This window comes from Paenibacillus sp. MZ04-78.2 (assembly GCF_024213375.1).
Classification (GTDB): Bacteria; Bacillota; Bacilli; order Paenibacillales; family NBRC-103111; genus Paenibacillus_G.
The window spans coordinates 1-115,343 of sequence record NZ_JANAVJ010000003.1; the positions used below are offsets into that span (position 1 = coordinate 1).

The window sequence follows — 115,343 nt, forward strand, 5'->3', positions numbered from 1 at the left end:
CTCTTGAACGAGCTTTCCGAGAACAACCGATCATACAATAATTCATTTTCGATTCCTGCCGGGGTGCTTCGCACCCCCTATTTGTGTTGAATGTGTACCTGAATAGTTACGTTTAATAAACGTTTGAAATTCATCGACAATCTTAAGTTTATCGTTGATTTTAACGGCACCAATTTCAATAATTTCGTTTTGTTTCGTTCGGTCATTTTCCCAGCAAGTCGCCTCTAAATCCAACACGATATAATTCACTTTGGATATGATTCCTCCCCTTCGCTATTCGTTGCTCCTCACTCTTGCCCTCTTCCTTTACTATAGAACTGCCAAGAATGAAACGCCAAATCCCCCTGCCTCGGGGAGACTTGTTTGTTACAATGCCCCAAAAAAATCGTCTTTTTTTCGTAAAATGATGAATTTATTGCGTACTAATGTAATAATCATCAAAATGTCTGATGACCAATTCCAAAAATTGTGATATACTTTTTGTGCTTTCATTCTTATCGCAAAAAATAAATTGCTTATTGATTGGAGCGAGTGAGTAAACATGCATAAGATTATTGAGCAAAGCGTGAATTATTTACTGTATCATCCTGATCGAGGCTACTTATTTGTCGACCCGGTTCATGCCATATTCGAGCTAATGCGCAATCTTAAACACACCGACAATCCTGTAGAAGCATATAAGTTTACATTTGAAGAAGGCTCCGAAGTAAAATTTAACGATAGTATTGTTCAGTTTATGTTGAATGGTTACTCTATTCATAAGTTAACAAACACAACAGCGATAAGCAAAATAAATGAATAGGAAGAGCTGCTATTCATTTGTTTCTTTTGTGCGGGTGCCAATGGACTTGAGCCATTGGCCCTTTCGCCATACATGAGCAGATACATGGAAGTACTTCATTTCACAACAATCTTCACTCGCGTCCCATCCGGATACTTATCTAATTGATTGCTCACCCAAGCTCCCGCTCCTCGATTGTCGGAAGGACTTATATGCATGATATCGGCTCCTTTGCCGCCTTCTTCGCACATGGCCATGGGGAACTCGTCTCGATCCAAATTAGGCTTTACGGGTACGCCTCTTAGTGATTCCTTTCGATTGGCTTCTGCACCTTTTCTATCGATTGTACAGATGGAGGATTTCTCATGCTCAATCGCCGCTTTTATGTGGGCGGCAGTTTCCGGGTAACGATCGGATGGAAAATTAAGTGTAACTTCGCTTTCAGCTTGGTTGCTTGCTGGTGATGAAAGATTCGTTAGAATCCAGCCTTTGTTAAAATATATAATGAATAGTACGAATAGTATAATAGCTGTATAAATCGTTTTATTTTTCATTTTGCATACGTCCTTGAAGTAGATTTTTATGATTCTATTGCCGAATAAAACTCCGGGCCTTCTCTCTCCGCTTTGAATACAATACCATCAACCCATGAAATCTGGCAAGGAAAACCAAAAAAAAGAGAGCCGAATAAAATTCGACTCTCGAATGGGAACTAGCGACCGTTAGGAGAAAAATGGTTCTTATCGTTATTTACAGGAGTGAAATGGATCAAGCCATACGTTTTGGCTACGGAAATCAAGGTTGCGTTTGTACTATTTTTGGCACCGGAATTGATTGTTACTTTTTTGCCGTTCGCATCCGTGATCACAACGCTGGACTTCGACCAAGACGTAGCAAGATCTATCGCGTTTCTTGCGGTATGGTTGGAGTTCAGCGCAGGTGCGACTTTCAATTCGGAAATCCCGTAGCCGTTTACCATCGCTCTTGCTCCGGCGATTGATTTGCTGTAATTTGCATCATCCTTATCATGTACCCATTTGATATTAACGCCGGCTCTGGCAGGCGCATCCTTCGGGCTTGCCTTTTTATTCGCAATCTTCCACGACCAATGCATCAAATAGGCCCGTTCTAGCGGTCTGTAAGTAGAATTGACGCTCGTTGAAATGCCCGCCTCATGAAGTGCTGCCATGAATCTTTTGACATTGGTTTTGAACGGGTCGATGAGGTCATCGACACTTGTGGAGCCGGGAAATCTCGCAACCCAAGCAGAGCCGCTGTTTTCAGCTGCTGCAAAGGAAGCAACAGAATCGATGGGAGCTGCAAAAATGTTTGTAGGGGTCATCAAGGTGAGTGTAACCATAGCGGAAATCAAAAGCTTTTTCATAAAGTCACTCCTTTAATGATAGTTTAGTATAATGTGCACAATATACTAAACTCAAAATATCATAATATTACCATTTATACAATAATATTTTACAATTTTATATTTATTTTTCTTTAATTCTACTATTTTCATATCTTTAAAAAGCGAAAAAATCCCCTCCAAGCTCACTCTTTTTCAAGAATGCTGCTTAGAGGGGATTTACTTTGAAAACAAATTTCGACAAAACCCAATAGGTTAGTCCGTAATATTACTCGTATAGTACTCGATGATATTCTTGCGGCGGATAATACCGATGAAGATCCGGTTATCGTCTACGACGGGAACGAAGTTCTGATCGGCAGCCAGATGAAGCATATCCTCCAGGTACGCATTGATCGACACGCACTCATTATGAATACGGCGTTTAATTTCATGAACTTTGATGGTATCCAGGTTTTGAAAGCTCAACCCGGGGGTACTCTTCATCTTCCAGAATAGGTCCCCTTCCGAAAGGGTGCCAATATATTTACCCTCACCGTCAATAACGGGAATTGCCGTGTATTGACTTTGCTCTAGCTTGTCCAAGGCCTCCTGCATCGTCGCAGACGAGTTAATATAGACCACTTTGTCCTTGGGGAACAGAAAATCGGATATTTGCATCGGTGAAAGCTCCTTTCTTCTGAGTTGGACGCTATCCTTTCAGTTTAGCACACCTCGCGGAAAGAAAAAACAGCTGGTGGAATATCACTGTGAAGCGCTGTACCCTTTTATTTTTACGGCGATCAGCAGGAAAGCCAGCAAGGCAAACCCGACCCCGCTCCAAATCAGCTGGTGAATTCCCCATTGCCCGATAAACCAGCCGCCGACCGACGCTCCGATCGTTATACCGAGATTCGTAAAGGAGATAAACAGGCTGTTGCCGAACTCGGGAGCCGTCTTCGCCTCGGTCATGAGCCAGCTTTGGCTGACAACAAGCCCGCCGGAATGCACGATTCCCCACAGCAAGATCATCACGATCATGGGAAGGAAGTTTCCTCCCGCAAAATAAATCAGCAGGTAAGCAGCAGCATAAACTACAGGAAAGAGGACCGTCGTTCGAAGAACGCTCTTTTGCAACAAGCTCCCGAATAAGAAATTACCAAAAATCATAATCACTCCAAAGACCATCAGCATCATACTGATCCAAGAGCCGTTCATATGGGTAACTTGTCCGAGATATTCGGCGAAGTAACTGTACACCGAGAACATCGCGGCGAATATACTCGTTACTGCGGCGATATTTAGCCACTATGCGGGCTTGCGTAAAATACTTAGCTGTGCTCCGTAAGACAGCTTGGCTTGAACCGGCATCGAGGGAAGCCAAGCCCAAATACCGATAAAGGCCACGAGGCTGACGACAGCCCCGAACAGGAAAGCGGCTTCCAGCGAGACCTGCTCCGCCAGATAAGAAGTCAATGGCACGCCGAAGGCAAACCCGACCGTAATGCCGGCAAAAACCTTGGTGACCGCCTGGCCGCTTTTTTCCGGAGAAACGAGCGATGCTGCCGTGACAAGCGCAACTGAAAAGAAAGCGGGATGAGCCATAGCCGGAATAATGCGGAAAGCCAGCATGACATCAAATCTCGTCGTAAAAGCATACACGATATTGGAAATCGCAAACAACAGCACGGCGGTCAATAAAATAAATTTGCGGTTCATTCCGGAGGCGAGCAGCGTCAGGAACGGGCCTGAGATCGCAACGACTAAAGCAAATATGCTGACCAGCCATCCGGCCTGCGAGGCGGAGATGTTGAACTTCTGCGTAACCTGCGGCAAAACCCCGATAATTCCCATTTCCGTCGTTATAATTCCGAATACGCCTAATGCCAGAACAATGATAAGCAAAGGGTTGATCTTGTTCATCTCTCGACATATCTCCTATCTCTTTATAATCTTCAAATACATATATATAGATATGAATATACAAAAAAATAAAAAAAAGAGGGTCTCTCCTTTCTTACTAGAGTTCGGTCCGAATATACTCGGCAAAATGTTGGATCGTCTTTTCGTTCCGACGATAGAACGTCCACTTTCCAACCCGCTCCGCTTCCAACAAGCCGGCTTTTTGCATCGTTAACAAATAGTTGGAAACGACCGACTGGGCAAGCTCCGCTTTTGCTTGAATATCCGAAACACACACCCCGACGCGGAAATCGATCCCGTGCTCGATATAGGGGGTTTTATCGAAATGTTGCTCCGGATCTTTTAACCACACCATAATTTGACGGCGGGTCTCGTTAGACAATGCTTTATATATCAACGAAGGGTCCATACGCATCATTATATCTATTTTTGTAGATTTGTAAAGCTGACCTATAAGGGAACATATTAGACTTCGCTAAGCAATTCTTGTAGTATTATTAATTAAATGATCAAAATTACCGATATATGTATAGGCTATGCCTATGCGAGATGGCAATCCAAAACTATGAAGGCGGTGCATCATGTATCAAAACAAGCGAAGCGATGCTTTTAGATTTAGTTTAAATACTCCGCTAGTTTGCTATTTCGAAGTCACGAATATTAACGGCACTTCAACGTCAAGCACACCGGTCAAAGCAACCTTGATGGATATCAGCAACTCGGGGTGTAAAATCGTGACTCCTTTAAATTTAAACGCTGCCAGCAACAAGCTGCAGATCATTTTGCATGTGCAGCTGCAAGAAGAGCTTTTGAAGCTGAACGGTTCAATTCGCTGGCAGTTGCAATCCACGAACACGCTTAATCACTACGGCGTGAACTTTATAATGAACGAGTCCGAAAAAAGACATCTGCACGCAAGACTGCGAACCTTAACGGCGCTAAGAAAAATTACGGTAAATTGAACGGCTACGAGCTTCTGGAAAGTAAGTAGTCTACGGCTTTCTCGTACTTTTGCAGGCGCGCAAAATCTTTTTCCGAAAGGTTTTTTATTCTTCTGACATCACGGTTGTCTTCCAGATCCAAGAGTTTGACAAATCTAGCTAAAGCATTGGGCTTGATTCGCTGGAGGAATCTATTATAGGACTCGTTCTCTCTACGTGTGAGACAATCGAGAGCCTCCAGAAGATGCTCTGCAAAGCCTTCTTGCCTGAGGGCTTCCATCGTCATGTCCGAATCCTCGATGACGTCGTGCAGAACGGCAACGATTCTTGAGTCGTTATCCGGCGCTTGTAGCATCAAACGTAACGGATGAAGAATGTAAGGCTGGTTGCCTTTATCCAACTGAGCTTGATGAGCGGCTGTGGCGATAAGGATCGCTTTGGTTAAATCCGGCATGTCGCATTCTCCTTACTATAGAGTTACAGCTCTGATACGATAAATATGCCGTTCTGCGAGGTCACTTTATACAATTCGTCGAATCCTTCATCTGCATCGGGCAGGGTCAATTTCTTAAGTACGCTTTTTATGCCGATCTCGGAAATCTTTTCTGTCCCTGCCCTGAGTTCATTGCGCTTCATGGATTCCGCAAAATCCGGCTCAAAATAATAGCCGGTAACCTTGAACCTCCCCCGCTTCGCGGCCTCAATATACTTTTTGCGATCCTCGGCTGTCGGATTCGTATTATCGACGACGAACGGCTGCTTCGCTTCGATGGAAGCGGCCACGTAGATATCTTCTCGGTGTCTTGTTTTCAGCATGTCCAAGTTAATTCTGATGTGCGTATTGAAAAACTTTTCTTTGTAGAAGGTCGATTTGCCGGAAGCCTGAATTCCAATAAGCAGAACGCACTCCAAGCCTACTCCCCCTTGTCCACATAAACATACTGATTCAAGTATTCCCTATGCTGCGAGAAGATCGGCGTCTCGTGATCCACATCCCATTTGCTTCTCAAAGCTTCGCCTTTTTCGTACGTCTGCTTGGTGATGCATGCTCCGCGCTTCTGCCATACAGGCAGATCGTTCCAATTAATCCCTCTTTCCAGGAAGAGCTTGTCATGGATTTCCGCCCTTCCCGTTTTTCTATGCTCCGACGCTTTTTACTCCGACATAGACGGCCAACAAAATGATGGCTATGCCAATAAGCATTTTGATCCGCTTTTTCTTTTTTCGCTTTTGGCGCTCTTGCTTAATCGCCTTCTCCACAGCTTCGCCAAGCAGCTCGAATTTCTCTTCAGCCGTATGCTGCAGAATGATTCCGCAATGGGAACAGTGCCTCTGAAACGCCGTAGGCTTCGCGCAGTTCGGGCATTCCACCATAATCTATGACCACCTTTGGCAAGCTTTATTCAAAAATTTCGCAGCCCTTATCCAGCGTTTCTTCCGCCACAGCCCGCTACAGGGACTTAAATAAATAATAAGACAGCCGGTCGTCAATCAGGCTCATATTTTCTTGCCCGATATAATCCGGAAGTTCATTATAGTGAACGGAGATGTTCTCCAACTGCCTGACCACGGTCATTTCAAAGGTGTCATAATGATAAGTGGCCTTCGCAATCAAGAAATAGGTGTCCGGTTTAATAAAGACCTCGATTCCCGTATGATCGCCTTTATTCACGACGGTAAGATAAAAGCACTTCACTTGCAGCTTCGGATCATTTTCATTTTTTTGAATCGTGGTTCCTTCCGCCAGCGGATAGGAAAAAGGAACGTTCATTACAATTTTTTTTAGAAATCTCTCATCCATTCATGTTCTCCTTTGGACCAAAACCAATGATTGATCTATTCCTCAAAAGTCGCTTCCTCATGGTCTGTCTTCTCTTTGCATGGCTTCCCCACCTATCATAACCAATTCAAAATATCATTTCCACAAATATGATAGGATTCATCGTTAGAATCTAGCGATTTGACTCCATAGTGGTTCTATGATATGGTCAATTGGTAAGGCATTCCACTCTATCGGGCGGGATGCCTTACTTCATGAAAGCGGTTTTTACATTTATTGCATGGCGGGTTATCATCATAAGCCAAGAAAGGTGAAGAGCATGATTCAAGTGAAAGAGTTCATTGATTCCGACGTTAGGCTTGCCGAGAAAACCTGCAATGAATTTCTGTCCACATTGGCGGAAGATCAAATTGTAAGTATAAGCTACGGATCGATTATCAAAAGCAAACCGGACAAAGGGGAATATCAGAGAAGCACGATTCTGGTTGTCTATCGGACACGGGATAAGTAAGCCGCCATGCTTGGCGGTCTTTTTTATTTAGAATAATTTTGCCGCAGGCTGTAAATGATATCCATTGTGAAGGAGATGAAGCCATGCCGCAGGATAAGCTGGAAAAAGAAACGGACGGAAATCCCGAAACGGTCTATGAGGACCTTGCATCACACGAACGTGACGGATTTCGAACGGATGATACCCAGGAAATCGGGGATCGTGAAAAATTGGATGGATACTCAATTGAATAAATACGGGAGGTAACGATGGATAAAGAAACTCAAGCAGGTATTGAAAATCTTGAGACTACGGCGGAAGCGGCAGATTTATTGACTGTCCCCGAAGGCGCCAAGGATTATGTGGACATCATTGGGGACGAAAATCTCGATCCCTTTGGCAAGCCGTCTTCCAATGCGGATCAGCTCTAAAGCAAATGAAAAAACAAGCCTGGAGTGCAGCAATCGAAATTGCGCTCCGGCTTGTTTTTAAATGAAGCAAGTGCATGTCAGATTTTTCTCCGAATGATGTGCTAGCCTCGCTTTTTCTTCGACGATGCAGCCTGAACAAGCTCCGATAGCAAAGCCGCCTTCTCCCCTTTGGCTTTGGCAGCGGCAGCCTTAAGCTTCTCCAAGCCGCCCCAAATCGGATAGACGATACGCTCCACTTCATAAGACTGACGGCCGCTAACGTGATCGAGCAGCAATCTTGCATTGGCTTCCTCTTCCATCGCCGGCTTGATCTTCAGCTTGATCGAGTCGGTGCTGTGCAGCAAGCACGTCACTAACGTGGGGAGGGTCTCCGCATTCACGCCATACTGTTCGACGAAGGCGGCCGTGAAGTGATTTTGCACGGATTGGTGCTCGTCGTCCACCAGCTTTATATAATCCTCTACCAGCGCAAAATAGCTCCGGTCCGCCAATCCGAGGCCGAAGACCGCATAGCTGCCCGGCATGCAGTTCTTCTCGCCTTCCGTATCCGCATACCATTCGAACTCTTCCATCGCTTCGCGGGCATATTCCTCCAGCAGCGGGTGCAGCTTCGGGTATTCCAAAGCGTTGGCGAAGAAACGGTGCGTGCCCGACTTCGCTAAACCTTTGATGGGCAAAAATTGCTTGACGCTGGATTTCAGCTTAATCTGATAGCTTTTAGGGAAGCCTTGCTGCAGCAAGCGACAAATAAACCGGAGCGCACGCGCGTAGCTCTCCTCGGCTTCCTGCTTCATCGTAATCGTTACGGTCGCGAATACGTCATTGGCCGCGCATTCCACAAACTCATCGCGGAAATATACATCTTCCTTGGCAAACGTTCCGCTGCCTTCCTTCATGTAGCGGGATGCCCGGGCGCTTCCCAGCTCGACAGCCCGTTCCAGAAAGGCAAGCCCCGTGCTTTTGCTGTAAGAAGGCTCATATTTAATAATGGACACCGCCGTATACAACAGGAGCTCAATCGGCCCTTGCTCGGTATTTTCAAGCTGAATATCGCTTTTTCTCGTATACTCTGCTTCATTCCACTGCTCTTTCTGAATCTCGAAATAGCGGGGAAGAAACGTAGCCTCCACCCATTTCCGCAGCGCGTTCACGATATTCGAACGATGCTCGGCAATCCGCTCTTTCTTCCCTTTATTCAGCTCCAAAATGTTCTCGAACACGGAAATGATCCGCCCTGCATCCGGCTCGGGAAACAATTTCTCGTCGAGCAGGTGTCTGGAGAGAAAGAACGTCTCTAACTCCTTGGTAGGATACTTCCCGTCATCAAGCTTCTTCTGGATATAAGAAGCAATAGAATTCAGCAGCCGCTCCTTCTTCGCCTCATCGATATGCTGAAGGATAGGGAGCGTCACTTCGCCTTCCCGCACGCGAAACTTTCCCCAGAACGTAAATTTATAATCGATTAACGCCGGGACAGGAAGACTGTCCAATTTGTGCTGCATGAATACAGCCAAGGACGGGATGATCTGCTCCCGGACTTGTTCCTCCAACAATAGCTCGGCGGGTTCGCCCAGCCGGGTCTTGACTTTCGGCGACAAGAAATCGAGCTCCGAGTCCGTCACGCTGACTCTGCCCTTGGCATACTCCAGCAGGCCGAAGTCGTGAATCCCGACCTGCAGCGGGGTGCGCTTCACAATTTGTTCCGCATCTTTGTCGCCAATGAATTCGAACCATCGCTCAATGGCCTGCTTCATTTCATTGATGAGCTCTTCCAGCATGTTATCCATACGACAGACCAGCCTCCCGCATTATTGGTTTTCTTCGTGATGCTGTCTTCCGGCATAGTAAGGCTCGCCCGGGTCCAAGTCCAGCACGAATCTACGCGGCTGTGCCAACGCATATTGATGCTCGCAGCGCCAACGCTGCTGTTCCGTTACGCCGACCGTCTCGCCATCCTGAATGATATCCCCCCGGTTATATACGTAATAACCGAGATTGCCCAGAACGGATTCGACTTCCCCCGGCTCCATATCGTAAAAATGACACTGCAGATCCGGCAGTCCCAGTGCGGCAAGACCGATCGTATCCATCAAAAACTCCTGGCGCTCCGTTCCCCTGTCCTGGACGTTATAAAATCTGACGTTCATCGCCCCGTACAGCGTCTGCCCTTCTGCCAGAGCACCCAAATACTGCTCCGGATCTACGATATTGTCGCTTGCGCTCCAATAAAGGGCGTCGCACGGCGCGACCTCCAGCAGAGCCCGCAGCGCATTCTGGAACAGCTCCAGCCGTTCTTTATAAGGAAGGCCTGCGGCGCAGAAATCGGTAAGCAGCAAGGAATGCCGGCATGCTTCCACCGTCTCGCGGGCTTCAGGCCAATGCCATGCTTGCTGCAAGGCCGTTTCATACTTTTCCGGCTTCGTCTCCTCGTTGGCCGGGAACACGCACGTTGCCGCCGGCAATTCGCCTTCCTCATATGCGACTTTATAATTAAGATGGAAAAACATCAACGTATCGTCGCTTTGTTCTTGATCTTCCGCTTCCCAGACGGCAAGACCGGGAGCATCTGGCTTTTCGCCCGCAGCGGCGGCCTCGTCCTCGGCATCCTCCTCACCCGGAACGGCAACCTGCCCCGTGTAAGCTTCCATCTTCGCGTACAGCGCCTCGCGGGACAATTCCGGCTCCGTCTTGTACAGCAGCTCCACCATATAAACCCGGGCAAAACCGGAATCGTCCTGCTCCTCTTGCTCGTATTCGTCCTCTTCGAATCGGTCATCCCGCTCTGTCATTTCATTCGCTCCAATTGTTCGTTATCCATGCCAACTGGTCATACATGCAAAACCGTTCCGTTCTCCACCAGAAGAAGGTAATCGCCGATGACGCCTTGGCGGAATGCCGCTTTCCTCCGGTTTCCGTTGCCCATAGGCGGCAGCCTGCCGTCTTTCTTCGTATATTCCAGCGTCCGCGGCTGATTCCGGGACCGGATGCCGATTCCCAAACCGCATACACCAGCGTCCGTTCTTCCCCCTCAGGCGATACGAAGGTCAGCCCGAAAAATCCGGGGCCGCCCATCCCGTACGTTCCGTAATTCGCGCCGAAATCGACGATCTCCGCGCCAATCAGCCGCTCCGGGCCGTCGTCCGTCAACCGCCGGGGAATACCCAGCGGCATCGCCTCACGTTCTTCGGCTTCGTACAGAAAATCGGCATACCCCGGCGCTTCGATCCATCCCTTTCGCTCCGCCACGATTTCCCTCCGCGCATAAACTTTCCGTATTGTCGTACGTTCGGACGCTTATGTCTTAAGTCACGCCCTCCCCTTGAGACGAAGCCTCCGCGCCCAATACGGCCCTTTCATTATTCCATCCAAACGATTCCGATGGCAAGTTATGCCATCTTTTTTAAACCGATAGACTTATAAGTCGATTCACTTTCTGCCTATTGTCCTGTTTTTGCCATAGAGGAAATGAAACTAAAGACTCATATTTGAACGTCCAACCATGAGATCTTTGTCTAAAGAAGTTCTAGCGCTCTCCAGCTTCTCCACCTGTACCCGTCCCGAGAAAAAGACAGCCCCGCCGCCCATATCCGCCAGCCGGTCCGGGGTCAGAGCATTCACCAAGCGGCTGCTTCCTTCCGCGTCCGCCCATAAGCCTTGACTGACGACGGTGCCGGGAGCGACGTCGTCGCCCACCGACGCGGTCAGCTCGCACGAGCCGCGCGAGTTCCAGACCCGGACACGTTCACCGTTCCGGATACCCAAGCTCGCAGCGTCTTCCGCATGCATGTAGAGCTTCGGCTCGCCTTCCAGCCGGACATGCTTGGCATTGTGTGAGAACGTCGAGTTTAAGAAATTGTGATTGGGCGCCGGAATAAATTGAAACGGCAGATCTTCATCCGTTTGCAGCGGCGTGTACGTTGGCAGCGGCGGAAAGCCTTTAAGCTCCATCGCTCTGGAGTAGAGCTCGATCTTCCCGCTCGGCGTGTGCAGCTTGCCCGGAAACAGCGGCCGGACGTTCGCTCTGACATACTGCTCCTCCAGAAGCCGCTCATATGTAATGCCTTCCAGATTCGGATTGGCCGGATTGTTCAGCGCTTGCCGGATCATGTCCTCGTCCGAATCGCGCAAAGCTTCATCCTCGAAGCCCATGCCTTGGGCCAGCAGCCGGAAGACGTCCGAATTGGACTTGCTTTCGCCGTAAGGTTCAATGGCCGGCTGTTGAATCTGGACGTAATGATGCCAGTAGGAACAGTAAATATCATGGTTTTCGAAGGAAGACGTCGCCGGGAGCACCAGATCGGCGTACCGCGCGGTCTCCGTAAGAAACAAGTCGTGCACCACCGTGAACAAATTTTCGCGCATCAGCCCTTGCCGTACTTTGCCGGCATGCGGGGCGACGACCGCCGGATTCGAATTGTACACGTACAGCGAACGGATCGGCGGATCGAGCTCCAGCAGCGCATTCCCCAGCAGATTCATATTGATGGAGCGGGCCGGCTGCTTGCGCAATTGCGGACGTTGCAGGGCCGCTTTATTGAATTCCAAATAGCTGCCGTTGCCTTTGATCGCCCCGCCGCCACGGTGCATCCATTGGCCTGTCAGCGCCGGAAGACAAGCGATCGTTCGAACGCACATCCCTCCGTTGTCATGGTGCTGAATCCCGTTGCCGATCTGAATGAAAGACGGAGTCGTACGGCCGTACAGCCGGGCAAGCTCATAAATGTCTTCCACGGGCACGCCCGTAACAGAGGACACGAATTCCGGGTCATAGGACTTCACATGCTGACGGAGCTTTTCGTGTCCGACCGTGTACGTTTGTAAGAACGATTCGTCCGTCATGTCCTCTTGGAACAAAATATGCATCAGGCCAAGCGCAAGAGCGGCATCCGTTCCCGGGAGAATCGGAATGAACCAGTCCGCCCATTTGGCCGTCCGGTTGCGGTGAACGTCGATCGCCACGATACGCGCGCCGTTCTTGCGCGCCTTCTCCGCAAGCACGATCTGATGCAGGTTGGTGCTTACCGCATTAATACCCCACATCACAATTAGCTTGGCATGGACCGTATCCTCCGGAGATGTTCCGTAGCTGCCGCCCATCGTATAGCGGTACCCTTCCGTCCCGGCGGATTCGCATATCGTATGCTCAAGCCGACTGGCGCCCAAGCGGTGGAAGAAACGCCGATCCATGCCTTCCGTTCCGATTCTCCCCATATTCCCGTAAAAGCTGTACGGCAGGATGCTTTCCGCCCCTTCCGTCGCGATAAGCGTCTTCCACTTGGACACGATTGTCTCGATCGCTTCCTCCCATGAGATACGCTCGAACGTGCCGTCTCCCTTCTTCCCCGTTCGTTTCATCGGATAGCGAAGACGGGCTGGGTCATACAGGCGCTCGGCCATATGGCGCACTTTGTTGCAGATGGCGCCCTGCGTCATCGGATGCTCGGGATCTCCCTCAACCTTCACGATTCGCCCCGCTTCTTTGTGCAGCAGCAAGCCGCACTGATCGGGACAGTCCAATGAGCAGACGCCCCGCACGATTTCTCTCGTTTTATCCTCTTTCGAGTTCATTGTCTCCCTGCCTCCTTGCGAATCAGCTTCTTTCTTAACTCTTTCTCCATTCTGCGTTCATCTCCTGCCGCATCCGGTGCAACTGCTTTATTAGCTCAACAATAGAACTTTCCCATGGATGCCCGACTCCGCGGCATGGATCGCGCTCAATATGTTAGGAGAAGCCTATTCGTATGGGCATCTGGCTGGTACAAGATTTGGTCAATTCCAAATCTCTCGGATGACGTTGTTTAAAATGGCTCCGATTCGAGGTATACTGGTAGAGGCAAGGCTACATGACGAAAGCATGAAAATAGCCCGTGCTTGCAGACCATCCTATTCGAACGAAGGAGCGAAATTAATGGCTATCAATGTGTATCTGAACTTCAACGGAAATTGTCGTGAAGCGGTCGAATTTTACGCGGAGGCTTTCGGAGCGGAAAAACCACAAATCATGACCTTCGGCGATACGCCGCCTAACCCGGAGTTTTCGCTGCCGGAGGAAGCCAAGCATTTGGTCATGCATGCCCGCATTACCGTTAGCGGGAGCGACGTGATGTTTTCCGACGTTTTCCCGGGTATGCCTTTTACCGCCGGAAACAACATCACCCTTTCCGTAATCAGCAAAGACATCGATGAAATTAAAACGTATTTCAATAAGCTCAAAGAAGGCGGCAAGGTAGGCATGGAGTTGCAAGAGACGTTCTGGAGCAAATGCTACGGCCAATTAACCGATAAATTCGGTATCCAGTGGCAGTTCAACCACGAAGAATAGAAACGGTTCGCCCGTTTGGCCGTACGACGGCCTACAAACAAAAGACTCATATCCGGCATGCGCTGGTATGAGTCTTTGATCTTTTCCGCTAATGAAGCCCCAGCTGCCGCGCTTTCTCCGCCGCCTCGATCCGTCCGGATACGCCCCGGCCGGTAGGCGTCGAGCGTCTCCGCGAGCAGCTGCTGGAATTCGACCAGCTCGAACCGGTACGGTTCGGTCTGCAATCGGGACAGCTCCAGCAGCCGGTCGACCATAGCGGCCATTTCCTCGCTCTGCTTCCGGATCACATCGGCGTAGGTTCCGTCATCCAAGCCGTCCTTCATCCCGGACGCATAGACCTGAATTAACGATAACGGCGTTTTCAGCTCATGGGAAATATCGGAAATGAATCTCCGCAGGTTCGCATTTTTCGCCTCCAGCGCCCGGTGCGCATCCTCCAATTTATCGCTCATCCGGTTGATGCTGTGCGCGAGCGACTCGATTTCGTCGCCCGTCTTGATGTCCGCCTTCGTAAACGATAGATTCAAAATCGCCTCGGCCGTTTCATTCAGCCGGGCCAGCGGCTTCACGATCCGGGCCGCAAATACTGCGCACAACAAAAACATCAGAACTAACGCCCCGATCCACAGATACGCATTGAACCGGTTGATAATCCCGATCGTATCCGACGAATGTGAGATGGACTCGCCAACGGCAAACACATCGCCGCCAACCGGAAAGAAATTAACCAAATAGCTCGATTTCAGCTTGCTCTGGTTATAAATTTTGTTCACCCTTTCGCCTTCGCGCAGCTTCGCCATGCTCTCCTCGGTCAGCCAAAACTTGCTGAGCGTGATGCCCTTGCGGTTCAACTGTTCATTCCTTCGGTCGTATCCGACAAGGAAGCATATACGATGGTGACTTGATGTTCCGCTTCCAGATGCTCGATCTGCGGCTCCAGCTCGCGATATTCCATCACGGCAAGTTGCGAGGTCAGCTCGCCTAGTTTAAGCTTTTTCTGATACAGAAAATAATCCGGCAGGAGGAACGTATTCGCAGCCATGGAAAGCGCACATACGGCGCGTCCGCTCCCGATTTCAAAGCGACGAACTCGTCCTCCTGCTCGCCCTTGGCCGTGAGCAGCAGCACCTTCGTTTGACTGTATTGCTTGATTTCTTTGCACACCTCGACGCCGCTTCGCTTCGGCATCATCCAATCGAGAACGGCCAAATCCACTTTATGGTTATAAAACAGCTCTAGCGCTTCCTCCCCGTCCTGCGCGAGAACCGTGCCGAACCCTTCCTTCGAGAAATAAGTTCTTAAAATCTGAAGCATCAGCGGCTCATCGTCCGCCAGCAATACGTTCATGTCTTGCAGCCTCCTTGTACGCTTAAGGAACGACTTGCCGCCATTCTCTAGCTCGCTTTCATTATAGCAGACAGATCGACGGTCCTGCTTTGTCCCCCTTCGTAGAGTACGACGGTTCGCGGCCTGATAACGGTTCCTTGCTCATCTCGGTAATCGGCGGCGGAATAGTTCGCGATTACCGTCAAGTCGCTGCCGAACTCCGTGCTTTGCACAAGCCGGTCCGGCGTAAGAATGCGGAAGCCGGTCATCGGACGGGTGACGGCCTGCTGATGAAACGGCGACCATTCCTTCAAAGTAAGCGGCAATCGCTTTTTTATCCTTCGCCCATTGCTGCTGATCGAGATGGTACAGCGGCGGAACGTTATACAGAAACTCTGTCATCATTCGCTCCACGACCGCATCCTTGATTTTGAAGGTACCCCATTCCCAGTGATGCGTCGTAATGACCGAATCGTTATAGACCAGCTTGTAAAGCGGCAGCGAATAAGCCGGATTGAGATAAATGCGCTTATACAGCTCCTTCACCGGAACCTGTTTGCGGTACCTTTCCGGAATGCCCCCCTGCTTCGAATAGTAGCCGCCCACGTAGTATTCGCTGGACTTGTTGACCCGCATATCCGGATCGCCCCACTTGATCACCGGCGTCTCTAGACCGTGGGCAAAGGCGATCACCCCGCTGGCAAAATCGTTCCCCGTTTCCGAGCCGACGACCATTTTTTTCTCGTTCGCGATATAGGCCATTCGCTCCAGTCTGGCTTTCATGTCCTGCTCTTGCGTCGTCGGATGCTCGGGCGAGTAATCGTCGTAGATCTCGCCTGTCGCATCAGCGTCCACGAACCAGGAGCGGTACGGAATTCCGTCCTGCATAATGCTTTGGACGCGCTGTTTGACAAGCGGAAGCGCCAACGTCGGATTCAGTTTGCGCCCTCTTCCCAGAAAGCCCTTGACCTTCTCCCCCTCTTTGTTCGTAATCGTCGCTTGCTCGTACAGCGGATCTTGACCGGATATCTGCTTGAATACGGTATCGAACTCCTTCGATCCATCCTCCGTATACTGCGCCAGCAGCTGCGAAATCCAAGGATACAGCGGACTTTTCAAGCTGGCTCTCCATTGGGGCCAGTGGATCTCCTCCGGCGTAAGCAGATCGTTATTCCACAAATAAATGTGAGGCGCGCCATACAGCTTTTCGATGTCCGGATTCGCCTTCGCTTTCTGCGCAAGCGTGACGATTTCGGGCTTCTCTTCCAGCACGCTTTTGTACAGTCCGGCGATGTGTACAGGGTCGTTGTCCGCAACATACAGGCGGAAGCCGTACGTTCGATCCGGATTAACGGAAGGAAATTCGTGGTCGAGCTGAAATTGAATATCATCCTTTGTATCAAAGTGCACCTCTTGATTAAAAGGATGCTTCAGAATATACACCAACGAATATTGCTTCTTGTTCAGCGCAAAAAAATTCATCGAGAACGACTCGCTCCAAGTCATCGTTTCCCCATCAAGGAACGTCTTCCAGTTCGCATCGCGACCGGGAACGAATTTGCCTTCCCATAATGGAAGAATATAGCTGTCCGCGCTCACCTTCGGCCACTGGAACCGCCCGCCCCCGTCGATTGAAGCGTGATGTCCAGATAGCCCGGTTTCTTTTCGAGAGCGACCTTCACCTTCCGTTCGGGATATGTCCATTCCACCTTGTCCGCGTGATCCCGGCATCACCCTTACACTTCTTTCCTATTATGGAATCAACCCTCCCAACAATGGCGATACTATGGGGCAGTTGAGGATCATTACCTTGAGGATAAGGAGATATGGCATGGCACATATAGTCGATACGTTCATCAGGTCTGCCGCGGCTTTCATCGTCATGATGATCATTACCCGCATTCTTGGAAAATCGACGATTTCCCGGATGACGTATCATGATTTTGTCGCAACGATTACCTTGGGCGCGATGACCGCAAATTTATCTCTTAATACATCCATGAACGTATGGCAGGTGCTGATCGGCATCGTCACGTTCAGCGGCATTGCCTATTTGGTGATGGTTCTGGCGCTTAAGAGCCGGGCGATTCGCAAATGGGTTTCCGGTCGGCCGACCATCCTGATGGAAGACGGCAAAATTTTGGAAAGCAATATGCGCAAGCTGAAAATGACGATGGACACCTTAAATCAGGAGCTCAGGGAAAAAAATATTTTTAATATCGAAGAAGTCCAGTATGCCGTTCTCGAACTAAACGGGAAGCTTACCGTGCTGCGCAAGCCGGAGTACCTGCCCGTGACACGTAAAGATATGAATCTGCAGATGAACAAACAGTCGTTTCCGGTTGAGCTCATGATGGACGGACAGATCATTTCCGACAATCTGCATCAAAACCATATAACTGAAGAATGGCTTATTTCGCAAGCCAAATCGAGAGGCCTCGCCATCGGGGACATCTGTTACGCCGTAAAAAGCACGAACGGACAGTTGTATTTCGACCGGTACGATGACCGGATACACCAGCCCGTCGACAAAGAATAAGCGTCTGCCGACAGGGCGCTTATCCCGTGCGTTACCGGTTCTTTCGGTGCATGACGAATGGGATTTCGGAGCAATATAGGAAAAGACTGTTACCGCAATCCGAGGAGGATGTCCTGCCGTGGTCTTTTCCAGCTTCGTCTTTCTTTTTGCCTTTCTCCCCCTGGTGCTTCTGCTCTATTTCTGTTCCCCGGACAAGGCCAAAAATGCCGTGCTGCTCGCATTTTCTTTGCTGTTTTACGCTTGGGGAGAGCCGCTCTGGATTGGGGTTCTGCTTCTGAATGTGGCTGTCGGTTGGGCGGGAGGACTTCTCATCGAACGGGGCCGCGGCCGACGTATGGCGAAGATTGCATTGATCGCAGCGCTTGTTTTTCAAGTCGGCGTGCTCGTTTATTTCAAATATACCGGCTTTCTTGTGCAGACGCTTCAGCCTATCATTCCATTTCCTGTGCCGTTTCGCGATCCCGGCCTTCCGATCGGCATCTCCTTCTTCACCTTTCACCTCGTCTCCTACCTGGTCGATGTGTACCGGGGAGATGCCCCGGCGCTGCGCTCCTATTCGAAGCTGCTGCTGTATATTTCACTGTTTCCCCAGTTGGTCGCCGGTCCGATTATTCGCTATGCGGACGTTCAGGAGCAGCTAAGCCGCCGTCGGATTACGCTTGAGGGATTCAGCTCCGGGATCGCGCGCTTCGTCGTCGGCTTGGGCAAAAAAGTCGTGCTGGCCAATACACTTGCCGACATTTCCACCGTTTTCCTCGACGGGGATCTCAGCAAGCTTTCGCTGCTGGGCGCATGGCTTGGCATCGTCCTGTTCACGCTGCAAATTTATTTCGATTTCTCCGGGTATTCGGATATGGCGATCGGCCTCGGCCGGATGTTCGGGTTCCATTTCAAGGAAAACTTCAATTACCCCTACATCTCCCGCAGCGCGAGCGAGTTCTGGAGACGCTGGAACATCTCCGTCGGCCGCTTTTTCCGGGATTACGTCTACATCCCGCTCGGGGGAAACCGCCGCAATCCGGCGTTCAACCTGTTTGCCGTGTGGTTTCTAACCGGGCTCTGGCACGGCGCCAGCTGGAACTATGTGCTGTGGGGCGTCTATTTTGGCGTTCTCATCGCGATCGAGCGAAGCTTTCTATTCCGCATCCTGTCGCTGCTTCCCGCCTTTGCCGCCCATATTTATTTTCTGGCTGTCGTCCTGATCGGGTGGGTGTTTTTTTACTTCGAATCCATCGGCCGCGGGTTGGTTTACTTGCGGGTCATGCTCGGATTCGCACCGGCTCCGTTGGCGAACGCGGAATTGGCGATTCATTTGCAAAACCATTTGTTCCTGCTGCCGGTCGCCGTCATCGCCGCTACGCCGCTTCCCGCCGTCCTTCACCGGCGGCTTGCGGCACACATGCGCCCCGGCTTCGCGCGCGGTCTGTACGCGAACACCTTGGTCCCTCTCGCCTGCTTGGCGATCTTAACGGCGTCCGCTTTGCTGCTGGTCGGGAAAACGTATTCCCCCTTCTTCTACTTTAGGTTCTGATCGGAGGCTTGCCATGCGTTTCGGACATTGGCTGCAAATCGGATTATTTCTCTCGTTCTTATGCGCCGGGACGGTTTCCTCGCTCTATGCCTTCGGCTTGAACCATGCCGTCTCGGAGACGGAAAACCGGGCCCTGGCTTCGCTCCCTCGCTGGTCAATTGGCGAAGTGAAGTCCGGCACGTATTTCCGCCAGTTGGAAAATTATTGGGCAGACCACGTCGCTTATCGCGACTCCTTGGTCAGCGCCGGCCAAAAGCTTGCCTCTTGGCGGGGCTTGTCAGGCGGGGAGCATGCCGTCCTGATCGCATCCCAAGCGAACAATACGGGCGGGGCGAACGCTGTCCCTGCCCAGGAGCCGACCGCCTCCGCTTCTTCGATTGAAGCCGCCCCCCGGACAACGGTCCCCGAGGCCCCGCGTGCCGTCGAAGGCGCGTCTCAAGAGGCCTCCGCATCCAAGGAGAAGGGACGCGTCATCGGAAAAGTGCTGGTCGTAGGCAACAAAGCGGTGAATCTGTTTACCTACGATGCTGCCGCCGGACAAGCCTATGCCGATACCGTAAACCGGTTCCGCGACGAATTCTCGCTCGCGTTGGGCGGCGAAGCAACCACCTTCGTGCTTCTTGCGCCAACGGCAGCGGAATGGGTGTCCGGAGCCTCGCTGCAATCGTTGTCGGACTCCCAGCGCCAAACGATCGAGGATGTCTACAAGCGGCTTCATCCGCAAGTGAAGACGATTGACGCATGGTCCTCCCTGAACGCCCACAAGCAGGAGCCTCTGTACTTCCGTACGGATCATCACTGGACCGCGACCGGGGCCTACTACGCTTACGAGGCTTTGATGAGTGCGCAAGGCGTCCCGCCCGTCCCGCTAGCCCGCTATGAAACGGAGAACGTAACGGGCTTTCTCGGCTCTTTATATTCCGCGACCTTGAGCTCCCGGCTTCAGAAGGTTCCAGATACCCTTGTGCTGTACAAGCCGTTCGTCAAGCACGAATATGCGGTGCATTACGCCGCTCCGCTGCGGATGGAGCTGTTGGACAAGAGCCATGCGGCCAAAAAGAACAAATACCGGATCTTTCTGAGCGGCGACCGGCCTTGGGGCCTCATTAAGACCGAAGCCGGGAGCGACCGCCGGGTCGCCGTCGTCAAAGATTCGTACGGCAATGCGCTGATTCCTTTTTTGCTCCCGCACTATAATGAAATTTACATCATCGATCCGCGCCAGTTCGACCAGCCGCTCGTTCCTTTTTTGAAAAAGCGCCAAATCCGCGAGCTGTTGTTCCTCAACAATACGGAAGTCGCGATGTACGACGGCTTTTCGCAGCAAATCGGCAAGCTGCTGACGCCTCCTCGGGCGGCGGCAAAATAATGCCCCAGAGCATGCCTTTGAGTCCCCCGGTAGCCGTTCAACGAGTTGATGCCCGGCTTCGCTGTACTATATAATAAGCTGACATCAAATCAAGCAGCGAACGATTGGGGGAAATCGGCAATGTGGAGCAACGTGTTTGAGGAGCAATATCGTAAGCTGGAAGGAGCGACGCAAGACGAGCTTGACCGCTTGGTAAAAACGTGGAACGAGAAGCTTTCGCCGCAAGAAATCGCCGGGATTGTGGAACGTCAGAAAAATCCTTTTCCTGCGAATCATCCGCTTCATGCGGAATACAAGCCCTTCGATCCGTCGTTGTGGGACCTGCCGCAGAAAAAGCTGCCTGACAGCTATTTGGACTTTTTGCGCTATTCGAATGGCGGGGAGTTTATGACCGGCGACCGCTATTTTCAATTTTTCGGCACGAAGGAATTGAGAGAATACAACTTGGCGTACCTATTCCCCGAATTCATGACCGGCTCCGTCTCTATCGGGATGGACGGCTGCGGGAATCATTATATTTTGGATATGAGAGAGGACATGATCGAGGGCGAGTACCCGATCTTGGCGGCGCATTCCGGCACTCTGGGCTATGAGGATGAGGAAGGTTTTATTACATGCAAGCAAGTAGCCCGTTCGTTTCCGGAGCTGTGCAAGGGAACCACGTCGATAGATGAGGAACTGCATGAAGACTACGTTGTTCATGAATGACTTTGATACGTTCTATCGCTATGATCCGATTGCCATTACGGAACAGATCGACCTCTTCGTGAACATGCTGCTTACAAGAACCGCAGAGAACAAGGCGAAAAAGAACTGAGACAGCCTGTTCGTCACAAAAATCGACCGTTTCCTTTGCCGGAACGGTCGATTTGCTTATTTTTTGAGCCCTTCCACCAATAAGGCAATGACCGTCATTGTCTCCTCCAGCGCTTGCCGCTGATCCGGCATCTGCGCAATCCACAGCGCCGATTCGTTCAGTGCGCCAGACAACTTTTGCCCACTAACAACTTGAAAACGACAGTCATGTCGTTTATAATAGCCTTGCAGACAAAAACGACATTCATGTCTTTTTTATTATCAGGAGGAGCTGATCCCCTTGTCTCCCAGAGTAAGCGAGCAGTACAAAAAGGATAAAAAGCATGAGCTGCTGCAAGCGGCAAGGCACGTGTTTATCCGGGAGGGCTACACGCAGGCGACGATGCAATCGATTTTGAACGAAGCCGGAGTATCCAGAGGCGCGCTGTATTCCTACTTCGACAATATCGAGCACGCGTTTATCGAAGTGCTGCAATTTGACGATCGGCAGGACATCCTCTTCTTTGAGTTGGCCGAATCCTCGCCGCTCTGGCCTCAGCTAACCGTCTGGGTCAACCGTCAGCGGCACAGCCTGAAGACAGTCGGGCAAACGCTGCTGCTGGCCAAGGCGGAGTTTTTTCTGTCCCCCGGATACAGGCAGAATAAAGAAAGCTTCCCGTACATCGCGCAGCGTTACTTGCAAATTAAGGAGGCTATCGAGTCGGTCGTCGTCAAAGGGACGGAGCGGGGAGAATTCCGGCCCCGACTTTCTCCGGAAGCGGTCGCTTTATATTTTGTTTCGTTTATGGACGGCTTGATGCTGAATACGTTCCAACTCGGAGCGGAAATAACCCTTGTCGACGATCAGTTAACCGTCTTCCTCTTCTCGCTGAAAGAAATGCTTTGCCCGATTGACCGGATTTAGATTTCACTATCCATCCTACCTTAAAAGGAGTGCTTGCTATGTTGTTCGAATCTGAAAGAATCGTCTTTAGAAAAGCTACGGCGGACGATGCGGAGCTGTATCATGCGTGGAGAAACGATCCGGAGGTGATGCGTTCGACCAGTCCTTCGCTCGATATTTACGATCTCGAAGAGACGCGGCAATTCGTGCATCAAGTCATCCTGGGCTCCGTCTCCTCCAAAAGCTACATTCTGGTCGACAAAACCTCGGCAACGCCGTTCGGGATTACATCATTAATCCATATCGATCCCAAAAACCGGAATGCCGAATGCATCATCGATATCGGCAACAAAGCTTATTGGGGGAAAGGCTACGGAACCGAGGCCTTAAAGCTGCTGCTTGACTATGCGTTCCTGGAGCTGAACCTGCATCGGGTCTCGTTAAGAGTATTTTCCTTCAATGAGAGAGCGATCAAGCTTTATGAAAAATTAGGCTTCCGGCGGGAAGGAATCTCCCGGCAAAGCTTGTTCAGGGAAGGCGCTTGGCACGACATTATTCATATGGGGCTGCTTCAGCATGAGTATGGCAACGACTGCCCCGATGATTTCGGAGCAGCCGTCAAGAATGCTTGACCGGACCGGTCACTTTTCGCGCTGAATTTAATTTATCTTTAATTCCACCCTGCGGCTGCCATCCTTGAAGTGATAGAACCCCGGGCTCAGCTCCAGTTTACCCGGCTTGGACAGCAGTCCGGGGTACCGGTCCACTTTCTTGCTTGTGCCGTTACCGCCGGGAGGCGTCGGATTCATCTCAGGATAAACGATGTCTACATCCCGCTTCACAGAAGTTTGGTAGATCACGATAAAATCCGGATCGGTCGAATACGATTCGACGACCAGATCGTCGCCCTCCTTGTAATACGTAAACGTGACCGGAAACTGGTCCAGCTTCGTGTCGATCGTCCGCTTCGTATCGGACGGAGTCTCTAGCGGCTGCCACGCCTTGGAACATCTCGTGATGCGGGCATCGGACAGCAGCAGCTTCATCGGCGCCTGGGACAAATCCTTGGACCATTCCGGCAGCTGGAAACGGAAATACCCGCCGCTTTTTTCCGTGGACCAGCTTCCGCCATTAATTGTTTTACCGTTAAGCATAAGCTGCTTGGTATCGTAATATACCGATTCCAGATCAGGGGATTTGGTTTTCAGCTTATCGTCGTACAACAGACGGACTTCCAGCGGCGTCACGACAAGCTCTTTCAAACCCATATCCGAATCGTTAGCAAAAGCCGCCGGATCAAGCGGTTTGCGAAACATCGCCTGGCTCGCTTTCCTGCCATCGGCTTCAAACGACGCATCCCACGTCCCCGAGAGCGTTTGGATAACGTCCAGATGAGTAAAGTACAGCTTGGCGCTATTCAGCTCCGGATTTGGCAGACGGAAGATGTCCTGCCGGAGTTGAATCCCCGATTTCTCCGTCGGCAATGTCGCGGAATAACTCGATTTTACCCGTTTCTCCCCTACTTTAAGGAACATCCCCGGATGCGAATTACTATCCTCCGGCCCGCTGATCGGAATTTCGTAGCGCAGCGTCAGCACGCCGTTTTCCGTTGCCGTTGAAACGACCTGCAGCGTTCCGAAACGGGTCCGGCTGTCCACACGGTCGCCATCCTTTAACAACATCGGGCTGGCGTCAAGCTCCGTATCTTTGTATTTATAAAAAACAAGATTTTTAAGCGACAGCTTAAGCTGTTCCCGCTTATTTCCCAGTCCGTTGTCCGTTTCCAGCAGCCCGATCATTCGGTTCGGCAAGGTGTCCTTGCGGATCAAGGCTTTCAAAGGCATGGCTTCGCCTCGGAGATTCGTTAACGTCTGGTGCTCGAAGTCGACGTGGTCATAGTCCGGTAAAGACGGAACGTCGAAGGTAAACATGACATCCAGCCGCTGGTCGTCCGTAACCACGCCATGAAGAGCTAAAGATGCGCCGGCCGATGTTACGGTGATGTCCAGCGGGTTGCCGAAGCCTGACTCCATCGCGGTCGTAACGCCTAATCGGTCAAACAGCACCGGCCAGCCCATCGATACACCTGCAACCACGGGTGCAGCCACAATGACCGAGGATGCCGCGATAGCCAAAGGGATAAGACGCTTCCGGCTGCGGGTCAAATTTCTGCCACTTGGCGCTGCCGAACTATTTTGCTGATTCGTATTGGCTTGTTTCGCTTGAATTCTTTCCCACATCGCTTCAAAATCCGGAAGCTTAGGACGTTCCTTGCGCACCAGCTCCAGCAATTGCTCTTCCGTCAGCTTATTCAAGACATTCCGCTCCTTTCAAGTTCGGATTGTTCTTTCCCAGCTCTTTTCTCATCTGCCGCAGCCCTCGGTTCAATCTCGATTTTACCGTGCCCGGCGGGATATTCAGCGTCTCTGCAATCTCCTGCAAGCTCAGCTCGTGAATATACCGCAATGTCATTACCGTCCGATTCTTGATCGGCAATGCCCGGAGCCATCGTTCCGTCTCCAGCTCGGTTTCTTTCCGCTCCAGCGCTTCGTCCGCCGCTTCCGTATCGCGTCTACGCTCCAGCAAGAAATGCTTCAGCTCCTTCAGCACGCCCCGCTTCCTGCGATCCAGATGGCTTTTGCACCTATTCACGGCGATCCGCAGCAGCCATGGCTTGATCCGCTCGACACCTTGCCGATCCGTCTGAAACGCCTTCAGGAATACCTCTTGGCAGATGTCTTCCGCGTCGGCGGCGTTGTGCAGCATATAGTGGCACAAATAGTACACGTCCCTGCGGTAAGTATCGAATAAGTCCCGGTCGGTCAACTCTTGCTCATCCCCCTTTCGCGTTACGCTAATAAGACAAATAACCGGGGCTTTCGGTTCGCTATGTAGTTTAATGAAAAAAAGACCGATCCTCTCGAATCGGTCGTACATGAGCAATGAGCCTATTCCTGCTGTTCCAGATCGTTCTTCCATTGCTCCAACTGCTCCCTAAGCTGAACGTCAATGAACGTAAGCCCCAGCCAGCTGCAAACCAGCGCATAAGTAAAGAAGCAGTGGCCTTCTTTCGGAATCCGTTCCGAGAGCTGGAAAAACAGTTCCGATACCACTTTTTCCAGCTGGGGATCGCCCTGCGCTTCATAAGCCAATACGTTCACGGCTGCATTGACCGGCCAATCGGATTGACCGTAGCATAAAGACAGCAAGGCTTCGGAAGGCTTGGACGGGCTAAGCCGCGCCATTAGGAATACCGCCGCATATTGAATATGCTGGAGCCAGCGCCAGCTCGATACCGATTCGGGCGGCTCCGGCGGATGAGTCAGGATGGCGAATAAGTCCGGCAGATGCGCGGGGGTGAGACTTCCGGCCAGTTCACCGGCTGTGCGGTACCAATCCTCGATTTGGTACGGAGTCATCGCCAATCGGCGTACGACATTGGCCGCATGACCCGACGGTTTGGGCATGGCCGGCTGTGCGATGGCCCCCTCATAGCTCCATAATATGGCGCCATTCTCGGCGATCGGCTGCCTTGGGTCCGGCTCCTGGACGTTGTCGATGGTCAAATCCAGCTTGGGCGGATTAGCGCTTCTACCGAAGTTGTTCAAGTAAAGCTCCAGCGCACGGATCGCGCTCGGCGCCTCCAGATAATTAATGGTCAGGCTGATCGTCCCGCCGCTTTCCAGGTCCAGGTTTTCTTCCGCGACTTGGCGCAGCACATTGATGGAGGCTTCCTGCGGCCCCGGGATATAGTCGACAAAAGGAAGTTCGGAGCCCGGCAATAATGGTTTCAGCAGTTCTCTCGCTCTGCCGTTCGAAGCGTTCGATTTATAATAAGCTTCGAGTTTCCCCAAGCGCTCGGCGTCTTGTTTGATCATATACTCGCAATAGAGGATGGACGGGATCGCCCATTCGTGATCGGGCTGGATATCCTTGGCCTGAATGTAAGCTTTCAGCGCTTTTTTGTATAAGCCGTTGTCCAGATACAGATCGCCCAGATCCAGATAGCCCGCTTCATTGCCGGGATCGAGCCTGCCTGCTTTCTTGTAAAAGTCAGCCGCCTTGCGATTGTTGCCCTGGAGTTTGAAGCAAAGTGCCATCCCTATGGCCGTATCCCAGCATTTACTCAGCTTGTAGGCCGTTTTGGCTGCCGCAAAAGCGGCCAGAACATCCTCCTGTCTCCGGTACATTGAGGAAAGCAGCCAGAACATCATATACACTTTAGGATACACCTGGCACATCTTTCGGAGCACAGACACTAAAGCGGCAAGCACCTTATGCCGTTCGTTTCCTCGCATCAGATCGAGGGATCGCAACACTCCGCGGATGAATCCAATGATCGTATCTGCTTCGATATGATCTGCGCCCGCGATTCGCGGCTCCCATTCGCATACCCACACCAGATAAGGAACCTCGGGCTTTACTCTGATGACCTGCCCCAAGATTCCGAAAGCTTCGTTAAAGTTGTTCATCCGGGCGTAAATGTAAGCTCGTACCGCCATAACGGCAAAATAATTGTTTTCCTCGACCGGCACAAAAGGCAGCAGCTCCTCGCCCGTATCAATCCAATCGTTCAAGGATCGGAGCCATTCGGCGTTACCCGGATCGGTCGACAAGGCGCAGGCCAGATGGTATAAAGCATGCTGAAAATCCCCGTCGCTTCGGGCCGCCTTATAAATGTCGAAATCCTGCTCAGGCGAAGGAAATCGCTTTTCTCCTTCGGTATGCTCATGTTCCAATGCTTTCACTCCTATGTAAAATAATGTTTCGGCAGCAGCGCTTCCAATTCCTTCAGCAGCCGTTTGCTTTCCTCCGTACGGAATTGCTTCAGTGCGAAGATCGCCGCCATCCTTCCGTTATGCATCCCGTTTTGGGCAACCTCGAACAAAGCACGGGCCGCCGCCGTGTAGTTTCTTTTTCTTAGGAGGATAACAGCTTTTTCCTGAATAAACATATCATCCGAAGTCACATAGCGGCAAATCTGTTCCGAATCCGCATAAGGCATGATCGTCAGTTTGGAAAAAATAAGCTGCTGCGTGTAATCCTCGTCAATATCTTCCTGCATGAGGAGTCGATCAATCTCTTGAATGACCTTCAGATCAAATTGGACTGGTCGTCCGTAAGCAGCGGACAGATGCTCCCTCTATGCGGCGATATCGTTGAGTTGCTCGAAAAACGAACTGTACCTTTTATCGGCCGCTCCCCAGTAAAATGTTAGTTTTTAGGAACCGATCGTAAGTTTCATCGCAAAAAAACAAGCACCTGGCAGCAACTACCGCAGTGCTTGTTTCCAATGGTTATTGCAGCCGTACCCGGTTCCCCGCCTGCAAAGGCTCGCTGCTTTCGACGATGACTTGATCAAACGGAAAGATGCCTTCCCGGACGGCGGTCTGGTTCGCGTTCGCATCGGCGGCCCGAATATAGCTCTTGCGCACATAAAAGCCGTTGCCGAGCGGGCCTTTCCGCTCTTCGATCACATAAACGTAATTCCCCTCGCGATCCTTGTGAATAGCCTCATTCGAAATCAAGAGCTGCTCGTCCGCCGACACCGATTTTTGCAGCCGGACGGTCGCCCGCTCCCCTCCTTTCAAGCCTTCGCCCGGAACGGTAATGCGTACCGTTTTCGATGCCGGAGGGGCGTCCTGCTTCCCTCCTGCACCGCCTGCCAGCTCCATTGGCGCATCGGCGATTTCATTAATCTGGCCTTCCATCACTTGGACCGTCTGGTCTTTCACCTCCGCCTCGATCTTTTCCCCAACGGACAAAAGCGATGCGAGGTCAGCCGCCACCGGAATGGACATTCCATAGCCCCGGCTCGCATTGGACACGCGGACCACCGGCTGTCCCGGCAAGGAAGCAAGCCCTTCGGTCGCGCGGATGCTCGTGACGATTCCGTCAAACGGAGCCACAATCTGACGCTGTCCTGCCAAGTCTTCTTGTAGTGCTTGAATCTTGCGTTCGCGGACGTCGATGTCGAGCTGTCGCGATTCGATGTCCCGTTTGGCCTTATTGATCGCCGTAGAGTCTCCGTTCCGGTTCGCTTCGACGAAGCTTTCGAACAGCCCTTCCAACTGCAGCTTTTGCTGCTTCAAGGCGGTTTGCTCATCCTCAATTTGCCGATCCGCCGGTTTGCTGTCATACGTAATCAGCGGCTGGTCCTTGACGACGGCATCCCCCGCTTTCACATGAACAGCCTTCACCTTCCAGCCAGTCTCGTTCTTTAGTTCAGCTTCCTCTACCGGCTTAAGCGTACCGTTCGCTTCGATGCTGTGAACCAGCTTTCCCTTAACCGGCGTTTCCGTCCGAACCTTGGGCAGCGTGATCGCCTGCAGCGTATTGCTGAATAACGTGAGCACGAGCAGCAGACCGAAGAAAACCCCCGAAACCGCCACCACTTTTCGTTTTTTTCGAGCCTCCGCCAGCTCCATCCCTTGCGGCTCCACCGTATGCATCTCTCCTATCCTTTAATGCCGGATGACTGGATTCCTCTGATAAAATAAGACTCCGCATACAGAAACAGCAGAACAACCGGGCTCATATAGAGCAAAGAAGTGGCAAAGCCTACGCCCCGCGCCCCCTCCTGAATGCTAGCCAAATAGACGGATAGCGGATGCCGGAGCGGGTCCTCCAAAAAAATAAGCGGCTGCTCGACCATGTTCCAGTAATCTACGAACAACAAGACCGTCAGCGCCGCCAATCCCGGCTTCACCAGCGGCAGAACGATCGTGAGAAAAATCGTTCCGGCTCCCGCTCCGTCCAACCGGGCGGCTTCGAGCAGCGGAGCGGGAATGTGCAGCATGAACTGCCGCAGCAGAAATACACCGTAGGTCGCGAACACACCCGGTAAAATAATGGCGGCGACGCTGTTCAGGATGCCGAGCTTATCGGCCATAATATAGTTAGGTACCAGCGTCACCTGAAACGGCATCAGCATCGCCATAATATAAATAAGAAACAACGAGTCCCTGCCGGGAAACCGAAGCATGGCGAAAGCATAGGCCGCCAAGGCGGCAACGGCCGTTTGACCGAATACGATCGGCACGACCATGAGCACGGAGTTCCAGAACAGGAACAGAAACTTCGGAGACTGGATCAGCACTTTGTTAAATTGCTCCAGCGATACCCAATCGGGGATGAGCTTTAAATTAACAAATTCATGTTGTCTCCCGGAATCCGCACTCAGCATCTTTCCGACCAAGTCGTAGTTTATGCCGATCTCGCGCTCTGTCATGAGCGAATTCGTGAAGGTAATCACGATAGGGAACAGCATCACCAGAGCAAGGACGAGCAGCACGAAGGTCATCAGCCATTTTTGCAGCAGCGCCGCTTTCTTCTCCCCCAGTTTCATTCCATAAACCTCCGGAAACCGCGTTCCATCCTGAATAATCCAAGCGCGATGATCATAATGCAGCCGACCATGAGGCTTGCGGCGGCCGTCAGCTTCTGAATATCGAGCGAAAGAAACATATTGTTCATGTAATGCTGGAGCATATAGATGCTGTCGTACGGGTAGCCGCCGGCCAGCAAATACGCTTCCCTGAACACTTTGAACGAGTTCATAATCGACATCAGGACGACGAAAAACATCATCGGGATTAAATAGACAAGGGTAATCCGCAGCTTCGTCAACGGCCCTGCCCCTTCGAGACGGGCGATTTCGTAATAGCTCTCGGGAATCGCTTGAACCCCCCCCAAAAACAAAATCATGTTGTACCCGATGTTCTTCCATATATAAATCGCCGTGATGACGACAATAGCCCATTCCGATTTCATCCAGTCGATCCGCTCCATCCCTAAACGATGAAGCCACTCGTTGACCGTCCCGTTCCAGTCGAAGCCGATTTGCCAGATCAGCACGATCGAGGCGACCGGCACGACAAGCGGTAAAATATAGGCGGTTCGCAGCCATTGGCGAAAAAACACATTTCCGTTCAAAAGCAGCGCCAGCCCTAAAGATATAGCGACCATCAGCGGTACGCTAACGAAGGTAAAGAGAGCGGTGTTCCACGCGGCCTTCCGAAACGAACCGCTGGCCAGCAGCCCCTGATAATTGGCGAGGCCTACGAAATTTCCGTCCATCGTGCCGTCCATAAAGGAATAAACGAGCCCCATCGCAAACGGGATTGCGTAAAAAAGCGCAAACCCGCCCACGCTCGGCGCAAGGAACAGCATAGCCTGTACCGTGTCTTTCTTAAGGAATGCGGGAATTTTCATGCGGCCTCCATGCAAAACGCGGGAAAGCCAACGGCGCCCCCGCGTCCATGCCTTTTATTCGTTCAAGCTTCCCCTGTTTACGACGACGTCGCAGGCTGTGAAGAAGAATTAGCTTCTCTCGAAGGCGCGGGGCCCGGCAATCTGTCCTTTCCGGATGGCGTTACTTCCTCCGGAGCTTTGCTCCCCCTCGCCGGCCCGGATTCAGACGATGGCTTGCGTTCGGATTCCGCCTTTCTGCCTGACGAAGGCGCCGCTCCCGGAGAAGCCGCAGTACCTTGTGACACCGCTGCTCTCGGAGAAGACTTGCTGTCTGCGGAAGCCCTGCTCTCCGCCGTTCCTTTGCTTTCCGTCGGCGCTTTTGCATCCGAAGACGCTCTGCCCCCGGACGACGCTCCGATTCCGGACGATGCGCCATCCGCACCTGTCGTGCCTCCCGCCGACGATTTCTCATCTTTCGTCCCTTTATCTCCGGCCGCCGTTTTATCGTCGGTGGAGGTTTTATCCTCCGACAGCGTCTTGCCCTCGGTCGATGTCTTGCCCTCCGTCGATGAACCGTCCTGGTGCCCGGTCTTCGTCTGATTTGCAGAGCTGCCTCCCTTGTTATCTTGCTTGACGGCACCGCTGCTGCAAGCGGCCAACATCGTGATTAATGCGAAGCTGAGCAGTAGAACACCTGTTTTTTTCATTTTATCCTCTCACTCCTTTGTTGTTGTCCGTGCCTATGCTTAGTTATAAATGGAGGATGTAACGAAAACTTCTCCGGGATGTAAACAAAATGTTTCCGATCATCTTCATTCGTTCAAGAACGTCGTCGCCCGATTTTGAATCAGTTTCGCCACGTCCTCCGCGGACTTTTGGCCCTTGAAGAAGGCTTCCGATTCTTTGACAATAATGTCTTCCAGCTTGGAAGGCTTGAACGCCACCTGATAGACGGCCCCCATCAGATGCCGCTCCAATCCCTGAAAATCCGCTTCCGTGACTTGGAACGTCTTGCCCTTCAGCGGTCCGAGCTCGTGAGCCTTGACAGTTCCGGTTTGGAGCAATTGCTTCACCTGCTTGTGAAATACGGCTTTATTCAGAGGAAAGCCGGCTCGTTCCGGCGAAGGCTGCATCTCCTCGGACATCAGAAATTTGATAAAATCCCAGGCTTCCTTCTTGACGGCGGATTTCTCATTTATGCCCATCGTCCGGTAGGTCCGGAAAAAATCTCCAGCTTTTTGGCCTTCTCCCTTCGGTTTGGAATACAGCTTGGGTTGAGCGAAATTTTCCTTCGGCGTCAAAATATAATCCGTGGGCGAGACGATATGCGTCATTCTGAAATACGCTTGGCGCGCCTCTTCCGTCGCGACCTTCTCGTCAAACATCGACTTCACTTGCTTCATTAAGTTGATAAAGGACTCGGATTGAAAGTTGGCTTTCCGGTTGACCTGATCGATATACAAGGAAAAATTATTTTTCACCATTTCATTTAACAGTCCGGGGGGATAGGTCATAAAGGCATAACGCTGATCCCCTTTTTTCGCCAGCGCTTTGGCGGTCTCGCTGAACTCATTCCAGGTCCAACGGGCGTCGTCGAAGATCACCCCTGTTTTGCGGATCGCCTCTTCGTCCCCGACAAGACCGTACAAGAAGAAATTGACCGGCATCCCGTAGACGCTGCCGTTCAGCTTGATCCCATCCAAGATGTTCTGGAAATATTGATCCTTCTTGAACTCGGGGTCCTTCTCCATCATGTCGCTCAAATTGGCAAGCACTTTCTTATTCACGTAGTTATCCATAGGCAGCAGGTCCATCTCCACCAGATCCGGCCCTTTCCCGGATAACATTTGCGTATTCGTCTTTTTGATAAAGTTTTCCACATTCTCCTCGCTTCGACTGTCGTCCGTCGGGACATAGTGAAGCTGGATCTCGATATTCGGGTGCTTTTCCTCATATTTGCGCTTCGCGTCTTTGAAAAAGTCGTCCTCAAAAAACGTCGAGAGAACAACTGTCTTCTTGCCACCCTGCGTCTGAGAGGTTTCCGCGGTCTTGCTTGCCGTTTCTGCTTTCGCCTCGTTCTTGTTCGGGCCGTCTTCCTGCTGCGCCGCTCCTCCGGGGCCCCCACCGGCGCTGCAAGCCGTCGCCGCAATCATCAATAGGCAGCCGCTCAGGCTTAGCCATGCTTTTCTCATTTCTCCATGCCTCCTGTTAAGAGCTCTTTGATTTCAATTCATCTACTGTCACAAACGAATAGCCTTCTTCCTGCAATTCCTCGATTATCTTAGGCAGGCATTCGATCGTGTTGCTCAGATCGCCTTTTTTACCGCCGAAGCTGTGCATCAGAATGATGCCTCCGGGCTTTAGATTCGCTTTGACGTTTTTCAGCATGTCCTCCGGCGTCGCTCCGGCCCAATCGCGTGTATCGACATTCCATAGCACATTGTGCTGACCGTTTTGTTCGATGGCTTCGGTCACTTTTTTGGAAACCGCCCCGTAAGGCGTCCGGACATACTTAGGGGCCTCGCCCGTTGCGTTCCGGATCACCTTGTTCAGCTTGACGATTTCATTGTTGATCTTCTGTCCGCTCAGCTTGGTCAGATCCTTGTGGCTCCACGTATGATTCCCCAGCATATGCCCTTCCTTGACGATGCGGGATAGAACGTCCGGGTGCTTCTCCGCCTGATAGCCGACGACAAAAAAAGTCGCTTTCGCGTTATACTTCTTCAAAATGTCCAAAATTTTGACGGTATATTTCGCATCCGGCCCGTCGTCAAAGGTAAGCGCGACCAGCTTGTCCTTCTTCGGCGACTTCAGGTTCGCCTGACTCTGGACTTGCTCACTCTTCGCCTCTCTTACTTTCGCCTCCGTCTGGGGCAGCATCGCATCGACGATGAAATAGCCGGATAGCAACGCAAGCACAATGATGCCAATCCGCAAACGCAGCAGTTGTTTTGTCCTCTTCATCTCGTTCTACCTTTCTATGAAATTTGTTTCCCTGAACCTAGTTATAAGCCAACATTGTTACCAAAACTTCTCCAACTTGTAAACAAAATGTAACCGAGCAGTTCGACCATAGTTTGACACCATTTTTGTGGGCAACTTGTGGGAAGCGATTCTCTGGAATTAGAGTTGAATAACGCAAAAAAAATCCCCGCATCTTGCGCAGCAAGACACAGGGACGCTTCACTTAAATTCGATAATAAATAGGGAGTTGTTCTGGGAAAAAGGGGCGGCACTCGGGGCGCTGACGGCAGGACGGGGCTCGTACCATTTCCTGCCGTTCAGCAGCATCCTTCGGTTGTCCGGACTCCACTCGATTTGCTCGGGAACGATTCCCTTGTAGATTTCTTTTTCGTTCATGATATTGTTTCCTTGCAGCTTGGCCACGTACAGATTTTCGCGGCCTTTGGAGTAGGCGATATATTTGCGGTCGCGCGAGAGCTGAAACACGCCGCTCCGTTCAAGCAAAATCGTTGTCTTCGCATTCCGGCGGTCGAATAACGTTAACGAACCTTCCACCCCGACAAAAACGATTTGATCGTCATTCACAAAATCGCCGTTTCCCTCGCTGCTTACAGGATGCTCATACTGGCTTACGAAGGTATCGCCTTGGAGTGAACCGAAAACGATGTATGCCTGACGAGCCGCTATTTTGAAAATTAACGCGCTTGCCCCGTCATCCGAAACCTGAACGGAGTAAACATGATGGTTCTCCGTTTTCCCAGGGAACTTGAATTCCTTTGCTTCCTGACGCGTCACGTCATAAACGACAATGACTGCCTCCTGGTTCCCGTTCTCTTGCGCGAAGGAGACGTAGCGCCCGTTATTCGACCACGACATCTGCCCCATCACGACAACACCCTCTTTGCTTGCCCATTCCCGCAGTACGGTTTGCTTTTGATCCGCCAAATGAAGCAGCATTAATTTCTCTTTGCCGCCGGTCTGAACGGAAAACGAAGCATACGCGCCGTCAGCAGATACTTTGACACCGTGCACAAATCCATTGATATCCGGCCATGACTGCCGGGTCTTGAGTTCGTAGTCCAGCTGCTCGAAGCCTCGCTCCCGGCCCTTTTTACCAAAATATCCAAGCACGTGCTCCTTGTCGGTCCAGCCGAACAGCTCGCCATCCTCATTCTCCTGCAGCTTATAAATTTTGCTTACTTCAAATGTCTCGCTTAAGCTCTGCGGCTCGCGGCCATCTTCCGCGTCGGGAATAATAACGGTCTTCGATTTCAGCGCCCCCGTACAGCCGGTGAAGATAACGGCCAGCAGAACATACGCCACCGCCCACAGGAATATCCGTTTCATTCTGTAGTTCCTCTCTTCGGCTTCGTATAAGGAAGTTCAATCGCTACACTCGTTACCTGACCGGCGCTCCGAATCTCGATGCTCCCCTGGTGGTCGTCGACAATCGCTTTGCAGATGCTGAGTCCTAAGCCGCAGCTGCCCAATTCTTTGGACTTCCGCATATTGGCCCGGTAGAACGGCTCGAAAATTTTCGCCAAATCCTCCGGACGGATGTCTTCCCCTTGATTCGCAACCGTTATGTGCACGCAGCCGGAGACAAGCTTTGCCTTCACCGAAATAGCCGTATGTGCGAAGCCATACTTAATCGCATTATCGATAATATTGATGAACAATTGCCTTAGTTTGGGTTCGCTTCCATCAACCCACAGCCCGTCCTCCACCTCGCAGCGAATGGTTTTCCAGTATCGCTCGGCTTTAAATTTCATGCCCTCGCAGACGTCTTGAAGCAGCCGCCCGGCCAACACAGGCTCGAACGCTTCCCGGTCTGACGTTTCCTTGGAAAGCTCCAATAATTTAACCACCATATCGTGGAGCCTCTTGCTTTCGTCGACGATATGATTCATGCCTTTGTCGAAGAAGGCTTCATCGGTTTGCCCGTTTTCCTTGATCATTTGGGCGTAGCCCAGGATAGACGTGAGCGGCGTTTTCAATTCGTGCGTCACATTGTCGAAAAACTGCTTGCGATGGCGGTTCAATTCCTCCAAGCGGTCCCGGTCCTTTTGGATGCGTCCGATCTGAGCCTTGATCTTCTCGATCATCGTACCGAAGTTATCCGCCAGCTGGCCGATCTCGTCTTTCCTTCGGAACGAGAGGCGGATATCCAGATTGCCATTCGTCACTTCCGTCGAAGCCTTGGTCAACTTGACGATCGGGATCGTGATGTTTCGCGATAAAATATACGAAAAGATAAACGCAGCAGCGAAGATGGCGATCGTAACGTACGAAATAAAATCCAAAATATGCCTGCTTTGCTCATACAGCAAGGAAAAGTCTTTGGCAAAGCGCAAAATCCCTACTTTTTTCCCGTCGATGACGACCGGATACGAGTAGTAAGCTTCCGCCGTGCTGTCCGTGTAGTTGATCGTGTAAGAAGTTTTGCCGTTCAAGGCATGGTCCAGATCGTCGCCCGTCTTATTGGAATTGTTCCAATTCCCGGATGCATAAATCAGCTCGCCATTTACGCCGTAAGCGCTAATCTCGCTGGAAGTGACCTGCCGAAGCTCTTCCACCACGTCCTTCGCCATTTGGCGGAAATAGATCTCGTCGTTACCGAAATGATTGATCATAAAAGCCTGCCTGACATAGACGCTGCTGTTCTTCTTGAGGCCGATCAAGTCTTGGGTAATGATCTTCTCGTTGCTAGTCTCGATAATCTGCACGATAAAGTGATTGAGCAGCAAAAACGAGGCGGCGAAAATAACAAAGAGACCCAACAAAAATTTCACTTTAATGGTCGGTGCCGGGATCATGCCTTTAATCCGCCTGTTTGTCAAATTTGTACCCCACCCCGAACACGGTCACGATCACATCGCCCGCTTCCAGCTTTTTGCGCAGCCTTTGGATATGAATATCGACTGTTCGCGTATCGCCGACATATTCGTAGCCCCATACGAAGTCCAGCAGCTCCGTTCGGGTAAAAATTTTGCCCCGGTGCCGGTACAGCGTCATCAGGAGCTCGAATTCCTTGGGCGTCAGTTCGACGATCTCGTTATTTTTCCGGACCAGCCGCTCGCTTTCGGTGATCTCGATATTTTTGAATCGGACCGGCTCGTCGGCCTGCTCTTCCGCAGGCTTATGGGGATGGGTCGTTCTCCGGAGTATCGTGCGGATGCGCGCGATCACTTCCCGGAGGTCGAACGGCTTGGTAATATAGTCGTCAGCGCCAAACTCCAGGCCGACAATTTTGTCCGTAATGTCCGATTTGGCCGTCAGCATGATGATCGGAATATTCCGAGTCTCTGTTACCTTTTTGCATATATCGAGCCCGCTGACGTCCGGAAGCATCCAGTCAAGCAGCAGCAGGTCCGGCTGGAATTGCTCGATGGCCCTAAGCCCGTCCGCTCCAGTATGGGCGATCGTTGTAAGAAAGCCTTCTTTATTCAAGCCGTAGGCCAGCAAATCCGCGATAGCTTCTTCGTCTTCGATAATTAAAACTTTCACTTTGTCCATCTTGTCCACTCCATTCCTACCGAACATGGTAGCATACCTCATGGCTTTCGATCTACTTCAGTGTTAAAAGCACCAGCATTTGGCTGACGGATTGCGAGGAGTGCCGCCACTACTATGAGACGACGAAGCAGGATTACGAGAGCCACGAGCAGAGCCAGACAAGAAGCGGCAGATCGAGGAGCTGATAGTTCAGCTCGGCAAATATCAGCGCAGGATCAAGCTGGTTAGCGTACTGGTGGCGATGCTGACGACCTGCATTATCAGCGGTGCGGAGGTTCATTTTCTATCGACGATTCCCTTCCTGATCCTCACTACGTTCGTGAGCCGCTTATACTACTCGCGTACGCTGCCGATTGTTGAGTCAACGATTCCGTTCGGCCCGCTTGGCGGGCTGTTCAGCGAGCACAATTCGAGCTACATTCCGTTCTTTACCGTCATCGTACTTGTCAACGGGGAGGTCGGCGTCGGGGCGGCGCTGTTGGTAAAGCGGGGACTTGGACAACCAATTTAGCGAGGAACGCAGCGACGATTTGAAAACAGAGATCGCCGCAGCGGTCGATCCGGTGCCTTCGCTCACTGTTGAAGCATCGCCGCAAAGCTACCGGGCGTTCGATCCGGAGCGGCCAAAAGATCAGCCTTAACCGCAACGGACAGCCGCAGGTTCCGCTGGCCTTCGCCCTATCTTGTAAAAATGCACACCTTGGCATCGACGTTCAAGACTTGCGTTCCGCCGGGCAGGCAAGCCAGCGGATCGTTCCAATGGGAATGGCCGCAAAATACGAGCGCTTCCGGCCAGCTCTCCAATAAAGCGCGAATCTCGGGACTGCCTGCGCATCCCCGCTCCGGCACATCCGGGCTTTGGTGAAGCAGCAGCGCATGGGGCTGCTTGTGAAGCAGCTTGCGCAACGCTTGCAGGTAGTCCGCTTCCGCCATCCGGTTCGGCTTGTCTGGTCTGCCGATCACGCCTCCGAGACCGCCCCAGGCCGCGCCGCCGAATTCGACGATTCCCGGCCGATCGATCTGACAGATGTTGCTTCGGCCGGAAAGCTGCCGCTTCTTCACATCGTCCATCAGATCGTGATTGCCGGCCACTCCGACGACCCAGCGAAACGTTTCGCCGAATGCAAGCCATACGCCGGACGGGTCGCCGCTGCCCCCTCGCTGGAGGTCGCCATACAGATCGCCGCATAGCAGGACGCCGACCCGATCAGGAGCAATATCGGGCCGCTCGATGCCGATCAGCAGCGACAAATAGTCGGGAAGTCCTTCGCCGAGCATGACGTCCTTCCCGTCCGTGGTCCGCATCATCCCCTGCAAATCGGAGGTCACGATCAGCGCGTTGATCGATGACGGCAAAGCGCTCATCCGCCCCACATACACAGGCAGCTGCGCTTCCACGATACCGCCCGAGACGGTTGCGTTCCGGTAGGCGAAATATTCTACAGGCTCCGCGCCAAGCGACTCGATCCTCATGATCATGATAACCCGCTCCGGTCCGTCACCGTAATCCCTAAAGCTTCAAGCTCCGGAACAACTTCCTCTACGGTTCGTTCCGGATTCAGGAAACGGATCGCCTCGACGCTGATCGCAGGGGCCGCATACAAGGCTTTGACAGGCTCGACCGGAATCGGCATGTCGAAGTAGCCTTCCGCCCAGTCCGCATAGTCCTCCGGCGTTTCGCAGATCGTTCCGAGCAAAAAATCCGAGCCGTCGTCTGCGCCTTTCGGTATCCGCACTTTCCCCGTTCTCCACTGCGAGTCGCCGGTTTCACGCCATATACAGAAGGTTACGTCTTCTTTCTCCAACGCTTCATCCTCAAGGAAAGCCAGCAAAGCTTCCGGCGCCCCGTCGTAAATTCCCGGCCATACCGCATACTCGTCTTGAGCGTGCGGGCTTAGCTGGGATTCGTGGTCGAACCCTTTCAAAATAACGCCCTGCGGCGCAAACAAAACGAACAAGCGGTCTCCGGCGCCGTTGTCGATTGTCGCAAGCGAGACGTTTGGCGTCCATTTCGGAACAAACGTATGATACCGGAGCCAGTCTTCCGGGCATAAGATTATGTCCAAGGCCGCAAGAGTTAACAAGCGCCGCTTCAAATCGTCCGGTTCTGGCAAAGCAATCCGTGATACCATCCTCGATCCCCTTTCTCCCTGCCGAAGTTCGGTACGTGTGGAACATGTATCATTTTAACAAAAATGTTGCCCCAAACCTACATGCCGAATAATTTGGTTTATGCTGCTTTAACAATTCTTCATAATTCCTTTGGAAATTTCTGCGCTCGTTCTAATAGATTTATTCGATGACAATACCCGCGTTCTTTTGTTCGAGAAAGACGCGGAGCTGCGCGGTCGGCTGCAAGAAAGATTTGCCGACTGCGCCTGTTACGACGATGCCCGATGTTTGCAATCCGTTGTACGGGCAGAAGGAATCGATTCGCTCGACTGCGTGATCAGCGGACTTCCGTATTTCAATTTCCCGCAAAGCTTGCGCGATCGGCTTCTCAGCGAAATTACGGACTCCCTCAGACCGGGCGGACAGTTTGTCGCTTTTCAATATTCGAAGCAAATGCGCAAGCAGTTCGGCAGACATTTTACCATAGAAGAGATTCATTTCGTTCCGTTCAATGTTCCTCCGGCATTCGTGTATGTTTGCCGCAAATAGGATTTCATGACAAGGCAAGCAGCGATGCAAGATAACGGAACAGCATCGTCGCCGCAATGCCCGTCACAACGGTGCCCAACAAGCTCCGCGTGAAATAAGCTACGGCAAAGGCAGGAACGGCGGACAGCAATGCGACGGGCTGCAGCGAGAAAGCGCCTTTCGAAACGAGCAGCTCTTGCGCCAGCAAAGCGGACATCACGGCTATCGGGATATGACCGAGCCAGCGAAGCCCCCAATCCGGCAATCGGAGGCGGCTCAGCACAATAAGCGGCAAAATTCTCGGGAGCAGCGTCACAATCGACGCTCCCAGAAGCATCCATAGAAAGCTCGGCCTTATTTCCATTTTTCAATCCACACTCCTATACTTGCGGCGAACAAGATCGCGATCAGCACGCCTGCGCTTCCGGATATAAAGACACTTCCGGCAATGGCCGTCACGACGGCGCAACATGCAACGAGGAGGTCTACGCCGACCTTCGACCGCCCCATCAGTTGAAGCATGAACAGCCCGATGAACATGGCGGGCAACGCATAGTCCAGCCCGAATTTTTCCGGGTCGGGAATCCATTGACCGAAAATGCCCCCGGCCATGTTGGCGACGAGCCAGTTGAGGTAAGCGGTCAGATTTAAGCCAAACATCCACTTCTCGCTGCCCTTGGACTTGCCCGTTAATCGGGAAGCGGCTACGCCGAACGTCTCGTCGGTTAACAATGAGCCGATTCCTGCGTTCCTCCATGCTGGCAGATGCCGGAAATAAGGCGCCAACGCTGCGCTCATGAGAAGATGGCGCAGGTTGACGAAAAATACGGTGAAAATAATAGCTGTAGCAGGACTGCCCGCCGCCAACATTCCGGCAGCAATGAACTGCGCCGAGCCGGCATACAGCAGCAAGGACATCAGCGCAATTTCGGCAAGGGACACCCCTGCCGTTTTCTCGACGACGCCGGCCGCGAAGCCGATGCTCAGATAGCCAAGCACCGTGGGCAAGCAGTCCTTCACGCCTTGAAGAAAGCTTTCTTCGTTTCCGGTGCTCCCCGGGGAAACCGCATGAATGGTTTTCTCGCTCATGGTTCCTCCCGTCCGTCGATCCGTTTTCCGGTCACGACATAAGTCAGGGCCGGGTTATTCCGCCACAGCGCATCCAGCTTTTCCGTGCCAAATTGGGCCATGATTTCTTCCATCAAGATGTCGTGCCGGACATATTCCGTCGCAACCAGCACGAGAGCCGGGTCGTGCGTCTTCACCGCCCAAGTCGTCGATTCGCCCGAAAAGTTGGCGATCAGCACCTCTTCACCGTCCCGGGCGGCAATCGTCAAGCAGCCGCCGGTCCGCTCTTTCACCACCTCGGGCGTCATGTAATCATGGTGAAACGTCGTCCCGATCTGCGTTTCCGGCGCTCCGAACAGAACGGAAAAAACAGGAACACCCTCCCGGAGATGACGCTCTATCGACGCCTTAACCTCGGGAACCTGAGGCTCCCACACGGAAAGCCACAGCTCCTTCTCCGCTCTGCCGATCAGATCCGCGATTTCGTTCATGACCGATTGGTCGCTGCGGATGTGCCAGATGACATCCATTTCCCGCTCCTGCTGAAGCATCGTCAACGATTTCTCCAAATACGCAAAGGACTGGTCGAATTGCTTCCTCAACCGGCCAATCCATTCGTCCGCCGGTACCGGGGCATATTTTACCGGCTCGGATGGGACAAGATGAACCGTGCCTTTGTCCATCAGCTTTCCGAGCACCTCGTAAATCATCGATCGGGGCACCCCCGAGCGCTTGCTTATTTCGTAGCCGGTGACAGGGTGCGACTTCAGCAGGCCGACGTAAGCCTTGCATTCGTATGGCGAAAAGCCGAGCTTTTGCAGTTCCTTGAATACGTCTTCCATAGATCCCCCTCGTAGTAGTTAGCATACTACCTACTTTAAATGAAAGGGATGCCGATTGTCAAAGCAGTACGGAAGAAAAACATCTCTCCATTGACAAATTCATGCAGCCGAATTTACAATAAAGCTTGTAACCGAACAACATAAGGGCCATGCATTTTTCAGACCGTTACCGGTTTGAAAAACAACCCCGGTATCTCTTAGGAGACGCCGGGGTTGTTCGCTTTTAAAGGGGGGATTCATCGGACCCGGATCAAACGATTAAAATGTAAGCGTTTCATTTTTACACACCATTAGGAAGCAGGAGGACATAATATTGAAAACATTCCCGAAATTTCTTGCAGCCGTTCTTGCAATAGCGCTGACCGCGGCCTCGCCCCCGCTTTCGCCGGCGGCGTCGGCCTCCCCGGATACGTCCGTGGCCAACAAACAAAACTTTTCGACGGACGTCATTTACCAGATCGTAACCGACCGGTTTTCCGACGGCAATCCGGGCAACAATCCGACGGGGAATGCGTTCGACAGTACCTGCAAACGCAATCTGAAGCTGTATTGCGGCGGCGACTGGCAAGGCATCATCAATAAAATCAATGACGGCTACTTGACCGGTATGGGCATTACCGCGATCTGGATTTCCCAGCCCGTCGAAAATATTTATTCCGTCATCCGTTATCCCGACGCGGACACTACCGCCTACCATGGCTACTGGGCGCGCGATTTCAAAAAGACCAATCCCGCCTTTGGCAGCATGACCGACTTTCAAAACCTGATTAACGCCGCTCACGCCAAAAATATCAAGGTCATTATCGATTTTGCGCCAAACCATACGTCCCCGTCCATGGAGACGGACCCCTCTTTCGCGGAAAACGGCAAGCTATACAATAACGGTACTTTGGTCGGAGGCTATACGGGAGACACGAATCGGTATTTCCACCATAACGGCGGAACGGATTTTTCGACACTGGAAAACGGGATCTACAAAAATTTGTACGATCTTGCGGATCTGGAGCACAATAACGGCTTCATCGATACGTATTTTAAAGAAGCGATCCGAACCTGGCTGGATCTCGGGATTGACGGCATCCGCGTGGACGCCGTCAAGCATATGCCATTCGGCTGGCAAAAAAATTGGATGGCTTCTATCAATAACACGAGGCCCGTCTTCACGTTCGGCGAATGGTTTCTGGGCACGAACGAGGTCGATCCGGTCAATCATCATTTCGCCAACGAAAGCGGCATGAGCCTGCTCGACTTCCGGTTCGGGCAAAAAGTGCGGCAAGTGTTCCGCGACAATACGGATTCCATGCAGGGCCTGGACAGCATGATTTCCGGGACGGCTGCAGACTATGCCCAAGTGAACGATCAGGTGACCTTCATCGATAACCATGACATGGACCGTTTTCAGCTATCGGGCGCAAGCAATCGGAAGCTGGAGCAGGCGCTTGCCTTTACGCTGACTTCCCGTGGCGTGCCGGCCATTTATTACGGAACCGAGCAGTATATGACCGGGAACGGCGACCCGAACAACCGGGCAAAGATGACCTCCTTCTCGACGGCGACCACCGCCTATAACATCGTCAAGAAGCTGGCCCCGCTCCGCAAGTCAAACCCGGCGATCGCTTACGGAACAACGCAGCAGCGGTGGATCAACAACGACGTGTACATCTACGAGCGCAAATTCGGCGACAGCACAGCGGTCGTGGCCGTCAACCGCAGCCTGACCTCCCCCGCCTCGATCAGCGGGCTCGTTACTTCGCTGCCGGCGGGCAATTACACCGATGCGCTGGAAGGACTGCTTAACGGTGGCGGACTGACGGTAGGCAGCGGCGGCGCCGCATCCTCGTTCACGCTGGCCGCCGGCGGCGTATCGGTCTGGCAGTACACGACTGCGCAAACGGCTCCGTCGATCGGACATGTCGGCCCGATGATGGCGAAAGCCGGCAATACCGTCACCATTGACGGCCGAGGCTTCGGCACGACGAAAGGCACGGTCTATTTTGGCTCGACGGCCGTAACCGGCGCCAATATCGTCTCTTGGGAGGATACCGAGATCAAAGTCGTCGTACCGGCGGCCGCAGCGGACAAATACGGCATCAAAGTCAGAACGGCCGGCGCGGCAGACAGCAACGTGTACGGCAACTTCAACCTCCTGACCAATGAGCAGGTCAACGTTCGCTTCGTGGTGAACAATGCCTCGACGACACTCGGGGAAAACGTTTATCTGACAGGCAGCGTGAGCGAGCTCGGCCAGTGGGAACCGGCCAAAGCGATCGGTCCGCTGTTTAATAAAGTGATGTATGCTTATCCGACTTGGTATTACGATGTCAGCGTTCCTGCGGGAACGGCCATCGAATTCAAATTCATCAAGAAAAACGGCAGCTCCGTCACCTGGGAAGGCGGCTCCAACCATACGTTCACCACGCCTTCCAGCGGTACGGCAACTGTAACGGTGAACTGGCAGCCGTAATACCGCCGCATTGCACCGGCAAAGAAACTGGTCCGAGAGGGTCAAAGACGTCTTGAGTTTTTGCCGAAGTGGTGCTATAGTAAAGCTAAATTCAAAGGCAATGCTACCAAGCAAAGGTACAACCTCGTATTCGCATCGGGGCTGTACCTTTTTTTATTGCCAAGGAGGATGACATCATGTTACTGGAAGCCATTTACCATCGTCCGAAATCCAACTGGGCCTATGCCTACGATGAGCGCACGATCCATCTGCGCCTGCGCACCAAGCGGGATGACGTGGAGCGGGTCACCTTGATTGTCGGCGACAAATACGCATGGGACCGGACCGTCGAAGAGCTCCCCATGACCAAGTGGGTCAGCGACACGCTGTTCGATTATTGGCATATAGCGGTCCAGCCGCTCATGCGCCGTATGAGGTACGCCTTCCGACTGGAATCGGACGAAGACACCGTCTGGTTTGTCGAGACCGGCATTGTCAGCGAAGCGCCCGAGGACAGCATCAAAATGTTCGATTTCCCTTTCCTGAATCCGGTGGACGTGTTCGCGCCTCCGGCTTGGGTCAAAGATGCTATTTTCTACCAAATATTCCCGGAACGTTTCGCCAACGGGGACCCGGATACCAATCCGGAGGGTGTGGAACCGTGGGGCGGCGAGCCGACGCCCAAAAACTATTTCGGGGGCGACCTGCAGGGCGTGATCGACCATTTGGATCACCTGAGCACGCTTGGCGTCAACGCCATTTATTTCAATCCGGTCTTCAAAGCGACCACCAATCATAAATACGATACCGCCGATTATATGACGGTAGACCCTCACTTCGGCACGAACGAGACGCTGAAGAAGCTGGTTAAGGCTTGCCACGAGCGCGGCATCCGCGTGCTGCTGGACGCCGTCTTCAACCATTGCGGGCACACGTTCCCTCCCTTCCTCGACGTCAAGGAAAAGGGGGCGGATTCCCGGTATGCCGGCTGGTTCCACGTGCGGGAATGGCCTCTCGACGTCAAGGACGGCATGCCGACCTTCGACACGTTCGCCTACGAGCCGATCATGCCGAAGCTGAATACCGAGCATCCCGAAGTCAAGGAATATCTGCTAAATGTAGCCAAGTACTGGATCGAAGAAGTGGACATCGACGGCTGGCGTCTCGACGTAGCCAATGAGGTCGATCACCGCTTCTGGCGCGAATTCCGTGACGTCGTGAAGAAGGCTAAGCCCGACGCCTACATCCTTGGCGAAATATTTCACGACTCCATGCCCTGGCTCATGGGAGATCAGTTCGATGCGGTGATGAATTATCCGCTGACGAATATTATTATCGAGTTTGCCGGCAAAAAGGAACGGGACGGCGCAAGCTTTGCCAACGCCTTGGGTGCCCTTCTGGCAAGCTATCCGCAGCAAGCGAACGAAGTCGCCTTCAACCTGCTCGGAAGCCACGATACGATGCGTCTGCTGACCCTTTGCGATGAAGACAAGCAGCGGATGAAGCTGGCCACGCTGCTTCAATTCACGCTAGCCGGTACGCCTTGCGTTTATTACGGCGACGAAATCGGCCTGACCGGAGACCACGATCCCGGCTGCCGCAAATGCATGGAATGGGACGAGGCGAAGCAGGACCGCGAGCTGTTCGCGTTCTTCCGGCAAGTCATCGCGCTGCGCAAACAATACGAAGCGCTGCGCACGGGCGATTTGACCTTCCGGTTTGCACAGGAAAACGATATGCGCCTTGCCTACGAACGCTCGCTGGGCAGCGACTGTTTGATCGTCGCTGTGAATGCGGGTTCCGAGGCCGATACGCTGGTTTTGCCGGTCGATCGCGATCGTTGGAAAGATCTCTTGACCGAGGGAGGGCTGATCGCGGACAGCGGAGAATTGCATTTGCACTTGCCCGCGAACGGCTTCCGTCTTCTGCTCGCACAATAAAGGGTGGCCGCCCAAAGCCAATGCCCGTATAACAAAAGGGAAAAGGGACAAGCTCCGCATCATCTGCGGGACTTGTCCCTTTTCCCTTTTGTTATATTCATTTGTCTTCAAGCATGCGACTCAACCTTTGCTTGCTCCTGCCGTCAACCCCTCCACGAGGAAACGCTGCAAATAAACAAACAGGATCGAAATCGGAACCGCAATCAGCACGGCGGCTGCCGCAAACAGCGTAAAGTTGCTGTTCTGGTTGCTGCTGATCTGGTCGTACAGACCGACGGCAAGCGTCCAATTGTCTCTTGTGCGCAGCACCATCCGCGCGAAAATAAAATCGACCCAAGGGCCGACGAACTGCGTCAGCGCGGTGTATGCGAGCATCGGCTTGGAGAGCGGAAGCATGATTTTAACGAAGATCGTAATGTTGTTCGCGCCATCGATTCTTGCCGCCTCATCCAGACTGCGCGGGACCGTATCGAAAAAGCCTTTGGCAATAAAGCTTCCGAGCAGCGGAGCACCGAAGGAGTAGACGATAATCAACGCCAGATGCGTATCCAGCAGGTTCAATTCCTTCAGCAAAATATAAATGGCGATCAAGCTCATGAAGCCGGGGAACATCCCGAGAATCAACACGGTGGACAACGCGGTTTGGCGCCCTTTGAACCGGAACCGGGACAGCGCGTAGCCGCACAGCAGCACCATCAAGGTGCCGAAAATCATCGATAAAGTGGCGATTTTGAGCGTATTCCAGTACCAAGTGCCGAACAGGAAGCTTTTGGACGTGAACAGCTCCGAATAATGCTCGAAAACGAATTTCTCCGGAAACAAGGTTTTGCTGTATAAGGAACGACCCGGTCTGAAGGAAGCCAGAATGACCCACAGCGCCGGATATAAGCAGCATATGGCTGCCACGATCAGAAACAGATAGCTGAACGTCAGCCGAATCGCATTGCCTAATTTTCTCCCTATCATTGGATCATATCCTCCTCCCGGAACGAACGGGTCCTGCGGTAATTGTAGATCGAGAACGAAGCGATGATCAGGAAAATGATAATGCCAATAGCCGAGGCCATGTTGAACTGGCTTTGATTCAGCGTCAGCTTATACAACCAGGTGACAAGAAGGTCCGTTGCGCCCGCAAACTGATACTCCCCTTCGACCGGATTTCCGTCCGTCATCAGGAAAATCGCATTGAAGTTGTTGATATTCCCCGCAAATTGCGTAATGAGAATCGGGGCCGTCGTGAACATAACCATCGGCAGCGTAATGATTCTGAACTTTTGAAACGCCGTCGCCCCATCCACTTCCGCCGCCTCGTACATATCGCGCGAAATCGTCGTCAGCACGCCCATAATCAGCAGCATGGAAACGGGAATGCCAACCCACATGTTCACGATGATTACCGTCGCTTTGGCCCACATCGGGTCTGTCAGCCACGGCAATTTCTCCAGCCCGAAAAACGATAAATATTGGTTGATGGGTCCGAACTGTCCGTTGAACAGATTTCGCATCACCAGCAGAGAGATCAGCGCCGGAATGGCGTAAGGGATGATCATGATCGTCCGCCAAAGCGGTTTGAACCGGATATCCTTTTGCTGAATGATCAGGGCCACCAGAAACCCTCCGAAATAGGTCGTTACGGTCGACAATACCGCCCAAATGATCGTCCAGCGCAACACGCCGAAAAACGTATGGCTCCATGTCTTCAGCCCGATAAGGTCCTTAAACGTTTGAAACCCTACCCAGTCGACCAGTTTAGCCGGAGGCATATGATTTGGGGAAGAATAGTTCGTGAAGGACAGCAAAATCATAAAGATAATCGGCATAACCGTAAAAAACAAAATGCCCGCCGCCGGCAGCATCAGAAAAGCTTCCGCAAATTTTCTGTCCCGGATATAGGCAAGCGACTGAATGAAATTATTCGGTCTTCCCCCCGCCTCCCGCAGCTTTCCGACGAGATACGCATCCTTGACGACAAGCACGTACATCAGGATGAATAAGGCAAAAACCAGCAGGGTAATGACGCCCTTAATCAACAAAAAGATGGAATGGTCGCCGGGGACCATTTTGGCGATGCCATTCACTTTCTCCAAATGCATCGCCTGTTCGCCAAGCGTTACAATGCCCCACAGCGCCTGGCCTAAATTTTGGACGAAATACGTCACCGCCGCCACCTCGATGAGCAGCAGCAGCAGCCCTTTGAGCCATTGCCGGTTATACCATTGTCCTAATCCTAATCCGATGAATGACAGCACCGCTGCGGTAATCCGATGTTGAGACATGTATGACGATGCTCCTCTCCCGTAAAAATGTGGAATCACCCGCCGTATTCCGCGACGGGTGAACCCTGGCCCAGCCTCCCGGTCCGTTATTACTTCTTACCGCTGTTGATGAGCTCTTTCAGACGGGTAACCGCCGTATTGAGCGCCTCTTTCGGATCTTTGCCGTTGTTCCATATTTCCGTCAGCGCAGAGTCAAGCGGATTCCAGACGCTGTCCATTTCCGGGATCGATGGCATCGGTTGCGAGTTTTTGAACTGCGTGACAAAGCCGGAGATGATCAGATCGTTCTTGATTTGCGGGTCCTCCTGCGCCTCTTTGTTCGTCGGGATGGCTCCGACCTTCTTATGCAGCAGAAGCTGAGCTTCTTTGCCAGAAGCGAATTTGGCGAACAGCTTGGCCGCGTTCGGATATTTCGAGAAGGAGTTGACATACCATGCTTTTACCCCGGAGAACGATACCGCCGGCTTGCCTGCGATCGTCGGGAGCGGAGCAACGGCGAGCTTGTCGCCCAGCGCCTTCTTGTAGCCGGCCAGCTCCCACGGACCGGTAATGTCCATCGCCACATCACCCGACGCGAACAGTCCCCTCTTGATGTCCGGGTTAATATCGCCGGATTTCACGGGCAAAATTTCTCTTAAGCTTGTATACACTTTCATTCCAGCTAATACGCTTTCGTTGTTCAAGCCGATATCGGTTTTGTCCGTGCCGTTTTTGCCGAACAGGTACCCGCCCGTCGAAGCGATGAACGGATAGTTGATATAGGTATTGGCGGGTTCCCACATGATGCCGTATTTATTTTTGTCTTTGTTCGTGAACGTTTTGCTGAACGCAATGACGTCCTCGAACGATTTCGGAGCTTCCTTTACCAGCTCTTTATTGTAATACAGCGCGTAGGTTTCGGCAGCCCGCGGAAAACCGTACAGCGTATTGTTGAAGGTAACGGCTTGAATCGCGTTGTCCGTATTGTTCTTCTTCGTTTCCTCGGCATACGAGTCGTTCGGCAAAATCAATTGCGCCGTTGCGGCCCGGCCCAAGTGGTCATGCGGAAACACCACCACGTCGGCGCCTACGCCGGCCGGGCCGTCGTTGGTCAGTCGGGTGACCTGGTCCGTCGTAGCGATTTCGTCAACCTGAACCGGAATATTGTATTTTTCCGTAAACAGCTTCGCAATTTCATCTGTGAACACGCGTTCTTCTTTGCTATCCCAAATCACCAGCTTTGCGCCCGCCTCCGGTGCCAAGGCGCCCGCTTCTCCTGCTGCCGCTGACGACTGAGCATTGTTGTTCGCGGCCGGAGTCTCTGCTTCCGGTTTGTTCGTGGCGGAGCAAGCTGCCATCGAAACGGATAAGGAGGATACGGCAACCAGCGCCAAGAGCTTCTTCTTAAATTCCATGTTAGTAAGTACCCCTTTCAGTTTCTAAAATAAAGTTGTCCTGACTTTGCGTTTGCGAATATGAATTTTATGCAAACCTTTGCACAAAAACCGTAATACTAGTCAGACACAACTCAAATCTAGTGAATTCCCCACTTGGAAACGCTTCATGCACGAAATATCATACCTCATTTATGGAAAATTGTAAAAACGTTTGCACATGCCATTTAAGCCGATTTTAGCGGAAAATCATAATTTAATCCTCCTTATCCTTCAATATTCTCAACTTCCCTAATTCTCAAGCCATAATTCAGGAAAATTTGGTCATTTTGTGATCATTTTGAAAACGCATATTTACATTATCCCGGCTTTTGCGCTAACATAAAACAAAGTAACAGGCATTTTGTGCACGATTTCTTGTCCAAACGTTTGCACATGTCGTGTTTTACATTTGCCGCCTCTGATATGTTACCATGGGAGAATCACACATTTTCACTCCTGCAAGACAGCTTACTGTAATACGTCCCGCGAGAAAGCGGCTCTCATATCAACAGACCATCCGGAGGTTATGCATCCATGGCAATCACAATCGTCGATGTCGCCAAAAAAGCCGGCGTTTCCCCTTCCACCGTATCGCGCGTTCTTTCCAATCATCCCCGGATCAGTCCGGCGACCGCAGCCAAGGTGAGGGAAGTGCTGAAGGAGCTCGGCTACCATCCCAATATCATGGCGAAAAGCCTCGTCTCCAAAACGACGAATACCATCGGTTTAATCTTGCCCAGACCGGCCGAGGAGCTGTTCCAGAACCTGTTCTTCTCCGAGGTGATCCGCGGCATCGTAACCCAAGCGGCACGTACGGGGTACGATCTCATGATGACGACGGGGACAACGGAGCGCGAAGAGCTCGAAGCCGTTACCCGGCTTGTCAAGGGCCGGCGGGTCGACGGCGTGATTTTGCTGTATTCGCGTCAAAGCGACCCGCTCATTTCGTTCATGCTTGAGCACGGCTTTCCATTTGTCCTGATCGGGCGAAGCGACGAGTTTCCCGATATTTTGTCGGTGGACAACGACAACGTGCAGGCGGCTTACGACGCCACCCGTCATTTGATCGCTCAAGGGCATAAGCGCATCGGTTTAGTGAGCGGCCCGCCGAATCTGATCGTTTCGGGCGACCGGATGAAGGGATATTTGCAAGCGCTTAAGGACGCCGGGATCGAAGCACGCCCCGAATGGATCGTCGAAGGAGATTTTTTACAGGAAAGCGGCTACCGGGCGATGTCGTTTTTCATGTGTCTCCCCGAACGGCCCACAGCGCTTGTGACGATTGACGACGTCGTCGCTTTCGGCGTGCTGCGCGGACTGACGGAGCTCGGCTACAAGGTTCCGGACGATCTCAGTCTGGTCGGCTTCAACAACATCTCGTTGTCCGAGCTGTCGACGCCGCCGGTCAGCTCCATGGATATCGGGATTTACCAGATCGGCTACACCGCTTCGCAAACGCTTATTCGGGCCGTCAAGGGCGAAGCTATGCCCCAAAAGCGCGTGATCATTCCCCACCGCCTGATCGTGCGGGAATCGTCCCTCATTCAAGTTAAAAACTAGGAGAGTGCAGCACATGTACACAACGAAAAAGCCTTACTTGATCGACGCAATCGTCGGAAATTCCCGTTTTCTCGCCTCTGTGGGCCGCACCGGCCGGATGTACCGCATGTGGTGGCCGCATATCGACTACCCGCAGCACGTGGACGAAATCCGCAGCGGCCTGTACATCGAAGAGAGCTCGGCAGGGACAAACTGGTTTGACAGCGAGGAAGATGGCTGGCAGCACGAAGCCTCCTACGTGCCCCGGACGAACATCTTTAAAACGACGGCCGTTTCCGAGCGCTGCCCGCTGTCCGCGGAGACGGTCGATTACGCCGTACCGGGCGAAGATTTCCTCGTCCGCCAATTCACGTTCACGAACCGCGGCGAAGCGCCGGTATCGTTCCGCTTTATGTATTACTCGTCGTTCCGCTCGATGGAAACGCCTTTTTACCACACGACCCAGTTCGACGAGACACACGATTCGCTCATGCACCTGCGGCACGAGTATATTTTTTCCGTCTCCAGTTCAAACGTTTGCACGGGATACCAAGCCGGAGCCGCCGTATGGGAAAACGCGCATACCGGCCAGTTAAACGGGAACGGGATCGACATGAAGCCGGACGGCGCGTTGTGCTGGCATATTGAAAAGCTGGCGCCGGGTGCGGCTGTCGAAGTGCCCGTATACATTGCCGCAGGTCAGACGCGCGCAGACTCCCAGCAATCGCTGGCAAAAGCCAAGAGCCGCCCGCATACCTACTGGTACGACCTCACGGAGAGCTACTGGCACCGATTCCTGAACGATGCCAAGCCAGCCCCCGGATCGCGAAGCGACATCCGCGAGCTGTACGAGCGTTCGCTGCTGGCGATGAAGCTGATGAGCGACGAGAAGTCCGGCTGTGTCGTGGCCGCTCCCGAATTCGACGAGCAATTTTCCCGCTGCGGAGGCTATTCTTATTGCTGGGGCCGGGACGCCGCATTTATTACGACGGCGCTGGACCGCGTCGGCTTGACGGAGTTGTCCGCGAAGTTTTACGAGTGGACCCTTACGGCTCAGGACCCGGACGGCTCCTGGCAGCAGCGGCATTACCACGACGGCCGGCTGGCTCCGTCCTGGGGCTTGCAGATCGACGAGGGCGCCTCGATTATTTGGGGCATGTGGCAGCATTATCTGCAAGTTCAAGATGAAGCTTTCCTGCAAAACGTATGGCCGGCCGTCGAACGGGGCGCCTGCTTCCTTACCGGCTATATCGATGCGGAAACCGGATTGCCCGCTTGCAGCATGGATCTTTGGGAAGAGCGACTCGCCGAGCACACGTATTCGGCGGGTGCGGTTTTTGGCGGCTTGACGGCGGCAGCCTCTTTTGCCGAACGGCTGGGCAAGCCGGAGCTGGCAAGCGAATGGAGCCTCGCGGCGGAGCGTATCCGCCAGTCGATCGGCGAGCTGTGCTGGAACGAGGAAAAAGGCGCCTTCTACCGCGCTTTAAAGCTGGCGGTGCCGGAGGCGGTATACCACGAGGCCCGGTCGCAAGGGCTCGGCACCTCCGTAAGCGTCAATGCGAAAGGATATACGACCTACTTCCTGGAGCACGACCCGATCGTCGACATCAGCCTGATCGGCATTTCCGTTCCGTTCGGCGTCTTCCCTGCCGATGATCCGCGCGTCGTCCGCACGGCCGATACGATCGAGCAGCACTTGACGTCTCCCGTCGTCGGCGGCATCAGGCGGTATGAGAACGACCACTACATTGGCGGCAATCCGTGGATTTTAACGACGCTGTGGCTGTGCCATTACCGCCTTCATCGCGGACAATACGCCGAAGCCAAGTCGCTCCTGCAGTGGGCGATAGATCACCGGACGGCGGCAGGGCTGCTGCCCGAACAGGTGGACAAGCAAACGGGGGAAACCGCTTGGGTCGTTCCGTTGACTTGGTCGCACGCGATGTTTATTTTAGCCGTTTCCCTGCTTTCGGAGCAGGGTCAGTTGGATTAAAACATTCAAGCCCTTGGTTCTCCCGACGGGAGCAGCCAAGGGCTTGATTTGTGTTTATGCACAACCGATGTTTTTCTCTCATGAATTGCTTTCCGGCTTACAAGGCTTACAACATAAAATAAAAACTGACGCCCTTTTCGGTATTCGTTACCCCGTAACGGCTTTCATGCAGCTCCAAAATATGCTTGACGATCGCCAGTCCTAGCCCCATTCCTCCGGTTTTCCGGTTGCGAGAGCGTTCCGCACGGTAAAATCTTTCCCAGATGTCATCCAATTGATCCTCGGGAATGTTCTCCCCCTCGTTATCGATGGCGACTCGGAGCCGTTCCCCATCACTGTCGATGCGTATGGTAATTTCGCTGCCGGGCACAGCATGACGGATGGCATTTACCAATATGTTGAACAGCACCTGCTCGATTTTGGATTGATCGGCATAGATGGGGTGCTCGCCCGCGGCCATATGAACGACCTTCAATCCCTTTTCGTTCAAATGATGCGACAGCTTGTCGACAATATCCTCGATCAGCTCGCTCACCATAAACCGGCTCTTCTTCAGCTTGATGGTCTTCGATTCCAGCTTCGTCAGCTCCAACATGTCTTTAACGAGTTCTTCCATTTTTTCCGTTTCGTCCAGTATCACTTCCAGATATCTTTCACGCTTACTTTCGCTGATGCCGTCCCGCAGCCCTTCGGCGAAACCCTTGACAATGCTGAGCGGCGTTTTCAATTCATGGGAGGCGTTGGAGACGAATTCCTTCTGCCGCTGCTCCATCCGCTGCTTCTCCTCCATATCCGCCCGAAGCTGCTCGTTGGCCTGATGCAGCTCCTTGAGCGTATGATCCAACGATTCGGACAAGCTGTTCAAGCTGTGGGACAAGCTGCCGAACTCGTCGTTGCTCCGGATGGGCGATTTGGCGGAGAAGTCCAATTTGGCCATGCGCAGCGCGAATTTGTTAAGCGTAAGGAGCGGTTTGGTAACGAATTTGGAAAAAATCAGCGAGAGCAGCAGGATCAGCACAATGCCTCCGACCCCGATATAAACGTAGAACAGCCGCAGCGCGCCGTAAGCCTCGCTAATCTGCTGCAGCGATGTGATCGAGAAGAGCAGTTCGCTCACTTTGCCATCCCGCATCACGGGCTGAACCGCGATAAAGTTGCGTACACCGGTAATCGACTCCATCCATTCCTGTTCGATCATCTTGCCGCTCTGCAAATCGGCCCTCTGCTCGTTGGTAAGCAGCGGGAACGATTCGCGAATGGCAAAAAACAATAAGCCCTGGCGCAAGTTCCATAGATTCGGGCTGGGCAGCAGCGTGTCGGTGATGACGCCGGAAATTTGCCTCAACGGTTCCTCACTCGTTGCCGTGCTGCCGATGTCCTTCATTCCGGCTTTTTTTATGACGTGCGCGTAGATCAAGTCTTTATCCTGATCGTCCTTCTCGAATTCGGCCTCTACCTGAACCCGGTCGCCGCGCTGCAAATGGGCCGCCAGCAATTCCTTCTGCTGATCGGAAGCGGAGAGCGGCATCAAGGAAATCTTGATCGAAGCACCTTTGTCGTCGCGGATGACGATGCGAAAAAAATTGTCGTACTTCACTTTTCCTTCCGGATTCAAGATCGCGAGCTGCGCTTTATTTTGGCTAATAAATTGTCCTATCTCACGTGTAATGCGCGGCTCGTCCCAATGGTTCGACGCATACTGCTCGCTGAAGGACTGCAGCTTTTTTTCCAATCCGGCCAATCGCTGATTCTGGTAAAATCTCTCAAAAAACAGCAGCTGCCCGAGCAGAACGATCGCATAGAACAACATGAAAAAAGACGCTGTGATCGCGAACAGCTTGAAGGTAACGCCGCCTCTTTTCATCGGTCCTCCTCAAATTTATAGCCGGCGCGGATGACGGTGCGGATATGCCTCGCCTCGTCACCCAGCTTCCCGCGCAATTTTTTAATATGGGTGTCAACGACTCTCGGATCGCCGAAATAATCGAACCCCCATACCTGATTCAGGATCGCTTCGCGGGACAGCACGATCCCTTCATTTTTGACCAAATAAAGCAGCAGTTCATATTCTTTGGGCGTCAGCTCGACTTCCAGTCCTTCGATTTCGACGCGGTGCGATCGTTTGTTGACGGTGACCCGGCCAAAGCTGAGTATATGATCTTCTTTACCGACTGTCCCCTCGACGCGTTTCATCAGCGTTTTGGCGCGGGCAACGAGCACCTTCGGGCTGAACGGCTTGGTGACGTAATCGTCGGCGCCCAGTTCGAATCCGAGCATTTTGTCGTCGTCCTCCGACTTCGCGGTGAGGAAGATGATCGGAATCGCCGATTTGGCGCGTATTCGCTTGCATACGGCCCATCCGTCCAGCTCCGGCATCATAATATCCAGAATGACGAGGTCCGCATTCAGACCATCCAGCATGTCCAGCGCTTGCCTGCCGTTCTCCGCCTCGTAGACGGTCCACTGCTCCCTTTCGAAATAATCCGCCACAATCTCGCGAATGAGGCTCTCATCTTCGATGAGAAGAACTTTTCGTTCCATAGCAATGACAACTCCTGTTTCTCCGGTAACGTGCCTACCTGTTCTATTATACATGAGTCTTGTGTTTTTCGTGTGTCCCGGGGACATTTAAAACAAGAGCCTTCTTTGAAGACAGGACACATGAAGTACACAACGGCACGTTATAATGTTGGCAGACAAACTTGGCTCGTTCCCATCGAAAGGATGTTCGTATGAATATGATGGCCTTTCTTCAAAGAAAAGATGTGCAGCGCTTCGGCATTCTGGCGCTCTTTTGCCTGCTGTTGTTCTGGCTGAGAGGCATGCTGAACCTCATCTTATTGACATTCTTGATGACGTTCCTCATGGATCGTCTTCATCACTTGGTCCATCGCTGGATTAAACCGATCATTCCTGTCGATTCCAGGCTGCTGCTCTCCATTCTGTACGTTTTGCTTGTCGCTCTGCTGGTGGCCTGGGGCTTCAAGGTTTTTCCAACCATAGCTCACGAAGTAGGCCAGTTGGCTGTAATGGTAAAGGAGGTCTACGCGCATCCGCAGAACGAAATCGTGAGCTATCTCGTATCCGTCGTTCATCAGCTCGACCTTAGCAGCATCATCAAGCCGGGTTTGGATATGATCAAGAAAGTCGGCCTTTGGGGCTTCGATGGATTTCTGGCCGTCATTATGAGCTTGATTTTACTGCTCAGCAAGTCGAGCGTTGTACAGTTTACGCACAAGCTTCAGGCGAGCAAAATCGGATGGCTGGTGCAAGAAATCGAATACTTCGGCCAAAAATTCGTCCTCACCTTCGGCAAAGTAATCGAAACCCAACTGATGATTGCACTGATCAATTGTGTGCTCACAATGATCGCCCTATGGATGATGGGCTTTCCCAACCTGTTCGGCCTGGCGCTCTTAGTCTTCGTTCTTGGCTTGATTCCGGTCGCCGGCGTATTCATCTCGCTGATTCCGTTGTGCGCTATTGCGTTCAGCCTTGGCGGCTTCATCTATGTCATCTATTTGCTCGTGACAATTACCTTGATTCACGCATTGGAAGCCTATGTGCTCAACCCGCGGCTGATGGCTTCCAAGACGCACCTGCCGATCTTTTACACTTTTATCGTGCTCCTGTTCTCCGAGCATTTCTTCGGCATCTGGGGCCTGATCGTCGGAATTCCGACATTTGTATTTTTACTTGATTTGTTAGAGGTTCAAAGGGCGGGGCAGCCGATTCGCCTTGCGCTTCCCTTATCTCCTAAGGAGGAATAATCACAATGTTGAAAAAATCGATCCCGTTTGTGTTCGTTGCAGCGGGGCTGGGTATCGGCATGATTTCGCTCTTGCTGGCATTTCACCGGGAGGTAGCTTTAGCGGTGCTGTTTGTCGCGATTGCGGCCTTGCTGGACTTGTTCGGCGGCTATTCTGCAGAAAAGCTGAAGCTGTCGGGCGAATTCGCCAAGGTGCTTCGTTCCTTATCGGAGCTGATTTCCTTCGGCGCCGCACCGGCCATCATTATTTATGTCGTCGCCCTGCGCGAGCTGCCAGTATACGGTACGCTGCTGACCGCGTTGTTCATGGTATGCGGCGCGCTGCGGCTGGCCCGTTTCAACGTAATAACCTGTCACAATCGCTGGCATATCGGTCTGCCCATTACCGGAGCAGGCTGTCTGTTATCCGCATTTGCCTTGTGGAACCCTCCCGCGCATCTTTTGCCAGTGACGGTGCTGGTCATTGTCGGGCTTTCTTTCCTGATGATCAGCAAGATCAAGTTTCCGGCATTTCGTCCAAGCAAAGCCGTGTACGATACCAAGAACGTCTAGCACCTACGGCTGGAGAGGAGCTGTGTCCGCATGCAATTTATACAGGAGATGATCTTACAGTACGGATATATCGCTTTATTCTTCAGCTTGGCGCTTGGCATTGTGGGCTTGCCTATCCCTGATGAGCTGCTTATGACCTTTATTGGCTATCTGGCGTCGGTCGGTATGCTGAATTATTCACTCTCGGTCGCCGTCAGTCTGGCGGGAGCGATGACCGGCATGCTCTGCAGCTACGCGCTTGGCCGCAAGTTCGGCAAGCCGCTGCTGTGGAAGCACGGCAAGTGGATTAAGCTGACCCCGGAACGGCTGGAAAAAGTGGAAGCATGGTTCCAGCGGTACGGGCCTTGGACGATCAGCTTCGGCTACTTCATTCCTGGTATCCGTCACTTAACCTGCTACTTGTCCGGCGTCATCGGAATGGGCAAGCGCAAATATTTGATGTTCTCGGCTATTGGAGCGTTCAGCTGGTGCGTTTTTTTTATCTCCATTGGCTATTTTATCGGGGCGCAGATCGACTTCTCGCATTTTCATGCGTCACTGATGCACCGCTTTTTCTCGAAATAACAGCTCGGACAAACTACAGAGGAAACAACGAAAAAGGCACGCTTTTGAAGACGTGCCTTTTTGCCGTTCTTTATCGTTTGCGCAGCGTCCGGCCGAACACGGCCAGAATCGGCAGCAGAAGCACCGCGGCTGTCACAAGGGACGCCCGAAGCGACAGACGGCTGCCAATCCATCCGACGAACGGGCCGCCTCCCGTCTGCCCGAGCGCGTCCGACTGATTGATCATCGAGAGCACGGTCGCCCGGACTTTGCCTTCGATGTTCAGATTAAGCCACGTATCGTAGATCGGCCCGCTGAGCGCTCCGACGATGCCAAGCGCAAGTACGGAGCCTAGCGCCCAAGTAAAGCCGGGAGCGAAGGCAAATGACAAGATAGCAGCAACCCGCAAGCCGGTCAAAACAAACATCGCCACGACGACCATCCGTTCGCTGCCCATATCCAGCCGCTTCTCGGCCAGCCGTACGGCGATCAGACTGAGGAACGTCGCAAGGATGGAGATCAGGCCGAACCACACCGCCATCGAGAACGGCAGTCCCGCCGGAAAGCCGATCTCCTTGATCAGATGCGCTTCCCAGAGCCGATCGTAGCCTTCCGACGCCGCGCCGCTGAACAGCGTGACGACGAGAATCATCAGCAGCACCGGCTGGCGGCGTATTACTCTTGCTCCGGACAGCCACGTCGTCTTCATCTCCTGCCAATAGGAGAACTTGTCCACCCGCTCCGGGCGGACGAATCGGGTTTCCTTCATGAAAATAAGCAAAAACACCCCAAGGCTGAGAAACATCAGACCGCTTATGATAAACGGCAGATTGGGCGCAAGCGTGGACAACCCGACGCTGAGCGCAATACCGATCAGTGTAGCGACCAGTGACAAGCGCTTCCCTTCCAGGAAGAGGCGCCCCACATGCTGCTCCCCGACTTCGTCAACGATCCAAGCCGTGTCGGCTCCGCTGATCAGCGTCTCGCCGACGCCGCGGATACATTCCGCAATCAGAATCCACGCGAACAGCGAAAGCAAAGGACTAACGCCCCCAAGCCACGGCGCGCTGCCTTCCAGCACACATGCGACCCCGATCACCAGCATCCCGGCAATAACCGACAGCCGCCGGCCATACGTATCGGCGACCACCCCCGTAATTCCTTCGAAAATCAATACCGTTGCTTCCAAAACCGTACCAACGAGCAGCAGCTCGAACGGGTTGAACCCGAGTTGACTTATGTAATATACCGCATAGGTCGTAAACGCCGTCGCGTTGGCGAGGGACGTCATAAAAACTTTAATCTTATATACTTGTGACGCGCGAAATTTCATGCAGACAGATCCGCCTTTCCGGCAGACGGCACGTCACACAGGGCAGTTCGGTTTCTTGCACTTCCGCCTCTTGCACACCTATGGACGGGTCATGCCGTTCGTTGTTTTAACGTTCCTGTAATCCTTTGGTTGAGTGAATAGGCCAAGCTTTTTTGCATGGTGAAGCACCTCCGTTGGGAATTAGCGCATCTCGGGACGGAAAGGTCGCTTTAAAATCGTATTATACATCAAAATCGAGCCGGCTGCCGCCTATTCATTACGCAAGCCTGCTTCCAGTAGCTTGACATGAAGAAGCTATTCAATTATATGAATAAATGATCATATATTTTAATTTACGAATCAGGGAAGCTATCGAGCAGGCAAAGTCATCGTGTCAACCGGTCCGTTCCACACGCCTTTCATTCCCGGCTTTGCCTCCGGGCTCCCAGACGAAATCTATCAAACGCACAGCAGCACATACCGGAATCCCGGCGAGCTGCGGGACGGACCTGTGCTTGTCGTCGGTGCTGGCAATTCGGGCGCGCAGATCGCCGTAGAGCTGTCCCGGGAGCGTCTGGTTTATTTGTCAGCGGGAAGCGAGTTGCACTTTAAACCGCTGTATGCGCTGAGCAAAAGTATTTTTTGGTATTTGGACCTGTTCGGGATTATCTATGCAGGTACCGATTCCCTAGCCGGCTCGTGGCTGAAGAAGCAGCCCGAGATCATTTACGGACTCGAACTGAAATCGCTTCTAGCGGTTCAAAAAGTGCTGCTCAAGCCAAGAGCCGTCGAAGCCCGCAAAAACCGCATTGTATTCGAAAACGGAACCGATGCGGAAGTCAGCAATATCGTGTGGGCGACCGGCTACCGCAGCGACTACCGGTGGATACAGATCGACGGCGCCACCGATTCACAGGGAAAACCTATTCACCGCGGCGGCGTCAGCCCGGTGTCCGGGCTTTATTATCTCGGCTTGCCGTGGCAGTCGTCACGAGGGTCGGCGTTGCTCGGCTGGGTAGGCCGCGATGCGTCCAAGCTGGCGGAAAAAATCCGGATTTACTAGATTCGCAGACCGGTTTTGGTATACAATTAAAGCCTATACATGTGAAGGAGGTGCGTCTATGAGCGATATGTCATTCGCCTTGAAATCGGTTACCCCGATTCTTCGAATATTCGACGAAGCCAAAGCGAGAGCGTTTTATTTGGACTATCTCGGCTTTCAGGTCGATTGGGAGCACCGGTTCGAGGAAAACTTCCCCTTATACATGCAAATCTCGCTTGGAGCGTGTACGCTCCATTTAAGCGAGCATCATGGGGATTGTTGCCCAGGGGCCGCGCTCCGCATCGAAGTCGAGAACCTCGAAGCGTTCCATGCGAAGCTTGAAGCTAAAGACTATAAGTACGCCAAGCCCGGTCTGGAAACTACCCCTTGGGACACCCGGGAGCTTACCGTGAAGGACCCGTTCGGGAACCGCCTCATTTTTTTCGAAGCTGCATAACGAACCTCAACAGCACATCAGGAGGGAACACAAGACGATGCCAGATATGTTAGTGAAGCTGTACGAGCTTCCGGATGACGCCCCGCTCCGAGCCAAACTGGAGAACGCGGGCTTTACGATCCGCAGGGCGCTCGTGCCGGAGAAGCATGTGATTCGAAGCTGGGTTAAGGAAAAGTTCAATCCCCATTGGGAGAGCGAATGCGACGTCGCGATTAGCGGACATCCGACCTCGTGCTTTATCGCTACCTTGGAGGACAAAGTGGTCGGCTTCGCGTGTTACGACGCGACCAGCAAAGGCTTTTTCGGCCCGACCGGCGTAGACGAAGTGTGCCGCGGCAAAGGCGTTGGCGCCGCTCTTCTGCTGGCCTGCTTGCACGACATGCGAACCCAGGGATACGGCTATGCCGTGATCGGCGGCGCGGGGCCGGTCGCTTTTTACGAAAAGACGGTCGGCGCGATAGAAATTCCGGATTCCGTGCCGGGGATCTACAAAGGAATGCTCCGGTAACGGGCCTCATATATTGACCTGAGACCGAATACAAGCTACACTAGAAAGTACAAGCAGGGGAATTTCCAGCGGCACCGCCGCATGGAAAGGCTTCTGCTTTTCTATTTTCCCACCTACTCTAACAAACCGGGAGGAACCCGTGAATCATCGTTCGTTACGCACTCATCTGACGCTGGCTTTTGCGGTTATGGCGATCGTGCCGGTGCTGATCCTTGGCACCATCCAGGTGCAGCAAATCAACAAGCTGACGCAGGAGTACAACAAGACGCAGGATCATGCGACGAAGCGGCTTGCCGACGCCGTCGAGACGTACGTTTATTATTACCGCAACGCCGTGGATACGCTCGCTACAACGATCAGCGCATCGGGTCCCGGGTTTCGCGACCGGGCCGGCTTGACGCGCAAAATCCAGTCGGTGAAAAATAACTTGCCCGGCTTCTCCCAGCTCTATGTGACGGATGAGAACGGCGCGATCAAAGCTCTCTCGCCGGATGCGGAAAGCGGCAATGCGCAGCAGGCGCTGCCGGTCGGCACCGATCTAAGCTCGCGGGAGTATTGGAAAAAAGTGAAGCTGACGCTGCAGCCCGCGATCTCCATACCGATGCATGGCGTCGAGGGCGGATCTGCGCCGTTCGTCGCGATCGCCACCCCGCTTTACAGCGAAAGCCGGGCTTTTGAAGGCGTGGTGATCGGAATACTTGACATGGGCCAAATCGCAAGGCTCGTCACCCAATACGATTACGGATCGGGCGCTTATCCCGCCGTGCTCGGCCCGGCAGGCAGGGTCATTTATCACCCTCGGAGCGAGCTGGTTCAGACCATCGCGGATTTGTCCGGCGAACCCGTGGTTCAAGCCGCGGCCTCCCTCAAGGAAGGGATGGACAAGTTCGTCTCCGGCGTCAACGGACAGAAGGAGCTCGTTTCCTTCAAAACAATCGACAGTCTGGGCTGGACGGTGTGGGTCGGCCGCTCTTACGCTGCCGTACAGGAAGCTTTCTTCGCCTCGCTCAAATCGACGTTTCTGCTGCTCTTGCTTACGCTCGGCTTGACCGTGCTTCTGGGCTCCTACTTGGCCAAACGGCTGAACCGGACGATCCATGCGCTGGTACGCTACACGCAGTCGCTCGCGGCCGACCGCTACACCGTGCCGAGCGAGCCGCTGCCTTCGCCGGGCGCGCCGTACGAGATGCACTATTTGGCAAGCCAATTTGCGCAGATGGCCGAGCAGATTCATGACAACCGGCAAGCCTTGCTGGAGCTGAACAGCGAGCTGGAGCAGCGGGTCGAGGAGCGGACGCTCAGCCTGCAGCAGCAGCATGCGACGCTCGCCGCCATTCTGGAAAGCTACTCCGACGGCATCGTCCTGATCGATGTGAATCAGCAGGTCGTGCTCGCCAATCGCCGGATGGCCGAGCTGTTCGGGTTTGACGGCAAGGAGCTCCTAAGCTTAACGGAGGAGGAACTGCTGAGCCGGATCGCCCGCAAAATGCCGCAACCGGACGAGGACTTCGTCCGAATCGGCCGCAAGCCGAATCCGGGCGGCAAATTTACGCTGGTCCGCTCCCCCGGCGACGAACGGGTCGTCCAGTTGGCCTCGTTCCAAGTGACGGACGGCGGCAAGGAGTTCGGTCGCGGCTACGTCTTCCGGGACATGACGAAGGAGCATGAGATCGACTCGCTGAAGAACGATTTGATCTCGCTCGCCTCGCATGAGTTCAAGACTCCGATTACGAGCATCAAAGGAAGCGTCGAGACGCTGCTGCGCAAGCATGCGGGATGGGACGAGGAGTTCAAGCAGGAGCTGCTGGAAGGCATTCACGAGGATATCGGGCGGATTCAGGAGCTGATCGACGAATGGCTCGACATTTCCAAGATCGAAGCCGGGGCGCTGAGCATTCATCCCGCGCCTGTCCGGGTCCGCTCCGTCGTCGAAGGAGCTTGGCAGAGACTTCCCCACACCCTCTCAGCCGATGCGCAGCTTCATATTGACTTGGACGAGGAACTGCCGTTCCTCTATGCGGACAAACGGAGGATGGAGCAAATTTTTATCAATCTGTTCACCAACTCCATCCGCTACAACGAATCGAAGCCTCATATTCGGGTCACGGCGGAGCCGGACGGGCTGAACGTACGAATTTTCGTCAAGGACAACGGCATTGGCATTCCCGAAACGCATCTGCCCCACATTTTCGACCGGTTCTACCGGGTTGACGTTTCGTCCAGCCGCCGTACCGGAGGAACGGGACTGGGACTTGCGATCTGCAAAGGCATCATCGACGCGCACGACGGCTCGATCGAAGTGAGCAGCACGGAAGGCGCAGGCACGACGATGATCGTCTCGGTGCCTATCTATTACGGCCAAACGGAGGACGACAATGAAGAAGCATAAAATTATGATCGTAGACGACGAGCCGAAAATTTTACGGTTTATCGCCGCCAATTTGAAATCGGCCGGCTATGAAACCGCCACGTGCGCAAGCGGGGCGGAAGCGCTGGAGGCGCTTGACCTGTTCGATCCCGATCTAATTCTGCTCGACGTCATGATGCCGGGAATGGATGGCTTCGAGGTATTGACCCGGCTCCAGACCTATACGGACGTGGCGGTCATCATCCTGACGGCGCGAAGCAACTCCAGCGACAAAGTGCAGGGACTGAATCTGGGAGCCGACGATTATTTGACCAAGCCGTTCTCGCTGGATGAGCTGTTCGCCCGCGTCAGCGCCGTGCTGCGGCGCTTTGACCGCGGCAACGGACAAATGCCCGCCGCCAAGGAGCTGCGCCTTGGCCCCGTGATCGTCAATCTGGCCCAGCGCCGGGCGTGGCACGGCGACAGCGAAATCAAATTTACGGACACGGAATACAAGCTGCTTGTCCAATTGCTCCAGCACGAAGGCAAGGTGCTGACCCACGAGCAGCTGCTGACCGAAATCTGGGGCAGCGAATACCGCGACGATGTGGAATATTTGCGCGTCACCATCGCGCGCATCCGGCAGAAGCTCAAAGCCGTCCTCCCGGAAGGTCAATGGATCGTAACCTACCCCGGCGTAGGCTATATGATCCAAAACGGCGGTTAAACGTCAAAATCCATCGGCCTTTACCAAGGGCCGATGGATTTTTATATGAGATGTTTATGTTACTACGTCCCCTGCCACTCTTATTTCGCGGTGAGCGTGACGTTCGCTGCCGTAGCCCAGTTGCCTACCGGGGCAACCGTATACGTCGTGCCCGGCGTCAGCTTGCCGCCGTTCTGCAGATCGAACGTCCCGACAGCGCCTTTGCGCGAGGTCAGCTTGTAAGTCGCGTTCAGCTTGGTGCCGTCGGCGGCTGTCAGCGCGATGCTGCGGAGAGCGAACAGCTCGTCTTTCGGGTCCGCCGACAAGGTCACGTTCAGCGAAGCGGCGTCAACTTGTTCGACGCTTTGAATTTGAAGCGGCGCGATTTCTTTCGCCGTAAACGTCGGATTGGCAATGGTTGACCAATCGGAGGTAACCGTATACTTAACACCCGGCTTCAGCGTCTGACCTTCCGGCAGGCGGAATTTCGGAGCTTGTCGCCCGTCCGTTGCTTGCGTGAATGGCACGTACGAAGCGACAATTGGCTCTCCGCTCTCCGGCGTGATCGTGACCTGCTTGCCTCTCATGGACGAAATCAGCTGATACGTTTTGCCGTTGTACATGTTGTTGTCGTCCAGACTAAACTCAAGGCCGCCGCGTTTTCCTTGGTAAGCCACGACCACGTTGCCATAGTCGGTAACGCCATCTTCCAGCTTCGATTCGATTTCGAACGTATCGGAAGCTACTTGCTGCACGGAGCTCATCGAAATTTTGTTCGTCATCGCTTCGAAGGTACCTATTTTTTTGCCTTTGTAGGAGAACGTGTAGGTCGTGCCCGCTTTTTGCGGGGAAACCGGTAAAATATAGGTCGATTTCGAGCCCGATTTCAGCTGCGGAATGTTAAGCGGCGTCAAGCCGTTGTCGAACGTAAAGTTCGCTTTGGCTTTCTCCACCTCAATTTCTTCCTTCGGCAGCGGCGCGGAGAACGTAATTTGCAGCGTGATCAGGTTCGCGGCTTTCCACTCCGTCACTTGAATGGAAGCGACCTGCAGCGCGGCATGGACCACAATAGCCGCTTCGGCGCGGGTAATGACGCTGCTTCCCGAGTAAGCCATACCCAGCGCATTTTTCAACGTGGCCGTATCGGCTTTGGATGCCTTGGCAACAATCGCGATCAATTGATCCTGCGACAGCGAAACGTTCGGCTTAAAGCTGCCGTTCTCCCCGGTCATGGCGCCTTGGCCAACTACCGCGTTCACGTATTCGTGGAACCAGTCGGATGTCTTCACATCGCTCCATGCAGCAGCCTGTCCTGCGGCTTGAAGCTGGAACGCTTTGGTCGCCATCGTCGCAAGCTCGGCTCTGGTGATCGCTTGGTTCGGACGGAAGTCATGCTGGCCGTAGCCTTGAACGACCTGGCTTTTTTCGAGCGCTTCAAGCGCCGTCTGGTAAGGCGCCGATGCGCTGACATCGGTGAACGAGGCCGCTGCCTGCACATTCCATACATGAATCGGAGCAAGGGAACCGAGCGTGACGGCGGTCGTCAGCGCAACGGTCGTGATCATCTTTTTCGTTTTCATCAAAGTCATCTCGCTTTCAGAGAACGTATTTTTCAAGCAGGGGTTTATGAAGTTGTTTCGTACATGAGCTATCTTACCTCCCGAGCCGTTACAATCGAATAAAAATAACGGCGGCCGCATTACAAAAACGTAAAAAAACCTGAGCGTGTCATCTCGCCCAGGTCCCTTGTCCTTAAAGTTAATCGGCAATTGCCTGCTCCCCTCTTATTGTGTAAGAACGACGTGCCCTCGCAGATACCGCATGGTTTACCGCGGGTTACGGGAATCCGAGCGCTTTCCGCTCCTCGTCGGTAAACACGCGCGAACGGGTCAAAAATCGCTTCCCCTCCGGCCCTTCGAGCGAAAACATGCCGCCTCTCCCGGGCACTACGTCGATGATCAGCTGTGTATATTTCCAATAATCATACTGCGCTTGACTCATATAGAATGGAGCGCCGCCGATCTCCCCGAGCCGGACGTCCTGTTCCCCGAGGAGGAATTCTCCCTGCGGATAGCACATGGGAGAGCTGCCGTCGCAGCAGCCTCCCGATTGATGGAACATGACAGGGCCGTATTTGTCCTGGAGCTGGCGGATCAAAGACAGCGCTTCGTCCGTTGCGAGCACCTTCGGGACCGTATCCATCGCGCCTCCGGATCAGAAAAGGCCCATGGCGTCCGTGCTGTAGCTGACCAGCAGGTTTTTCGTTTGCTGGTAATGCGACAGCATCATCTTGTGCGTCTCGCGGCCGATCCCGGACCCCTTGTACCCGCCGAACGCCGCATGCGCCGGGTAGGCATGATAGCAGTTAGTCCAGACGCGGCCCGCCTGAATGTTTCTTCCGAACCGGTATGCCGTATTGATATCCCGCGTCCATAGTCCGGCGCCGAGTCCGTATAGCGTATCATTGGCGATAGCCAGCGCTTCCTCCTGATCTTTAAAAGTCGTCACGGAAACGACCGGACCGAAAATTTCCTCTTGGAAAATACGCATCTTGTTATGTCCTTTAAAAACCGTCGGCTGAACGTAATAACCGCCGCTCAGGTCGCCTTCGAGCGCCGCCCGGTCTCCACCGATCAGACATTCGGCGCCTTCCTGCTTCCCGATGCTCAGGTAAGACATAATCTTCTCGATCTGCTCGGAGGACGCCTGCGCGCCCATCATCGTTTCCGTGTCGAGCGGGTTGCCCTGCTTGATCGCCGCTACCCGCTGTAAGGCCCGCTCCATGAACTGGTCGTAGATCGACTCCTGAATGAGCGCGCGGGACGGGCAGGTGCACACTTCACCTTGGTTTAGCGCGAACAGTACGAAGCCTTCGATCGCCTTGTTCAGTAAGGCATCATCCTTGGCGTACACATCCTCAAAGAACAGATTGGGCGACTTTCCGCCGAGTTCCAGCGTGACCGGGATAATGTTCTGCGAAGCGTACTGCATGATCAAACGTCCCGTCGTCGTTTCGCCGGTGAATGCGATCTTGGCGATTCGGCTGCTCGAAGCGAGCGGCTTGCCGGCCTCCAGCCCGAAGCCGTTTACGATGTTCAGTGCGCCGGCCGGCAGCAAGTCGGCAATCAGCTCCGCGAGCACGAGGATCGACGCTGGCGTCTGCTCCGCGGGCTTGAGCACGACGCAATTGCCGGCCGCCAGCGCGGGCGCGATTTTCCATGTTGCCATCAGCAGCGGGAAGTTCCACGGAATGATCTGCCCGACGACGCCAAGCGGCTCGTGGAAATGGTAGGCGACTGTATCGTTGTCCACTTCCCCGAGCGTGCCCTCCTCTGTACGGATGCACCCGGCGAAATAGCGGAAATGGTCGATGGCGAGCGGCAGGTCGGCCGCGAGCGTTTCCCGGATCGGCTTGCCGTTATCCCACGTCTCCGCTACGGCGAGCAGCTCCAAATTCGCTTCCATGCGGTCCGCGATTTTGTTCAAAATTTGCGCCCGGGCGGCTACCGACGTGCGGCCCCAAGCATCTTTGGCGGCATGGGCCGCATCCAGAGCCAGCTCGATGTCTTCCGCCGTAGAGCGAGGAATCTCGCAAAAGACTTGACCCGTTACAGGCGTAATATTGTCAAAATACTGCCCTTTCACCGGCGCGACCCATTGACCGCCGATAAAATTTTCGTAGCGCTTCTTGAATGTCACCTTGGCTCCGGTTTGTCCTGGTTGTGCATAGATCATCGTTTCGTCCTCCCACGTTTGGATTGGATAGATTATGACATGAGTTGTGATGATACAGATGTATGCGGCGGATTCGAATGTATGCCTTGTACCGCTAATCAAGTGTCAGGACAACACGTCCGTTGACCTGACCTTTTTGCAGCCGGTCGAACACTTCATTGATCCGGTCCAGCGGCTGCGTCTCGATATTCGTCTTCACCTTCCCCCGTGCCGCAAAATCCAGCGCTTCCTGCAAATCTTTTCGCGAGCCGACAATCGAGCCCTTGACCGTTATGCCGTTCAACACGGTGTCGAAAATCGGGATCGGCAAATCCGCATTCGGCAGTCCGACGACGACCAGCGTGCCGCCACGCCGAACCGAGCGGTAAGCCTGCTCAAACGCTTTCGGCGTCACGGCGACGCTGATTGCGGCATGCGCTCCTCCGATTTCTCGCTCAATCGCTTCCACAGGGTCTTCCTTCTGACCATTGACGGTTAAGTCGGCTCCCAAACCCATAGCAAGCTCCAGCTTATCGTCATGAATATCGACGGCGACCACATGGTAGCCCATCGCTTTGGCGTACTGGAGCGCAACATGGCCGAGCCCGCCGATGCCGAAAATGGCAACCCACTCGCCGGGCTTCGCCCCCGTCACCTTAAGCGCCTTGTACGTCGTCACGCCTGCACAGAAGATCGGGGCCGCGTCCACGTAGCTTAAGCTATCCGGAATTTTCGCCACATAAGCGGCCGGCGCTTTGCAGTACTCGGCATACCCGCCGTCGACCGAATAACCTGCGTTGAGCTGGTTTTTGCAGAGCGTCTCCCACCCCGTCAAGCAATAATCGCATTCGCCGCACGCGGAATAGAGCCAAGGAACCCCGACGCGATCCCCGACCTTAAGCGAGGTCACGCCTTCGCCCAGCGCCACGATTTCGCCGACGCCTTCATGTCCGGGAATAAGCGGCAGCTTCGGTTTGACCGGCCAATCTCCGTGAGCGGCATGCAGATCGGTATGGCAAACCCCGCACGCTTTCATCTTGACAAGCACTTCGCCGTAGCCGATCTCCGGCACGGGTACGTCTTTAATCTCCAGTTGCTGGCGAAACTCATTCACAACGGCCGCTTTCATCTGATGAATTCCTCCCCTTAAGAGATGTTTTTGACTTCGCTATATATAAAGCAAAAAGCGTGCCAATACGCGTGAGCTGCGTCACACAAGGAATGTTTGAAAGCGGTTTATTAAAAGTTGTTTCATTCTGGAACACTCCCTCCGTTCTGTCTGGTTCAAAATAGAACAAATGCCGTGAACAAATGGTGAACCTTCGCAGGTTGTGATATTGTATACCTATATTGATGTTTCCGGAGGTGTCTTTCTTGTCATCCTTGGACATACAGACTTATTCGGAGGTTGTAGCCAGCTCATGGAAGCGCTGCCGGCGGTACGGACTGAAGCCGACCGACCCGTTTGACGACCGTCTGCTGACCGGAAAGCTCTTTCAGGAGCGATTGAAAGAAAACGCACCACTTGTTCGTCATGCCTCGCAAATTTTCGACACCATCGAACCTTTTATTCAGCAGTCCGGCCAAACGGCCCTGCTCATCGACGCCCATGGCTGCATTCTGCATGCTGCCGGGGACCCCGGCTTTTCGAAACGGGCCGAAGCCGTTCAGCTTCAGGTCGGGGCCGTATGGGACGAGCAACGCAAAGGCACCAATGCGATCGGCATCGCCATCGTCGACAAAATTCCCGTCCGCGTCCATGCGGCAGAGCATTTTTATCGGGCCAACACCTTTCTCACCTGCGCTTCTTCCCCGATCTTCAGTCCGACAGGCGAATTGATCGGCATAATCAATTTCAGCGGCAAGCGGGAGAGCTACCACCACTACAGTCTGACCCTTGCCGTCATGATCGCGGAATCGCTGCAAAACCGGCTGCTGCTGGAGGAAGCGAAGCAGGATCATCTCGTGACGCTTCAAGAGCTTGAATTTACCGCCAACCATAACCCTCTCCCCCTGCTCTCGCTCGACAGGGATAACCGGATCATTCGGGCGAATCAGGCGGCGCTGCGGGCCGTAGGCAAAGATGCGCTCGGCAAGCCGTTCACCGGCATCGAAGGCTTTTCCGTCCAAACCATTCAAGACAGCAGCCGTACCGTCTGGCGCTCCGTAGCCGTCCGCAAGCCGCAAGGAAGCCGGCATGGCCTCTACAGCTTCCCCGACATTGCCGGGACATGCCTCAATTTCGTGGAAAAGAAGGAACTGGCCTCCAAAGCCGCACTTACCGATATTCCCGTCCTTTTGCTCGGTGAAAGCGGTACGGGCAAAGAGCTGTTCGCCCAATCGATCCACTCGGCAAGTCTGCGGGCGGACCGCCCTTTCATTGCCGTCAACTGCGGCGCGATCCCGGATAGTCTGGTGGAAAGCGAATGGTTCGGCTACGAGCGGGGAGCGTTCACGGGAGCAAATCGGGAGGGCAGTACGGGAAAATTCGAGGCGGCGCATACGGGGACGATTTTTTTGGACGAGATCGGGGATATGTCGCTGCGCGCACAGGCGGCACTGCTGCGTGTGCTGCAGGAGCGTACCGTCACGCCTGTGGGCAGCACCAAATCGAGACGCATCGATGTGCGGATCGTCGCAGCCACGCACAAGCATTTGCCGCTTGAAATCAAGGAAGGGCGCTTCCGTGCGGACTTGTACTACCGGCTGAAGGGCATCCAGATCACGCTGCCTTCCTTGCGGGAACGATCCGATCTGCTGACGCTCGTCGAGCATTGGCTGCATAAGAACGGCTGCCCCCACCGCCAGTTGCCGGAAGAAACGAAGCTCAAGCTGCTGCGCTACGGCTGGCCCGGCAATATCCGCGAGCTGCATGGCGTGCTGACGCAAGCTTCGTTCCTCGCAGGAGAAGGACCGATCCGCCCCGAGCATCTGCACTTTGACGAGTTGGAGCAAACGGACACCGTCGAGTACCGGCATGACGGCCCGACCGTGCCGACATTAAGAGATGCGGAAATCGGAGCGATCCAACGGGCGCTGCGGTCAACCGGTTGGAACCTGAGCAAATCCGCCGCCCTCCTCGACATCGGCCGGACGACGCTGTACCGGAAGATCGAGCAGTACGGCATCGAGCCGTGACCATCCGGTAAACCATTATTTTCAGTTATTTGCGGCAAGTATTGCAATAAAATATTTCGTTTTGCAGTGATCAAATCGTTTGACCAGACGCGACGTTTTGCGTAACATGAACCGTATCATTTGCGGCAAAATTCCCTCATTATCCGATAAGAAGCGGGGTTATGTGATGCCTACACTGAAAGATATCGCAGACCGCGTCGGCGTGTCCGTCTCCACGGTGTCCCGCGTCTTGGCCAACGACGCCAACCGGACCGTGAATACCGCAACCAAGCAAAAAATATGGGACGTCGCCCGGAAGCTCGGCTATCAGATCAAATCGTCCGGCAACGGAGGCAGAGTGACGCGAGGCATCGGCTGTGTCGTTTCAACGCTTCAGAACCGCCACTATCACCCTTACTTCTCGGTCATTTGCGACGGCATTGACAAAGAGCTGGCCAAGCACGGCTATAAAGTCGCCTTCACGTATACGCAGGAAGAGCTGAAAAAGCCGGAAATGTTGAAGCATGCCGTTCAGGACAGCCAGGTCGAGGGCTTGATCGTCATCGAGGGCATCGAGGCCAAATTATACAACCATCTGAAAAAGCATGTGCGCAATATCGTCGGCATCGACGTTTCGGACCCCGACATTCCAACGATATCGTACGACCGGGTGGAAGCGGCGCGGCAGGCCGTCTATCATCTGATCGAACAAGGCCACCGCGACATTTTGTTTATCGGAGGCACCGGACACTCTGGGAAATTCGAGAGGGAGAAGCGCTACCGGGGGTACCGGACGGCTTTGGAGCAGGCGGGGCTGCAACTTCGGGCGCAGCGGGTCATCGACGCCGGATGGGAGCCGAACAACGCGTATCAGCTCATGCTGCGGTATTTGGACGAGCACGTCGAAGAGTTACCGACGGCGGTTTTTGCCGCAAGCGACATGATGGCGATGGCGGCGATGCGGGCGATTGCCGAGAAAGGTTACCGCATGCCGAGCGAGTTCGCCATCGTCGGCTTCAACGATAATGAACCGTCGCGCTACACGAATCCGCCGCTGTCCACAATCCATATTCCGACGTACGAGATCGGCGTTGTTGCCGCAAGAACGATGCTGCAATGCATCCGCGATCCGTACCCGCTTCCGATCAAAATTTTGGTGCCGTTCGAGCCGATGTTCCGTCAATCGAGCGAATGGATACTGCCGGGTGAAGCTGCCCACAACAACAAAAGGACAGCCGAGTGAACTTCCGCCCGGTCTGTCCTTTATCTTTTATATCGCTTTAATGCGATAACACCGGCTCCCGCTTTTCCATGGGGCCAGTCCATCCGGGAGAAGCCGAGCATCTGCCGGCTAGAACAAGCAAACCATTCCCTTCAAGCTTCGGATCATTCCCAAGCGCCGACATCGGCTAAGATCATTATGACAAAGCTGCTTGGTTACATCTCCGGCTTACAAGATCGGCGACAGCAGCCGGGTGACCGACTCTCGCGCGCGGTGAAAGCGGGGACGGCTGTAATACCGCTCCAGCGTCAATTCCGTACAGTGCTTCAAATCGTGCTCAAATATTTTTTTCAGCTTCGATACGGTCTTTCCTCCGTATATTAAGGCATTGACTTCAAAATTGAGCTTGAAGCTGCGGATATCGATATTGGCCGTTCCGACGGAACCAACCTTGCCGTCAGCCACGATCGTCTTGGCATGTATGAAGCCCCGGTGATACAGGTAACACTTGACACCGACATCGAGCAGATCGCCCAAATACGAGAACGACGCCCAGTACACGATTTTATGGTCGGGTACGGCAGGAAGCATAATTTTGATGTCGACCCCGGATAACGCGGCCATCTTCAACGCGTTCAGCAGACTTTCGTCGGGAATAAAATATGGCGTCTGCAAATAAACGGACTCCTTGGCGGAGTTGATCACTTTAATATAGGCGTTCTTGATCTGCTCCCGGTCGTTGTTGGGCCCGCTAGACAAAATTTGCACCCCTGCTTCCCCCTCGTGAGGCGGCAAGGGGAAATACTCCTCGATTCGGTTCAGCTTGATTCGCGAAGCCAGATTCCAATCCATAATAAACTGCGCCTGCATCTGCAGGACGGAGCTGCCTTCGATTCGCAGATGCGTATCCCGCCACGGGCCGAATCTTGAATCCAACCCCAGATATTCGTCTCCAACATTAAAGCCGCCGATGTATCCGCACGTTCCGTCGATAATCGCCAGCTTCCGGTGATTCCGGAAGTTCAAACGCATGTTCACATACGGAATGCGCGATGGGAAGAAGGCGCATGCCTGTCCGCCCGTCGCCAGAAGCGGCTTGAAGAAATGCTTGGATAATCCGGCGCACCCGATATCGTCGTATAAAAAACGCACCTGCACGCCTTCCTTTGCCTTTTCGCTGAGCGCGGCGATCAGCTTCCGGCCCAATCCGTCGTCCCGAACGATGTAGTACATCAGATGAATGTGATGCTTCGCCCCGGCAATCGTCTCGAAGAGCGAGTCGAATTTGCGGTTGCCTTCCGTAAAAATATTAATCCGGTTATCCTGTGTAAAAAAGGCGTAGCCGTTCTGCAAATTCATATAAATCATATCGTGGTAATCGGCCATGAACGGATCGTGGAATTCAATCCGGCGCAGGGCGACCGTTTCAATCTGCTTCTCTACCAATCGCGCTATGGTATGCAGCTGCTCTTCCTGCGCTTTATAAATTTTGCGCTTGCTGAGGTTTTGCCCGAACAGCAAATAGGCGATGAATCCGATCCCCGGTAAAAACAGCAGGACCATCAACCACGCCCACGTAACTCCGATATTTCGTCGCTCCAGGAAGATGACGGCAAACGCAAACATGATATTGATAAACGAAAGCATGAAGTATAATTTTCCGAAGATGCTCAAGTTGCCAGCCACCTTTTTCACTGCCCAGCGGACCTTAATGGTTCTCTCATTGTAGCATTGGGCCTTGTCCGAGGCAACCGGCAGGAGCTGTAGCTGCGGATTTGAAAACATGCCGGAAAAAGCATACAATAATCGTTGATCATCATTCATTACTATCATCATTTATCGGACCGTTTTGGAGGAGTGGAACTCATGAACCATACGATTGCGGAAGCACTGCGCCGCCGTAGAGCCGTGCGCAATTTTCAAACCCGTGAAGTCGAAACGGAAAAGATCGAACAGCTGCTGGAGGCCGCGACTTCAGCGCCGAACGACCGGCTTAGGGAGCCGTGGCACTTCTATGTGGTACGGGGCGAGGCCAAGGAGCGCTACACCGAGCTGGCGCTTGCCTTCCTGCAGGAGCGGTTTCCTACGAAGCCGGAGCTGGTCGAAGCTTCCATGACCGCGGTCCGGAACACGCCGCTTCTTATTATTGTTGCGTCGGATGTCGTGCCGGGCGATGCGGAAGCTTCCGAGGACAACGAATACGCCGTCGCCTGCGCCATCCATTCCATGTGGCTCGCGGCCGGCGAGCTTGGCCTTGGGATGGTTTGGAGAACCCGGGGCGTCGGCTTGGTCCGGGACGAACGGCTTCGCCGTTTTGTAGGCGCGACGGAAGGGCAAAAAATCATAGCCACGCTTTGCATAGGCTATCCCGAAGGCGAAACTGCGCCGACGAAGCGAACGCCGTTCGCCGATAAAACCACATGGCTTTAATCTGAATCGCAAAAAGGACGTGCCCCATGCTTTTATAGCATGTGGACACGTCCTTTTTTCATGAAGCCGAAGCCGCCAGATCCGGCTCCTTAGGCTTGACCGGTCAACCGTTCCTTCGTATCGGTTTCGATGCCGCCCAGCCGTTTATCGAACGTTTTACGCCAGCTGTCGGACAACCGATCAACGGCCAGCATAGCGCGCATTCCTTCTAAGTTTTGCTTCTCATGATGCATCATACGGTTGGCGAACGTAACCGTTCTGCCGTTCAGATGACGTTCCAGCAAGATGAGCTCGTCTCCTGCGGCGACGTTCCCTTCCTGCAGCACCCGGAAGTAATAGCCGGTATAGCCGGTGTTCTGCACCCAGAGCGGCAGCTCGGGCACACCATATTTAACCGACAGCTTGAAGCACGGCTGCCGCGGCTGGCTGACCTGCAAGACGGCCCCGCCCGCCTGGAACGTATCCCCGATACAGACGTCGTCTTCCAGCAAGCCCTGCGTCGTCAGATTTTCTCCGAATGCGCCGTATTGCAGCTCTCTTCCGAGGCGCTCGGTCCAATAAGCATAATGCTCGTAAGGATAGACGCACACCGCTTTGTCCTTACCGCCATGATGCACAAGATCCGCCTGTCCGTCCCCGTCGAAATTCAGAGAAGACAGGAACACCTCGCCCGCGACCGGATGCTTGTAAATGCCCGTAGACACTTCTTTTTTCTCAAACGGAACGGATTGCGGTCTGCCTACATTGAGAGAAACAATCTTGATCATCCTCTGTTCCAGCTCCTGCCATCGGAAATTGCATTATTCAATTCACTATACAGGAAAATACGCCGGTATAAAAGAACCAATCAAGGCGTAATGTAGAGCATTCCTGTTCCCAAGCGGTCAGCCAGCGAACGTTTTGTAAAGCAGGTATATGTTCAAGACGGCGATAAAGATCGCGACAATCCACGATAAGACCGTAAGCCACGGAGCGTTGACGAACTCGCCCATTTTTTTCTTGTCGCTCGTAAACTTAACGAGAGGGATGACGGCGAACGCCAGTTGGAACGATAAGATAACTTGGCTAAGAATAAGCAGCTTCGCCGTCCCGCTCTCTCCCGCAATAGCCGTGACGATGACGGCAGGGATGACCGCGATGAGCCGCGTGATCAAGCGGCGCAGCCAGGAAGGCATCCGGAAGTTGAGAAAGCCTTCCATGACGATCTGCCCGGCCAGCGTTCCGGTTAACGTCGAGTTTTGTCCGGAGGCCAGAAGCGCTACACCGAATAAAATACTTCCGAGGGCGGTTCCCAGCAGCGGTGTCAACAATTGATAAGCGTCGTTGATTTCCGCCACTTTGGTTAAGCCTGCCCGGTGAAATGTCGCAGCCGACAAGATCAGAATCGCCGCATTAATGAATAACGCGAAAAACAAAGCGATAGTCGAGTCCCAAGTGGCGTATTTGATCGCCTGCCGCTTCCCGGCCGTCGTCTGCTCGAATTGGCGCGTTTGCACGATCGACGAATGAAGGTACAGGTTATGCGGCATAACGGTCGCGCCCAGTATTCCAATGGCAATGTACAGCATCGCCGGATTGGTGACGATCTGCGTCGTCGGAACGAACCCGCGGGCGATGCCGCCGATGTCCGGCTTGGACAAAAAGATTTCGACCGCGAAGCAGGCGCCGATCGTCGCGATCAGCACGATCACCAACGTTTCGATGTATCGGAAGCCTTTGTTTTGCAGCAGCAGCACAAGCAGCACGTCCAACACGGTGATTATGACCCCGTACAGCAGCGGGATGCCGAACAGCAGCTGCAGCGCTATGGCGGTGCCGATCACCTCGGCCAGATCGCACGCCGCAATAGCCAGCTCGCACAGCACCCACAGCATCATCGAGACCGGCTTGCTGTAATGGTCGCGGCATGCTTGGGCAAGATCCCGCCCGGTGACGATTCCGAGCTTTCCGGCAAGCGCCTGCAGCAGGATCGCCATCAGATTCGAGATCAAAATGACCGATAGCAGCGAATAACCGAACAAGGAGCCTCCAGCAATATCCGTAGCCCAGTTCCCCGGGTCCATATACCCTACGGCAACCAAGTAACCAGGTCCGGCAAAAGCCAGAAACTTTTTGATCCAGCTTCCGTTCTTCGGGATTTTCAAGGAACGATATACTTCAGGCAGCGAATGCTGCGTTCTTTCCAATCTCCAGCCGCTGCCGTTCTCCGTACGCTCTTTTTTTTCTGCTCTCGGGCTTTGTTCGACTCTCGTTTGTACTCCCAGTTCTTCGCTCATCGTTCACACCTCAATCTATATAAATTCCAGCAATAAGATGCCTCAGTCAAAAAATGATGTCATAAACTAACATTCATGTCCCAGGCTAAATTTGTTGTCCTAATGCAACTTTTGGATTAAAAAAATAGTCTTGGAAAATACTATTCAGAACAAAATAATTCTATACTAAAAATTTTACTCGTCTATTCATTTTCGTCAAGAATTATTTTTTAGGAGGCGCGGCGGGGATAAAGCCTGAACGGAGAATCTAGCGGGAATACATTCGCAGGACGGCGCATATCGTAGGAAACAGCGTTCCATTGGCGGGGCGACCATTGAAAGCGAAAGGGTTGGATGAGACGATGTGGGAAAGCGTGCTAAAAAAAGACCAGTTCGAGATTCAGATGAATCCGACATACAAGTCGATCCTGTTTCAGGTTTCGGATACTGCAGGGGCGGACGGCAAACCGGAGTTGATGTTGAACCAGGCCGAGCTATTCGAACTGCTGCACGCCTTTCTGGCGATTAACCGCTCCTTTAACAAGGAGACTATGTACTATGAAGAAGGGCCTGACGGCGCCTGATCAAAAAAAGAAGGCCGGGTACGCGCACATGCAAGGCGCTGCCCGGCCTTCCTCCATTTGGACGAAGATGCTGGTTCGCTCACTACTCCACTTCGGATGCCATCACCAGTTGACGATACAAGTCAGCATACTGCTGAGCCGATTTGTGCCAGCTGAAATCTTTTTTCCTGATGTTGTTCATCAGGTTCGTCCATACGCCCGGCTCCCGATATAACCGGACGGCGCGTTCGATCGTGAACAGCATGTCATGGGCGTTATAATTCGCAAAGCTGAAGCCGGTCCCTTCCCCGGTCGTTTCGTTATAAGGCTCCACGGTATCCCGCAGCCCGCCGGTCTCGCGGACGATCGGGACGGAATGGTACCGCATCGCAATAAGCTGGCCGATCCCGCACGGCTCGAACAGCGAGGGCATCAAGAACAGATCCGACCCGGCATAAATTTGGCGGGCCAGCGCTTCGTCGAACAAAATTTGCGCCGACAGCTTGTCCGGAAACGTACCGGCAGCCCAGCGGAACAGGTTCTCGAACCGCTCCTCTCCGGTACCCAGCACGACCCACTGCGCGTCAAGCGCCATCAGCTCGGCGATCACCCGGTCGATGAGCGCAAGCCCCTTCTGGTCGACCAGGCGCGTTACCAGCGCGATCAACGGCACATCCTTGTCAACCGGCAAGCCCAGCCGCTCCTGCAACTTCAGCTTGTTCGCCTGCTTCTTCGCATAAGAATCCCGATAGTTGACCTCCAGATGCGGGTCCGTCAGCGGATCGAATTCCTCGTAATCGATCCCGTTCAGTATGCCTTGCAGCCGGCCGCTTTGGCTGCGCAGCAGCTCGTCGAGATGCTCCCCGTAATACGGCGTCTGGATTTCTTCCGCATACGTCGGGCTCACGGTCGTAATATAATCCGAGTACAGCAAGCCGCCCTTCAGGAAGCTCGCCCCGCCGTGCATCTCCAGCGCATACCCGTGCAGGTGCTCCTCGCCCAAAGCAAAAAAGTCCTGGAACTGTTCCTTGCCGAAGACGCCCTGGTATTTCAGGTTGTGAATCGTAACGATCGTTTTGAGATGGGAGAACATCGGCTGATCGCTGAAATGCGCCTTGTACAGCACCGGAATCATACCGGCCTGCCAGTCGTGGCAGTGAAGCAGGTCCGGCATATAATCGATATGCGGCAGAGCGTCAAGCACCGCGCGGCAGTAGAAGGCGAATCGTTCCGAATCGTCACCGTAGCCGTAGCAGCCCTTGCGCCGGAAATAATATTCGTTGTCGACAAAATAGAACGTGATCCCGTCATGCTCCAGCTTCTGGATGCCGCAGTATAAGTTTCTCCAACCCATCCGGAGAGTAAAGGAAGCGACGGTTTCCATCTGCTCCGTGAAACGTGCCGGAATGTCCTCGTACTTGGGCAGGATGACCCGGACGTCGATCCCCTGCTTCGCCAGCTCCTTAGGCAGCGAGCCGATGACATCGGCAAGTCCTCCCGTTTTGACAAAAGGCACGGCTTCCGACGCGGCAAGTAACACTTTCATGGCTTCCTCCCCCTCCTCGTACAATCCACGGTGAATCAACAAAACCGCTTCGCGAGCGGATCGATCTTCCGTTCGCTGCTTCATCCCGGCCTGCGTTTCTCCGGAATAACTCCGCCCGCGCCGCTTGTTTTCACCGATATCTATTAAATCACCTTCGTCTTCGAAGCGATAAACGGTGCTTGCTTATCGCCGGTCAGCACGCGGCCGCGGCTGATAAACACGTCTTTGTCCAAGATCGCATTCTCGATAATGACATTTTCTTCGATCTCGCAGTTTTGCAGAATGATGCTGTTTTTGACGTACGCGCCTTTGCGGATTTTGACCCCGCGGAACAAGATGCTGTTCTCCACCTTGCCTTCGATGATGCAGCCGTTGGCGATCAGCGCGTTGCGGGCATGCGCGTTCTCGGTGTAACGGGCCGGCGGCTCGTCTTTGACCTTGGTGTAGATCAGGTTCTTCTGGAAGAACAGCTCGCGCCAAAGTTTCGGATTGAGCAACTGCATGCTGTGCTTGTAGTAGCTTTGGATCGTATTCACTATGCCAGTATGGCCTTCGTGCAGGTAGCCGTAAACGCCCAGCTTATCGACGTTCTTCATAATCCCGTCGCGGACGAGATGATCATAGCCTTGGGCGAGGCACGATTCGACCATATCGAGCAGCAGCTCCTTGCTCATCACGTACATTTCCATCGACACGTTATCGGTGCGCAGCCGCCCCGAATGGTCTTCGATCACCGTCACTTTGCCGTCTTCCTTGACGGCCATCCGGCGGAAGGAGGCGCATTCGTCGTTGTCCGACTTTTTATAGACGACCGTGATGTCGGCGCCCTTCTCCAAATGGTAATCCAGCACGGCATTGTAGTCGATATTGCAGACGATATGGCTGCGCGAGATGATCACATAATCCTGCCGCCCGCGGTAAAAGTAATCGCGGTGACTGTAGAACTGGAACAGGTCGCCCCGCGCCAGTCCGGTGTCCCCGTGAAGGACGGCCGGCAGGATGAACAATCCGCCGCGCTTGCGGTCCAGGTCCCATTCTTTTCCGGACCCGAGATGATCCATCAGGGACCGGTATTTATGCTGCGTGAAGACGGCGACATTCTCAATGCCCGAGTTCACCATATTGGACAACGTAAAATCGATCAGCCGGTACCTGGCGCCGAACGGCACCGACGCGACGCACCGGGAATAGGTCAGCTCCTCCAAATCGTCCCGCTCGTTGACAAGATTGATTACGCCCATCATTCGCTTCATGCGGCTTCACCCTTTCCCAGAGGCACTAGTCGTCCTGCCGATATGCTCATTGCTGCCGATCAAAACGATATCTCCCCCACCATGCTCATCTTGATGTCCGATGACGCACCCGTCTTCCACGACCGTTCCCTCGCCGATAATCGCCTTATGGATACTCACGTTGCTGCCGATCGTCACGTTCGGCATAATGACGGAATCCCGGATGACGGTGCCCTCGCCGACCTGCACGCCGTAGAACAGCACGGAATGATCGACCTCGCCGAACACGCAGCAGCCTTCGTTAATCAGCGAACGCCGCACCTGCGCCGTCGGGGCCACGTACTGCCCGGGCTGGCACGGATTGACCGAATATATGCGCCATTCCCGGTCGTTCAGATTGAATTCGGGCTCATCCTCCAGCAGGTCCATATTGGCTTCCCATAAGCTCTGAATCGTCCCAACGTCCTTCCAGTAGCCTTCAAACGGATACGCAAAGAGCGGCCGCCCGTCGCGCAGCATCAGCGGAATGACGTCTTTCCCGAAGTCCTTGCTGGATTCAGGGTCGGCCTCGTCCTTGATCAAGTATTCCTTGAGCGCCTGCCAATTGAAAATGTAGATGCCCATCGAAGCCAGATTGCTCTTCGGCTCCTTCGGCTTTTCCGCGAACTCGGTAATCCGGTTCTCGTCATCCGTACTCATCAGGCCGAAGCGGCTCGCTTCCTCCCACTTCACTTCGATGACGGCGATCGTGCAGTCAGCCGCTTTGCTTTTATGGAAATCGAGCATCCGGTCGTAATCCATCTTGTAAATATGGTCGCCGGAGATGACCAGCACATACTCCGGGTCGTACTGCTCGATGAATGAAATGTTGCGGTAGATCGCGTTGGCCGTTCCCTTGTACCAATCGCCGCCGCTTTGCTCCATATAAGGAGGCAGCACCGTCACGCCGCCGCTCTTGCGGTCCAAATCCCACGGCGTTCCGATTCCGATATACGTATTCAGCACGAGCGGCTGGTATTGCGTCAGAACGCCGACCGTATCGATGCCCGAGTTCGTGCAGTTGCTGAGGGTAAAATCGATGATCCGGTATTTTCCGCCAAAATGAACCGCAGGCTTCGCCAGCTTGCTGGTCAGGACACCCAGACGTCTTCCTTCCCCACCGGCCAGCAGCATGGCCACACACTCTTTTTTACGCATCGGCTTTCCCCCTCCTCGTCGTCGTATTGGTACGCTTGCGCTTGATTTTAACCGGCTTGAAGATCACGGCAGCCAGTGGAGGCAGCGTAATATGCAGGCTGTCCTGCCGGTCGTGCCATGGGACTTCTTCCGTCCGCAGCCTGCCCCCGTTCAGCTTGCCGGAGCCGCCGTATTCGCCTGCGTCGCTGTTGAACAGCTCCACGTACTCTCCGGCGAACGGAACGCCGATCCGGTACTTCGCATGGTACACGGGCGTAAAGTTGCAGACGATCACCAGCACGTCTTCCGGATTGCCGGAGCAGCGCATAAACGTCGTCACGCTCTGGCGCTGGTCGTGAGGATCGATCCAGGCGAACCCCTCCGGCTGATGATCCAGCTCCCACAGCGCGGGCTCGCGCAGATACAACTGGTTCAGGTCCCGTACGTACCGGTGCATGCTGCGGTGGCTGTCATAGCCGAGCATCTCCCAATCTAAATCCTCCAGGTCTTTCCATTCGTCGAATTGACCGAATTCGCCGCCCATAAATAGCAGCTTTTTGCCCGGATGGCTCATCATATAGCCGAAAAGCACTCGCAAATTCGCAAACTTGCGCCAATAATCCCCAGGCATTTTGTTGAGCAGCGATTTTTTGCCGTGTACCACTTCGTCGTGCGACAGCGGCAGCACATAATTTTCGGAGAAGGCGTACATGAAGCTGAACGTCAGCAGGCCGTGGCTTCCGGGGCGGAAATACGGGTCTGTCACCATGTATTTCAGCATGTCGTTCATCCAGCCCATGTTCCACTTGTAGTTGAACCCAAGGCCCCCGGCGTCGACCGGAGCCGTCACAAGCGGCCAAGCGGTCGAATCCTCAGCCATCATCAGCGCATCCGGATAACTAGCGAATACCGTGCGGTTCATTTTTTTCAGGAAAGCGATCGCCTCGAGATTCTCGTCACCCCCATCGACGTTCTTGGTCCATAGCCCGCGCGGCTGGCCGAAATTCAGATAAAGAAGGCTCGCGACCGCATCGACGCGCAGTCCGTCAATATGGTACATATCCATCCAGAACAGCGCGTTCGAGATCAGGAAGCTGACGACTTCCGGCTTGGAAAAATCGAAAGCGAGCGTGCCCCATTCGGGCTTCTCGGCTAAGGCGGGATCGCTGTGCTCATATAGCGGCTGGCCGTCGAACTGCCGCAGACCGTGCTCGTCTTTGACGAAATGGCCCGGCACCCAGTCCATAATGACGCCAATCCCCGCCCGGTGGCAGCAGTCGACGAAATACATGAAATCTTTTGGCGTACCGAAGCGGCTGGTAACCGAATAATAGCCGGTGGCCTGGTAGCCCCAGGACCGGTCGTAAGGATGTTCAGCAAGCGGAAGCAGCTCGATATGGGTGTAACCCATCTCTTTCACGTAGTCGACCAGTTCGCTTGCGAGTTCGCGGTAGGAGTAGTAGGCACCGTCCGGCTTCTTTTTCCAGGTGCCGAGATGTACTTCATAGATGTTTAACGGGGAGCGGTAGACGGATTGGGACGCTTTGCGCGCTTGCCATTCCCGGTCGGTCCATTCGTAGCCGTCCAGCGAGCAGATGCGCGAAGCCGTTCCCGGCTTGAGCTCGGACCAGAACGCGTACGGATCGGCTTTATACAGCAGCGTTCCGGCAGAGGTAACGATTTCGTATTTGTAGTACTCTCCTTCCCGGACGCCGGGCACGAACAACAACCAAACGCCCCAGGTGCTTACCTTTTGCATCGCATGACCCGAGCCGTCCCAGCAATTGAAGTCGCCGACCACCCGAACCTCGCGGGCGTGTGGGGCCCAGACGGCGAAGCGGACGCCGCGTTCCCCCTCCGACTCGGCCAAATGGGAGCCAAGCATCCGGTAGCTTCGGAATAAATTTCCTTCGTGGAACAGATACAAGTCCTCCGGACCGGGGATCAAGCTCATCACGTTCCGTTCATCCCCCTTTTCGATCATTGTTTCTGTCTCTACTTACACAAATACTACGCGCTTGAATAAATTCCTGTCTGAATAGTGCAAATTCTTCGTGAATTCAGAATTTGGCAAAATTAATGGTCATTCAAGAAAGATAAAAAAAGGATTTTGCTTCTCTTTTGTGGAAGTAGTAAGTCACACTCAAAGGGAGAGGATGGATTAACGTATGAATGACAAGCTGAAAGGTTTGGCGCTGGGCCTATCGCTGGGCGTCATGCTGACAGGGTCGGTCGCCTATGCGAGCGGCACTCAAATTGAGGTATATTTTAAGCAGCTCAAATATATGTTCGACGGTGTAGAGAAAAAACCGACCGCCGAGCAGGGGCAAGGTTTCATTTATAACGGCACCACCTACGTGCCGCTCAGATTCGTCAGCGAATCGCTCGGCAAGGAAGTAAGCTGGGACGAGAGCAGCGGGACGATCTGGGTTGGCAAGAAAGGCGATCCGAACGGCGTCGTCGCGACTTACAAGGGCGGGCAAATTACATGGGGCGAGGCCAACAAGTTCGTTTCGGTCTTGCACTTACTGAACAGGACCGGAGAGGTCGACGAACAGTTCCTGAAGCATATCATCGGCTACAAAGTATTAGCCGGGCGGATCACAGCGGAACAGAAGGCTGCCCTCCCCGCCGAAATCGACAAGCACTACCCTGAGGTGAAAAAAATAATAGCCGAATTGAAGCAAACCGAGGATTTTGCCTCCTTGCTGGCTAAAGAAGGATTAAGTGAGCAGGATGTCCGCGACTATCTCGGCCTCGACATCGCCGCCGGCCAGGCAATTTCCGCCCTAGCAACCGATGCGAAGCTGAAAGAAGCCTACGATGCGGGCATTGCTGCAAAAAACGGCGAGTTCGTGAAAGCGTCCGTACGGCATATTTTGATCGGCTTCGAGGACTCCGCCGGCAAAGAGCGTTCGAAGGATGACGCCAAGAAGCTGGCGCTCGATATCGCCGCGAAGCTGAAAAACGGCGAGGATTTCGCCGCGCTGGCCAAGCAGTATTCCGACGACCCCGGCTCCAAAGATTTGGGTGGCCTGTTCGAGAACCAGCCGGTAACGGATTTTGTTGAAGCGTTTAAGAAAACGGCCGCCGAGCTGGAGCTGAACAAAATCAGCGAACCGGTTGAAACGGAGGTCGGCTACCATATCATGCGCGTCGAAGCCCGTTCCACGCAAACGTTCGACGAAGTGAAGGACGAGCTGAAGCAGGACGTGATGACCGAAGCCTACGAGAAGTTTACGGGGCAGGAGCTGCCGGGATTGATCGAAAAACTGGACCTGCCTAAAGCAAAGTAATACATAGCCGGAGCGCTCTTTCGGAGCGTCTCCGGTTTTTTGCGTCCGGCCGATGGATTCGTCTGCCGGAATCGTGTAAAATGTTGAAGATGCCGAATGGCAATACTGAGACTGGAAATCAAATTAAAGGATGGTCGCTACTTATGTTTGCAGCACAAGACTGGAAAGATTACGAATTGATCGACACCGGAGGCGGCGAGAAGCTGGAACGCTGGGGCAGTATCGTCCTGCGGCGTCCCGATCCGCAGATTATTTGGCCGCTGCCTCAGGAGACTGGCGTATGGCGCGGAGCCGACGCCCATTACCACCGCAGCTCCAGCGGCGGCGGCAGCTGGGAATACCGCAAGGACATTCCCGAGCGCTGGACAATCTCGTACCGCGGGCTGTCGTTTCATATTAAACCGACCAGCTTCAAGCACACCGGCCTGTTCCCGGAGCAAGCCGTCAACTGGAGCTGGATGATGGATAAAATCCGCAGCGCCGGCCGGCCGATCCGCGTGCTGAATCTGTTCGCTTATACCGGCGGCGCTTCCGTCGCGTGCGCTTCGGCGGGTGCCGAGGTATGCCATGTCGACGCATCCAAGGGCGTTGTGCAGTGGGCGAAAGAAAACCTGCAGTTGTCCGGTCTCGGGGATCGCCCGGTACGCTTCATTACGGACGACGTGTTCAAATTCGTCCAGCGCGAGCAGCGCCGCGGCAGCAAATACGACGCCATTATTATGGACCCGCCGTCGTACGGACGCGGACCGAACGGCGAAACGTGGAAGCTGGAAACGAACCTGTATCCGTTTGTGGAAACGTGCATGAGCATTTTGACGGACAAGCCTTTGTTTTTCCTCATCAATTCCTACACGACTGGCATTTCCGCCACGGTGCTTCACAACACGCTTGCCTTGTCTCTTGGCCGGAGCCATGGCGGAACGATCACTTGCGGCGAGATCGGCCTGCCGATTACAGCCTCGAAGCTGATGCTGCCTTGCGGCATCCTCGGCCGCTGGGAGGCTTAGCGTATGGGCGGCTCTCACCCGCGCGTTCCGGTGCTGTACGAGGACAATCACGTCATCGTCGTCGTTAAGCCGCCGAACGTTCCGACACAGGAGGACGCCTCCCGTGACCCCGACCTGCTGACGCTGATCAAAGCCGATCTCAAGGAGCGGCACCGGAAGCCGGGCAACGTGTATCTCGGTTTGGTCCAGCGGCTTGACCGGCCGGTAGGGGGAGTCATGGTATTCGCCAAAACCTCCAAAGCCGCCTCCCGGCTCTCCGATGCAGTCCGTACGCGCGCAATCCGCAAGGTATATACAGCGGTCGTTAACGGCCGGCCCAAAGAGCCTCAAGGAACGCTGCGGCATCACTTGCTGAAAGATACCAAAACGAATACGGTATCCGTCGTTCCCGCTTCGAAGACCGGCGCCAAGGAGGCGGTGCTCGATTACCGCGTCCTGTCCGGCCGAGACGGCTTGTCGCTTGTACAGGTCGAGCTCCACACCGGACGCCCGCACCAAATCCGCGTCCAGTTCGCGGCTATCGGCTGCCCGCTCGTAGGCGATCAGCGGTACGGCGGCGCTCTGGCGAAGCCCGGTCAGCAGATCGCGCTGTGGTCCACCCTGCTCGAATTCACGCACCCGGTCACGCAGGAAGCGCTCCACTTCACGTCGGAGCCTCCGGGAGCCTTTCCTTGGCTGCTCTGGGACCTGAAGGCCGCAGGGGCTTTATAGCCCCCATGAACGCGGCGACCGCACATATATATGACGAAATTGAAAAAGACCAGGCGCCGTCATCCGACAAGGTTGTACATAATCGCCGAACGTCTTTTCAAAGCAAACGTGAATATGGTATGATGGATTTACAAAAAAAGTTATTGTCGGCAAACCAGAAAGGCCGCGAATGTTCCAGCATCCGCGACCTTGCTACAATAGATTGCCCTCAAGGCGATCGGCGCAAGGAATAACCAAGCGGTAGACCTCTCGGGTTCCAAGGCTCAAGGGAGGTCTACTTCTTTTTTAAGTAGGAAAGTAAAGCGAGAATAAACATGCCGAACATGAACATCAACGTTACGGCATCCTTTACTTCCATGGCATCACCTCCTTCCGGATTCGCTTATGCGAACCCACAAATGGCAGGGGTGTGCCAACCGTCCTTGAGTGCCTTCCCTATTGCATCCACATTATACCATACGCCACGATAAATGAGAACATATTTTCGTATTCTAATTCACCAAAACGCTAAGCATTGGCAACCTTACCCAGCAAGTATACAAGCAATTGCTGATTGTGTGAGGAAATTCGGCTCAAATATTGCTGCAAGAACTGTTCGCGGATTTGCACGCCGCGTTCGCATTCGAAGCTTCCCTTCTCCGTTACCAATACCCACACGATGCGGCGGTCCTTCTCGTCCCGCTCTCTTGCGATTAACCCGCTCTTTTCCATCCGGTCAAGCAGCGTCGTAATCGCCGCAGGCGTCGTCGCCAAATACTCGATGAAATCCGAAGGCTTCATTCGGTCCCGCTCGGAAGCCAACAGCCTTTCGAGCAGCGTAAGCTGCCCTTCCGTCAGCGTCGGAGCAAGCTCCGCTTCCATATGCGTGCGCAAATCTTTGGACAATTTCCACCACAGCTTGGCAAATTCCTGAGTTATCACGATCATCACTCCCGAAAAACCAATTTTTTCCCTAATTATAGCATTGACCTCCGTCTTTTTAAAGGTTAACTCCATAAATATTTTAGGACATAAAACGATAAAATCGGGTACCTTTTGACGGAGTTCAACATATACTGCACATGGGACATTCGCCTATACGCGGAGCTTGTCAATCCATGGAAGACAAGGAGTGGAAGGAATGGAAGGAATGGAAGACTGGAAGCGCAAAATCGGAGAAAGCGCATTGACCAAAGGAATTATAAACGACCCAGACTGGCTCGAAAAGTTGGACGATTCGATGCCGGTATGGGCCGTTCTGCAATTGATGCTGGAGCTGCTCGAAAAGCTCGAGCCGCAGTACACCAGCTATGACTAAGTAATCTTCAAAATATTCGTTACCGTTTCGTTTTTATTGACCGGAACGATGCATTTCCCTATGGATTTGCGGTCATCAATCGGCGTCCGCTCGGTTGAGAAAGTTACTCTTCCGCCCGTACTCAGGATGGCGGTCAGGTCGAACGGCTCTTTAACCACAAAAGCGCCTTTCAGCTCCGATCCGTTCGGCTTTACCCGCTTGCCCTCCTTGAATTCGAACGTAATAATCCCCTTGCCTCCGCGTCCTTGAACGGGATAATCCGCTACGAGCGAACGCTTCGCATACCCAAGCTCCGTCATGACGACGACTTCTCCTTCGTCCCCGTCGATCCAATCGGCGGCAACGACCTCATCGTCATCCTTAAGCTGAATGCCGCGAACCCCTGCAGCGGCGCGTCCCATCGGATTCACTTTGTCCTCCTTGAAGCGGATGGCCATCCCCTGCTTCGTTACCAGCAGCAGCTCTTTTGAGCCTGTGCTGAGCAATACGTCAAGCACCGCGTCCTGATCGCCCACTTTGCAAGCGACGATCCCGGTCGAACGATTCGTAAAATAATCCTTCAGCTCGGTCCGTTTAACCTGCCCTTTGCGCGTAACAAATACGAGCGACTTGCCCGGCTCTTCGAAATCCTTGACCGGCAACACGTGAATAATGCGGTCGTCCTTGGAAATCGGAATGACGTTGACGATGGCGGTGCCGTTCTCCTTCCATTTGTACTCCGGAATTTGATGCACCGGCAGCAGGAAGTATTGCCCTTTCTGCGTGAAAATAAGCAGGCTCTCCAGCGTATTGACATCGAGCAGATAGCGAAGAGAATCGCCTTCCTTCAGTCCCGTCTTGTCAATCTCGCCGCCGGAACGGATAAACGACAGCTTGCCCGTACGCTTGATATAGCCTTCGCTGGAAAGCGTAACGAAGACGTCTTCGGCCGTCACCATGACTTCCAGATTGACTTTAAGCTCTTCCACTTCGTCCTGGATGCCCGATCGGCGGTCGATACCGTACTTATCGCGGATTTGCGACATTTCATTCTTAATGACAGTCAAAAGCTTCTTCTCGCTGCCAAGAATTCCTTTCAGGTACGCGATTGTTTTCTGAACGTCCTTCCATTCCTTTTCCAAAGAATGAATCTCCAGATTCGTCAAACGATACAGCTGCAAGGTCAAAATCGCATCGGCTTGCCGTTCGGTAAAGCCGAATTTGGCGACGAGGTTGTTTTGGGCGTCCTGACGGTTTTTCGACGCTTTGATCGCGGCGATGACCTCGTCCAGAATGTTGAGCGCCTTGACCAATCCTTCGAGCACGTGGGCGCGGTCTTCCGCCTTCTCCAGCTCGAATCGCGAACGGTGGGTGACCACTTCTTTTTGATGGTCGATATAGGCCTCCAGCATATCGCGCAGCCCAAGCTGCTTCGGCGTCTTGTTGACGATGGCGACCATGTTGAAATTATAGGCCACCTGGAGGTCGGTCTTCTTGAACAAATACGCCAAAATCCCCTGCGCATCCGCTTCCTTTTTCAGCTCGACGACAATACGAAGACCCTCGCGGCCGCTCTCGTCGCGAACCTCCGCAATGCCTTCGAGTTTTTTCTCCAGACGAATATTTTCCATCGCCGTTACCAGGCGGGATTTCACGACTTGATAAGGAATTTCGGTAATGACGATCTGCTGGCGACCGCCGCGCAGGTCCTCGATCGCCGTGCGCGCCCGCACATAGATGCGGCCCCGGCCGGTCCGGTACGCCTCGCGTATCCCTTCCGAGCCCATAATAATGCCGCCGGTCGGAAAATCCGGGCCTTTGATGTCGCCCATCAATTCTTCCAGCGTACTGTCCGGCTTATCGATCAACGCAATACAGGCATTAACCACCTCGCGCAGGCAGTGCGGCGGAATTTCCGTCGCAAATCCGGACGAGATGCCGCTAACGCCGTTAACCAGCAAATTCGGAAACCGCGAAGGCAGCACGACCGGCTCCTTCGTCGTGTTGTCAAAGTTATCCTTGAACTGAACCGTCCGCTTCTCGATGTCCCGCAGCAGCTCCATCGCGATTTCGGACAACCGCGCTTCGGTGTACCGCATCGCAGCCGGCGGGTCGTCGTCCATCGAGCCCCAGTTGCCGTGGCCGTCTACCAAGACGTGGCTCATTTTCCAAGGCTGCGCCATCCGCACCATGCCTTCGTAAATCGAGGCGTCGCCGTGCGGATGGTAATTGCCCATCACGTCCCCGACCGTCTTTGCCGATTTGCGATACGGCTTATCCGGCGTGTTCCCGGAATCGTACATGGCGTACAGAATACGCCGCTGCACCGGCTTCAGCCCGTCGCGCACGTCCGGAATTGCGCGGTCTTGAATGATATATTTGGAATACCGGCCGAACCGGTCACCTACAACCTCTTCTAGAAAGGCCGGCAAAAATTTTTCCTGGATACTCACAAAAGGCCCCCCGTTTATTCTTCAAATTCCGTGAAGTCCACGTTCTCGATGATCCAGCGCTTCCGCGGATCGACTTTATCCCCCATCAGCGTAGATACGCGCCGCTCGGCTTTGGCCGCATCCTCAATCTGCACCTGCAGCAGCGTGCGCGTCGCCGGGTCCATCGTCGTTTCCCAGAGCTGGTCGGGGTTCATTTCACCGAGTCCCTTGTACCGCTGCAGCTCGATGTTTTTCCCGAGCTCCTTGATCAGCGCCTGCAGTTGCTCGTCGGTCCAAGCATAACGGACCGTACTGTTTTTGCCAGCTTTTTTCGTCACCTTAAACAGCGGTGGCTGGGCGATATACACCTTGCCCACGTCGATGAGCGGCTTCATGTACCGATAGAAGAACGTCAGAAGCAGCACCTGAATATGCGCGCCGTCGGTGTCGGCGTCGGTCATAATGATAATTTTCGCGTAATTGCTTTCCGACTCGTCGAATTCCGGGCCGATTCCTGCGCCGATGGCGGCAATGATCGCCTTGTATTCGTCGTTTTTCATAATATCGAGCAGCTTGGCCTTTTCCGGGTTCATCGGCTTGCCCTTGAGCGGCAAAATCGCCTGATGCTTCGAATCGCGCCCTTGCTTCGCCGACCCGCCGGCGGAATCGCCTTCGACGATGAACAGCTCGTTGCGGGTGTAGTCCTTCGATTGGGCCGGGGTCAGCTTGCCGCCGAGGTTCGAGCTTTCGCTCTTGCCCTTCTTGCCGCTGCGCACCTCTTCCCGCACCTTTCTCGCCGCCTCGCGCGCTTTGGCCGACTGGATCGCCTTTTTCATGATCAGCTGCGCGACCTGCGGATTTTCTTCGAGGAATACCGCCATTTTATCGGAGACGACCGAATCGACCGCGCTTCGCGCCGAAGCGCTTCCGAGCTGGTCCTTCGTCTGGCCGACGAATTCGACCTCGCCCATCTTGATGTTGATGACCGCCATCAGGCCTTCGCGCAGGTCCTGCCCGTCCAGGTTTTTCTCCTTTTCCTTGAGCATCCCGTTCTTGCGCGCATAGTCGTTCATCACACGGGTATACGCGGTTTTGAAGCCCGTTTCGTGCGTTCCCCCGCCGCGTGTCGGAATCGAGTTGACGAAAGACACGAGCGTCTCCGTGTAGCCGTCGTTATACTGCATCGCTACTTCGACTTCGATTTCGTCTTTCTCCGCCACAAAATGAATGACGTCATGCAGCACCGATTTTTCCTCGTTCAAGAACTGCACGAACTGGCTGGCGCCGCCTTCGTATTGGAACTCCTCCTGCTTATCCGCGCGCTGGTCGGTCAGCGTGACCTTCAGCCCCGAGTTCAAAAAGGCGATTTCCTGCAATCGCTCGCAGAGCGTATCGAAATTGATTGTCGTCCCGCCCTGAAAGACGCGCTTATCGGGCTTGAACGTCACCTTCGTTCCGGTTTTGCGCGTCGTCCCGATCACTTCAAGACCGGTGACCGACTCGCCAACGTGCTCCTTGCCTTGTTTATCCACCCAATATTCAAACCGCTGGCGGTGTGTTTTGCCTTCGCGGTAAATTTCCACTTCAAGCCATTCGGACAGCGCATTCGTCACGGAAGCGCCTACGCCGTGCAATCCGCCGGACTTTTTATATCCCCCGCCGCCGAACTTGCCGCCGGCATGAAGCATCGTAAACACCACCTGCGGCGTGGGAATCCCCGTTTTGTGCATGCCGGTCGGAATGCCGCGGCCGTTGTCGCACACCGTCACGGACTGATCCTTATGGATCGTCACGTCGATTTGCGTACAATGCTTGGCCAGATGCTCATCTACGGCATTATCGACGATTTCCCAGATCAGATGGTGAAGCCCGGACGTGCTGGTACTGCCGATATACATCCCCGGCCGCTTGCGTACCGCTACCAATCCTTCGAGCACCTGGATATCGTCTGCACCGTAGTCCGCCGGCGCTGCTGTCGTTTTTCCAATCAAATCGAGTTGATCCGCCATCGCAGCCTCCCTAAAACACCTATGTCTCCGCAACATTATATCATTTGATCGGATTAGTTCAATACATCTTTTTTCGTGAATACCGCAAACGAGACGATCACTGATGCGATTCCCCATACGGTCAACACCGCCAAGGAGAACGGCAAATCCATGCCTTTGATGGGCGGAAGCGTCCCGCTGAGATACGTCGTCAAGTTCAAGTTGACCATAAACAAATATTTGGCCGCCTCCCAGGAAGAGACCATATTCGTCAAGATCGTACCCGAGATGAGCAGCGCCAGCATGATGCCCATTCCCGCCGCCGTGCTGCGCACGAGCACCGAGATCATCAGCGTCATCACCGCGACGACGAGCGCCGCATACCAGACCAGCCCGAACTCCATGATCAGGTACAGCCACTGGTCGATAGGGCGGACGAACGAGAAGTCAACCTCGGTCCCCTTCACCTGAAACCCGAAGAAAACCGGCATGTCCCAGCCCCCGTAGCCGAACACGACGCCGGAAATAAGATAGCATAACATGGCTGTCGCAATCACGATAAACGAGGTGAACAAAATCAGACTTAGCAGCTTGCTCAGGAGGATTTTCCAGCGCTGGACCGGACGCGTCAGCAGCAGCTTGATCGTCCCCGTCGTATGCTCCCCGGATACCAGATCGGCAGCAACGACCATAACCATGAGAGGAATAAACAGATTAACGGCATTCTTCACAAACTCTCTTGTAAAGGTTACCCCGTTCGGTTCAGTCGGATTCACATCTTTATCCAGATAGTACTGAGCCAGCTTCACTTCGACGCGGCGCCACTGCTTCCATTCCTCGGGCACGCGTCCGCTGCCGAGACTGCGGGTATAGTCTACAATCTTCTGCCGCTGCTCGACCCGCCAGTCGGTCGTTCCGAACTGCTTTCGGTTGCTTTCCGCCACCTTCATTTGCGCATAGGTGAACATCGGGATGATTGCGGCCAAAATAAGCAGCACGACGAGCAGCCGCTTTTTTTTGATCATTTTGATGCATTCGTTCTTGACCAGCGGATACAAACTAACCAATGCGCTCACCCTCCGTCAGCTTCAGGAATAAATCTTCCAGCGTCGGAAGCTTGATTTCGATGCCGTGGAGCGCTACGCCTGCTTCCATAAGCTGCCTCGACAGCTCCGGAATCGCCTCCGGGTTTTGCAGGGCAACCAGCCGCGGCGCCCCTGTCTCCGTCCCGACCTCATCCGCGAACGAGACCGACTGTACCTCGGGATGTAATTGAAGAACCTTTAGCGCTGTCTCGGCCGGAAGTACGCTCCAAACGACCGTGCTGACGGATTCGTCCACAAGCGACGATACCTCGCCGACCGTAATCACCTCACCATGGCTTATGATCGCGACACGGTCGCACATTTGCTGAATTTCGCTGAGCAGATGGCTGGAAATGAACAAGCTGAGCCCGGTCTCGGCCAATTGGCGGATAAATTCCCGAAGCTCCTTGATTCCCTGCGGATCAAGGCCGTTGGTCGGCTCGTCCAAAATGAGCAGCTTCGGGTCGTTCAACAGCGCTTGGGCAATGCCCAGACGCTGCCTCATCCCCAGCGAGTATGTCTTTACTTTGTCGTGGATACGCGCATCCATGCCGACGATGTCCACCACTTCACGGATGCGCTTCTCGCCCACGCCCGGCAGCATCCGGGCGAAATGCTCCAGGTTTTCCCAGCCGCTGAGGTACGAATACAGCTCCGGATTTTCCACAATACAGCCGACATACTGCAGCGCCTTGTTATGCTTCTTATGCACGTCGTAGCCGCAGATGCGGATCGAGCCTTCCGTCGGCTTGATCAAGTCCACCAGCATGCGGATCGTCGTCGTTTTTCCCGAACCGTTCGGCCCGAGAAAGCCGAAAATCTCCCCGGCGCGCACGTCGAACGAAATGCCTTTGATGATCAGCCGTTTGCCGATCGTCTTTTTTACGTTATTCACCGCCAGAACAATGTCTGCGTCTCTTCCTTTCCGATGATGTTCCCCGGCCTGATGAGCCATGCTCTTCCGCCCTCCCCGCTATTTCAAAATATCGACGATCCGATCCGCAATCCGGTCGTAGCCGTCCTTGTTCGGATGAAAGTGGTCCGTATATAAATACTTGCTCAAATTCAACTCGAACAAATCGTACGTCGGCACCAGCGTGATGTTCGGGTAGCGGTTCGCCAAATCGAACGCCGCCGCGTTCCACTGCCGGATCACCGGAGCCCCTTCGCGCTGAGGGTCCAGATCGAGGAACGGATGGTACAAGCCGACGTAAAAAATGCGCGCCTGCGGACTCGCCTTGCTGACCCGGTCAAAAATTTGCTCAAGGCGCTTCACTGCGTCCGGCATACGATCGGCTGCCGCTTTCGGGCTAAAGCCCGCTCCGGCCTCCTGTTCCGGCGAGCCCGGGGTGCTTTTCGGCGTCTCTGCGGCCTGACCGCTTGGAGACGTCCGCTCCTTTGCAGAGTCCGCGCCTGACGTACCTTTTGTGCCATCGGAGCCGGACGAGCCGTTCGTAGCGTCACCCAAACTAAAGATGCCTGCGCCGCTCTGGAACAAATCGTTGCCCCCGATCGTCAGCAGCACCAGATCCGCCTCGGCGAGCGACTTGGCGATGTCGGATTTCTTATCCCAATCCTTGAGCATATCCGCCGTCCGATAGCCCGGAATCGCAAAATTGTTGTAGACAAACACCGGCTTGTCCAACTGCTTCTCCAGCTTGTCCCTTACGCCGCCGACATATCCTTTGCCCGACAAATCGCCGGTGCCTGCGCTTAGCGAATCTCCCAGCGCTACGATGCGGATCTGCTCCTTCGCTTCCCAGTTGTCCGTCTTCGGTTTCGCAGCGGGCTGCTGCGGAGCCTCTATTGCGTCGCGCGCAACGGGCTTCGGAAAAATAATCTGATTGATGCCGTAGGCGAATCCGACAGCGCACAACACCGTCGATAACAGCGCGGCAAAGCCGACAGTCCGCCACAACCATCGCGTGGATTTCATGCGTTCTCCCCCAGTTTCGGCAGCTTTACTGCAAGACTGATCACTTCAGTAACTATACATTTTAGAGTAGCGGTTTGCCGCGAGATTTGCAAACTTTGGGGAGGAGAGAGGATGGAAAGAGGGTTAACCAGAGGCAAGCGACATGCGAAGAAAAGCGTCAAACTGCGAGTTCAGACGCTCAAATATTGAAGCGGATTTTGCTGTTGGCCGTTCTTGTTGATCTCGAAATGCAGATGGACCCCGGTCGAATTTCCCGTGCTGCCCATCACGCCGATTTTATCGCCTTTATTGACGCCGTCCCCTTCTCGAACACCGACTTTGCTAAGATGTCCATACAGCGTCTCGTAACCGTTTTGGTGATCGATGACGATACAGTTGCCGTAGCCCGATTTCCAACCGGCAAACGAAACTTTGCCGTGATCGGCCGCCATAATCGCCTTTTGCTCCGAAACGAAATCGGTACCGTTATGATTTTTCCCCCAGCGCCGTCCGAATTCACTCGTTACTTTGGGCTGCAGTACCGGCAGGGCGAACTTACCCGTACCTACGCCGGGAATCACCTTAGTCCCTTGCTTCACAACCGTCCGCACCGGCATTTCGAGTATCGTTTCGTCGACCACCGACTCGCTTGCGGGCTCGCCATTCACACGGACGGACTCGTAGGTCACCTGCTTCCAGCCGGGCTTGCCGTTAGCCACGATCTGAATGACGCCCGCCTGCAGCTCGCTGTCTTTTTCGTAGACGATGCCGCTGGCTATCCGGATCTCCTCGGTATGCGTCTCGATCGTTTTGACCGACAAGAGCGGCTGATTGACCGAAAACTTAAGCGTTTGTCCGACCCGGATCAAATCCTTCTTAATCTCCGGATTGTTGGCCCGGATCACATCGGCAGCGACTTGAAACCGCTGCGCGATCAAGGAGATGCATTCCCCTTTCTGCACCGTATACGTGAGAGGCTGAGCGGCGCCGCTTAAAATCCGGTTCAACACCGCTTCGGCCGGTTCGACTTTGCCCGGGGCGACGTCCGTCTCGAGCAGTTGCACGTCCTGAGTAAACTCGGCGGTCACTTTCACCCTCTGCCGGGTTCCGGCGCCTGCTTCCGACAAGATTGCAACCTCCTTCTCCTTGGACGCGTACAAGAAAGGCTCCTTCACCTGATTCAGAAGGGCTGCGGCAGTAAAGACGTCCTTCACAATGCCGGCCGGCGTGCCGTCGATCCGAATCTCCGTGGCAAAAAAGGCAAAAACAAGCTTATCGTTCAGCGCGGTGATCACCGCATCATTGTCGTATGCGCCTTGGAACGTTTTATTTCCATCGAATCGAACGAACCGAAGCTGCTCCAGATTGGACGTGACGCGCACATGGTCGTATTGCCGCCCTGCTTCTTCGTATCGGGCCGCCTTCCATTGCTTGACGATTTCCGGGTCACTGACCGTCCCTACATGCTGATCATCCAGAAACACGTCAAACCGATAGACCGGCTGCGACTTTGCGAACCAGCGACCCGAGATCAAGACGGCGACGATGACCGCAAAGGCCGTTCCCCACTGCACCAGCTTCAGCAGCAAGCCGCGTGTGACGATGCGCTTTTTCAACGTCCTTCCCTCCCTTGACGGATCGATTGGTTGTTCGTACCGGCGAACAAGTTCACTTCCCCATGTATATGTCAGAGGTGCGGCTAGTAGACAAAAAAGCAAAAACCCCCGACGTTTCTGCTTGCGCAAAAACGACGAGGGCGGGCATAGCATGAACGATCCGCTTACTTGGCCGCCAGTTGATCGGCCATGCGATGAAGGTTGGTTAAACTGATTTGCAGACTATCCAGCGGGTTGCCGGGACAAACGTCCTGCTCCACAGCGTACCATTCGACGCCGCTCACTTCACCCCATTGCAGAATCGGGATGAAATCGATGACGCCCGTACCCACTTCGGCAAACGTCTGATGCTCGTCATTCGACATGTCCTTCAGGTGAATAATCGGCATGCGGCCGGCATATGGACGGATAAAAGGCACCGGATCGAGGCCGCCTTTTTTCACCCAGTACACGTCGATTTCGGCCAGTACGGCGTTGTCCTTGGACGGCTCCAGCAAGTATTCGAGCGCGGATACCCCGTTCACGGCCGTCTCGAACTCGAACGCATGGTTGTGGTAGCTGAGCCGGAAGCCGAGCGGAGCGAGCTTCCCCGCCACCTCGTTCAACTTGGCGCGTACCGCCCGGTACCCTTCTTCGCCGCGCAGATCGGCAGCGATGAACGGGCAGATCAGGTCGCGCGTTCCGAACAGCTTGGCCTGCTCGACGATCGTTTCAAGTTCGTCTTGCAGCGCTTCGTAGCTAACGTGCATCCCTGCGACGCCAAGCCCTGTCTCCTTGAGGACGGCTGCGATTTCTTCGGCAGTGTAGCCCCGCAAACCGGAAATTTGCACGCCTCCCCAGCCCATACGCTTCAGCTCCCGCAGCACGCCCGGAAAATCTTTCTCCAGCTCGTCACGCAGAGTATACAATTGTGCCGCAAACTTGTTCTTCACAACGATGTCAGCTCCTTTGATTTAAGGAGAGCGCATAAAGCAGACCGATGCCTAACAAATGCGCTTCCGGTGGGTATTGTTCACGTTAACAATCATACCACACCGGCCAATATCTGTTAACCCGTTTCTTTTAAAAAGCGGTACTGCGCTTGAATCAGTCCGTGATAAATACCTTGGTGGCGCATCAGTTCGTCATGATTGCCCTGCTCCATAATTCGTCCGTGATCCAATACGAGAATATGATCGGCATGACGAATCGTCGACAACCGATGGGCGATGATGAAGGATGTGCGTCCCGCCATCAGCGTCTTGAGCGCTTCTTGAATTTTCACCTCCGTCTCCGTATCGATGCTGGCCGTCGCCTCATCCAGAATAAGGATGCGCGGGTCTGCCAGAAGCGCCCGGGCGAACGAAAGCAGCTGGCGCTGTCCCATCGACAGCACGTTCCCTCTCTCCTGCACCTCGGTATCGTAGCCGTTCGGCAAATTCACGATAAACTCATGAGCGCGGACAGCCTTGGCTGCCGCTTCCACTTCCTCGTCGGTCGCATCCAGCCGCCCGAACCGGATGTTGTCACGAATCGTCCCGGAGAAAATGAACGTATCCTGAAGCACGATCCCGACCTGCGAACGCAAGCTTTGAATCGTTACATCGCGGATATCGTGGCCGTCGATGACAATGCTGCCGCCCGTTACATCATAAAAGCGGCATAGCAGGTTGATGATCGTGCTTTTGCCTGAACCGGTATGACCGACAAGCGCGATCGATTGACCCGCCTTCACATTCAGATCGATCCGCTGCAGCGCGTGCCGTCCGGGCTCGTATTCGAACTCCACCTGCCTGAAGTCGATATCTCCGCGAATCGTCGGCAGCGGTCGGGCTGACGGCTTCTCTGCCACATTTGGCTGCTCGTCGATAAATTCGAAAATCCGCTCCGACGAAGCCATCGCAATGAGCATCTGCGAATACATTTGGCCGAGCCGGTTGATCGGCTCCCAGAAGCTGCCAATGTAAGAGGCGAAAGCTACGAACAAGCCGACGGTCATTTCCCCGCTTTGAATCAAATAACCGCCAAGCAGAAACAAAATAAAGTAGCCGACTGCCGCGGTGACCTCAATGATCGGGTTAAACGACTGGTTCAAGGTCGATGCGCGGTTCCACGACTTATGGTTATCCTGATTCATTTGCTCGAAATAGGCGATGTTCTGCTTTTCCTGCGTGAACGCCTGCGTCACCTTGACGCCTTGGATGCATTCGTTCAGATGAGCGTTAATGCGCGACGTCTTCGTCTGGACGACCTGCCAGGCGCGGCGAATTTTTACGCGCAGCCGCGTCGAAATCAGAAACATGATCGGAACCGTGATAATAATCGCTGCTCCCAGCTTGACATTGTAAAATAACAGGATAATGATGATACCGATCAGTTGCACACAGTCGATCATCAGATTGACGGCGCCGTTTGTCAGCAAGTCTTGAAGCGAGTTTACATAGTTCGTCACGCGAACGAGAATCGAGCCGGCCGGACGTTTGTCAAAAAACCGGAACGACAGCCGCTGAATATGGCTGAACAAATCGTGGCGCAAATCGTAGATGATCCGCTGGCCAATCTCGTTCGTATACCGAATCCGGTAGTTGTTCGCGAGCCATTGAATGATATACAGCACGAACATAGCGCCTACGCAGAGTGCGAGCAGTTTGCCGTCCTTCTGCTTCAGCGCGTTGTCGATCGCAAAGGCGATCAGAAGCGGATTCAGCAGCTTCGTCAGAGCGCCGACGGCCATCATGATCAGAATGACGGGCGCCATCTGCTTCGCATACGGCTTCATATATTTACCGACGCGCTTGACTTGAACCCAATCAAACCCTTTGTCTAGCTCTTCGTCGTCTTGATAGACGAACCGGGATTTCAACAGTTCCTCGCCTTCGGGCTTCGAACCGCCGGATGAATGGTTCCGTTGTCCGCTCAATGTATATACCTCCTTACGTCAGCTTGAGAAGCAGCGGCCACTTCCGCCGTCGACTCGCTGCGCTGAGCCGGCTCTACGGTACCGGCAAAACCTGCCCTATCATGGACCGACCCCGCATCGGCATCGATATCCCCCGGCTGATCGGCAAATTGAATTTTGTACGTTTCGAGGTACGGCCCCTCCTGCTTCATAAGCTCGGCGTGGGTTCCTCTTTGCACGATGCGGCCTTGATCCAGCACCAAAATCTCATCCGCATGCTTCAGTGAAGAAATCCGGTGCGCGATAATAAACGTCGTGCGGCCTTTCATCACCTCTTCGAACCCTCGCTGAATTTCGTGCTCGGTTTCCATATCTACGGCGCTGGTAGCATCGTCGAGAATTAAAATTTTCGGATTTTTCAGCAGCGCCCGCGCAATCGCAATCCGCTGCTTTTGCCCACCGGATAGACCCAGGCCGCGTTCGCCGACGATCGTATCGTAGCCCATCGGCAGCTCCATGATGAAATCATGCGCTTTAGCCAGCTTCGCCGCCTGAACGACCTCTTCCATGGACACGTCGTCGACGCCGTAACCGATATTGCCTTTGATGCTGGAAGAAAACAGAAACGTCTCCTGAAATACAATCGCCATTTGACTGCGCAGGCTTTCCAGCGTGATGTCGCGAATATCCGTTCCATCAAGCGTAATCCGGCCTTCCTTCACATTGTAAGCCCGCAGCAGGAGCTGAATGACCGTCGATTTCCCGGAGCCTGTACCGCCTAGCAGGCCGATGACCGAACCCGCAGGCGCATCGAGATTGAATTCAGAGAGCGCCGGATGCTGATCCGTATACGCGAAGGTCACGTTGTCGAAACGGACGTAGCCCTGCACCCGGTCAGGCTGCAAGACGAGCGCATGTTCTTTATTTTTCACGTGTTCGTATTGATGCAGCACTTCGAGCAGCCGCTCGCCGGCCGCTTTCGATTGCGTAAAGTTGTTGATATGAAAGCCGATGCCCCACATCGGGCCGATAATATACCAGATCAAGCTGAAAAAGGCGACGAGCTCACCAAGGGAAATGCTTTCGTTCATCACCATCCAGCCGCCGACTCCGAGCAAAATGACCACGCTCAAGTTGGCGAACAGCTCCATCAGAGGAAAATATTTGGCCCAAATGCCTGCGGTCAACACGTTATTTTCCTTGTAGTTTTCGTTGCGTTCGGCAAATTTGTCGATCTCGTGGGGCTCTCTCGCGAACGATTTGACCGTCCGTACCCCGGTGATGTTTTCCTGCACGGAAGTCGTCATGTTGCTCATCGATTGACGGATCAACCGGAACGCCGGATGAATTTTTCCCTCGAACCGGATCGCCGTAAAGACGAGGAACGGCATGCAAATCATGGTGAGGAGCGTAAGCTGCCAATTGATCGACATCATCATGATTACGCCGAAAGCAAGCATCATAATCACGTTCAAAATTTGGACGAAGCCGAAGCCGATAAAATCCCGTACGGCCTGCAGATCGGCCGTGAGGCGCGACATCAAATCTCCCGTACGCGCTTTGTCGTAATACTGAAACGACAAATACTGCAGCTTCTGGTAAAGAGCAGCCCGCAGGTTGAATGCGGTTTGGTTGCCGAGCCGCGCACTGGTCACGCCGTGCAGAAACTGAAAGGTCGCCTTGACGATCATCACGCCGGCTACGAGAAGCGCCAAGTACGGGACGGTCGAGAACTGCCCTTTCGAAATCACTTCGTCGATCAAGTACCGAAGCAGATTCGGGTACACAAGTCCCAGCGCTGTTACCATCATCAAGCAAACGATAGAGGCATACAGAAACCTTCGTTCCGACCAGTAAAATTCCTTCAGCTGCTTAAATACTTCCATGGAGATCCTCCTTCTCCGGGCTTTGCTGCGAGAGCGTTTTCCGTTCTGCGCAAAGCCTCAGCCGATACATTTTTTTCTCATGGAATACGGCGGTAGGGCCGCAAAAGCAAAAATGGCTTTCGAAGCGGAATGATGGCTTCGAAAGCGTTTCAGCTATGAAAAGTAGTGTAGCATTATCCCCAAGGGGCGGCAAATACGGGTTGCCCCATAATCTTGATTTTCCAAGAATATTTCTTCAAATCGTCACAATATGGAAGCACAACGCTACTATTTCTCCCGAATAATACGAATTCGTTGAAATGTAAGCCCTTTCACAAAAACAAAAATCCGAGGCTGCCCACTAGCGGACAACCTCAGAATAAACCTTTTAGCACTGAACAAAAATGTGGCTCACTTCTCTAATTTCATCCAATAAAATCCAACAGCTTGCTGTGCTTCGCCTGAAGCTCGTTCAAATCGATCTTCATCTCAAGCGCCTCCAGCAGCCCTTCGCCGTGCTCCTCCAGCGCCTGCCGGAGTCTTGCCGCCAGCTCCTGCATCACGCTTCGCAACTGCTCCGCGTAAGCGTCCTCCAAGAAGGCCGCTTGCGCGTCCGCAAAGTGCGTCATCGGCGCGTTCAAGCGGGCTTCCAGCTCTCGGCGCAGCTCCGCTTTCCCGTCGCCTTCGAAGAAGTGCTTCGCATTTTTAAAGAAGCCTGCCAGCCACTTCGGCTGTACGTCTGCTGCCTCCAGTATCGCGTTTAGCTCCGGCGTTTTCAGCTTAAACGGCTCGAAGCCCGGGGCTTCAAAGGACGAAATTCCTCCGGTCCGGACGGCTTCCGACCAGTTTTTCGAGGCGTCGCCCGCCATACGGTTGATTTTGTTCTCGATCCGCAGCGTGGTTGCCAGCACCTCCTGGTTCAAGTCGAAGGACAGCATCCGTCGCAGATCCTCCCATGCGGACTGCATGACCGTTTTCGCATCGCGCCGGTCGTCGCGGAATACGGCCGGGTTGAAGGCCGTGTTGAACAGCTCGCCGAAGCGGTAGGACGTGCGTTGCTTAACATAGTACAACAGCTCTTGAATTTCCTTGGACAGCTCGCGGGCTTCCGCGTCCGTGTCGGAAGCGGCAAGCCGCTTCTGGGCTTCCGCAAGCGCTGTACGCAGCGCTTCAGCTTGGCGGCGGCGCTCCGAAGCGTCTGCCCGGGCGCTGTCCATCCAGCGCTGGAGCACATCGGCTGCACGGCGGATATCCGCATCGCCCGCCCGGACAGCCATCTCGGTCAGCTCCGCGAACGTAAAGCGGACGAACTCCCGCTCGAAGCGCAAGATGCCCGATTGCTCGACCGTCTCCCGGTCCTCTTGGATTTTCCCTTCGAGCGCATAGTAGCTCGACAACGGATAAATCCGCGGGTGCCGAATGCCATGCTGGAGCAGGTTCGTTTCAACGTGCTTGACGACCCCGTCCAGCTCTTCGGCGGAGGAAGCCAGGTCTGCCGCATTGACGATGAAAAACATTTTATCCAGTTCGAAGCTGTCTTTCACGCGTCCGAGCTGCAGCAAAAACTCTTTGTCCGCATGGGAAAACGCATGGTTATAGTATGTGACGAACAAAATCGCGTCGGCGTTCTTGATATAATCGAACGCTACGCCGGTATGACGCGCGTTAATGGAATCCGCTCCCGGCGTATCCACCAGAACGACGCCTTGCTCGGTGAGCGGGTTCGCATAGTACAGCTCGATCAGCTCGACGAAGCACGACTTGGCCTCGTCGGCAGCATAATGGCCAAACTCATCGGCCGTGACGCGCAGCTCCTGCCCCAGGTGCGGGCTCATCTCCGCCCAGCCTTTCTCGACGGCTTTCAGAAACGCGTAATGCGGCTTGCCCTTGCCCGGAACTTGATCGGTCGCAAGCTTATGAATCGCGGCCAGCGCCTTTTCCATCGAATTTACAGCTACGCCCAATACTTCCAACGAATAAAAAATATCGGAGCTCAACCGTTCCGGCGATTTCATTCGGACCTTGGCCGTGCCGTGCGGCCAGCCCTCTTCCGGGGCCGGCGGCATGATTTTATTGATCGCAGCGGTCGTCGGATTCGGCGATACCGGCAGTACCCGTTCGCCGATTAGTGCATTGGCGAACGACGATTTGCCTGCGCTGAACGCGCCGAAGAGCGCGATCGTGAAGCGGTTGTTCGCCAGCCGCTCCGCCTTCTCTTCGAGCGAGCGGCGGATGCTTTGCAGCGCCGCGGCGCCGGCCAGCTCCTGCGCGGCGGCGCCCAGGCGCGCGGCGGCCTCGCGCAGCCGCCGCCGGTGTCCGCCTGCGGCGAGCGCGTCCGCGCCGCCATCGGCGTCGCCGCGGCTCGCCCGCGGCGCGAGCCCCGCGCGGGACTCGCGTGACTCGCGCCCGGCGGGCGCCGCGGCCTGCGGCGCAGCCGCCGCTGCCGCAGGCGAGCCGAGCGCAGCCGCGGGCGCGGGCAGCGCGGGCGCAGCCGCTGCCGGCAGCTGCGCGAGCAGCGCTGCGCCGTAGGCGGCCTCGGCCTGCGCGAGGCGCTCCAGCTCGCGCAAGCCCGCGAGCCGCGCGTCGAGCTCGGCGAGCTGCGCGCGCAGCGCCGCGAGGCGCGGCTGCAGGGCGGCCGCCAGCGCCGCAAGCAGCTCATCGCTGACGGCGTACGCCTCCTTGCGGTACAAGCTTTTCGCTTCCGCGGCAAGTTGCTTCGAGTACGTCAACGTATACTCGTTTCCGAACACCGCGGCCTCGTTCACCTGACCGGCCAGCCAATCCGGCGTCAGCTCCACGTTGATCCGGTCTGCCGCCTCGGTAATGGCGCCAGCCGGCAGGCCGTGGCCTTCCAGCTTCGCTTTGACTGTCTGCTGCACGTGTCTGGCCACCTGCGTCTCCACTTGCGACGCAAAATCTTTATGCAGCGCCGCAAGCCGCTGCTCCCGTTCCGCCGCCGTCTTCGCAGCGGCGCCAAACCAGCCTACCTTGAAGCCGGGTCGGCGGCTTTCCAAATACGCGTGCGCGAAGTCCCGCGTCACGGCCGGAATGACGTTGGCGTTGTCCAATACCGCCGCCACGTCTTTGCGCACGGCTGCCTGCAGCTCCGCCGGCAGCGATTCCAGCCGCGCCAGTTCGGCGCGCGCCTCCGCATACTCCGTCTGGACGGCGTCCAGCTCTTCGCCGGAGGCAGCCAACTGCTCGCGCAGCGCTTCCTTCACCGGCTCATTGCGCTCGGCCATCTTCTCGGCGTGCGCCGCTGCCAGCGCCCGCGCCGACTTCTCAAGGCTAAGCCGCACAAGCGGCTGCCGCAGCTCGATCAACTGCCCGAGCAGCCCGTCCAGCTTGCTCCACTCGCTGGACGGATGATTCGGCACTTTTACCGACGTATAGACGATTCCGTCCGGCCGCACGCCCCAGCTGGCGAACGCTTCGCGCACGCCTTCCTGATATGTGGCGAACGACAGCTCCTGCTCCCGGTGCTTATCGATCATGTTCACGATCAAATAGAGCGGCTTGCCCCACTCCGTCATTTTTTTCGCAAACGCCAAATTGATTTCCGACTGCACATGGTTATAATCCATCACATAAAACACAACATCAGCCAAATGCAGCGCCGATTCCGTCGCCAGCTGATGCGCGTCGTCCGTCGAATCGATGCCCGGCGTATCCAGCAGCGCCGCATGCTCTCCCAGGAACGCGATCGGGTAACGGATTTCCACCGTTTCAATCGCTTCACCGTTACGGCAATACTCCGCCAATTCGTCCAACGGCACCGTTTCGGACCGCGGCTCGCTCATTCCTTGAGCCTGATCGCCTGCCTCGTCGCTGCGGTAAATGACCCTTGCCCCGGCTTCCCCGTTCACAATACTCACAATGTTGGCGCTCGTCGGAATCGGACTCGACGGCAGCAGCATATGACCGCACATCCGGTTGATCAGACTCGACTTCCCTGCCGAGAAGTGCCCGCAAAACGCCAAATAAAGCCGCTCGCTCTGCGCTTTCGCCAACAGCTGCCGCAGCTTCTTTCCGTGCTCTCCGTCTCCCGTTTGCTCTACCTTCGCAAGCAGCCCTTGAACGGCGGCAAGCATTTCATCCTGCGGTGTCCCGCCTTGCAGCCCCTCTTCGTTCCCTGTCTCTACTGACGTTGCTTCTGCTATAGTCAATTCGCTTTTCATCGTTTCTCCTGCCCCTGTTCTTCCTCTGTCTAAAAACTTAAACCAAGCGCTAACCATCTATCTTTTTATTTTCCGAGCAAAAAGAAAAAACCGAATCGCTTCGGTTTTTAGTGTACCATATTTTCCGTCTCCGGAATAAATATTTCGAAAACATCACGATGCTGCAAAATCGTAATGTCTTTATCCTTTACTTTCATCACGACAACTTCCGGACGCTGCTTCATGCGGTTCAAATAATTTTCCGGTACGCTGCCAGACTCCGTTACGACGACGCCTTCAACCTGCTTCTCTTCGTTTTCCTGCAAGGGAGTCTCAAGCACTCTCTCGTAAATATCCGAAAACAATTCAAAATCGCTGGTGTAGACAGATATGCATTTCATCTCTAATCCTATCCTTTCGTATTACGCCTCTTTAGTTTTTGCAGCTTTGACAGCTGCTTTCGCTTTTGGTATAGGCTTCCTATTCGAGTTCGATTTCATTCGTTTTTTACCTTCTCGGCAAAGATCGATCAGCGGACAAACCTCGCATTTGGGGTTTTGCGCTTTACAGTGATAGCGTCCAAAAAAAATGAGCCGGTGATGCGTCTGCGTCCACTCTTCGCGCGGCACCCGTTTCATCAGCTTTTTTTCCACTTCAAGCACCGAATCGTTAACCCCGGCAAGCCCGAGCCGCTTGGATACACGTTCCACATGCGTATCAACAGCTATAGCAGGCACGTCAAAGGCATTGGAAACGACAACGTTGGCCGTTTTTCGTCCGACGCCCGGCAATTCCACCAGCTTCTCGTGTTCGCGGGGAACTTCCCCGTTATACTTGTCCAAAAGCATTGCGCACAAAGCCTGAATGTTCTTGGCTTTGTTCCGGAACAAACCGATCCGCCGAATATCCTGCTCCAGCTCTTCGAGCGGCACGGCCAAATAGTCTTCCGGCCTCTTGTACTTCTGAAACAATGTGGCGGTAACTTTGTTGACCGTCTCGTCCGTACATTGGGCCGACAACAGGACGGCGATCGTCAGCTCGAAAGCATTCGAGTGGTTAAGCTCGCAATGGGCATCCGGGAACATCTCGGCAATCGTATCCAGTATGGTTCTCGCTTGCGTCTGATTCATGCTCCCTGTCCTTTCTTTCGCCTGTTTCTTACAGTTTACCGAAACGCGGCAGGCGAATCAATGACTAATGCCGACAAAATGCGAACTTTTTACGAAAAAAAACCGCCTAATGCAGCAAGAAGTTCTCACTACACAGACGGCTCAAACCGGATAAAAGTTTCAAATAAACCGATCAGGGCTTTTCAATTTCGAAAATTTTATCGTCAATCACGTAAACCATCACTTCTTCGTTCTCCATAAACGTACTTGGGGCAACCGTTTGCGTGCCTTTGTGCAAATACGCTTTAGCAAACAAATTGTATGATGTCTTATCGTTATTCGTCGTCGCCTTCAGAAGCAATTGATTGAGCACCGTATCGTAAGAGGATACCGTCCGCTTGGTCGCGGTCGCCACTTGAATAATCGCTTTGTCTTTCGCGTCCCGGATAATCTCCACCCGGTCATTTTGCTTGATCGTATTCAACGCGGCGGACGTATTGGCATTTTGCCTGATTGTGAACTGCTGGCCGACCGTGATCACCTGGATGTTGCCTTGGAAATCCTGAATGGTCAACGTGCCCGCCGCTACGTCCACATTCGTTACTTTGCCTCGAACCGAATTCAGCAATTGAAGATTGTCGAGCTTGGTACCGCTAAAGCTGGCTTTGACGTACTCGTCTATCAAAATATCCGAGAAGGCGCGGGATTGCTTGCCCGGGTTAATAATTTGATCGTTTTTCTCAACTTTGAACGTCAACTGCGAACCTGTCTCATCCTTGGCGGTAACTTGGTTCGTGCTAGGATTGGTGACCAATACCTTGTACACGCCTGTTTTCTTAGCCATCAGGTTTGTTACGATATCCTGATTCCCTGTGAGCGTTACACGGATCGCATCGCCGACTTTCAGGTCCGAAATGGTGCCGTTCGTTTTGTTAAACATTTCCACAGGCGCGCCGTAATTGACTTTGAACGTTATGTTCTGCCCTCCGGCGGTACGAATAGTCAAGTCGTTTGTAATATTGCTCGTATTGATTTGACCGATCGTGCCTTCCACATTCATCGTCGTTTCAATCTGAACGATTTTATCTTTGGAGACCTTCAAGTCCACTCTTTTTCTGTCGTTGCCGTTGCCGCTGCCTACGAACGAACTCTGGAAGTTGGATTGCTGTATCGGACCTCCCATATAGCGGATGTTCGTATTGTCCGTCAGCCGGTATGCCCCAACCCCGTCACTCTCGGTTTTGATCGTCACCACTTTGGAATTGGCGTCATAACTAAGGATCTCAGCGTAGATGAATTGCTTGGCCGAACGGCTGGTAACGGAAACTTTAACGATTTTATCGTTGATCAAATCCATCTTCAATTGATCGCCGGCTTCGATGTCGAACAGACTCGGGTTCGTCAACCCGTCAATCGAAATGATCGCATTGTCCGCGATATGATAGGCGCCGAGCGAGCCGCCTGCTTTATTAATCGTCAAGATCCGTTTGTCACTGCTTAAGCTTGCCATCGTTCCTTCAACGGATTGGCTGAAATCAGCCGGCTTTTTGATGGTAACGACTTGAAGCTCGTTCGCTTTCACCTCGTAGCTGACCGCATCGCCGACGCGCAGCTTCGAGAGGTCGGCCATCGAGCCGTCCTGCAGCTTCACGGCCGTACGCGTTGTAAGTGCGAACGATTCGTTTAGCCCAGTCCCCTGCTCCAGGAACGTCACTTGGTTTTGTTCTTTATTGAGACTAAGCACCGTACCTTCAGACGATTTGCTGAGAGGCGTCTGCTTAAGTACGATTTGCGAGATTTTCGACTCTTTGAGCAGCGTATTCCGCTTCAATTCGACGATGCTCCCGGGCGTTAAAGAGCTCAAGCTCAAGCCGCGGCCGTCTTTATCCGTCACCGTGACGGTCGAGAACAAATCATAGAGCTCGCTCTTTCCGTTCCGCTGAATCGAGGCTATCATCCGGTCCGTGAATACTTCCGTCAGCGTTCCTTCGTAGGTTTCCATTTTCTGTTGCTCGTTGGTGAGTTCTATGTAAAGTGCCGCACCTTGATTTTGCACCAGGTACACTTCGTTTGTGAGCTTAATGTTGGACAGTGAAATCCGGCTGTCATCTTTGCCGCTATAGAGGGCCGTATCGGAAGAAAGCGTATATTCCGTCGTTTGCCCATTGTCATTCATCAGGCTGATTTTGCGGTCCTTCAGCTCCATCACATACCCGGTAACGACCCGGGAGGAGCGGGAACTCGATTCTTTATCCGCACGACTTAGGAACGTCGCCATTTGGGCGCGGGTAACCTTATTCTTCGGCTTAAAGCTGTTATCCTCAAAGCCTTGTACGATCTTAAGCGATACCGCCGCGTTGATATAACCGGCCGCCCACGACGAGAAATCCTTACTGTCCGTAAATGACGAAGAAGATTGCGTCTGCTGATTGACCAGATCCTGTTTGCCAATGGCGCGGATGACCAGCTTGGCCACCCATTCGCGGGACGCTTCCTTAGCTCCCCAAGCCGTTTTGGCGTTCGTGCCGTTTGCTGTTTCCTCTTGAATATTAATTAAGCCGCGATCGATCGCATAAGCAACATACGGCTTGAAGAAATTATCTACACTGAAGGGCAGCGACGTTCCCGCCTTGCTCCTCATTACTTCCGATTCGAGCCCCATAAACCGCAGCGCCATCACGATGACTTCCTGCTGAGATACGGAATTTTCCGGTCGATATTCCCCTTTTTCATATCCCTCAATCACCCCGAGAGAAGCCAGCTTGGCGACATGCTTGACCGCCCAGTGCTGGTCCCCGACGTCGGTAAAGCGCTGTGAATTTACGGAGTTTCGCGTCGAAGTATTGCTTTTGGTTTCAGCCGCGGCGGCGAAGACCGGACTTCCGAATGCCAGCGACAGCGCCAAAACGGCTGCCGCCAATCTGCGTGCTTGTCTTGAATTGATGCTTTTCATGAAATAGCTCCTCTCGATCGACTTATGTCAGTTCATGATGTACGTTTAACTTTGGCTCCGTTTGATCGGATGCGGCAGATCCATATGTCCCATCAAGCTTTCGACCTGCTTTCCGTCAACCAGCACTTCAATGGATTTGATTTCGGAAAACTGGAACATCGTCTTTTGCAGCGCATCCAACAGCATTCCTTCCCCGCCGGAACCCAGCCTTCCTTCATCCGCAATGGACACGTCCAGGTTCAGCTGGCCGTCTTTCAACCCGACGCTTTTGTACGTAAACCCTTTAAATAAAGGAATGGTATTGCCGTCAGGGCTTTTCTTCAACTGGTTAAGCGCCGCCAGATATTTGTCCTGATCTTGCTTGATACTGATCGTCACATCTTTTTGAACCAGTTTCTCAAGCTGAGCATCGCTGTAATACGTTTTGATCTTTAACTCCTTTTTTTCCGGGTCCGGCTTCGGGGCCGACGTCTCCGGCGGAGTGATCGTTTTGTCTCCCCCCGTTCCGGGCTGCGCAGCTTGTTCGGTCTTGGAGGGCGGTGTTTCTGCGGTGCCTTGTAACGGCGCTTTGCTCGTTCCGCAGCCTGCCAGCAGCAGGGCCGCGATTGCTGCAGCCGCCATTCCTTTTTGCCATGTCTTATGCATCGTCACCCACTCCTTACTCAAGATTCAACTGCTTCTTGATGGCAGCCACGATGGATGCGGCGACCTTGCTTTGAAAAGCATCCTGATACATCAGTTCCTCTTCCGATTGATTCGTCAAGAAGCCGATCTCCAGCAATACAGCCGGCATCGTTGAGTTCTTAATAACAACAAAACGTTCCTGCTTCACTTTGCGGTCCGGAAAACCTGTAGCCTCGACCAGATACATATGCATCAGCTTGGCAAAATCGAGACTTTGTTCCGTCCAATAATACGTTTCGGTCCCGCCGACGGTTTCTTTTCCTGCGGAATTGGCATGAATCGAGACGAACAAATCGGCGTCGGCGTTATTCGCAAGGTTCGGGCGTTCTTCCAGTTCGATGAACGTATCGTCCGAGCGGGTCATCGTCACTTCGATTTTTGGTTCTTTCTCCAGCAGTGCCGCCACTTTCTGGCCAAGCGACAGGACAAAATCTTTCTCGTGTCGCTTAATCAGCGAGCTGGCCCCGTTATCCTTGCCGCCGTGTCCGGGGTCGATGAAGACCCGGTAGCGGGTTTTACCGAAAGATATTTTCCCGGTAATTTCCCCGTTTTGCTGCACGGAGGCCAAGCGAAACTCCCCCTTCTGCGGCAAATCTAATACTATTCTAACGATAGATGCTTCTTTTGAAAATAGCGAATAACGAATTTGTGTGACAAATTCGCTCTTATCCGGCAAAGTTCCTTCGCCTTGCAGGTTGAGCTTGGCCATGAGCGCCGGGTCAAGCTGCGCATTAGGCAGGTCGAGGACAACCCGGTCCGGATTGGCCAAACGGAACATGCTAGGCTTTCTGGCGCAATCCGACGTTTTGATCGTCAACGTATCGCCTTGCAGCGAAATAGCCTGTACGGTAACCAAGCCGTTCGTCGCTCTCTTGTCGCCAGCCGTTTCCAGCTTGCCCGCGACCGGCGGCTGCGTCCCATTCGTTGTCTGCTGGGCCCCGTATCCCGGCTGTTCGACTCCGTTTGTCGCCCCTTGCGCAGCTCCGTTCGGAGCTTGGGCGCTGCCCGCCGTCTTTTGCGTACTGCCGTTCGCCGGCTCGGCGCCTCCGTTGGCCGTCTGCGTAACGCCGCTTGTCGGCTGATTGCCTCCGTTGGCCGCTTGCGTGCCGCCATTCGCTGCCTGTTGGATTCCTCCGGCTGCTGATGCACCGCCGCCACTAGTCGACTGCATGCCCCCGGAAGCGGGGACGCAGGCCAGCAGTTGCCCGGAACCGCTTTTCCCCGGCGATGTCTTCCCCGCTGGCGAGGTGCCTCCCGGCAACGGCGAAGCGCCGTTTTCCTTTCCAGTGTTCTTTCCACTGTCAGGTTTATCTCCTGCTTTCACCGTATTGCCCGGCTCTAACGAGGAAGCGGGCTTGCCGTCGGCCGGCACGCTGCCGGTTTCTTTTTCGCCGGGCTTCTCCGTTTTCGAAGGCGTTTTATCGTCTTTGCCCTTTTCCGTCGTGGACAAATTGACCGACTTGTTGCGTTCGTCCCAGGATACTTTTACCCCTAGCTGCTCGCTTACGAATCGTACAGGCAGCATCGTACTCCCTTCGATGATCGTAGGCGCCGCCTCAAGCTGAAACGGTTTTCCTCCTACCTTTGCATTCTTTTTGTCGATAAACAACTGTATATTGGTTTCGTCTTTAACTACCGTAACCTTTCGCTGCTTCTCGTCCCATGTAACCTTGGAACCGAGCTCTTCCACAATGATACGAACGGGCACGATCACATTCCCGCCCACGTTACGCGGAGCAACTTCCGGTGCGAGTTTTTTTCCGTTTAAAACCAACTGAATTGGCGGTGCGGGCGGCTTAGACGACTTCGGCGTAGGTGACTTGGACGGAGCGGCAGCCGAGCCTACGGCCGGCAGCAATAGGAGCGACGCGATCGACAGGGTGAAGCAGGCCGTTAAAAATTTCATTTTGCACCTCTAAATCTTGTGATTTTTTACTTTATGTAGAAAGCTGGAAGTGACTTTAACTTCCAACCGATAAAAAGAATACTGTGGCGAAAACTACCAATATATTAGACTAAATTCTATCAAAAAAGTTGCACCTTCGGCAAATTTCGTAGAATTCGCGAGTAAATAACGAAAAAACCGAAGGCTAGTCGCCTTCGGCTTCGGTTCTCCATGATTTTCAGGCAATTTGAGCTTGCGATGACTGCTTGAGGAGCTCGCGGAACTGGTCTCCGGAAAGCACTTCTTCGGCAATCAAAATGTCAAGCGATTGTTCGAATACGGTTCTGTGGCTTTCCAGCATGTGCCGGGTCGCTTCCGTCAACTCTTCTAAAATCGCGGCATTTTCCTTCATCAGCTCCTGCTTCGTGACCATCTCGCGGTCCATGATGCCGAGCCTTGTAAGCCCCGAATCCATCATCGTACGCACCATATTCAGCGCCTGCTCGAAATCGTTTCGCGAGCCGGTACTACGTCCGCCGTAGAACATTTCCTCCGCCACGGCTCCGCCGAGCGCGATCATAATTTGCTGCTCAATCTCCGCTTTCGTGTACAAATACTGGTCCTGCTGCGGATTATGACGCACAAAACCGAGCGCTTTCCCGCGAGGGCTGAGCGAAACTTGAGAGACCGAGCCCGGCCTCACCAGCTCCGCGGCGATAGCATGTCCGAGCTCATGGAGCGCAACGCGTTCCCGCTCTTCTTTATTCGCTTCGCGGTCCGTCTTCTCACCGAGCATGACTTTATCGACCGCCAGCGACAAGTGCTGCTGTCCGATCACATCCGATTCGCCCCGCATGGCATAAATCGCCGCTTCGTTCATGACGCTTTCCAGCTGTGCGCCGGAGAAATGGAACGTTTCCCTTGCGATGGCTTCCAGATCGATCCCTTCAGCCAGCGGCTTGTTTTTGGCATGAATGTTCAAGATGTGCAGGCGGCCCTTCTTGTCCGGCAAATCGACTTCGATATGACGGTCGAACCGTCCCGGACGCAGCAGCGCGCCGTCCAGCATTTCCTTGCGGTTCGTGGCTGCAACGATCAGTACGCGGGGCGTGTCGCTCGTATGAATCCCGTCCATCTCGGTGAGCAGCTGGTTCAGCGTCTGGTCATACTCCCGATGCTGACCGCCGTCCCGTTTGCCGCCGATCACGTCAATCTCATCGATAAATATAATAGCGCTCTCCTTATTCTCCTTCGCGGCGCGCGAGCGGGCTTCCTTGAACAAGTCGCGGATACGGCTCGCCCCGACACCGACATACATTTCAACGAACTCACTGCCGGCTGCCGCCAGAAACACGGAGTTCGTGTAATGCGCGGCAGCCTTTGCCATCAGCGTTTTCCCGGTTCCCGGAGGACCCGTCAGCAGAATGCCCTTCAACGGACGAATGCCGAGCTTTTTAATATCCTCATAACGGATCAGAAAATCAAGCGCCTCTTTCAGCTCGCCCTTTGCCCGATCCTGTCCGCCGATATCGTCGAACGTCAGAAATCCCTGCGTTTTGCCGCGCGCTTTGCGATCCGAGCCTACGTTCAGCCCCCCGCGGGCGCGGGCCATATACAAAAAGGTACCCAAAATCGCGGCCATAAATACGATAGGAAACAGATTAACTCCGATATAAAGCAGGAAAATAACAAGAACCGGGATAAAGCCGAGCAAAATCTCTTTCCCGTACTTACTCATTCGGCCACACCCCCAATTTGGCAGGCGTTCTCGGCAGCATGACGTATTTGCTTGTCGTACCGTCCGATAGCGTGACGTACACATATTTATCGTCCATCTCGGTGGACGCTTTAATCCCATCGCCGCCCTGAGCCTGCAGCGTTTTCGGGATTTGCGCATACTGCTTCGTTTCCATGGCCTGAGCCACCTCGAACAAAGCGGAAGACCACCATTGCTCCAACTTCGGTGACGGATCGTTCACGATTTTGAGCTTCAATTCCTTGGCGCCAAGCGTCGAACGACCATCGGTTTGGATCTTGCTATATACTTCACGCAGGTTCGTACCCGGTGCGAGTTTCAATTCCATCCGGGCATCCGGCCCGCTTAAGTCCATAGAAACCAGCTCAACCCCGGAAATGCCGGAGACGACCTTCTGCAGCGGACTTTCCATCGCCAATGTCCGGTAAGCAAAATAGCCGCCGAACAGCAACGTTGCCGACACAAGAACACTCAATACGACAGGCAAGAGACGTAACTTCATATGCTATACGTCCCCCTTTCTATAAATTCATGTGAAAAAGCTTCTAACGAAGTTTCCCATCTATACGTTTTAGCCATACCGATAGTATAGCATATCGTATATTACGAATGTGGATGCAATGTGTGGCAATTGAATGAGTGGCGGCGCTCGGCCACACGGCCCGCTGGAACTCTGCTTGCAAGTTCGCGAAAAATAGCCGCGGAAAATGCCTCTTCATTCGGCGTTTCCCGCGGCGGGCTTCAGCGTTTGATCGCCGGTTGGCGCTATTGGATGGTCAAGCGCAGCGTATCGATCGCTTGACCGTCTTTAAAAGTGTAATAATCGTAAAAATGCTGTTCGATCTTGCCCTCCGGCTGCAGCTTATAGAATACCTCCCAGACCAACTGGCCGCTGCGGATTCCCGGAGTCGTCCGAAGCACCTTCGCTTCCGGATG

105 protein-coding genes and 6 pseudogenes (1 of these 111 running past the window's edge) are annotated in these 115,343 nt (G+C 53.7%); 36 read left to right on the top strand and 75 right to left on the bottom strand.

The window, feature by feature from the left end; genetic code table 11:
- Positions 1-42 precede the first annotated feature (42 nt).
- From NLX71_RS03075 to NLX71_RS03100, 6 genes and pseudogenes are all read right to left on the bottom strand, one after another.
- On the bottom strand, positions 43-249 hold the full coding sequence (locus NLX71_RS03075; protein ID WP_375377881.1) for an exonuclease domain-containing protein: 207 nt from the start codon (positions 247-249) through the stop codon (positions 43-45).
- Between the two features lie 648 nt (positions 250-897).
- Positions 898-1,335 carry a NucA/NucB deoxyribonuclease domain-containing protein gene (locus NLX71_RS03080; RefSeq protein WP_254362033.1) on the bottom strand — a complete coding sequence of 146 codons (438 nt, stop codon included), beginning with the start codon at positions 1,333-1,335 and terminating at the stop codon, positions 898-900.
- A gap of 158 nt (positions 1,336-1,493) precedes the next feature.
- Positions 1,494-2,165: a hypothetical protein gene (locus NLX71_RS03085; protein WP_254362034.1), complete on the bottom strand. Its 672-nt coding sequence runs from the start codon at positions 2,163-2,165 to the stop codon at positions 1,494-1,496.
- A gap of 234 nt (positions 2,166-2,399) precedes the next feature.
- Positions 2,400-2,804 carry a CBS domain-containing protein gene (locus NLX71_RS03090; protein ID WP_254362035.1) on the bottom strand — a complete coding sequence of 135 codons (405 nt, stop codon included), beginning with the start codon at positions 2,802-2,804 and terminating at the stop codon, positions 2,400-2,402.
- Positions 2,805-2,888: 84 nt separating this feature from the next.
- Positions 2,889-4,046, bottom strand: a pseudogene (locus tag NLX71_RS03095) (MFS transporter).
- 97 nt (positions 4,047-4,143) lie between these two features.
- A complete protein-coding gene (locus NLX71_RS03100) occupies positions 4,144-4,455 on the bottom strand; it encodes an ArsR/SmtB family transcription factor (protein WP_254362036.1) in 312 nt (103 codons plus the stop codon).
- Positions 4,456-4,627: 172 nt separating this feature from the next.
- Between NLX71_RS03100 and NLX71_RS03105 the strand changes: the two genes are divergently transcribed.
- Entirely contained in the window at positions 4,628-5,008 is a 381-nt protein-coding gene (locus NLX71_RS03105) for a PilZ domain-containing protein (protein WP_254362037.1), read from the top strand.
- 4 nt (positions 5,009-5,012) lie between these two features.
- On the opposite strand, the gene NLX71_RS03110 is transcribed toward NLX71_RS03105, so the two are convergent.
- The 5 genes and pseudogenes from NLX71_RS03110 to NLX71_RS03125 all read right to left on the bottom strand — a co-directional run bounded on the left by NLX71_RS03110 (position 5,013) and on the right by NLX71_RS03125 (position 6,788).
- Positions 5,013-5,441, bottom strand: a complete 429-nt coding sequence (locus tag NLX71_RS03110; RefSeq protein WP_254362038.1) for a GTP pyrophosphokinase — start codon at positions 5,439-5,441, stop codon at positions 5,013-5,015.
- A 23-nt stretch (positions 5,442-5,464) separates the two neighbouring features.
- On the bottom strand, positions 5,465-5,899 hold the full coding sequence (locus NLX71_RS03115) for an AAA family ATPase (RefSeq protein ID WP_254362039.1): 435 nt from the start codon (positions 5,897-5,899) through the stop codon (positions 5,465-5,467).
- A gap of 2 nt (positions 5,900-5,901) precedes the next feature.
- Positions 5,902-6,108: pseudogene (locus tag NLX71_RS26770) on the bottom strand (tRNA(His) guanylyltransferase Thg1 family protein); the annotation flags it as partial.
- Between the two features lie 16 nt (positions 6,109-6,124).
- A complete protein-coding gene (locus tag NLX71_RS03120) occupies positions 6,125-6,361 on the bottom strand; it encodes a zinc ribbon domain-containing protein (RefSeq protein ID WP_254362040.1) in 237 nt (78 codons plus the stop codon).
- A 76-nt stretch (positions 6,362-6,437) separates the two neighbouring features.
- Positions 6,438-6,788, bottom strand: coding sequence for a hypothetical protein (locus NLX71_RS03125; RefSeq protein WP_254362041.1), 351 nt, complete (start codon positions 6,786-6,788; stop codon positions 6,438-6,440).
- A gap of 298 nt (positions 6,789-7,086) precedes the next feature.
- Between NLX71_RS03125 and NLX71_RS03130 the strand changes: the two genes are divergently transcribed.
- From NLX71_RS03130 to NLX71_RS03140, 3 genes are all read left to right on the top strand, one after another.
- Positions 7,087-7,278 (top strand): sporulation protein Cse60, encoded by a 192-nt coding sequence (locus NLX71_RS03130; protein WP_254362042.1) that lies wholly within the window; start codon positions 7,087-7,089, stop codon positions 7,276-7,278.
- 83 nt (positions 7,279-7,361) lie between these two features.
- Positions 7,362-7,511 (top strand): hypothetical protein, encoded by a 150-nt coding sequence (locus NLX71_RS03135; protein ID WP_253415515.1) that lies wholly within the window; start codon positions 7,362-7,364, stop codon positions 7,509-7,511.
- 15 nt (positions 7,512-7,526) lie between these two features.
- Positions 7,527-7,688 carry a hypothetical protein gene (locus tag NLX71_RS03140; RefSeq protein ID WP_254362043.1) on the top strand — a complete coding sequence of 54 codons (162 nt, stop codon included), beginning with the start codon at positions 7,527-7,529 and terminating at the stop codon, positions 7,686-7,688.
- 101 nt (positions 7,689-7,789) lie between these two features.
- Here the strand turns inward: NLX71_RS03140 and NLX71_RS03145 are convergent, their stop codons facing one another.
- The 4 genes from NLX71_RS03145 to NLX71_RS03160 all read right to left on the bottom strand — a co-directional run bounded on the left by NLX71_RS03145 (position 7,790) and on the right by NLX71_RS03160 (position 13,256).
- Complete coding sequence (locus tag NLX71_RS03145; RefSeq protein WP_254362044.1) at positions 7,790-9,475, bottom strand: DUF6138 family protein; 1,686 nt, start codon at positions 9,473-9,475, stop codon at positions 7,790-7,792.
- 21 nt (positions 9,476-9,496) lie between these two features.
- Complete coding sequence (locus tag NLX71_RS03150) at positions 9,497-10,477, bottom strand: DUF4261 domain-containing protein (protein WP_254362045.1); 981 nt, start codon at positions 10,475-10,477, stop codon at positions 9,497-9,499.
- 1 nt (position 10,478) lies between these two features.
- Positions 10,479-10,934 (bottom strand): hypothetical protein, encoded by a 456-nt coding sequence (locus tag NLX71_RS03155; protein ID WP_254362046.1) that lies wholly within the window; start codon positions 10,932-10,934, stop codon positions 10,479-10,481.
- Between the two features lie 225 nt (positions 10,935-11,159).
- The gene (locus tag NLX71_RS03160) at positions 11,160-13,256 is read right to left on the bottom strand and encodes a molybdopterin-containing oxidoreductase family protein (RefSeq protein ID WP_254362047.1); all 2,097 of its coding nucleotides are present in this window, start codon (positions 13,254-13,256) and stop codon (positions 11,160-11,162) included.
- A gap of 340 nt (positions 13,257-13,596) precedes the next feature.
- Here NLX71_RS03160 and NLX71_RS03165 point away from each other — a divergent pair, with 340 nt between their 5' ends.
- A complete protein-coding gene (locus NLX71_RS03165) occupies positions 13,597-14,010 on the top strand; it encodes a VOC family protein (protein ID WP_254362048.1) in 414 nt (137 codons plus the stop codon).
- Here the strand turns inward: NLX71_RS03165 and NLX71_RS03170 are convergent.
- The 4 genes and pseudogenes from NLX71_RS03170 to NLX71_RS27270 all read right to left on the bottom strand — a co-directional run.
- On the bottom strand, positions 13,953-14,861 hold the full coding sequence (locus NLX71_RS03170; protein WP_254362049.1) for a histidine kinase dimerization/phospho-acceptor domain-containing protein: 909 nt from the start codon (positions 14,859-14,861) through the stop codon (positions 13,953-13,955). The genes NLX71_RS03165 and NLX71_RS03170 overlap by 58 nt on opposite strands.
- Entirely contained in the window at positions 14,858-15,052 is a 195-nt protein-coding gene (locus NLX71_RS03175; RefSeq protein WP_254362300.1) for a hypothetical protein, read from the bottom strand. Before NLX71_RS03175 ends, NLX71_RS03170 begins: the two co-directional genes overlap by 4 nt.
- Positions 15,049-15,357, bottom strand: a pseudogene (locus NLX71_RS03180) (response regulator); the annotation flags it as partial. The gene NLX71_RS03175 and the pseudogene NLX71_RS03180, both read right to left, overlap by 4 nt.
- Before the next feature lie 47 nt (positions 15,358-15,404).
- A pseudogene (locus NLX71_RS27270) lies at positions 15,405-16,353 on the bottom strand (glycoside hydrolase); the annotation flags it as partial.
- A gap of 814 nt (positions 16,354-17,167) precedes the next feature.
- Here NLX71_RS27270 and NLX71_RS03190 point away from each other — a divergent pair.
- The 5 genes and pseudogenes from NLX71_RS03190 to NLX71_RS03210 all read left to right on the top strand — a co-directional run.
- Positions 17,168-17,875, top strand: a complete 708-nt coding sequence (locus NLX71_RS03190) for a DUF421 domain-containing protein (protein WP_254362051.1) — start codon at positions 17,168-17,170, stop codon at positions 17,873-17,875.
- 118 nt (positions 17,876-17,993) lie between these two features.
- Positions 17,994-19,406 carry an MBOAT family O-acyltransferase gene (locus NLX71_RS03195; RefSeq protein WP_254362052.1) on the top strand — a complete coding sequence of 471 codons (1,413 nt, stop codon included), beginning with the start codon at positions 17,994-17,996 and terminating at the stop codon, positions 19,404-19,406.
- A 13-nt stretch (positions 19,407-19,419) separates the two neighbouring features.
- Entirely contained in the window at positions 19,420-20,775 is a 1,356-nt protein-coding gene (locus tag NLX71_RS03200) for a DHHW family protein (protein ID WP_254362053.1), read from the top strand.
- Positions 20,776-20,895: 120 nt separating this feature from the next.
- Positions 20,896-21,483 (top strand): SMI1/KNR4 family protein, encoded by a 588-nt coding sequence (locus NLX71_RS03205; protein WP_254362054.1) that lies wholly within the window; start codon positions 20,896-20,898, stop codon positions 21,481-21,483.
- A pseudogene (locus NLX71_RS03210) lies at positions 21,470-21,592 on the top strand (iron(3+)-hydroxamate-binding protein yxeB); the annotation flags it as partial. The gene NLX71_RS03205 and the pseudogene NLX71_RS03210, both read left to right, overlap by 14 nt.
- 56 nt (positions 21,593-21,648) lie before the next feature.
- On the opposite strand, the gene NLX71_RS26970 reads toward NLX71_RS03210, so the two are convergent.
- Positions 21,649-21,765 (bottom strand): hypothetical protein, encoded by a 117-nt coding sequence (locus NLX71_RS26970; protein WP_375377883.1) that lies wholly within the window; start codon positions 21,763-21,765, stop codon positions 21,649-21,651.
- Between the two features lie 106 nt (positions 21,766-21,871).
- Between NLX71_RS26970 and NLX71_RS03215 the strand changes: the two genes are divergently transcribed.
- Both NLX71_RS03215 and NLX71_RS03220 read left to right on the top strand, forming a co-directional pair.
- Entirely contained in the window at positions 21,872-22,495 is a 624-nt protein-coding gene (locus NLX71_RS03215; protein WP_254362055.1) for a TetR/AcrR family transcriptional regulator, read from the top strand.
- Between the two features lie 38 nt (positions 22,496-22,533).
- Positions 22,534-23,106 carry a GNAT family N-acetyltransferase gene (locus tag NLX71_RS03220; RefSeq protein ID WP_254362056.1) on the top strand — a complete coding sequence of 191 codons (573 nt, stop codon included), beginning with the start codon at positions 22,534-22,536 and terminating at the stop codon, positions 23,104-23,106.
- A 27-nt stretch (positions 23,107-23,133) separates the two neighbouring features.
- Here the strand turns inward: NLX71_RS03220 and NLX71_RS03225 are convergent, their stop codons facing one another.
- From NLX71_RS03225 to NLX71_RS03285, 13 genes are all read right to left on the bottom strand, one after another.
- Positions 23,134-24,789 (bottom strand): DUF4179 domain-containing protein, encoded by a 1,656-nt coding sequence (locus NLX71_RS03225; RefSeq protein WP_254362057.1) that lies wholly within the window; start codon positions 24,787-24,789, stop codon positions 23,134-23,136.
- A complete protein-coding gene (locus NLX71_RS03230) occupies positions 24,782-25,453 on the bottom strand; it encodes an RNA polymerase sigma factor (protein ID WP_254362058.1) in 672 nt (223 codons plus the stop codon). The genes NLX71_RS03225 and NLX71_RS03230 overlap by 8 nt, the downstream gene beginning before the upstream one ends.
- Positions 25,423-27,213 carry a tetratricopeptide repeat protein gene (locus NLX71_RS03235; protein ID WP_254362059.1) on the bottom strand — a complete coding sequence of 597 codons (1,791 nt, stop codon included), beginning with the start codon at positions 27,211-27,213 and terminating at the stop codon, positions 25,423-25,425. The genes NLX71_RS03230 and NLX71_RS03235 overlap by 31 nt, the downstream gene beginning before the upstream one ends.
- Before the next feature lie 11 nt (positions 27,214-27,224).
- Positions 27,225-27,539 (bottom strand): hypothetical protein, encoded by a 315-nt coding sequence (locus NLX71_RS03240; protein WP_254362060.1) that lies wholly within the window; start codon positions 27,537-27,539, stop codon positions 27,225-27,227.
- Positions 27,540-27,771: 232 nt separating this feature from the next.
- Positions 27,772-28,917 (bottom strand): efflux RND transporter periplasmic adaptor subunit, encoded by a 1,146-nt coding sequence (locus tag NLX71_RS03245; RefSeq protein WP_254362061.1) that lies wholly within the window; start codon positions 28,915-28,917, stop codon positions 27,772-27,774.
- A 14-nt stretch (positions 28,918-28,931) separates the two neighbouring features.
- Complete coding sequence (locus NLX71_RS03250; protein WP_254362062.1) at positions 28,932-29,822, bottom strand: carbohydrate ABC transporter permease; 891 nt, start codon at positions 29,820-29,822, stop codon at positions 28,932-28,934.
- Entirely contained in the window at positions 29,819-30,688 is an 870-nt protein-coding gene (locus NLX71_RS03255) for a carbohydrate ABC transporter permease (protein WP_254362063.1), read from the bottom strand. The genes NLX71_RS03250 and NLX71_RS03255 overlap by 4 nt, the downstream gene beginning before the upstream one ends.
- Before the next feature lie 77 nt (positions 30,689-30,765).
- Positions 30,766-31,374: a prolipoprotein diacylglyceryl transferase gene (locus NLX71_RS03260; RefSeq protein ID WP_254362064.1), complete on the bottom strand. Its 609-nt coding sequence runs from the start codon at positions 31,372-31,374 to the stop codon at positions 30,766-30,768.
- Positions 31,375-31,479: 105 nt separating this feature from the next.
- The gene (locus NLX71_RS03265; RefSeq protein WP_254362065.1) at positions 31,480-32,859 is read right to left on the bottom strand and encodes an ABC transporter substrate-binding protein; all 1,380 of its coding nucleotides are present in this window, start codon (positions 32,857-32,859) and stop codon (positions 31,480-31,482) included.
- Between the two features lie 16 nt (positions 32,860-32,875).
- Complete coding sequence (locus tag NLX71_RS03270) at positions 32,876-33,631, bottom strand: polysaccharide deacetylase family protein (protein ID WP_254362066.1); 756 nt, start codon at positions 33,629-33,631, stop codon at positions 32,876-32,878.
- Positions 33,632-33,850: 219 nt separating this feature from the next.
- Positions 33,851-34,978: a hypothetical protein gene (locus NLX71_RS03275; RefSeq protein ID WP_254362067.1), complete on the bottom strand. Its 1,128-nt coding sequence runs from the start codon at positions 34,976-34,978 to the stop codon at positions 33,851-33,853.
- Entirely contained in the window at positions 34,975-36,447 is a 1,473-nt protein-coding gene (locus NLX71_RS03280) for a sensor histidine kinase (RefSeq protein WP_254362068.1), read from the bottom strand. The genes NLX71_RS03275 and NLX71_RS03280 overlap by 4 nt, the downstream gene beginning before the upstream one ends.
- A 4-nt stretch (positions 36,448-36,451) precedes the next feature.
- Positions 36,452-37,147 carry a response regulator transcription factor gene (locus NLX71_RS03285; RefSeq protein WP_254362069.1) on the bottom strand — a complete coding sequence of 232 codons (696 nt, stop codon included), beginning with the start codon at positions 37,145-37,147 and terminating at the stop codon, positions 36,452-36,454.
- Positions 37,148-37,382: 235 nt separating this feature from the next.
- On the opposite strand from NLX71_RS03285, the gene NLX71_RS03290 reads away from it, so the two are divergent.
- Entirely contained in the window at positions 37,383-37,658 is a 276-nt protein-coding gene (locus NLX71_RS03290) for a hypothetical protein (RefSeq protein ID WP_254362070.1), read from the top strand.
- Positions 37,642-37,788 (top strand): hypothetical protein, encoded by a 147-nt coding sequence (locus NLX71_RS03295; RefSeq protein WP_254362071.1) that lies wholly within the window; start codon positions 37,642-37,644, stop codon positions 37,786-37,788. The genes NLX71_RS03290 and NLX71_RS03295 overlap by 17 nt, the downstream gene beginning before the upstream one ends.
- Positions 37,789-37,825: 37 nt before the next feature.
- Here NLX71_RS03295 and NLX71_RS03300 read toward each other — a convergent pair whose 3' ends face one another.
- Positions 37,826-38,626, bottom strand: a complete 801-nt coding sequence (locus tag NLX71_RS03300) for a metallophosphoesterase family protein (RefSeq protein WP_254362072.1) — start codon at positions 38,624-38,626, stop codon at positions 37,826-37,828.
- The gene (locus tag NLX71_RS03305) at positions 38,623-39,279 is read right to left on the bottom strand and encodes a hypothetical protein (protein ID WP_254362073.1); all 657 of its coding nucleotides are present in this window, start codon (positions 39,277-39,279) and stop codon (positions 38,623-38,625) included. The genes NLX71_RS03300 and NLX71_RS03305 overlap by 4 nt, the downstream gene beginning before the upstream one ends.
- Positions 39,280-39,466: 187 nt before the next feature.
- On the opposite strand from NLX71_RS03305, the gene NLX71_RS03310 reads away from it, so the two are divergent.
- Positions 39,467-39,808, top strand: a complete 342-nt coding sequence (locus tag NLX71_RS03310; RefSeq protein WP_254362074.1) for a class I SAM-dependent methyltransferase — start codon at positions 39,467-39,469, stop codon at positions 39,806-39,808.
- 4 nt (positions 39,809-39,812) lie between these two features.
- Here NLX71_RS03310 and NLX71_RS03315 read toward each other — a convergent pair whose 3' ends face one another.
- The 3 genes from NLX71_RS03315 to NLX71_RS03325 are packed head-to-tail and all read right to left on the bottom strand — an operon-like array spanning position 39,813 to position 41,697.
- Positions 39,813-40,151: an AzlD domain-containing protein gene (locus NLX71_RS03315; RefSeq protein WP_254362075.1), complete on the bottom strand. Its 339-nt coding sequence runs from the start codon at positions 40,149-40,151 to the stop codon at positions 39,813-39,815.
- The gene (locus tag NLX71_RS03320; protein WP_254362076.1) at positions 40,142-40,876 is read right to left on the bottom strand and encodes an AzlC family ABC transporter permease; all 735 of its coding nucleotides are present in this window, start codon (positions 40,874-40,876) and stop codon (positions 40,142-40,144) included. The genes NLX71_RS03315 and NLX71_RS03320 overlap by 10 nt, the downstream gene beginning before the upstream one ends.
- On the bottom strand, positions 40,873-41,697 hold the full coding sequence (locus tag NLX71_RS03325; protein WP_254362077.1) for a TrmB family transcriptional regulator: 825 nt from the start codon (positions 41,695-41,697) through the stop codon (positions 40,873-40,875). Before NLX71_RS03325 ends, NLX71_RS03320 begins: the two co-directional genes overlap by 4 nt.
- A gap of 313 nt (positions 41,698-42,010) precedes the next feature.
- Between NLX71_RS03325 and NLX71_RS03330 the strand changes: the two genes are divergently transcribed.
- On the top strand, positions 42,011-44,161 hold the full coding sequence (locus NLX71_RS03330) for an alpha-amylase family glycosyl hydrolase (RefSeq protein ID WP_375377884.1): 2,151 nt from the start codon (positions 42,011-42,013) through the stop codon (positions 44,159-44,161).
- A 176-nt stretch (positions 44,162-44,337) separates the two neighbouring features.
- Entirely contained in the window at positions 44,338-46,080 is a 1,743-nt protein-coding gene (locus tag NLX71_RS03335; RefSeq protein WP_254362078.1) for an alpha-glycosidase, read from the top strand.
- Positions 46,081-46,200: 120 nt separating this feature from the next.
- On the opposite strand, the gene NLX71_RS03340 is transcribed toward NLX71_RS03335, so the two are convergent.
- The 3 genes from NLX71_RS03340 to NLX71_RS03350 all read right to left on the bottom strand — a co-directional run bounded on the left by NLX71_RS03340 (position 46,201) and on the right by NLX71_RS03350 (position 49,750).
- Entirely contained in the window at positions 46,201-47,046 is an 846-nt protein-coding gene (locus NLX71_RS03340) for a sugar ABC transporter permease (RefSeq protein WP_254362079.1), read from the bottom strand.
- The gene (locus NLX71_RS03345) at positions 47,043-48,356 is read right to left on the bottom strand and encodes a carbohydrate ABC transporter permease (protein WP_254362080.1); all 1,314 of its coding nucleotides are present in this window, start codon (positions 48,354-48,356) and stop codon (positions 47,043-47,045) included. Before NLX71_RS03345 ends, NLX71_RS03340 begins: the two co-directional genes overlap by 4 nt.
- 89 nt (positions 48,357-48,445) lie before the next feature.
- A complete protein-coding gene (locus NLX71_RS03350) occupies positions 48,446-49,750 on the bottom strand; it encodes a sugar ABC transporter substrate-binding protein (RefSeq protein WP_254362081.1) in 1,305 nt (434 codons plus the stop codon).
- Positions 49,751-50,305: 555 nt separating this feature from the next.
- Between NLX71_RS03350 and NLX71_RS03355 the strand changes: the two genes are divergently transcribed.
- Positions 50,306-51,331: a LacI family DNA-binding transcriptional regulator gene (locus tag NLX71_RS03355; RefSeq protein ID WP_254362082.1), complete on the top strand. Its 1,026-nt coding sequence runs from the start codon at positions 50,306-50,308 to the stop codon at positions 51,329-51,331.
- 13 nt (positions 51,332-51,344) lie between these two features.
- A complete protein-coding gene (locus NLX71_RS03360; RefSeq protein ID WP_254362083.1) occupies positions 51,345-53,303 on the top strand; it encodes a glycoside hydrolase family 15 protein in 1,959 nt (652 codons plus the stop codon).
- 106 nt (positions 53,304-53,409) lie between these two features.
- Here NLX71_RS03360 and NLX71_RS03365 read toward each other — a convergent pair whose 3' ends face one another.
- A complete protein-coding gene (locus NLX71_RS03365; protein ID WP_254362084.1) occupies positions 53,410-55,167 on the bottom strand; it encodes a sensor histidine kinase in 1,758 nt (585 codons plus the stop codon).
- Complete coding sequence (locus NLX71_RS03370) at positions 55,164-55,844, bottom strand: response regulator transcription factor (protein ID WP_254362085.1); 681 nt, start codon at positions 55,842-55,844, stop codon at positions 55,164-55,166. Before NLX71_RS03370 ends, NLX71_RS03365 begins: the two co-directional genes overlap by 4 nt.
- Positions 55,845-56,035: 191 nt before the next feature.
- On the opposite strand from NLX71_RS03370, the gene NLX71_RS03375 reads away from it, so the two are divergent.
- From NLX71_RS03375 to NLX71_RS03385, 3 genes are read left to right on the top strand one after another with little or no spacing between them, the layout of a single operon-like run.
- Positions 56,036-57,073 carry an AI-2E family transporter gene (locus tag NLX71_RS03375; protein WP_254362086.1) on the top strand — a complete coding sequence of 346 codons (1,038 nt, stop codon included), beginning with the start codon at positions 56,036-56,038 and terminating at the stop codon, positions 57,071-57,073.
- Between the two features lie 5 nt (positions 57,074-57,078).
- On the top strand, positions 57,079-57,624 hold the full coding sequence (gene pssA / locus NLX71_RS03380) for a CDP-diacylglycerol--serine O-phosphatidyltransferase (RefSeq protein ID WP_254362087.1): 546 nt from the start codon (positions 57,079-57,081) through the stop codon (positions 57,622-57,624).
- Between the two features lie 30 nt (positions 57,625-57,654).
- Entirely contained in the window at positions 57,655-58,188 is a 534-nt protein-coding gene (locus tag NLX71_RS03385; RefSeq protein ID WP_254362088.1) for a DedA family protein, read from the top strand.
- Between the two features lie 70 nt (positions 58,189-58,258).
- Here the strand turns inward: NLX71_RS03385 and NLX71_RS03390 are convergent, their stop codons facing one another.
- The gene (locus NLX71_RS03390) at positions 58,259-59,500 is read right to left on the bottom strand and encodes an MFS transporter (RefSeq protein ID WP_254362089.1); all 1,242 of its coding nucleotides are present in this window, start codon (positions 59,498-59,500) and stop codon (positions 58,259-58,261) included.
- A 346-nt stretch (positions 59,501-59,846) separates the two neighbouring features.
- Between NLX71_RS03390 and NLX71_RS03395 the strand changes: the two are divergent.
- The 5 genes and pseudogenes from NLX71_RS03395 to NLX71_RS03415 form a co-directional block, all read left to right on the top strand.
- A pseudogene (locus NLX71_RS03395) lies at positions 59,847-60,542 on the top strand (NAD(P)-binding domain-containing protein); the annotation flags it as partial.
- A 58-nt stretch (positions 60,543-60,600) separates the two neighbouring features.
- A complete protein-coding gene (locus NLX71_RS03400; RefSeq protein WP_254362091.1) occupies positions 60,601-60,978 on the top strand; it encodes a glyoxalase superfamily protein in 378 nt (125 codons plus the stop codon).
- 37 nt (positions 60,979-61,015) lie between these two features.
- Positions 61,016-61,486 (top strand): GNAT family N-acetyltransferase, encoded by a 471-nt coding sequence (locus NLX71_RS03405; protein WP_254362092.1) that lies wholly within the window; start codon positions 61,016-61,018, stop codon positions 61,484-61,486.
- Positions 61,487-61,625: 139 nt separating this feature from the next.
- Positions 61,626-63,875, top strand: coding sequence for a sensor histidine kinase (locus tag NLX71_RS03410; protein ID WP_254362093.1), 2,250 nt, complete (start codon positions 61,626-61,628; stop codon positions 63,873-63,875).
- Complete coding sequence (locus NLX71_RS03415) at positions 63,862-64,560, top strand: response regulator transcription factor (RefSeq protein ID WP_254362094.1); 699 nt, start codon at positions 63,862-63,864, stop codon at positions 64,558-64,560. The genes NLX71_RS03410 and NLX71_RS03415 overlap by 14 nt, the downstream gene beginning before the upstream one ends.
- 80 nt (positions 64,561-64,640) lie before the next feature.
- Here NLX71_RS03415 and NLX71_RS03420 read toward each other — a convergent pair whose 3' ends face one another.
- The 4 genes from NLX71_RS03420 to adhP all read right to left on the bottom strand — a co-directional run bounded on the left by NLX71_RS03420 (position 64,641) and on the right by adhP (position 69,382).
- Positions 64,641-66,119, bottom strand: a complete 1,479-nt coding sequence (locus NLX71_RS03420) for an S-layer homology domain-containing protein (protein ID WP_254362095.1) — start codon at positions 66,117-66,119, stop codon at positions 64,641-64,643.
- Positions 66,120-66,375: 256 nt separating this feature from the next.
- Entirely contained in the window at positions 66,376-66,741 is a 366-nt protein-coding gene (locus NLX71_RS03425; RefSeq protein ID WP_254362096.1) for a DUF779 domain-containing protein, read from the bottom strand.
- Positions 66,742-66,753: 12 nt separating this feature from the next.
- A complete protein-coding gene (gene adh / locus NLX71_RS03430) occupies positions 66,754-68,274 on the bottom strand; it encodes an aldehyde dehydrogenase (protein ID WP_254362097.1) in 1,521 nt (506 codons plus the stop codon).
- Between the two features lie 94 nt (positions 68,275-68,368).
- Positions 68,369-69,382 carry an alcohol dehydrogenase AdhP gene (adhP, locus tag NLX71_RS03435; RefSeq protein WP_254362098.1) on the bottom strand — a complete coding sequence of 338 codons (1,014 nt, stop codon included), beginning with the start codon at positions 69,380-69,382 and terminating at the stop codon, positions 68,369-68,371.
- Positions 69,383-69,627: 245 nt separating this feature from the next.
- On the opposite strand from adhP, the gene NLX71_RS03440 reads away from it, so the two are divergent.
- Together NLX71_RS03440 and NLX71_RS03445 are read left to right on the top strand one after the other, a co-directional pair.
- A complete protein-coding gene (locus NLX71_RS03440) occupies positions 69,628-71,391 on the top strand; it encodes a sigma-54-dependent Fis family transcriptional regulator (protein ID WP_309248917.1) in 1,764 nt (587 codons plus the stop codon).
- A gap of 166 nt (positions 71,392-71,557) precedes the next feature.
- On the top strand, positions 71,558-72,613 hold the full coding sequence (locus NLX71_RS03445) for a LacI family DNA-binding transcriptional regulator (protein WP_254362099.1): 1,056 nt from the start codon (positions 71,558-71,560) through the stop codon (positions 72,611-72,613).
- Between the two features lie 207 nt (positions 72,614-72,820).
- Here NLX71_RS03445 and cls read toward each other — a convergent pair whose 3' ends face one another.
- Complete coding sequence (cls, locus tag NLX71_RS03450) at positions 72,821-74,239, bottom strand: cardiolipin synthase (protein ID WP_254362288.1); 1,419 nt, start codon at positions 74,237-74,239, stop codon at positions 72,821-72,823.
- 219 nt (positions 74,240-74,458) lie between these two features.
- On the opposite strand from cls, the gene NLX71_RS03455 reads away from it, so the two are divergent.
- Positions 74,459-75,022, top strand: a complete 564-nt coding sequence (locus NLX71_RS03455) for a nitroreductase family protein (protein WP_254362100.1) — start codon at positions 74,459-74,461, stop codon at positions 75,020-75,022.
- 89 nt (positions 75,023-75,111) lie between these two features.
- Here NLX71_RS03455 and NLX71_RS03460 read toward each other — a convergent pair whose 3' ends face one another.
- Together NLX71_RS03460 and NLX71_RS03465 are read right to left on the bottom strand one after the other, a co-directional pair.
- Entirely contained in the window at positions 75,112-75,789 is a 678-nt protein-coding gene (locus tag NLX71_RS03460) for an MOSC domain-containing protein (RefSeq protein ID WP_254362101.1), read from the bottom strand.
- Between the two features lie 117 nt (positions 75,790-75,906).
- Positions 75,907-77,208 (bottom strand): Nramp family divalent metal transporter, encoded by a 1,302-nt coding sequence (locus NLX71_RS03465; RefSeq protein ID WP_302058068.1) that lies wholly within the window; start codon positions 77,206-77,208, stop codon positions 75,907-75,909.
- A 404-nt stretch (positions 77,209-77,612) separates the two neighbouring features.
- Here NLX71_RS03465 and NLX71_RS03470 point away from each other — a divergent pair, with 404 nt between their 5' ends.
- Positions 77,613-77,861: a hypothetical protein gene (locus tag NLX71_RS03470; RefSeq protein ID WP_254362102.1), complete on the top strand. Its 249-nt coding sequence runs from the start codon at positions 77,613-77,615 to the stop codon at positions 77,859-77,861.
- An 82-nt stretch (positions 77,862-77,943) separates the two neighbouring features.
- Here NLX71_RS03470 and glgA read toward each other — a convergent pair whose 3' ends face one another.
- From glgA to glgB, 4 genes are all read right to left on the bottom strand, one after another.
- Complete coding sequence (glgA, locus tag NLX71_RS03475) at positions 77,944-79,386, bottom strand: glycogen synthase GlgA (RefSeq protein WP_254362103.1); 1,443 nt, start codon at positions 79,384-79,386, stop codon at positions 77,944-77,946.
- Positions 79,387-79,529: 143 nt separating this feature from the next.
- Positions 79,530-80,639 (bottom strand): glucose-1-phosphate adenylyltransferase subunit GlgD, encoded by a 1,110-nt coding sequence (gene glgD / locus NLX71_RS03480; protein WP_254362104.1) that lies wholly within the window; start codon positions 80,637-80,639, stop codon positions 79,530-79,532.
- Positions 80,640-80,645: 6 nt separating this feature from the next.
- Positions 80,646-81,815, bottom strand: coding sequence for a glucose-1-phosphate adenylyltransferase (locus NLX71_RS03485; RefSeq protein ID WP_254362105.1), 1,170 nt, complete (start codon positions 81,813-81,815; stop codon positions 80,646-80,648).
- Positions 81,808-83,748, bottom strand: a complete 1,941-nt coding sequence (gene glgB / locus NLX71_RS03490) for a 1,4-alpha-glucan branching protein GlgB (protein ID WP_254362290.1) — start codon at positions 83,746-83,748, stop codon at positions 81,808-81,810. Before glgB ends, NLX71_RS03485 begins: the two co-directional genes overlap by 8 nt.
- 214 nt (positions 83,749-83,962) lie before the next feature.
- Between glgB and NLX71_RS03495 the strand changes: the two genes are divergently transcribed.
- The 4 genes from NLX71_RS03495 (at position 83,963) to NLX71_RS03510 (ending at position 87,041) form a co-directional block, all read left to right on the top strand.
- Positions 83,963-85,090 carry a peptidylprolyl isomerase gene (locus NLX71_RS03495; protein WP_254362106.1) on the top strand — a complete coding sequence of 376 codons (1,128 nt, stop codon included), beginning with the start codon at positions 83,963-83,965 and terminating at the stop codon, positions 85,088-85,090.
- Between the two features lie 143 nt (positions 85,091-85,233).
- Positions 85,234-86,097, top strand: a complete 864-nt coding sequence (locus tag NLX71_RS03500) for a class I SAM-dependent methyltransferase (protein ID WP_254362107.1) — start codon at positions 85,234-85,236, stop codon at positions 86,095-86,097.
- Between the two features lie 3 nt (positions 86,098-86,100).
- Positions 86,101-86,808, top strand: a complete 708-nt coding sequence (locus tag NLX71_RS03505) for an RluA family pseudouridine synthase (protein WP_254362108.1) — start codon at positions 86,101-86,103, stop codon at positions 86,806-86,808.
- A gap of 5 nt (positions 86,809-86,813) precedes the next feature.
- Positions 86,814-87,041 carry a hypothetical protein gene (locus NLX71_RS03510; protein ID WP_254362109.1) on the top strand — a complete coding sequence of 76 codons (228 nt, stop codon included), beginning with the start codon at positions 86,814-86,816 and terminating at the stop codon, positions 87,039-87,041.
- 41 nt (positions 87,042-87,082) lie between these two features.
- Here the strand turns inward: NLX71_RS03510 and NLX71_RS26505 are convergent, their stop codons facing one another.
- Together NLX71_RS26505 and NLX71_RS03520 are read right to left on the bottom strand one after the other, a co-directional pair.
- Positions 87,083-87,166: a putative holin-like toxin gene (locus NLX71_RS26505; RefSeq protein WP_220389023.1), complete on the bottom strand. Its 84-nt coding sequence runs from the start codon at positions 87,164-87,166 to the stop codon at positions 87,083-87,085.
- Positions 87,167-87,315: 149 nt separating this feature from the next.
- Positions 87,316-87,735: a MarR family winged helix-turn-helix transcriptional regulator gene (locus tag NLX71_RS03520; RefSeq protein WP_302058058.1), complete on the bottom strand. Its 420-nt coding sequence runs from the start codon at positions 87,733-87,735 to the stop codon at positions 87,316-87,318.
- 193 nt (positions 87,736-87,928) lie between these two features.
- Here NLX71_RS03520 and NLX71_RS03525 point away from each other — a divergent pair, with 193 nt between their 5' ends.
- Positions 87,929-88,105 (top strand): hypothetical protein, encoded by a 177-nt coding sequence (locus NLX71_RS03525; protein WP_254362111.1) that lies wholly within the window; start codon positions 87,929-87,931, stop codon positions 88,103-88,105.
- Here the strand turns inward: NLX71_RS03525 and gyrA are convergent.
- The 18 genes from gyrA to NLX71_RS03615 all read right to left on the bottom strand — a co-directional run.
- Positions 88,102-90,537 (bottom strand): DNA gyrase subunit A, encoded by a 2,436-nt coding sequence (gene gyrA / locus NLX71_RS03530; RefSeq protein ID WP_254362112.1) that lies wholly within the window; start codon positions 90,535-90,537, stop codon positions 88,102-88,104. The two genes, NLX71_RS03525 and gyrA, sit on opposite strands and share 4 nt — an antisense overlap.
- A 14-nt stretch (positions 90,538-90,551) precedes the next feature.
- Positions 90,552-92,525, bottom strand: a complete 1,974-nt coding sequence (parE, locus tag NLX71_RS03535; RefSeq protein WP_254362113.1) for a DNA topoisomerase IV subunit B — start codon at positions 92,523-92,525, stop codon at positions 90,552-90,554.
- 53 nt (positions 92,526-92,578) lie between these two features.
- The gene (locus NLX71_RS03540) at positions 92,579-93,571 is read right to left on the bottom strand and encodes an ABC transporter permease subunit (RefSeq protein WP_254362114.1); all 993 of its coding nucleotides are present in this window, start codon (positions 93,569-93,571) and stop codon (positions 92,579-92,581) included.
- On the bottom strand, positions 93,564-94,544 hold the full coding sequence (locus tag NLX71_RS03545; protein WP_254362115.1) for an ABC transporter ATP-binding protein: 981 nt from the start codon (positions 94,542-94,544) through the stop codon (positions 93,564-93,566). Before NLX71_RS03545 ends, NLX71_RS03540 begins: the two co-directional genes overlap by 8 nt.
- A gap of 18 nt (positions 94,545-94,562) precedes the next feature.
- Positions 94,563-95,525: a GDSL-type esterase/lipase family protein gene (locus NLX71_RS03550; protein ID WP_254362116.1), complete on the bottom strand. Its 963-nt coding sequence runs from the start codon at positions 95,523-95,525 to the stop codon at positions 94,563-94,565.
- A gap of 170 nt (positions 95,526-95,695) precedes the next feature.
- Entirely contained in the window at positions 95,696-97,120 is a 1,425-nt protein-coding gene (locus NLX71_RS03555; protein WP_254362117.1) for a peptidoglycan DD-metalloendopeptidase family protein, read from the bottom strand.
- A 164-nt stretch (positions 97,121-97,284) separates the two neighbouring features.
- Entirely contained in the window at positions 97,285-98,052 is a 768-nt protein-coding gene (locus NLX71_RS03560; RefSeq protein ID WP_254362118.1) for a sugar phosphate isomerase/epimerase family protein, read from the bottom strand.
- Between the two features lie 116 nt (positions 98,053-98,168).
- Positions 98,169-100,019, bottom strand: coding sequence for an ABC transporter ATP-binding protein (locus tag NLX71_RS03565; RefSeq protein WP_375377885.1), 1,851 nt, complete (start codon positions 100,017-100,019; stop codon positions 98,169-98,171).
- Positions 100,016-101,884, bottom strand: coding sequence for an ABC transporter ATP-binding protein (locus NLX71_RS03570; RefSeq protein ID WP_254362119.1), 1,869 nt, complete (start codon positions 101,882-101,884; stop codon positions 100,016-100,018). The genes NLX71_RS03565 and NLX71_RS03570 overlap by 4 nt, the downstream gene beginning before the upstream one ends.
- A 404-nt stretch (positions 101,885-102,288) precedes the next feature.
- Entirely contained in the window at positions 102,289-106,041 is a 3,753-nt protein-coding gene (locus NLX71_RS03575; protein WP_254362120.1) for a dynamin family protein, read from the bottom strand.
- Between the two features lie 107 nt (positions 106,042-106,148).
- Positions 106,149-106,421: an NAD/NADP transhydrogenase alpha subunit gene (locus tag NLX71_RS03580; RefSeq protein WP_254362121.1), complete on the bottom strand. Its 273-nt coding sequence runs from the start codon at positions 106,419-106,421 to the stop codon at positions 106,149-106,151.
- A 21-nt stretch (positions 106,422-106,442) separates the two neighbouring features.
- Positions 106,443-107,150 (bottom strand): endonuclease III, encoded by a 708-nt coding sequence (nth, locus tag NLX71_RS03585; RefSeq protein WP_025846284.1) that lies wholly within the window; start codon positions 107,148-107,150, stop codon positions 106,443-106,445.
- Positions 107,151-107,322: 172 nt separating this feature from the next.
- On the bottom strand, positions 107,323-110,082 hold the full coding sequence (locus NLX71_RS03590) for an S-layer homology domain-containing protein (RefSeq protein ID WP_254362122.1): 2,760 nt from the start codon (positions 110,080-110,082) through the stop codon (positions 107,323-107,325).
- Between the two features lie 45 nt (positions 110,083-110,127).
- The gene (locus NLX71_RS03595; protein WP_254362123.1) at positions 110,128-110,727 is read right to left on the bottom strand and encodes a GerMN domain-containing protein; all 600 of its coding nucleotides are present in this window, start codon (positions 110,725-110,727) and stop codon (positions 110,128-110,130) included.
- 13 nt (positions 110,728-110,740) lie between these two features.
- Positions 110,741-112,672: an N-acetylmuramoyl-L-alanine amidase family protein gene (locus NLX71_RS03600; protein WP_254362124.1), complete on the bottom strand. Its 1,932-nt coding sequence runs from the start codon at positions 112,670-112,672 to the stop codon at positions 110,741-110,743.
- A 217-nt stretch (positions 112,673-112,889) separates the two neighbouring features.
- A complete protein-coding gene (locus tag NLX71_RS03605) occupies positions 112,890-114,389 on the bottom strand; it encodes an AAA family ATPase (protein ID WP_254362125.1) in 1,500 nt (499 codons plus the stop codon).
- Positions 114,382-114,909, bottom strand: a complete 528-nt coding sequence (locus NLX71_RS03610) for a hypothetical protein (protein ID WP_254362126.1) — start codon at positions 114,907-114,909, stop codon at positions 114,382-114,384. The genes NLX71_RS03605 and NLX71_RS03610 overlap by 8 nt, the downstream gene beginning before the upstream one ends.
- Before the next feature lie 263 nt (positions 114,910-115,172).
- A protein-coding gene (locus NLX71_RS03615; protein ID WP_254362127.1) for a cell wall elongation regulator TseB-like domain-containing protein crosses the window boundary here: on the bottom strand, positions 115,173-115,343 show its 3' end. 324 nt of this gene lie beyond the right edge of the window; the window shows 171 of its 495 coding nt (coding positions 325-495); its start codon lies off the right edge, out of view; it ends in the stop codon at positions 115,173-115,175.

What these genes read in the sequence shown, in the direction of transcription:
- NLX71_RS03420 (WP_254362095.1), bottom strand. Translation starts at nt 66,119, where the DNA reads ATGAAAACGAAAAAGATGATCACGACCGTTGCGCTGACGACCGCCGTC.
- NLX71_RS03460 (WP_254362101.1), bottom strand. Translation starts at nt 75,789, where the DNA reads ATGATCAAGATTGTTTCTCTCAATGTAGGCAGACCGCAATCCGTTCCG.
- NLX71_RS03360 (WP_254362083.1), top strand. Translation starts at nt 51,345, where the DNA reads ATGTACACAACGAAAAAGCCTTACTTGATCGACGCAATCGTCGGAAAT.
- NLX71_RS03340 (WP_254362079.1), bottom strand. Translation starts at nt 47,046, where the DNA reads ATGATAGGGAGAAAATTAGGCAATGCGATTCGGCTGACGTTCAGCTAT.
- NLX71_RS03220 (WP_254362056.1), top strand. Translation starts at nt 22,534, where the DNA reads ATGTTGTTCGAATCTGAAAGAATCGTCTTTAGAAAAGCTACGGCGGAC.
- NLX71_RS03265 (WP_254362065.1), bottom strand. Translation starts at nt 32,859, where the DNA reads ATGAGAAAAGCATGGCTAAGCCTGAGCGGCTGCCTATTGATGATTGCG.
- NLX71_RS03320 (WP_254362076.1), bottom strand. Translation starts at nt 40,876, where the DNA reads ATGAGCGAGAAAACCATTCATGCGGTTTCCCCGGGGAGCACCGGAAAC.
- parE (WP_254362113.1), bottom strand. Translation starts at nt 92,525, where the DNA reads ATGGCGGATCAACTCGATTTGATTGGAAAAACGACAGCAGCGCCGGCG.
- NLX71_RS03605 (WP_254362125.1), bottom strand. Translation starts at nt 114,389, where the DNA reads ATGAGTAAGTACGGGAAAGAGATTTTGCTCGGCTTTATCCCGGTTCTT.
- NLX71_RS03590 (WP_254362122.1), bottom strand. Translation starts at nt 110,082, where the DNA reads ATGAAAAGCATCAATTCAAGACAAGCACGCAGATTGGCGGCAGCCGTT.
- glgA (WP_254362103.1), bottom strand. Translation starts at nt 79,386, where the DNA reads ATGAAAGTGTTACTTGCCGCGTCGGAAGCCGTGCCTTTTGTCAAAACG.
- NLX71_RS03575 (WP_254362120.1), bottom strand. Translation starts at nt 106,041, where the DNA reads ATGAAAAGCGAATTGACTATAGCAGAAGCAACGTCAGTAGAGACAGGG.
- NLX71_RS03160 (WP_254362047.1), bottom strand. Translation starts at nt 13,256, where the DNA reads ATGAACTCGAAAGAGGATAAAACGAGAGAAATCGTGCGGGGCGTCTGC.
- NLX71_RS03300 (WP_254362072.1), bottom strand. Translation starts at nt 38,626, where the DNA reads ATGATCATGAGGATCGAGTCGCTTGGCGCGGAGCCTGTAGAATATTTC.
- NLX71_RS03205 (WP_254362054.1), top strand. Translation starts at nt 20,896, where the DNA reads ATGTGGAGCAACGTGTTTGAGGAGCAATATCGTAAGCTGGAAGGAGCG.
- NLX71_RS03315 (WP_254362075.1), bottom strand. Translation starts at nt 40,151, where the DNA reads ATGGAAATAAGGCCGAGCTTTCTATGGATGCTTCTGGGAGCGTCGATT.
- NLX71_RS03280 (WP_254362068.1), bottom strand. Translation starts at nt 36,447, where the DNA reads ATGATCCCGGCACCGACCATTAAAGTGAAATTTTTGTTGGGTCTCTTT.
- NLX71_RS03595 (WP_254362123.1), bottom strand. Translation starts at nt 110,727, where the DNA reads ATGCATAAGACATGGCAAAAAGGAATGGCGGCTGCAGCAATCGCGGCC.
- NLX71_RS03105 (WP_254362037.1), top strand. Translation starts at nt 4,628, where the DNA reads ATGTATCAAAACAAGCGAAGCGATGCTTTTAGATTTAGTTTAAATACT.
- NLX71_RS03400 (WP_254362091.1), top strand. Translation starts at nt 60,601, where the DNA reads ATGAGCGATATGTCATTCGCCTTGAAATCGGTTACCCCGATTCTTCGA.
- NLX71_RS03325 (WP_254362077.1), bottom strand. Translation starts at nt 41,697, where the DNA reads ATGGAAGACGTATTCAAGGAACTGCAAAAGCTCGGCTTTTCGCCATAC.
- NLX71_RS03405 (WP_254362092.1), top strand. Translation starts at nt 61,016, where the DNA reads ATGCCAGATATGTTAGTGAAGCTGTACGAGCTTCCGGATGACGCCCCG.
- NLX71_RS03525 (WP_254362111.1), top strand. Translation starts at nt 87,929, where the DNA reads ATGGAAGGAATGGAAGACTGGAAGCGCAAAATCGGAGAAAGCGCATTG.
- NLX71_RS03390 (WP_254362089.1), bottom strand. Translation starts at nt 59,500, where the DNA reads ATGAAATTTCGCGCGTCACAAGTATATAAGATTAAAGTTTTTATGACG.
- NLX71_RS03165 (WP_254362048.1), top strand. Translation starts at nt 13,597, where the DNA reads ATGGCTATCAATGTGTATCTGAACTTCAACGGAAATTGTCGTGAAGCG.
- NLX71_RS26505 (WP_220389023.1), bottom strand. Translation starts at nt 87,166, where the DNA reads ATGGAAGTAAAGGATGCCGTAACGTTGATGTTCATGTTCGGCATGTTT.
- NLX71_RS03455 (WP_254362100.1), top strand. Translation starts at nt 74,459, where the DNA reads ATGAACCATACGATTGCGGAAGCACTGCGCCGCCGTAGAGCCGTGCGC.
- NLX71_RS03230 (WP_254362058.1), bottom strand. Translation starts at nt 25,453, where the DNA reads ATGGAAGAACGATCTGGAACAGCAGGAATAGGCTCATTGCTCATGTAC.
- NLX71_RS03505 (WP_254362108.1), top strand. Translation starts at nt 86,101, where the DNA reads ATGGGCGGCTCTCACCCGCGCGTTCCGGTGCTGTACGAGGACAATCAC.
- NLX71_RS03090 (WP_254362035.1), bottom strand. Translation starts at nt 2,804, where the DNA reads ATGCAAATATCCGATTTTCTGTTCCCCAAGGACAAAGTGGTCTATATT.
- NLX71_RS03125 (WP_254362041.1), bottom strand. Translation starts at nt 6,788, where the DNA reads ATGGATGAGAGATTTCTAAAAAAAATTGTAATGAACGTTCCTTTTTCC.
- NLX71_RS03570 (WP_254362119.1), bottom strand. Translation starts at nt 101,884, where the DNA reads ATGGAAGTATTTAAGCAGCTGAAGGAATTTTACTGGTCGGAACGAAGG.
- NLX71_RS03355 (WP_254362082.1), top strand. Translation starts at nt 50,306, where the DNA reads ATGGCAATCACAATCGTCGATGTCGCCAAAAAAGCCGGCGTTTCCCCT.
- NLX71_RS03415 (WP_254362094.1), top strand. Translation starts at nt 63,862, where the DNA reads ATGAAGAAGCATAAAATTATGATCGTAGACGACGAGCCGAAAATTTTA.
- cls (WP_254362288.1), bottom strand. Translation starts at nt 74,239, where the DNA reads ATGCTTTCGTTTATCAATATCATGTTTGCGTTTGCCGTCATCTTCCTG.
- NLX71_RS03600 (WP_254362124.1), bottom strand. Translation starts at nt 112,672, where the DNA reads ATGAAATTTTTAACGGCCTGCTTCACCCTGTCGATCGCGTCGCTCCTA.
- NLX71_RS03275 (WP_254362067.1), bottom strand. Translation starts at nt 34,978, where the DNA reads ATGAAACGGATATTCCTGTGGGCGGTGGCGTATGTTCTGCTGGCCGTT.
- NLX71_RS03100 (WP_254362036.1), bottom strand. Translation starts at nt 4,455, where the DNA reads ATGGACCCTTCGTTGATATATAAAGCATTGTCTAACGAGACCCGCCGT.
- NLX71_RS03150 (WP_254362045.1), bottom strand. Translation starts at nt 10,477, where the DNA reads ATGACAGAGCGGGATGACCGATTCGAAGAGGACGAATACGAGCAAGAG.
- NLX71_RS03610 (WP_254362126.1), bottom strand. Translation starts at nt 114,909, where the DNA reads ATGAAGTTACGTCTCTTGCCTGTCGTATTGAGTGTTCTTGTGTCGGCA.
- NLX71_RS03350 (WP_254362081.1), bottom strand. Translation starts at nt 49,750, where the DNA reads ATGGAATTTAAGAAGAAGCTCTTGGCGCTGGTTGCCGTATCCTCCTTA.
- NLX71_RS03510 (WP_254362109.1), top strand. Translation starts at nt 86,814, where the DNA reads ATGAACGCGGCGACCGCACATATATATGACGAAATTGAAAAAGACCAG.
- NLX71_RS03080 (WP_254362033.1), bottom strand. Translation starts at nt 1,335, where the DNA reads ATGAAAAATAAAACGATTTATACAGCTATTATACTATTCGTACTATTC.
- NLX71_RS03485 (WP_254362105.1), bottom strand. Translation starts at nt 81,815, where the DNA reads ATGCGTAAAAAAGAGTGTGTGGCCATGCTGCTGGCCGGTGGGGAAGGA.
- NLX71_RS03445 (WP_254362099.1), top strand. Translation starts at nt 71,558, where the DNA reads ATGCCTACACTGAAAGATATCGCAGACCGCGTCGGCGTGTCCGTCTCC.
- NLX71_RS03385 (WP_254362088.1), top strand. Translation starts at nt 57,655, where the DNA reads ATGCAATTTATACAGGAGATGATCTTACAGTACGGATATATCGCTTTA.
- NLX71_RS03375 (WP_254362086.1), top strand. Translation starts at nt 56,036, where the DNA reads ATGAATATGATGGCCTTTCTTCAAAGAAAAGATGTGCAGCGCTTCGGC.
- NLX71_RS03145 (WP_254362044.1), bottom strand. Translation starts at nt 9,475, where the DNA reads ATGGATAACATGCTGGAAGAGCTCATCAATGAAATGAAGCAGGCCATT.
- adhP (WP_254362098.1), bottom strand. Translation starts at nt 69,382, where the DNA reads ATGAAAGCGGCCGTTGTGAATGAGTTTCGCCAGCAACTGGAGATTAAA.
- NLX71_RS03500 (WP_254362107.1), top strand. Translation starts at nt 85,234, where the DNA reads ATGTTTGCAGCACAAGACTGGAAAGATTACGAATTGATCGACACCGGA.
- NLX71_RS03240 (WP_254362060.1), bottom strand. Translation starts at nt 27,539, where the DNA reads ATGCAGGAAGATATTGACGAGGATTACACGCAGCAGCTTATTTTTTCC.
- glgB (WP_254362290.1), bottom strand. Translation starts at nt 83,748, where the DNA reads ATGAGCTTGATCCCCGGTCCGGAGGACTTGTATCTGTTCCACGAAGGA.
- NLX71_RS03335 (WP_254362078.1), top strand. Translation starts at nt 44,338, where the DNA reads ATGTTACTGGAAGCCATTTACCATCGTCCGAAATCCAACTGGGCCTAT.
- NLX71_RS03135 (WP_253415515.1), top strand. Translation starts at nt 7,362, where the DNA reads ATGCCGCAGGATAAGCTGGAAAAAGAAACGGACGGAAATCCCGAAACG.
- NLX71_RS03260 (WP_254362064.1), bottom strand. Translation starts at nt 31,374, where the DNA reads ATGAAAAAAACAGGTGTTCTACTGCTCAGCTTCGCATTAATCACGATG.
- NLX71_RS03270 (WP_254362066.1), bottom strand. Translation starts at nt 33,631, where the DNA reads ATGAAGAGGACAAAACAACTGCTGCGTTTGCGGATTGGCATCATTGTG.
- NLX71_RS03250 (WP_254362062.1), bottom strand. Translation starts at nt 29,822, where the DNA reads ATGAAACTGGGGGAGAAGAAAGCGGCGCTGCTGCAAAAATGGCTGATG.
- NLX71_RS03365 (WP_254362084.1), bottom strand. Translation starts at nt 55,167, where the DNA reads ATGAAAAGAGGCGGCGTTACCTTCAAGCTGTTCGCGATCACAGCGTCT.
- NLX71_RS03120 (WP_254362040.1), bottom strand. Translation starts at nt 6,361, where the DNA reads ATGGTGGAATGCCCGAACTGCGCGAAGCCTACGGCGTTTCAGAGGCAC.
- NLX71_RS03285 (WP_254362069.1), bottom strand. Translation starts at nt 37,147, where the DNA reads ATGGACAAAGTGAAAGTTTTAATTATCGAAGACGAAGAAGCTATCGCG.
- NLX71_RS03140 (WP_254362043.1), top strand. Translation starts at nt 7,527, where the DNA reads ATGGATAAAGAAACTCAAGCAGGTATTGAAAATCTTGAGACTACGGCG.
- nth (WP_025846284.1), bottom strand. Translation starts at nt 107,150, where the DNA reads ATGAATCAGACGCAAGCGAGAACCATACTGGATACGATTGCCGAGATG.
- NLX71_RS03550 (WP_254362116.1), bottom strand. Translation starts at nt 95,525, where the DNA reads ATGAAATCCACGCGATGGTTGTGGCGGACTGTCGGCTTTGCCGCGCTG.
- NLX71_RS03130 (WP_254362042.1), top strand. Translation starts at nt 7,087, where the DNA reads ATGATTCAAGTGAAAGAGTTCATTGATTCCGACGTTAGGCTTGCCGAG.
- glgD (WP_254362104.1), bottom strand. Translation starts at nt 80,639, where the DNA reads ATGAAGCGAATGATGGGCGTAATCAATCTTGTCAACGAGCGGGACGAT.
- NLX71_RS03520 (WP_302058058.1), bottom strand. Translation starts at nt 87,735, where the DNA reads ATGATCGTGATAACTCAGGAATTTGCCAAGCTGTGGTGGAAATTGTCC.
- adh (WP_254362097.1), bottom strand. Translation starts at nt 68,274, where the DNA reads ATGATCTATGCACAACCAGGACAAACCGGAGCCAAGGTGACATTCAAG.
- NLX71_RS03495 (WP_254362106.1), top strand. Translation starts at nt 83,963, where the DNA reads ATGAATGACAAGCTGAAAGGTTTGGCGCTGGGCCTATCGCTGGGCGTC.
- NLX71_RS03425 (WP_254362096.1), bottom strand. Translation starts at nt 66,741, where the DNA reads ATGGATACGGTCCCGAAGGTGCTCGCAACGGACGAAGCGCTGTCTTTG.
- NLX71_RS03175 (WP_254362300.1), bottom strand. Translation starts at nt 15,052, where the DNA reads ATGGCTGCGAATACGTTCCTCCTGCCGGATTATTTTCTGTATCAGAAA.
- NLX71_RS03255 (WP_254362063.1), bottom strand. Translation starts at nt 30,688, where the DNA reads ATGAAAATTCCCGCATTCCTTAAGAAAGACACGGTACAGGCTATGCTG.
- NLX71_RS03190 (WP_254362051.1), top strand. Translation starts at nt 17,168, where the DNA reads ATGGCACATATAGTCGATACGTTCATCAGGTCTGCCGCGGCTTTCATC.
- NLX71_RS03345 (WP_254362080.1), bottom strand. Translation starts at nt 48,356, where the DNA reads ATGTCTCAACATCGGATTACCGCAGCGGTGCTGTCATTCATCGGATTA.
- NLX71_RS03110 (WP_254362038.1), bottom strand. Translation starts at nt 5,441, where the DNA reads ATGCCGGATTTAACCAAAGCGATCCTTATCGCCACAGCCGCTCATCAA.
- NLX71_RS03580 (WP_254362121.1), bottom strand. Translation starts at nt 106,421, where the DNA reads ATGAAATGCATATCTGTCTACACCAGCGATTTTGAATTGTTTTCGGAT.
- pssA (WP_254362087.1), top strand. Translation starts at nt 57,079, where the DNA reads ATGTTGAAAAAATCGATCCCGTTTGTGTTCGTTGCAGCGGGGCTGGGT.
- NLX71_RS03545 (WP_254362115.1), bottom strand. Translation starts at nt 94,544, where the DNA reads ATGGCTCATCAGGCCGGGGAACATCATCGGAAAGGAAGAGACGCAGAC.
- NLX71_RS03305 (WP_254362073.1), bottom strand. Translation starts at nt 39,279, where the DNA reads ATGGTATCACGGATTGCTTTGCCAGAACCGGACGATTTGAAGCGGCGC.
- NLX71_RS03200 (WP_254362053.1), top strand. Translation starts at nt 19,420, where the DNA reads ATGCGTTTCGGACATTGGCTGCAAATCGGATTATTTCTCTCGTTCTTA.
- NLX71_RS03370 (WP_254362085.1), bottom strand. Translation starts at nt 55,844, where the DNA reads ATGGAACGAAAAGTTCTTCTCATCGAAGATGAGAGCCTCATTCGCGAG.
- NLX71_RS03085 (WP_254362034.1), bottom strand. Translation starts at nt 2,165, where the DNA reads ATGAAAAAGCTTTTGATTTCCGCTATGGTTACACTCACCTTGATGACC.